Annotated in this window: 104 protein-coding genes, 3 tRNA genes and 3 rRNA genes (2 of these 110 running past the window's edge); 44 read left to right on the top strand and 66 right to left on the bottom strand. The window is 68.6% G+C overall.

The genetic code is table 11. The features are described 5' to 3' along the window. The 3 genes in view from H4Q84_RS22070 to H4Q84_RS22060 are tightly spaced (each overlapping or abutting the next) and all read left to right on the top strand, a layout consistent with a single transcriptional unit that may run on beyond the window. Nucleotides 1-208, top strand: partial view of an iron ABC transporter permease gene (locus H4Q84_RS22070; RefSeq protein ID WP_248581205.1) — the end only. 1,259 nt of this gene lie to the left of the window's left edge; the window shows 208 of its 1,467 coding nt (coding positions 1,260-1,467); its start codon lies beyond the left edge, outside the window; its stop codon occupies nt 206-208. Then, nucleotides 205-1,242 carry an ABC transporter ATP-binding protein gene (locus tag H4Q84_RS22065; protein ID WP_248581204.1) on the top strand — a complete coding sequence of 346 codons (1,038 nt, stop codon included), beginning with the start codon at nt 205-207 and terminating at the stop codon, nt 1,240-1,242. The genes H4Q84_RS22070 and H4Q84_RS22065 overlap by 4 nt, the downstream gene beginning before the upstream one ends. Continuing rightward, nucleotides 1,239-3,758, top strand: a complete 2,520-nt coding sequence (locus tag H4Q84_RS22060; protein WP_248581203.1) for an AMP-binding protein — start codon at nt 1,239-1,241, stop codon at nt 3,756-3,758. The genes H4Q84_RS22065 and H4Q84_RS22060 overlap by 4 nt, the downstream gene beginning before the upstream one ends. Here the strand turns inward: H4Q84_RS22060 and H4Q84_RS22055 are convergent. From H4Q84_RS22055 to H4Q84_RS22045, 3 genes are all read right to left on the bottom strand, one after another. Then, nucleotides 3,718-5,037, bottom strand: coding sequence for an Nramp family divalent metal transporter (locus tag H4Q84_RS22055; RefSeq protein ID WP_248581202.1), 1,320 nt, complete (start codon nt 5,035-5,037; stop codon nt 3,718-3,720). The two genes, H4Q84_RS22060 and H4Q84_RS22055, sit on opposite strands and share 41 nt — an antisense overlap. 146 nt (nt 5,038-5,183) lie before the next feature. Next, the gene (locus tag H4Q84_RS22050; RefSeq protein ID WP_248581201.1) at nt 5,184-6,080 is read right to left on the bottom strand and encodes a ferritin-like domain-containing protein; all 897 of its coding nucleotides are present in this window, start codon (nt 6,078-6,080) and stop codon (nt 5,184-5,186) included. 291 nt (nt 6,081-6,371) lie between these two features. Next, nucleotides 6,372-7,820, bottom strand: coding sequence for an RNB domain-containing ribonuclease (locus H4Q84_RS22045; protein ID WP_248581200.1), 1,449 nt, complete (start codon nt 7,818-7,820; stop codon nt 6,372-6,374). Between the two features lie 24 nt (nt 7,821-7,844). Between H4Q84_RS22045 and yaaA the strand changes: the two genes are divergently transcribed. Continuing rightward, complete coding sequence (gene yaaA, locus H4Q84_RS22040) at nt 7,845-8,615, top strand: peroxide stress protein YaaA (protein ID WP_248581199.1); 771 nt, start codon at nt 7,845-7,847, stop codon at nt 8,613-8,615. A gap of 3 nt (nt 8,616-8,618) precedes the next feature. Here the strand turns inward: yaaA and H4Q84_RS22035 are convergent, their stop codons facing one another. The 7 genes from H4Q84_RS22035 to H4Q84_RS22005 form a co-directional block, all read right to left on the bottom strand. After that, nucleotides 8,619-9,323, bottom strand: a complete 705-nt coding sequence (locus H4Q84_RS22035; protein WP_248581198.1) for a C4-type zinc ribbon domain-containing protein — start codon at nt 9,321-9,323, stop codon at nt 8,619-8,621. Between the two features lie 72 nt (nt 9,324-9,395). Further along, the gene (locus H4Q84_RS22030) at nt 9,396-10,514 is read right to left on the bottom strand and encodes a Nif3-like dinuclear metal center hexameric protein (protein WP_248581197.1); all 1,119 of its coding nucleotides are present in this window, start codon (nt 10,512-10,514) and stop codon (nt 9,396-9,398) included. 10 nt (nt 10,515-10,524) lie between these two features. Then, nucleotides 10,525-12,090, bottom strand: coding sequence for an AMP-binding protein (locus H4Q84_RS22025; RefSeq protein WP_248581196.1), 1,566 nt, complete (start codon nt 12,088-12,090; stop codon nt 10,525-10,527). A gap of 100 nt (nt 12,091-12,190) precedes the next feature. After that, nucleotides 12,191-12,265: transfer RNA gene (locus H4Q84_RS22020), tRNA-Val, on the bottom strand. Nucleotides 12,266-12,431: 166 nt separating this feature from the next. Then, on the bottom strand, nt 12,432-12,896 hold the full coding sequence (locus tag H4Q84_RS22015; protein ID WP_248581195.1) for a peroxiredoxin: 465 nt from the start codon (nt 12,894-12,896) through the stop codon (nt 12,432-12,434). A gap of 45 nt (nt 12,897-12,941) precedes the next feature. Then, nucleotides 12,942-14,543 carry an AMP-binding protein gene (locus tag H4Q84_RS22010; RefSeq protein WP_248581194.1) on the bottom strand — a complete coding sequence of 534 codons (1,602 nt, stop codon included), beginning with the start codon at nt 14,541-14,543 and terminating at the stop codon, nt 12,942-12,944. A gap of 47 nt (nt 14,544-14,590) precedes the next feature. Further along, complete coding sequence (locus H4Q84_RS22005) at nt 14,591-15,058, bottom strand: DUF3052 domain-containing protein (RefSeq protein WP_248581193.1); 468 nt, start codon at nt 15,056-15,058, stop codon at nt 14,591-14,593. Nucleotides 15,059-15,278: 220 nt separating this feature from the next. Here H4Q84_RS22005 and aceE point away from each other — a divergent pair, with 220 nt between their 5' ends. Continuing rightward, entirely contained in the window at nt 15,279-18,011 is a 2,733-nt protein-coding gene (aceE, locus tag H4Q84_RS22000; RefSeq protein WP_248583706.1) for a pyruvate dehydrogenase (acetyl-transferring), homodimeric type, read from the top strand. A gap of 123 nt (nt 18,012-18,134) precedes the next feature. On the opposite strand, the gene H4Q84_RS21995 is transcribed toward aceE, so the two are convergent. Next, complete coding sequence (locus H4Q84_RS21995) at nt 18,135-19,115, bottom strand: alpha/beta fold hydrolase (RefSeq protein WP_248581192.1); 981 nt, start codon at nt 19,113-19,115, stop codon at nt 18,135-18,137. An 86-nt stretch (nt 19,116-19,201) separates the two neighbouring features. Between H4Q84_RS21995 and H4Q84_RS21990 the strand changes: the two genes are divergently transcribed. From H4Q84_RS21990 to H4Q84_RS21965, 6 genes are all read left to right on the top strand, one after another. Beyond that, on the top strand, nt 19,202-20,404 hold the full coding sequence (locus tag H4Q84_RS21990; RefSeq protein WP_248581191.1) for a helix-turn-helix domain-containing protein: 1,203 nt from the start codon (nt 19,202-19,204) through the stop codon (nt 20,402-20,404). A 79-nt stretch (nt 20,405-20,483) separates the two neighbouring features. Continuing rightward, complete coding sequence (locus H4Q84_RS21985) at nt 20,484-21,668, top strand: acyltransferase domain-containing protein (protein WP_248581190.1); 1,185 nt, start codon at nt 20,484-20,486, stop codon at nt 21,666-21,668. Then, nucleotides 21,668-22,681: a beta-ketoacyl-ACP synthase III gene (locus H4Q84_RS21980; RefSeq protein WP_248581189.1), complete on the top strand. Its 1,014-nt coding sequence runs from the start codon at nt 21,668-21,670 to the stop codon at nt 22,679-22,681. The genes H4Q84_RS21985 and H4Q84_RS21980 overlap by 1 nt, the downstream gene beginning before the upstream one ends. A 49-nt stretch (nt 22,682-22,730) precedes the next feature. Further along, a complete protein-coding gene (locus tag H4Q84_RS21975) occupies nt 22,731-22,976 on the top strand; it encodes an acyl carrier protein (RefSeq protein WP_248581188.1) in 246 nt (81 codons plus the stop codon). 49 nt (nt 22,977-23,025) lie between these two features. Further along, nucleotides 23,026-24,264 carry a beta-ketoacyl-[acyl-carrier-protein] synthase family protein gene (locus H4Q84_RS21970; protein ID WP_248581187.1) on the top strand — a complete coding sequence of 413 codons (1,239 nt, stop codon included), beginning with the start codon at nt 23,026-23,028 and terminating at the stop codon, nt 24,262-24,264. 79 nt (nt 24,265-24,343) lie between these two features. After that, nucleotides 24,344-25,777 carry a carboxyl transferase domain-containing protein gene (locus H4Q84_RS21965; protein ID WP_248581186.1) on the top strand — a complete coding sequence of 478 codons (1,434 nt, stop codon included), beginning with the start codon at nt 24,344-24,346 and terminating at the stop codon, nt 25,775-25,777. Nucleotides 25,778-25,844: 67 nt separating this feature from the next. Here the strand turns inward: H4Q84_RS21965 and H4Q84_RS21960 are convergent, their stop codons facing one another. The 6 genes from H4Q84_RS21960 to tyrS all read right to left on the bottom strand — a co-directional run bounded on the left by H4Q84_RS21960 (nt 25,845) and on the right by tyrS (nt 34,884). Beyond that, the gene (locus H4Q84_RS21960; protein WP_248581185.1) at nt 25,845-26,369 is read right to left on the bottom strand and encodes a DUF3145 domain-containing protein; all 525 of its coding nucleotides are present in this window, start codon (nt 26,367-26,369) and stop codon (nt 25,845-25,847) included. Nucleotides 26,370-26,539: 170 nt separating this feature from the next. Continuing rightward, nucleotides 26,540-27,481 carry a tetratricopeptide repeat protein gene (locus H4Q84_RS21955; RefSeq protein ID WP_248581184.1) on the bottom strand — a complete coding sequence of 314 codons (942 nt, stop codon included), beginning with the start codon at nt 27,479-27,481 and terminating at the stop codon, nt 26,540-26,542. 96 nt (nt 27,482-27,577) lie between these two features. After that, nucleotides 27,578-27,694: ribosomal RNA gene (gene rrf, locus H4Q84_RS21950) — 5S ribosomal RNA — on the bottom strand. Nucleotides 27,695-27,881: 187 nt separating this feature from the next. Continuing rightward, nucleotides 27,882-30,998 (bottom strand): 23S ribosomal RNA (locus H4Q84_RS21945). Between the two features lie 546 nt (nt 30,999-31,544). Then, nucleotides 31,545-33,082 (bottom strand): 16S ribosomal RNA (locus H4Q84_RS21940). Together the 16S, 23S and 5S rRNA genes form the textbook arrangement of a ribosomal RNA operon. Nucleotides 33,083-33,615: 533 nt before the next feature. Beyond that, entirely contained in the window at nt 33,616-34,884 is a 1,269-nt protein-coding gene (gene tyrS, locus H4Q84_RS21935) for a tyrosine--tRNA ligase (protein WP_248581183.1), read from the bottom strand. Nucleotides 34,885-34,978: 94 nt separating this feature from the next. Here tyrS and H4Q84_RS21930 point away from each other — a divergent pair, with 94 nt between their 5' ends. Together H4Q84_RS21930 and H4Q84_RS21925 are read left to right on the top strand one after the other, a co-directional pair. Next, the gene (locus H4Q84_RS21930) at nt 34,979-36,382 is read left to right on the top strand and encodes a serine/threonine-protein kinase (RefSeq protein WP_248581182.1); all 1,404 of its coding nucleotides are present in this window, start codon (nt 34,979-34,981) and stop codon (nt 36,380-36,382) included. A gap of 87 nt (nt 36,383-36,469) precedes the next feature. Beyond that, nucleotides 36,470-39,250, top strand: a complete 2,781-nt coding sequence (locus H4Q84_RS21925) for a response regulator (protein ID WP_248581181.1) — start codon at nt 36,470-36,472, stop codon at nt 39,248-39,250. A 6-nt stretch (nt 39,251-39,256) separates the two neighbouring features. On the opposite strand, the gene H4Q84_RS21920 is transcribed toward H4Q84_RS21925, so the two are convergent. The 3 genes from H4Q84_RS21920 to H4Q84_RS21910 form a co-directional block, all read right to left on the bottom strand. Next, a complete protein-coding gene (locus tag H4Q84_RS21920; protein WP_248581180.1) occupies nt 39,257-39,631 on the bottom strand; it encodes a hypothetical protein in 375 nt (124 codons plus the stop codon). 105 nt (nt 39,632-39,736) lie between these two features. Further along, nucleotides 39,737-40,300: a sigma-70 family RNA polymerase sigma factor gene (locus tag H4Q84_RS21915; RefSeq protein WP_248581179.1), complete on the bottom strand. Its 564-nt coding sequence runs from the start codon at nt 40,298-40,300 to the stop codon at nt 39,737-39,739. 455 nt (nt 40,301-40,755) lie between these two features. After that, nucleotides 40,756-41,034, bottom strand: a complete 279-nt coding sequence (locus H4Q84_RS21910) for a hypothetical protein (RefSeq protein WP_248581178.1) — start codon at nt 41,032-41,034, stop codon at nt 40,756-40,758. 59 nt (nt 41,035-41,093) lie between these two features. On the opposite strand from H4Q84_RS21910, the gene H4Q84_RS21905 reads away from it, so the two are divergent. Continuing rightward, nucleotides 41,094-41,167 (top strand) — tRNA-Ile (locus H4Q84_RS21905). A 76-nt stretch (nt 41,168-41,243) separates the two neighbouring features. Here the strand turns inward: H4Q84_RS21905 and H4Q84_RS21900 are convergent. Beyond that, nucleotides 41,244-42,455: a site-specific integrase gene (locus H4Q84_RS21900; RefSeq protein WP_248581177.1), complete on the bottom strand. Its 1,212-nt coding sequence runs from the start codon at nt 42,453-42,455 to the stop codon at nt 41,244-41,246. Nucleotides 42,456-42,573: 118 nt separating this feature from the next. Here H4Q84_RS21900 and H4Q84_RS21895 point away from each other — a divergent pair, with 118 nt between their 5' ends. Then, entirely contained in the window at nt 42,574-43,038 is a 465-nt protein-coding gene (locus H4Q84_RS21895) for a hypothetical protein (RefSeq protein WP_248581176.1), read from the top strand. Nucleotides 43,039-43,296: 258 nt separating this feature from the next. Here the strand turns inward: H4Q84_RS21895 and H4Q84_RS21890 are convergent, their stop codons facing one another. From H4Q84_RS21890 to H4Q84_RS21875, 4 genes are all read right to left on the bottom strand, one after another. Further along, nucleotides 43,297-44,394 carry an IS630 family transposase gene (locus H4Q84_RS21890; protein WP_248579407.1) on the bottom strand — a complete coding sequence of 366 codons (1,098 nt, stop codon included), beginning with the start codon at nt 44,392-44,394 and terminating at the stop codon, nt 43,297-43,299. Between the two features lie 50 nt (nt 44,395-44,444). Next, nucleotides 44,445-45,209, bottom strand: coding sequence for a hypothetical protein (locus tag H4Q84_RS21885; protein WP_248581175.1), 765 nt, complete (start codon nt 45,207-45,209; stop codon nt 44,445-44,447). Nucleotides 45,210-45,310: 101 nt separating this feature from the next. Continuing rightward, nucleotides 45,311-45,844, bottom strand: coding sequence for a hypothetical protein (locus H4Q84_RS21880; RefSeq protein ID WP_248581174.1), 534 nt, complete (start codon nt 45,842-45,844; stop codon nt 45,311-45,313). 722 nt (nt 45,845-46,566) lie between these two features. Continuing rightward, entirely contained in the window at nt 46,567-47,379 is an 813-nt protein-coding gene (locus tag H4Q84_RS21875; RefSeq protein ID WP_248581173.1) for a hypothetical protein, read from the bottom strand. Nucleotides 47,380-47,894: 515 nt separating this feature from the next. Between H4Q84_RS21875 and H4Q84_RS21870 the strand changes: the two genes are divergently transcribed. After that, complete coding sequence (locus H4Q84_RS21870) at nt 47,895-48,368, top strand: isoprenylcysteine carboxylmethyltransferase family protein (RefSeq protein WP_248581172.1); 474 nt, start codon at nt 47,895-47,897, stop codon at nt 48,366-48,368. Between the two features lie 214 nt (nt 48,369-48,582). Here H4Q84_RS21870 and H4Q84_RS21865 read toward each other — a convergent pair whose 3' ends face one another. From H4Q84_RS21865 to H4Q84_RS21850, 4 genes are read right to left on the bottom strand one after another with little or no spacing between them, the layout of a single operon-like run. Then, nucleotides 48,583-49,584 (bottom strand): hypothetical protein, encoded by a 1,002-nt coding sequence (locus H4Q84_RS21865; RefSeq protein ID WP_248581171.1) that lies wholly within the window; start codon nt 49,582-49,584, stop codon nt 48,583-48,585. Then, nucleotides 49,575-50,255, bottom strand: coding sequence for a hypothetical protein (locus tag H4Q84_RS21860; RefSeq protein ID WP_248581170.1), 681 nt, complete (start codon nt 50,253-50,255; stop codon nt 49,575-49,577). The genes H4Q84_RS21865 and H4Q84_RS21860 overlap by 10 nt, the downstream gene beginning before the upstream one ends. Next, nucleotides 50,252-51,265 (bottom strand): hypothetical protein, encoded by a 1,014-nt coding sequence (locus tag H4Q84_RS21855; protein ID WP_248581169.1) that lies wholly within the window; start codon nt 51,263-51,265, stop codon nt 50,252-50,254. The genes H4Q84_RS21860 and H4Q84_RS21855 overlap by 4 nt, the downstream gene beginning before the upstream one ends. 50 nt (nt 51,266-51,315) lie before the next feature. Beyond that, nucleotides 51,316-52,323, bottom strand: a complete 1,008-nt coding sequence (locus H4Q84_RS21850) for a GNAT family N-acetyltransferase (protein WP_248581168.1) — start codon at nt 52,321-52,323, stop codon at nt 51,316-51,318. Nucleotides 52,324-52,349: 26 nt separating this feature from the next. On the opposite strand from H4Q84_RS21850, the gene H4Q84_RS21845 reads away from it, so the two are divergent. Next, a complete protein-coding gene (locus tag H4Q84_RS21845) occupies nt 52,350-53,084 on the top strand; it encodes a PIG-L deacetylase family protein (protein ID WP_248581167.1) in 735 nt (244 codons plus the stop codon). A gap of 8 nt (nt 53,085-53,092) precedes the next feature. On the opposite strand, the gene H4Q84_RS21840 is transcribed toward H4Q84_RS21845, so the two are convergent. After that, a complete protein-coding gene (locus H4Q84_RS21840; RefSeq protein ID WP_248581166.1) occupies nt 53,093-53,383 on the bottom strand; it encodes a hypothetical protein in 291 nt (96 codons plus the stop codon). 120 nt (nt 53,384-53,503) lie between these two features. Between H4Q84_RS21840 and H4Q84_RS21835 the strand changes: the two genes are divergently transcribed. Further along, nucleotides 53,504-54,328, top strand: coding sequence for an alpha/beta hydrolase (locus H4Q84_RS21835; protein WP_248581165.1), 825 nt, complete (start codon nt 53,504-53,506; stop codon nt 54,326-54,328). Between the two features lie 16 nt (nt 54,329-54,344). Here the strand turns inward: H4Q84_RS21835 and H4Q84_RS21830 are convergent, their stop codons facing one another. Further along, entirely contained in the window at nt 54,345-54,809 is a 465-nt protein-coding gene (locus H4Q84_RS21830) for an HNH endonuclease (RefSeq protein WP_248581164.1), read from the bottom strand. Between the two features lie 319 nt (nt 54,810-55,128). Between H4Q84_RS21830 and H4Q84_RS21825 the strand changes: the two genes are divergently transcribed. Beyond that, nucleotides 55,129-56,037, top strand: a complete 909-nt coding sequence (locus H4Q84_RS21825) for an alkaline phosphatase family protein (RefSeq protein ID WP_248581163.1) — start codon at nt 55,129-55,131, stop codon at nt 56,035-56,037. 46 nt (nt 56,038-56,083) lie between these two features. On the opposite strand, the gene H4Q84_RS21820 is transcribed toward H4Q84_RS21825, so the two are convergent. The 3 genes from H4Q84_RS21820 to dnaG all read right to left on the bottom strand — a co-directional run bounded on the left by H4Q84_RS21820 (nt 56,084) and on the right by dnaG (nt 58,635). Then, a tRNA-Asn gene (locus tag H4Q84_RS21820) sits at nt 56,084-56,156 on the bottom strand. 77 nt (nt 56,157-56,233) lie between these two features. Continuing rightward, the gene (locus tag H4Q84_RS21815) at nt 56,234-56,728 is read right to left on the bottom strand and encodes a hypothetical protein (protein ID WP_248581162.1); all 495 of its coding nucleotides are present in this window, start codon (nt 56,726-56,728) and stop codon (nt 56,234-56,236) included. After that, complete coding sequence (dnaG, locus tag H4Q84_RS21810) at nt 56,725-58,635, bottom strand: DNA primase (protein ID WP_248581161.1); 1,911 nt, start codon at nt 58,633-58,635, stop codon at nt 56,725-56,727. Before dnaG ends, H4Q84_RS21815 begins: the two co-directional genes overlap by 4 nt. A gap of 137 nt (nt 58,636-58,772) precedes the next feature. Between dnaG and H4Q84_RS21805 the strand changes: the two genes are divergently transcribed. Next, a complete protein-coding gene (locus H4Q84_RS21805) occupies nt 58,773-59,084 on the top strand; it encodes a hypothetical protein (RefSeq protein ID WP_248581160.1) in 312 nt (103 codons plus the stop codon). Between the two features lies 1 nt (nt 59,085). On the opposite strand, the gene H4Q84_RS21800 is transcribed toward H4Q84_RS21805, so the two are convergent. Next, a complete protein-coding gene (locus H4Q84_RS21800; protein ID WP_248581159.1) occupies nt 59,086-60,369 on the bottom strand; it encodes a deoxyguanosinetriphosphate triphosphohydrolase in 1,284 nt (427 codons plus the stop codon). Nucleotides 60,370-60,665: 296 nt separating this feature from the next. On the opposite strand from H4Q84_RS21800, the gene H4Q84_RS21795 reads away from it, so the two are divergent. Continuing rightward, nucleotides 60,666-60,872 carry a hypothetical protein gene (locus tag H4Q84_RS21795; protein ID WP_248581158.1) on the top strand — a complete coding sequence of 69 codons (207 nt, stop codon included), beginning with the start codon at nt 60,666-60,668 and terminating at the stop codon, nt 60,870-60,872. Between the two features lie 127 nt (nt 60,873-60,999). Here H4Q84_RS21795 and H4Q84_RS21790 read toward each other — a convergent pair whose 3' ends face one another. The 5 genes from H4Q84_RS21790 to H4Q84_RS21770 form a co-directional block, all read right to left on the bottom strand. Continuing rightward, complete coding sequence (locus tag H4Q84_RS21790; protein ID WP_248581157.1) at nt 61,000-61,794, bottom strand: hypothetical protein; 795 nt, start codon at nt 61,792-61,794, stop codon at nt 61,000-61,002. Between the two features lie 276 nt (nt 61,795-62,070). Continuing rightward, entirely contained in the window at nt 62,071-63,207 is a 1,137-nt protein-coding gene (dusB, locus tag H4Q84_RS21785; RefSeq protein ID WP_248581156.1) for a tRNA dihydrouridine synthase DusB, read from the bottom strand. Between the two features lie 131 nt (nt 63,208-63,338). Beyond that, nucleotides 63,339-63,938 (bottom strand): hypothetical protein, encoded by a 600-nt coding sequence (locus tag H4Q84_RS21780; protein ID WP_248581155.1) that lies wholly within the window; start codon nt 63,936-63,938, stop codon nt 63,339-63,341. Nucleotides 63,939-63,964: 26 nt separating this feature from the next. Next, nucleotides 63,965-65,377, bottom strand: a complete 1,413-nt coding sequence (locus H4Q84_RS21775; RefSeq protein WP_248581154.1) for a glycine--tRNA ligase — start codon at nt 65,375-65,377, stop codon at nt 63,965-63,967. A gap of 49 nt (nt 65,378-65,426) precedes the next feature. After that, the gene (locus H4Q84_RS21770) at nt 65,427-65,747 is read right to left on the bottom strand and encodes an antibiotic biosynthesis monooxygenase family protein (RefSeq protein WP_248581153.1); all 321 of its coding nucleotides are present in this window, start codon (nt 65,745-65,747) and stop codon (nt 65,427-65,429) included. A 60-nt stretch (nt 65,748-65,807) separates the two neighbouring features. Between H4Q84_RS21770 and H4Q84_RS21765 the strand changes: the two genes are divergently transcribed. The 5 genes from H4Q84_RS21765 to H4Q84_RS21745 are packed head-to-tail and all read left to right on the top strand — an operon-like array spanning nt 65,808 to nt 69,686. Then, nucleotides 65,808-66,725 carry a metal ABC transporter substrate-binding protein gene (locus H4Q84_RS21765; protein WP_248581152.1) on the top strand — a complete coding sequence of 306 codons (918 nt, stop codon included), beginning with the start codon at nt 65,808-65,810 and terminating at the stop codon, nt 66,723-66,725. Continuing rightward, complete coding sequence (locus H4Q84_RS21760; protein ID WP_248581151.1) at nt 66,719-67,513, top strand: ABC transporter ATP-binding protein; 795 nt, start codon at nt 66,719-66,721, stop codon at nt 67,511-67,513. The genes H4Q84_RS21765 and H4Q84_RS21760 overlap by 7 nt, the downstream gene beginning before the upstream one ends. Then, the gene (locus H4Q84_RS21755) at nt 67,510-68,505 is read left to right on the top strand and encodes a metal ABC transporter permease (protein ID WP_349238386.1); all 996 of its coding nucleotides are present in this window, start codon (nt 67,510-67,512) and stop codon (nt 68,503-68,505) included. The genes H4Q84_RS21760 and H4Q84_RS21755 overlap by 4 nt, the downstream gene beginning before the upstream one ends. Beyond that, a complete protein-coding gene (locus H4Q84_RS21750; protein WP_248581150.1) occupies nt 68,492-68,893 on the top strand; it encodes a Fur family transcriptional regulator in 402 nt (133 codons plus the stop codon). Before H4Q84_RS21755 ends, H4Q84_RS21750 begins: the two co-directional genes overlap by 14 nt. A gap of 16 nt (nt 68,894-68,909) precedes the next feature. After that, nucleotides 68,910-69,686, top strand: coding sequence for an isoprenyl transferase (locus tag H4Q84_RS21745; RefSeq protein WP_248581149.1), 777 nt, complete (start codon nt 68,910-68,912; stop codon nt 69,684-69,686). An 8-nt stretch (nt 69,687-69,694) separates the two neighbouring features. Here the strand turns inward: H4Q84_RS21745 and recO are convergent, their stop codons facing one another. Beyond that, complete coding sequence (gene recO / locus H4Q84_RS21740) at nt 69,695-70,423, bottom strand: DNA repair protein RecO (RefSeq protein WP_248581148.1); 729 nt, start codon at nt 70,421-70,423, stop codon at nt 69,695-69,697. 74 nt (nt 70,424-70,497) lie between these two features. Between recO and H4Q84_RS21735 the strand changes: the two genes are divergently transcribed. Next, entirely contained in the window at nt 70,498-71,787 is a 1,290-nt protein-coding gene (locus H4Q84_RS21735; protein WP_248581147.1) for a serine/threonine-protein kinase, read from the top strand. Nucleotides 71,788-71,799: 12 nt separating this feature from the next. Here H4Q84_RS21735 and H4Q84_RS21730 read toward each other — a convergent pair whose 3' ends face one another. Continuing rightward, nucleotides 71,800-72,660, bottom strand: a complete 861-nt coding sequence (locus H4Q84_RS21730; RefSeq protein ID WP_248581146.1) for an alpha/beta fold hydrolase — start codon at nt 72,658-72,660, stop codon at nt 71,800-71,802. A gap of 80 nt (nt 72,661-72,740) precedes the next feature. Here H4Q84_RS21730 and H4Q84_RS21725 point away from each other — a divergent pair, with 80 nt between their 5' ends. Beyond that, nucleotides 72,741-75,551: an ATP-binding protein gene (locus H4Q84_RS21725; protein WP_248581145.1), complete on the top strand. Its 2,811-nt coding sequence runs from the start codon at nt 72,741-72,743 to the stop codon at nt 75,549-75,551. Between the two features lie 11 nt (nt 75,552-75,562). On the opposite strand, the gene leuA is transcribed toward H4Q84_RS21725, so the two are convergent. Beyond that, on the bottom strand, nt 75,563-77,296 hold the full coding sequence (gene leuA, locus H4Q84_RS21720) for a 2-isopropylmalate synthase (protein ID WP_248581144.1): 1,734 nt from the start codon (nt 77,294-77,296) through the stop codon (nt 75,563-75,565). A 185-nt stretch (nt 77,297-77,481) separates the two neighbouring features. On the opposite strand from leuA, the gene H4Q84_RS21715 reads away from it, so the two are divergent. From H4Q84_RS21715 to H4Q84_RS21695, 5 genes are all read left to right on the top strand, one after another. After that, nucleotides 77,482-77,907 carry a GNAT family N-acetyltransferase gene (locus tag H4Q84_RS21715; protein ID WP_248581143.1) on the top strand — a complete coding sequence of 142 codons (426 nt, stop codon included), beginning with the start codon at nt 77,482-77,484 and terminating at the stop codon, nt 77,905-77,907. 10 nt (nt 77,908-77,917) lie between these two features. Continuing rightward, complete coding sequence (locus H4Q84_RS21710) at nt 77,918-78,412, top strand: flavodoxin family protein (RefSeq protein WP_248581142.1); 495 nt, start codon at nt 77,918-77,920, stop codon at nt 78,410-78,412. After that, on the top strand, nt 78,405-79,196 hold the full coding sequence (locus tag H4Q84_RS21705) for a septum formation family protein (protein ID WP_248581141.1): 792 nt from the start codon (nt 78,405-78,407) through the stop codon (nt 79,194-79,196). The genes H4Q84_RS21710 and H4Q84_RS21705 overlap by 8 nt, the downstream gene beginning before the upstream one ends. 142 nt (nt 79,197-79,338) lie before the next feature. Beyond that, the gene (locus H4Q84_RS21700; protein ID WP_248581140.1) at nt 79,339-80,637 is read left to right on the top strand and encodes an HNH endonuclease signature motif containing protein; all 1,299 of its coding nucleotides are present in this window, start codon (nt 79,339-79,341) and stop codon (nt 80,635-80,637) included. Nucleotides 80,638-80,714: 77 nt separating this feature from the next. Further along, a complete protein-coding gene (locus H4Q84_RS21695) occupies nt 80,715-81,293 on the top strand; it encodes an adenylate kinase (RefSeq protein ID WP_248581139.1) in 579 nt (192 codons plus the stop codon). A 23-nt stretch (nt 81,294-81,316) separates the two neighbouring features. Here H4Q84_RS21695 and era read toward each other — a convergent pair whose 3' ends face one another. Genes era through H4Q84_RS21655 form a run of 8 tightly spaced genes read right to left on the bottom strand, consistent with a single transcriptional unit; the run spans nt 81,317 to nt 88,897 of the window. Then, complete coding sequence (gene era, locus H4Q84_RS21690) at nt 81,317-82,249, bottom strand: GTPase Era (protein ID WP_248581138.1); 933 nt, start codon at nt 82,247-82,249, stop codon at nt 81,317-81,319. Next, nucleotides 82,246-83,016, bottom strand: coding sequence for a siderophore-interacting protein (locus tag H4Q84_RS21685; protein ID WP_248581137.1), 771 nt, complete (start codon nt 83,014-83,016; stop codon nt 82,246-82,248). Before H4Q84_RS21685 ends, era begins: the two co-directional genes overlap by 4 nt. Before the next feature lie 13 nt (nt 83,017-83,029). Continuing rightward, nucleotides 83,030-84,313 (bottom strand): cyclopropane-fatty-acyl-phospholipid synthase family protein, encoded by a 1,284-nt coding sequence (locus H4Q84_RS21680; RefSeq protein WP_248581136.1) that lies wholly within the window; start codon nt 84,311-84,313, stop codon nt 83,030-83,032. A gap of 31 nt (nt 84,314-84,344) precedes the next feature. After that, nucleotides 84,345-85,724, bottom strand: a complete 1,380-nt coding sequence (locus H4Q84_RS21675; protein WP_248581135.1) for an FAD-binding oxidoreductase — start codon at nt 85,722-85,724, stop codon at nt 84,345-84,347. A gap of 40 nt (nt 85,725-85,764) precedes the next feature. Beyond that, a complete protein-coding gene (locus H4Q84_RS21670; protein WP_248581134.1) occupies nt 85,765-86,121 on the bottom strand; it encodes a cytidine deaminase in 357 nt (118 codons plus the stop codon). Next, nucleotides 86,114-87,397: a hemolysin family protein gene (locus H4Q84_RS21665; RefSeq protein ID WP_248583704.1), complete on the bottom strand. Its 1,284-nt coding sequence runs from the start codon at nt 87,395-87,397 to the stop codon at nt 86,114-86,116. The genes H4Q84_RS21670 and H4Q84_RS21665 overlap by 8 nt, the downstream gene beginning before the upstream one ends. A gap of 20 nt (nt 87,398-87,417) precedes the next feature. After that, complete coding sequence (ybeY, locus tag H4Q84_RS21660; RefSeq protein ID WP_248581133.1) at nt 87,418-87,867, bottom strand: rRNA maturation RNase YbeY; 450 nt, start codon at nt 87,865-87,867, stop codon at nt 87,418-87,420. Between the two features lie 25 nt (nt 87,868-87,892). Then, nucleotides 87,893-88,897: a PhoH family protein gene (locus tag H4Q84_RS21655; RefSeq protein WP_248581132.1), complete on the bottom strand. Its 1,005-nt coding sequence runs from the start codon at nt 88,895-88,897 to the stop codon at nt 87,893-87,895. Nucleotides 88,898-88,996: 99 nt separating this feature from the next. Here H4Q84_RS21655 and H4Q84_RS21650 point away from each other — a divergent pair, with 99 nt between their 5' ends. Further along, on the top strand, nt 88,997-89,266 hold the full coding sequence (locus H4Q84_RS21650; protein ID WP_248581131.1) for a hypothetical protein: 270 nt from the start codon (nt 88,997-88,999) through the stop codon (nt 89,264-89,266). Here H4Q84_RS21650 and H4Q84_RS21645 read toward each other — a convergent pair. Together H4Q84_RS21645 and H4Q84_RS21640 are read right to left on the bottom strand one after the other, a co-directional pair. Then, nucleotides 89,253-90,473 (bottom strand): hypothetical protein, encoded by a 1,221-nt coding sequence (locus H4Q84_RS21645; protein ID WP_248581130.1) that lies wholly within the window; start codon nt 90,471-90,473, stop codon nt 89,253-89,255. The two genes, H4Q84_RS21650 and H4Q84_RS21645, sit on opposite strands and share 14 nt — an antisense overlap. Next, entirely contained in the window at nt 90,470-90,820 is a 351-nt protein-coding gene (locus H4Q84_RS21640) for a histidine triad nucleotide-binding protein (RefSeq protein ID WP_248581129.1), read from the bottom strand. The genes H4Q84_RS21645 and H4Q84_RS21640 overlap by 4 nt, the downstream gene beginning before the upstream one ends. 73 nt (nt 90,821-90,893) lie before the next feature. On the opposite strand from H4Q84_RS21640, the gene H4Q84_RS21635 reads away from it, so the two are divergent. The 3 genes from H4Q84_RS21635 to H4Q84_RS21625 all read left to right on the top strand — a co-directional run bounded on the left by H4Q84_RS21635 (nt 90,894) and on the right by H4Q84_RS21625 (nt 93,953). Beyond that, nucleotides 90,894-91,487 (top strand): SigE family RNA polymerase sigma factor, encoded by a 594-nt coding sequence (locus tag H4Q84_RS21635; RefSeq protein ID WP_248581128.1) that lies wholly within the window; start codon nt 90,894-90,896, stop codon nt 91,485-91,487. Beyond that, nucleotides 91,484-92,548 carry a Gmad2 immunoglobulin-like domain-containing protein gene (locus H4Q84_RS21630; RefSeq protein ID WP_248581127.1) on the top strand — a complete coding sequence of 355 codons (1,065 nt, stop codon included), beginning with the start codon at nt 91,484-91,486 and terminating at the stop codon, nt 92,546-92,548. Before H4Q84_RS21635 ends, H4Q84_RS21630 begins: the two co-directional genes overlap by 4 nt. Before the next feature lie 187 nt (nt 92,549-92,735). Continuing rightward, entirely contained in the window at nt 92,736-93,953 is a 1,218-nt protein-coding gene (locus H4Q84_RS21625) for an HNH endonuclease signature motif containing protein (protein WP_248581126.1), read from the top strand. A 28-nt stretch (nt 93,954-93,981) separates the two neighbouring features. On the opposite strand, the gene H4Q84_RS21620 is transcribed toward H4Q84_RS21625, so the two are convergent. From H4Q84_RS21620 to hrcA, 4 genes are all read right to left on the bottom strand, one after another. Further along, nucleotides 93,982-94,308, bottom strand: coding sequence for a hypothetical protein (locus tag H4Q84_RS21620; RefSeq protein ID WP_248581125.1), 327 nt, complete (start codon nt 94,306-94,308; stop codon nt 93,982-93,984). A gap of 225 nt (nt 94,309-94,533) precedes the next feature. Then, nucleotides 94,534-95,268, bottom strand: coding sequence for a 16S rRNA (uracil(1498)-N(3))-methyltransferase (locus tag H4Q84_RS21615; RefSeq protein ID WP_248581124.1), 735 nt, complete (start codon nt 95,266-95,268; stop codon nt 94,534-94,536). Further along, complete coding sequence (gene dnaJ, locus H4Q84_RS21610) at nt 95,268-96,446, bottom strand: molecular chaperone DnaJ (protein WP_248581123.1); 1,179 nt, start codon at nt 96,444-96,446, stop codon at nt 95,268-95,270. The genes H4Q84_RS21615 and dnaJ overlap by 1 nt, the downstream gene beginning before the upstream one ends. Before the next feature lie 43 nt (nt 96,447-96,489). Further along, a complete protein-coding gene (hrcA, locus tag H4Q84_RS21605; protein WP_248581122.1) occupies nt 96,490-97,512 on the bottom strand; it encodes a heat-inducible transcriptional repressor HrcA in 1,023 nt (340 codons plus the stop codon). A gap of 112 nt (nt 97,513-97,624) precedes the next feature. Here hrcA and H4Q84_RS21600 point away from each other — a divergent pair, with 112 nt between their 5' ends. The 3 genes from H4Q84_RS21600 to H4Q84_RS21590 are packed head-to-tail and all read left to right on the top strand — an operon-like array spanning nt 97,625 to nt 99,622. Beyond that, entirely contained in the window at nt 97,625-98,476 is an 852-nt protein-coding gene (locus H4Q84_RS21600) for an MBL fold metallo-hydrolase (RefSeq protein ID WP_248581121.1), read from the top strand. 43 nt (nt 98,477-98,519) lie between these two features. Continuing rightward, on the top strand, nt 98,520-98,723 hold the full coding sequence (locus tag H4Q84_RS21595; RefSeq protein WP_248581120.1) for a hypothetical protein: 204 nt from the start codon (nt 98,520-98,522) through the stop codon (nt 98,721-98,723). 47 nt (nt 98,724-98,770) lie between these two features. Further along, nucleotides 98,771-99,622 carry a DUF3097 domain-containing protein gene (locus H4Q84_RS21590; RefSeq protein ID WP_248581119.1) on the top strand — a complete coding sequence of 284 codons (852 nt, stop codon included), beginning with the start codon at nt 98,771-98,773 and terminating at the stop codon, nt 99,620-99,622. A 3-nt stretch (nt 99,623-99,625) separates the two neighbouring features. Here the strand turns inward: H4Q84_RS21590 and hemW are convergent, their stop codons facing one another. After that, nucleotides 99,626-100,843 (bottom strand): radical SAM family heme chaperone HemW, encoded by a 1,218-nt coding sequence (gene hemW / locus H4Q84_RS21585; RefSeq protein WP_248581118.1) that lies wholly within the window; start codon nt 100,841-100,843, stop codon nt 99,626-99,628. A 118-nt stretch (nt 100,844-100,961) separates the two neighbouring features. Here hemW and H4Q84_RS21580 point away from each other — a divergent pair, with 118 nt between their 5' ends. Further along, the gene (locus H4Q84_RS21580) at nt 100,962-101,879 is read left to right on the top strand and encodes an endonuclease domain-containing protein (RefSeq protein ID WP_248581117.1); all 918 of its coding nucleotides are present in this window, start codon (nt 100,962-100,964) and stop codon (nt 101,877-101,879) included. Nucleotides 101,880-102,021: 142 nt separating this feature from the next. Here the strand turns inward: H4Q84_RS21580 and H4Q84_RS21575 are convergent, their stop codons facing one another. The 4 genes from H4Q84_RS21575 to H4Q84_RS21560 all read right to left on the bottom strand — a co-directional run bounded on the left by H4Q84_RS21575 (nt 102,022) and on the right by H4Q84_RS21560 (nt 107,017). Next, on the bottom strand, nt 102,022-103,842 hold the full coding sequence (locus tag H4Q84_RS21575; RefSeq protein WP_248581116.1) for an AMP-dependent synthetase/ligase: 1,821 nt from the start codon (nt 103,840-103,842) through the stop codon (nt 102,022-102,024). Between the two features lie 158 nt (nt 103,843-104,000). Continuing rightward, nucleotides 104,001-104,927, bottom strand: coding sequence for an aminoglycoside phosphotransferase family protein (locus tag H4Q84_RS21570; RefSeq protein WP_248581115.1), 927 nt, complete (start codon nt 104,925-104,927; stop codon nt 104,001-104,003). Further along, a complete protein-coding gene (locus tag H4Q84_RS21565) occupies nt 104,924-106,153 on the bottom strand; it encodes a sugar phosphate nucleotidyltransferase (protein WP_248581114.1) in 1,230 nt (409 codons plus the stop codon). Before H4Q84_RS21565 ends, H4Q84_RS21570 begins: the two co-directional genes overlap by 4 nt. Nucleotides 106,154-106,180: 27 nt before the next feature. Next, nucleotides 106,181-107,017, bottom strand: a complete 837-nt coding sequence (locus tag H4Q84_RS21560; RefSeq protein ID WP_248581113.1) for an AraC family transcriptional regulator — start codon at nt 107,015-107,017, stop codon at nt 106,181-106,183. Nucleotides 107,018-107,068: 51 nt separating this feature from the next. On the opposite strand from H4Q84_RS21560, the gene H4Q84_RS21555 reads away from it, so the two are divergent. Continuing rightward, complete coding sequence (locus tag H4Q84_RS21555) at nt 107,069-107,638, top strand: TIGR03086 family metal-binding protein (protein ID WP_248581112.1); 570 nt, start codon at nt 107,069-107,071, stop codon at nt 107,636-107,638. Here the strand turns inward: H4Q84_RS21555 and H4Q84_RS23285 are convergent. From H4Q84_RS23285 to lepA, 4 genes are read right to left on the bottom strand one after another with little or no spacing between them, the layout of a single operon-like run. Further along, the gene (locus tag H4Q84_RS23285) at nt 107,623-108,018 is read right to left on the bottom strand and encodes an alpha/beta hydrolase fold domain-containing protein (protein WP_282580291.1); all 396 of its coding nucleotides are present in this window, start codon (nt 108,016-108,018) and stop codon (nt 107,623-107,625) included. The two genes, H4Q84_RS21555 and H4Q84_RS23285, sit on opposite strands and share 16 nt — an antisense overlap. Next, nucleotides 107,943-108,506, bottom strand: a complete 564-nt coding sequence (locus H4Q84_RS23280; protein WP_282580290.1) for an alpha/beta hydrolase — start codon at nt 108,504-108,506, stop codon at nt 107,943-107,945. Before H4Q84_RS23280 ends, H4Q84_RS23285 begins: the two co-directional genes overlap by 76 nt. Beyond that, entirely contained in the window at nt 108,503-108,898 is a 396-nt protein-coding gene (locus H4Q84_RS21545; RefSeq protein WP_248581111.1) for a DUF1801 domain-containing protein, read from the bottom strand. Before H4Q84_RS21545 ends, H4Q84_RS23280 begins: the two co-directional genes overlap by 4 nt. Nucleotides 108,899-108,937: 39 nt before the next feature. Further along, nucleotides 108,938-110,848 (bottom strand): translation elongation factor 4, encoded by a 1,911-nt coding sequence (lepA, locus tag H4Q84_RS21540; RefSeq protein WP_248581110.1) that lies wholly within the window; start codon nt 110,846-110,848, stop codon nt 108,938-108,940. 59 nt (nt 110,849-110,907) lie between these two features. Here lepA and H4Q84_RS21535 point away from each other — a divergent pair, with 59 nt between their 5' ends. Together H4Q84_RS21535 and H4Q84_RS21530 are read left to right on the top strand one after the other, a co-directional pair. Then, nucleotides 110,908-111,831, top strand: a complete 924-nt coding sequence (locus tag H4Q84_RS21535; protein ID WP_248581109.1) for a DMT family transporter — start codon at nt 110,908-110,910, stop codon at nt 111,829-111,831. A 144-nt stretch (nt 111,832-111,975) separates the two neighbouring features. Then, nucleotides 111,976-112,836, top strand: the 5' portion of a protein-coding gene (locus H4Q84_RS21530) for a hypothetical protein (RefSeq protein ID WP_248581108.1). Its footprint extends 342 nt past the window's final position; only the first 861 of its 1,203 coding nucleotides appear in the window; it begins with the start codon at nt 111,976-111,978; its stop codon lies beyond the right edge, outside the window.

The raw sequence follows: 112,836 nt of genomic DNA, 5'->3' as shown, positions 1-112,836 counted from the left end.
CGCTCTGGTGGCGCTGGCCGTGTCGACCGAGCTCACCGCGACCCTGCTGCTCTCGCCGATCGGCACCTCAACGCTCTCCACGAAGTTCTGGTCCGACGCGTCGTCCGTGGCGTACGGCGCGGCCGCGCCGTACGCATTGGCGCTGATCGTGCTGTCCATCCCGGCCACCTGGCTGCTGAGCCGCATCACCGTCGGAGGTCGTCGATGACCGCGCTGCACGTGACCGGACTGACCGCGTCGTACGCCGCCCAGCCGGTGCTCCGCGGCGTCGACCTCGACGTCGCCGGCGGCGTCACCGCGATGCTCGGGTCGTCGGGATGTGGCAAGACCACGCTGCTGCGCGTGATCGCGGGCTTCCACTCCCCCGACTCGGGCACGGTCGCGATCGGCGGCAAGGTCGTCGCCGGGCGGGGCCGACCGGTGGCGCCGCGGCACCGTGGCATCGGCTACGTGCCGCAGGAAGGGGCCCTCTTCCCGCACCTCTCGGTGGCGGACAACATCACCTTCGGGCTGCCCCGCCGCGATCCCGTCCGACCGGCGCGGCTGGCCGAGATGCTCGAGCTCGTCGAGCTGCCCCGTGAGCTCGCCCAGCGCTACCCGCACGAGCTGTCGGGGGGTCAGCAGCAACGCGTCGCGCTGGCCCGCGCGCTCGCACCGAGGCCGACGCTGGTGCTGCTCGACGAGCCGTTCGCCTCACTCGACGCAGGGTTGCGCGAGGAGACCGGCCGGGCCGTCGTGCGCGCGGTCCGCGCCAGCGGTGCGGCGGGTGTGCTGGTCACCCACGACCAGGGTGAGGCGTTGTCACTGGCCGACCAGGTCGCCGTGATGGCCGACGGGGCGTTCGTGCAGATCGGCACGCCGGCCGACGTCTACCTCTCCCCCGAAGACGCCGGAGTGGCCGCGTTTGTCGGCCATGCCACCCTCATCGACGGCACGCTCGGGGCCGACGGTCACGCCACGTGCGCCCTCGGCTCGGTGCAGGTTCGTGGCCAGGTCACACCAGGACGCGTCCGGCTCGCGCTGCGGGCCGAGCAGGTGCAGCCAACGCCCGCCAACGGCGGCGCCGTCGGCGAGGTCGAGGACGTCAGCTTCTTCGGCCACGACGCAACGATCCGGGTCCGACTGACGTCCGGCGAACGCATCACGGCGCGTACGTCCGCCGACGCGATCCCGACCCCCGGCGACCGGGTCGACCTGAGGGTCGTGGGTGACGTGCTGGCGTTCTCGGGGGCAGCGTCATGACAGCCGTCCGCCTCCCCATCCAGCCGGACGTCGACCACTTCCTGCTCGGCGGCCGCCCCGGCGACACGGCGCTGATCACGGCGTCGGGCGAGATGACGTACGCCGAGCTCCGCCAGGCTGTGGAAGAGGTATCCACCGACCTCGGGAGCACCCGCCGCCTCGTCATGCTCGAGGCGGCCAACGACGTCCGCACCGTCGTGACGTTCCTGGCCGCGCTGGCCGGCCACCATCCGGTGCTGCTGGTCGGAGAAGGGGCTGACGGTCGAGACGCCGAGCTGTGCGAGCGCTATGCCCCCGCAACGCGGGCGACAGCCAGCGGCCTGGTCACCCCTCCCGGCGACGGCGCGCCGCACGATCTCCACCCCGACCTGGCCCTGCTGCTGTCGACGTCCGGCTCGACCGGCTCGCCGAAGCTCGTGCGCCTCTCGCGGGACAACGTGCTCGCCAACGCACGCAGCATCGGCGACTACCTCGGCCTCCGGCCCGACGACCGCGCGATCACGTCGCTGCCTCTTCACTACTGCTACGGGCTCTCGGTCCTCACGAGCCACCTCCTCCACGGCGCCGCGGTGGTGCTGACCGACCTGTCGGTGTCCGACGCCTGCTTCTGGGATCTTGCGTCAAGAGCGGGGGTGTCGAGCTTCGCCGGAGTGCCGTACACCTTCGACCTGCTCACGGCGAGCGGCTTCGCCGACCGTGAGCTCCCGAGCCTGCGCTACGTCACGCAGGCCGGCGGCCGGATGTCGCCGGAGCGGGTCGAGGAGTTCGCCACGCTCGGCCGCCGCCAGGGCTGGGACCTCTTCGTGATGTACGGCCAGACCGAGGCCACCGCCCGGATGGCCTACCTGCCGCCCGACCTCGCGGTCGCCCGCTCGGGCTGCATCGGTGTGCCCGTACCCGGCGGCAGCTTTCGCCTCGAGCCCGTGCTCGGCCTGGCCGACGCCGAGCTCGTCTACACCGGGCCCAACGTGATGATGGGCTACGCCGAGTCCGCCGCCGACCTGGCCAGGGGTGCCGAGCTCACCGACCTGCGCACGGGCGACCTGGCCCGTCAGCACGACGACGGACTGTGGGAGGTCACCGGCCGGCTCGGCCGGCACGCGAAGGTCTTCGGAGTCCGGCTCGACCTCGACCGCCTCGAGCGGCAGCTCGACGGCCTAGCCCGGCTGGTCACCGTCGACGACGCGGTGCACGCGTTCGTCACCCGCCCCCGCATCGATGCCGACGTACGCCGCCGGCTGGCTGCGGCAGCCGGCATCCCCGCCGGCGCCGTACGCGTGCATCGCGTGGTCGGCGTACCGATGACGGCGTCGGGCAAGCCCGACTTCATCACCCTGACGCACCTTGCGCGCTCGGCCACCGAGCTCGGCGCACCTGCCGTCGCGACCTCGACCGGGACGACCGCCGAATCGCTGCGTGCGATGTTCGCCGTCGTCCTGGGTCAGCCCGACGCAGCCGTGTCTGACAGCTTCGTGTCACTCGGTGGTGACTCATTGTCGTTCGTCGAGGTGTCCACGCGGCTGGGAAACGAGCTCGGCACCCTGCCGGCCGACTGGCAGCACCGCTCCCTCACAGACCTGGCCGACGCCGCGCGCCCACGCCGCCGGTTCACGGCCGTGGTCGAGATGCCCGCCCTGCTGCGGGCGCTGGCCATCACCCTGGTCGTCATCACCCACACCGATCTGGTCCTCGTTCCAGGTGGCGCGCACGTACTGCTCGCGGTCGCCGGCTTCAACCTGTCCCGCTTCGCGCTGGCCGATCCCGATCGCCACCAGCGGGTGCGCAACCTGCTTGCGACCGCGCGTGCGGTCGCCGTGCCCGCCGGTCTCTGGATCGGCGCCTGCGTCCTCGTCACGCGCGACTACCGGCCGGCGACGGCGGTCTTTCTCAACGGTCTCACCGGTGAGCGCACCTGGAGTCCCGATTGGCAGTTCTGGTTCCTCGAGACGCTCGTCTGGAGCACGCTCGGCCTCGCGGCCCTGCTGACCGTGCCCTGGCTGGCGCACTGGCAGCACCGCCATCGCTTCCGTACGGCGCTCGCCGTCGTCGCGGTCGCCCTGACTGTGCGCCTGGTCGACTCGGGGGTGCATGCCGGACCGCTGCAGCGCTACAGCACCCTGACTGTGCTGTGGTGCCTCGCACTCGGCTGGGCGGTGGCCGAGGCACGCACCGTTGCCCAGCGGGCGACGGTCGCCGTCGTGACGATCGTCGCGACGGTCGGTTTCTTCGGCGACCTTGGCCGTGAGGTACTGGTGGCGACCGGGATTCTGCTCCTGATGCACCGTGGCGGCGTCGTACTCCCCAGGTTGGTGTCGGACGCGGTCGGCCTGCTGGCGGGAGCATCGCTGTGGATCTACCTCACGCACTGGCAGGTGTACCCGGGACTCGAGGCCGCGGGTCATCCGGTGCTGGCGGTCGCCGCTTCGCTGGTGGTCGGCATCGCCGCCACCTGGGCCTACGACCGGCTGCGGCCCCTCATGCCAGCTGCACGAGCAGCACGGCGTTCAGCGCGATGATCATCGCCGCGACGATCGCACCAGCGATGGTGGTGGTGCGGCGGTTGACGAGCGAGCCCATCAGGTCGCTGCGGCGCGTGAACCAGATCAGCGGGACCAGCGCGAACGGGATGCCGAACGACAGCACCACCTGCGAGAGCACCAGCGCGCGCGTCGGGTCGACGCCGACACCGATGATGATCAGCGCCGGGAGCAGCGTGACCAGGCGTCGTACGGTCAGCGGGATCCGGCGACGCAGGAAGCCCTCCATCACGATCTGGCCCGACAGCGTGCCGACGCTCGAGGAGGCGAAGCCCGACGCCAGCAGGCCGAGGGCGAACAGCAGACCAGAGGCCGGGCCGAGGTTGGTGTTGAGGCCGGCGTAGGCGCCCTCGATCGAGTCGATGTTCTGGCCCGAGAGTGCCGAGGCGGCGATAAGGAGGAGCGAGAGGTTCATCAGGCCGGCGATGCTCATGGCGGCGACGACGTCGATGCGCTGGCTGCGCATGACCGTACGGCGCTCGGGCTCGGTGCGAGGGCGGAATCGCTCGCTCGTCAGCGCACCGTGCAGGTAGATCGCATGCGGCATGACCGTCGCGCCGAGCATGCCGGCGGCGATCAGGATGCTGTCGGTGCCGGCGAAGCGCGGCATCGTGCCGTCCAGGACGGCCATCGAGTCGACACCGCTGATGGCGATGTCGTAGACGAAGCCCATCAGGATCACGCCCAGCAGACCTGTGATCACCGCTTCGAAGGGCCGATGTCCGCGGGACTTGAGGCCGAGCAGCGCGAACGCCACGACGGCCGTGATGGTGCCGCCGACCAGCAGCGGTAGGTCGAACAGCAGTTTGAGGGCGAGGGCGCCACCGACGACCTCGGCCAGGTCGGTCGCGATGGCGACCAGCTCGGCCTGGACCCACAGTCCGCGCACCATCGGGCGTGGCAGGTTGTCCCGGCACAGCGCCGGCAGGCTCTTGCCGGTGGCCACACCGGCCTTGGCGGAGAGGTACTGGATCAGCATCGCCATCAGGTTGCTGACGATGATCACCCAGACCAGCAGGTAGCCGTAGGTGGAGCCGGCGGTGATGTTGGTCGCGAAGTTGCCGGGGTCGACGTACGCGATCGCGGTGACGAAGGCGGGGCCGAGCAGGGGCCACAACTGACGGGTACGGCGCGGGCCGGGAGACGGGGGTAAGTCGGCCTCGCGGTCGGTCAGCGACGATGTCAGGAGCTCGGGCGCAATGGGCACAGCGGCACCGTGGCGGCGCGGACTGGGTGCATAGCGGCGGGTCTGGAACATCGCGTCTCCGATGGGGATGGATGTGTTCAGTGGATCCTACGTGGCTTCCGTGCGGGGGACCGACCGCAGTCGGTCCCCCGCACGAGGCGTAACTTCAGACCGGAGCGGTCGAACCAGGAACCGGTTCGACCGCCATGGTCCGTGGCTCAGCTGCCGCCACTGGTGTTGATGGCACCGTTGACGCCCTTGGGGAAGAAGCCGCCCCTCCTGGTCCTCTTCGGGTTCAGGTACACAATGTTGAGCACCCGAGCCGGCGTACGGCTGAACGCAATGCCGTTCTTGTCCGTCGGCACCAGGTTGGAGTACGACGTACCGCCAATGCCCTGGTCGAGGTTCCTCTTGCCGTCGAGGCTGTCACGAGCATCCGAGATCGCTTCCGCAGCGGTCTGCAGACCCTTGCCGTACAGCGCCGTGCGGATGATGGCGGCGTGGTAAGCCTCGACCGCCAGGATGCCGGCCGCCGCCCCCAGGTAGGTCTTGTTCTGGATTAGCGGGGCAGCGCCCTTGTAGGCCGTGACACCGACGTCCTCGAAGATGAACGCGGCCAGGAGGAAGTTGTTCTCGTTGGCGTACGGGTCGAACGTCTGGCCGGGCTTGATCAGCCCAGCAGCGGTGGCGGCGGCGGTGAAGCTGCCCTGGATGTCGATCGCCGGACGAGAAACCTTGGCACCGCCGAGTGCCTTACGCAGGAACGCGACGTGGTCGAGCTCGTCCGCGGCGATCTCACGGGCATAGTTGGCGATGGCGGGGGTCTTGAACGGGACCTGGCGGCCACCGGTCACGCCTCCGCGCTTGCCCTTGCCCGTGGTGAGCTTGTCCCTGAGGCCGACGCCGTAGGCGGCGTACTGATAGAACTCCGCCTCGAGGTACTCCAGGTTCAGGGCGAAGTTGAGAATCGCCCCGTCGCTGACCGGAGCAGCCTCGGCAGCGACGGTGCCCATGCCGGTGAGGGCACCAGCACCGACGACACCGAGACCCGCGACGCCCGCCGACTTCAGGAACAGTCGGCGGTCGGTCTCGTTCTCGGCACTACGGCTGATCATGTCTCGTACAACAGTCTTTCCGAACATTGTGACTCCTTCGCATATGCGTTGCGTGCACCTTCTCGGAACCCGCCGGACGATTGGTGTCTGGCGAGCCGACGAACAGGCGGAGCCTGTCGGCCGAGCCGGATGGGCTCCGCTCCTAGTCAGCGGGACTGCGTGCACCATCCGGCGGGTGTGTCAGAAGTCATTCGTAACAGGCGAGCATCCGGATTTGCTTCATCCAAATGAATCTAGTGTGATTTGGTTGATTATTTGTGCACCGGTGCACGACTGAGACCGGAGCTCGGCTCAGGAGAGCGTGAACGCCACCGAACGCGTGTGTACGTCGGCCCTGGCGAGCGTGACCTGCACGTCCTCCCCCAGCGGCAACCGGCCGGCGCCGTTGACGGGCGCCTCGATGGCGGGGTCCTGGACGGTCACGTCGCCGTGGCTGTCGTCCTTCTCGTCGAGCTCGATGACCACGGCGTTGAACGTCTCACCCACCCGGTCGGCGAGGACGTGCGCCTCGGCAAGGTTGATGATCGCGTTCTCGTACTGGTTGGCCCGCCTGCCGGAGTCGCGCATCGTGTCTGGCAGCTCGCCGAGCTTCGCGAGCACCCAGCCCGGCACCTCGTCGCCGGCACACAGCGCCAGGCAGATCTCGCCGGCGTAGCGGTCGACGAGACGGCGCAGCGGCGCGGTGACGTGGGCGTACTCCGACGCCAGCGCGGCGTGCAGGGGCTGCTCTGGCAGCTCGCCGTTGAAGCCGACGTACCCGCTCCCGCGCAGCAGCCGCGTGCAGGAAACGATCATGGCGGCGTGCGACGGCTCGTTGGGGTTCAGCGAGCGGATGAAGTCGGGGTAGGGCTGCTCGGACGGCCACTCGATGTGCAGCGCCCGGGCCGTGCGGTGCAGGCGCTGGATGTCCCGCGGGTCGGCCGGCGGCAGCGTGCGCAGCAGTCCGACCCGGGCGTAGACCATCAGCGACGCGGCGGCGAAGCCGGTGAGGAGCGAGATCTGGGCGTTCCAGCTCTCGACCGGCAGCAGGTCGCGGAACTCCAGCCGCCACTGGTCGTCGTCGATGACGATCTCCTGCTCGCGCAGCGGCAGGGACACCCCGCCGCGGGCCGCTTCGCGCGCCAGCCGCAGCTCACCGACCTCCTTGAGCAGCACGAACACCTCGTCGGCCGTGCCGTCATCGATCTGCTTCTGCACGCCGGCGTAGTCGAGCTTCGCGCGCGACCTCACCAGCGCCCGCTCAACCCCCACGTCGGTGCCCTCGCCCGTGGAGTCGACCTTGATCGTCCACAGGAGGGCGGGACGCACCTGGTCGGGCAGCAGCGAGCCGGCATCCTCGGAGATGGACTTCGGGTGCAGAGGAATCTTCGAGTCGGCACCGTAGAGCGTCTCGCCGCGGTGGTTGGCCTCCACGTCGACCGCGTCGCCGGGCGTGATGAACGCCGCCAGGTCGGCGATCGCGTAGTGCACGACGTAGCCGTCGCCGTCGCGCTCGAGGTGCAGCGCCTGGTCCAGGTCCATCGACGATGGCGGGTCGATGGTCACGAACTCGAGGTCGGTCCGGTCGAGCTCGGGCAGGCGCGGGTCGGCGGCAGCCTCGGCAGCGGCCTTCTCGACGTCGGCCGGGAACTCCGTCGGCAGCTTCATCTCGGCCTGGATGGCGGCGATCCCGTCGCGCATCTCCTGGGCCCCCACGCCGTCATCGGTCGTCCGGACGCTCACCACGCGGTTGCTCGACATGCCCAGCACCTTAGCCTTGCCCGCGTGCTGATACTGCTGCCACCGAGTGAGGGCAAGACCGCGCCGCGACGCGGCAAGCCGCTCGTCTTGTCGTCCATGGGCTCGCCCGTCCTCACCGACGCCCGCGAGCGCCTCGTCACAGCCCTGGAGCGGCTGAGCGAGCAGCCCGACGCCGCCCAGGTGCTGGGCATCGGTGGCACCCAGACCGATCTCGTGGCACTCAACGCCCGGGTGCGCACCTCGCCCACCGCACGGGCCGACGCGATCTACACCGGCGTCCTGTACGACGCCCTGGCATTCGCCGACCTCTCCCCCGCCGCCCGTCGCCGGGCGACCAGCCGAGTGGCCGTCGTCTCGTCGCTGTTCGGACTCGTGCGCCCCGGCGACCGGATCCCCGCCTACCGGCTCTCCGGCGATGTCAGCCTGCCCGGCGTCGGCTCCGTCGCCGGCGTGTGGCGTGCCGAGCTGGGACCGGCGATCGTCGACGCGCTCGGCACCGGCCTGCTCGTCGACCTCCGCTCCACGTCGTACGCCGCGTTCTGGCGTCCACCTGTCGAGCTGGCGCGGAGGACGGCGACCGTGCGGGTGCTGCACGAGACCGACGGAAAGCGCAGCGTGGTCAGCCACTTCAACAAGGCCACGAAGGGACGGATCGTCCGGGCGCTGCTGGAGGACGGCCGCAACCCGGGCACCCCAGCCGCGCTGGCGCGGGTGCTCGAGGACCTCGGCTGGCACGTCGAGGCGACGGCCGAGCGCACCGGCACCCGCCTCGACGTGATCGTCAGCGATCTCTGAGGATCAGAGACCGGACTCGCCGGTGCGCACCAGGATGCGCGAGCACTCCTCGCAGCGGATGACCTCGTCGCTCGGCGCTGCCTTGATCACGGCCAGCTCGGCGTTGTCGATGTTGAGCATGCAGCCGCTGCACTGGCGTGCCCGCAAGAGGGCCGCACCCACGCCGTTCTTGCTCGCCCGCAGCTTGTCGTAGAGCGCCAGCAGGTCGGCGGGCAGGTCAACGATCGTCGGCACGCGTTCGGCCTCGATGCCGGCCAGGTCGGCATCGATGGCGGCGGTCTTCTCGTCGCGGCTGTGGACGAGATCGGCCAGGCGCACGTCGGTGGCGGACACCTGCGAGGTCATCGAGTCGAGGCCGGCCTGCGCCTCCTCGAGCTTCTCCATGATCTCGATCTCGGTGTCCTCGAGCGACGCGATGCGGCGCTCGAGGGAGACCAGCTCCTGCTGCATGCGGGAGAGGTCCTTGGGGTTGGTGATCAGCCCCTGGTCCATCCGCTCGCGGTCACGCTTGCGCCGGGCCTTCACCTGCTCGACGTCGGCATCGGCCTTGGCCTGGTCGACCGACAGGTCGTCGACCATGATCTGTGCGTCACGTTGCCGGTCGAGCAGCTCGGCACGGCTCTGGTTCAGCGAGGCGATCTCGGCCAGTTCGGGCAGCGATGCCCGCTGGTGGCGCAGCTGGTCGGCGTGGGCATCGAGCTCCTGCACGTCGAGAAGCTTGAGTTGGGCGAACGGATCGGCTTTCAGCGTCGGCTCCTTGTCGGCGGCGGACTGACGGGGTCAGGCCCGGAAGTCCCAGGGATCGGTGCACGTCGTGCTCACGATGACCTCCACCGTATCCCCCAGCGACTCCGCCAGCTTCGCCCGGAGCACCGGCAACCAGGTCCACTCCGCTGCCCAGTGGGAGATGTCGAGCAGAGCCGGCCCCCCGTGCTCGCGGAACTCCGACGCCGGATGGTGTCGCAGGTCGCTCGTGACGTAGGCATCGACGTCCTGAAGACGCGCGTCGTCGAGGTGGTCGTCGCCGGCTCCACCGAGTACGGCGACCGTCTCGATGCGGTCGTCGCGCCCTCCCGAGACCCGGACACCGTGGGCCGTGCGAGGCAGTGCGTGCGCCACCGACGCGGCGAAGTCGGTCAACGACACCGCCTCGATCCGGCCCACCCGGCCGGCACCCGAGTCGGCGGCCGGCTCGCCGACGACCTCCACGACGTCGTACGCCGGGGTCTCGTAGGGGTGTGCCTCCAGCAACGCGGCCACCACGGCCTGCCGGGCAGCCATCGGCAGCACGGCCTCGATACGTACCTCGTCGACGACCTCGAAGCGGCCGACCGACCCGATGGCGGGCCGGGCGCCTGCCAGGGGCCGGAACCGGCCCTCCCCCGGAGAGCTGAACGACGCCGAGTCGTAGTCGCCGATCCTGCCCGCGCCCGCCGCGGCGAGCGCCGAGCGCATGGCCTCGGCGTCTCCGGCCGGCACGTAGGTCGTCAGCTTGACCAGCCGCTCGGTCGGATACGGCACCAGCGGCCGCAGGTCGGTCAATCCCAGCGCCAACGCCAGCGATTCCGAGACGCCACCAGCCGGGGCGTCGGCGTTGGTGTGCGCGGTGAGCAGACCGCAGCCGGCCGCGATCAGTTCGTGCACGACGCGCCCCTTCGGCGTGGTCGCGGCCACGGTCGAGACCCCGCGCAAGAGCAACGGGTGATGGGTGATCAGCAGGTCGGCGCGCGCATCGATCGCCTCGCGCGCGATCGCCTGCACCGGATCGACGGCCAGCACGATGCGGCGTACGTCAGCAGTCGGGTCACCGACCGTGAGGCCGACGCGGTCCCACTCGGCCGCAATGGCGGGCGGATACCAGCCGTGGACCAGATCTACGACGTCTGTGAGGGCTGGCATGGCCCGCAGACTAGTTGACCTGGCGGTCGTGCCCTTCCCAGTAGGGCTTGCGCAGCTTGAACTTCTGCAGCTTGCCGGTGGCGGTGCGCGCGAGCTCCTCGCGGAACTCGACGACCGTGGGCGCCTTGTAGCCCGCGGCCTTGTCCTTGCACCAGGCGATCAGCTCGGCCTCGGTGGCCTCCTGGCCCTCGGCCAGCACGACGAGCGCCATGATCGTCTCGCCCCACTTGTCGCTGGGTACGCCGATCACCGCGACCTCGGACACGGCCGGGTGTGAGAAGAGCACGTCCTCCACCTCGATCGACGAGACGTTCTCGCCGCCGGTGATGATGACGTCCTTCTTGCGGTCGCTGATCGAGAGGTAGCCGTCGTCACCGATGACGCCGCCGTCGCCAGTGTGGAACCAGCCGTCGGCCAGGGCCTTCGCGCTCGCCTCGGGCTGCTCCCAGTAGCCCTCGAGCACGACGTTGGAGCGCGCCAGCACCTCGCCGCCGCCCTCCCCCTCGGCGTCGGGCTCCGAGGTCGACAGCGTCACGCCCAGAGCGGGAGCACCCGCGCGGACGAGTCTCTGGGCCCGCTCCTCGGCGCTGAGGTCGTCCCACTCCTCGCGGGTGCGGTTGAACGTCAGCAGCGGCGAGGTCTCGGTGAGGCCGTAGATCTGGATGAACTCCCAGCCCAGCTCCTCCTCGACGCGCACGACCGTCTTCGTCGGCGGCGGTGCCCCGGCCATGATGATGCGCACCTTGCCCCGGCCGGGGATCTCGCCGTCCCAGTCCTGGGCGGCATCGAGTACGGCGGCGGCGACGGCCGGCGCGGCACACATGACGGTCACGCCGTGCTCCTCGACGCGACGCAGGATCTCGGCGCCGTCGATCTTGCGGATCACGACCTGTTTCACACCCAGCCCGGTCATCGCGAACGGCATGCCCCAGCCGTTGGCGTGGAACATCGGCAGCGTGTGGAGGTAGACGTCGCGGTCGGTCACTGCGGAGTGCATCGCGAAGGTGACGGCGTTGACCCAGATGTTGCGGTGGGTGATCTGCACGCCCTTGGGTCGGGCGGTCGTGCCGGAGGTGTAGTTGATGCAGGCGGTGGCGTTCTCGTCGGCCTCCCAGGCAACCGGCTCCACACCTCCGTCATCCGGGGAGGCCGCGTAGAGGTCGTCGTCATTGCCCAGCACGAACCGGTGCTCGGCCTTCACCCCGTCGAGCGCCTCGTCGAGCTCGGGGTCGACGTACAGCACCTTCGCGCCGGAGTGCTCGACGATGTAGGAGACCTCGTCGGGCCGGAGCCGGAAGTTGACCGGCACCAGCACCCGTCCGGAGCCGGCCACACCGAAGAACGACGTGAGCAGCCGCGCGCTGTTGTGGGACACCACCGCGACCCGCTCGCCGACGGCGACACCGAGCTCGTCGAGCTTGGCGGCCTGGCGCCTGGCCAGCTTCGCGATCTCGCCGTACGTCGGCGATCCGAGGGACGCCGCCGGCTGGTCCGGCTCGTCGACCACACCGACGCGGTCGGCGTACACGGTCTCGGCGCGCTGGATGAAGTCGGTGACACTGAACGGAACGAACACGGCGCCTCCTGAGGACACTGGTCGTGACCGTCGTCACTCTAGTGACGCCTGGGTTGCCTCCAGGTTGCCCGGGCGCCGATGAGCGGCGAGCAGGCAGAGTTGGTGCGTCGGGACGGTTTCGAACCGCCGACCGCTCGGGTGTAAACCGAGTGCTCTACCGCTGAGCTACCGACGCAGGAGCGCTCACCTTACGGGAGCCGCGAGCAAAGACCTGCAAATGCAAAGAGTCGAGCCGCTGACGTCTCGGGTCATCAGCGGCTCGACATGTAGAACATTACGACGTCGAGCCAAACCTTGTCACCCGAATCGCGGAAATTGTTGAAAACTTCCCCATCGGTGTTCTAGACCAGTGCCTGGAGCTGGCTCAGGTGCTCGTCGAGATCGCGGCCCTCGGGCATGGCGTTGTGGACCGCCCAGGCGAGGTTCCCGTCGCGGTCGATGACGTACGACGACCGGCGCGGGCAGCCCTTGGCGTCGTCGAAGACGTCGTACGCCGACGAGACTGCGCCGTGCGGCCAGAAGTCGGAGAGCAGCGGAAAGTTCAGCCCGTCGGAGTCGGCGAAGGCGCGCAGCGAGTAAACCGGGTCGCAGGAGATGCCGAGCACCTCGGTGTCGAAGGTCATGAACTGTGCGAGCCGGTCGCGGATGCCCGCCATCTCGCCCGTGCAGACGCCCGAGAAGGCGTAGGGGTAGAAGAAGATGGCGACTGCCTTGCGGCCGCGGAAGCTCGACAGGGTGACGTCGGCTCCGAACTGGTCGCGCAGGGTGAAGTCAGGGGCCGGTCCGCCCAGGGAGAGTCCGCTCATGGTGGCTTCATCCTCCCACCCCACCCGCGAGGGCCGGGCGGTGGCTCAGGCCAGATCGCGCTTGAGGATCTTGCCGGTGGCGTTGCGGGGCAGCTCGTCCATGAACACGATCTCGCGCGGCACCTTGAAGCGCGCCAGGTTGTCCTTCACCCAGCCCTTGAGGTCCTCCTCGGACGCGGCCTCGGCGTCGACCAGCACGACGAAGGCCCGCAGCCGCTTGCCGTAGTCGTCGTCGGCGACCCCGATCGCGGCCACCTCGAGCACCGCGTCGTGGCGGGCCAGGCAGTCCTCGACCTCCTTGGGGAAGACGTTCTCGCCGCCGCTGACGATCATCTCGTCGTCGCGGCCCTCGACGTAGAGCCGCCCGTCGGGCCCGAAGCGGCCGACGTCGCCGGTCGACATCAGGCCGTCGATCATGTCCTTGTGGCCGCCGCCGGTGTAGCCCTCGAACAGCAGCGAGTTGCCGACGAAGATGCGCCCGGACTCGCCGTCGGGCACGGCCTCGCCCTGGGCGTCGTACAGCTTGACGATGGTGCTGTACGGCGGCCGGCCGGCCGACGAGGGCGCCTCCCTGAGGTCCTCGGGAGTCGCCACGCTGGCGTAGGCGACCTCGGTGGATCCGTAGATGTTGTAGAGGTTGTCGCCGAAGCGCTCCATCCACGCCAGCGCGAGGTCACCGGGCAGCGAGGAGCCGGACGCGGCAACCACGCGCAACCGGGTCTCGTCGAGCTCGTCGAGCGTCTCGGTCGGCAGCGAGAGGATCCGCTGCAGCATCACCGGGATGACGACCAGCGACTCACAGTTCTCGTCGCGGACGACGCGCAGCGCCTGCTCGGGGTCGAACTTGCGGCGTAGCACGACGGTGGAGCCGAGCAGCATCGCCAGCGCGAAGTGGGCGAAACCCCACGTGTGGAAGAGCGGAGCCGCGATGTGGGTGCGCCAGCCGTGCCGCAACGGCAGACGTGACAGGAGCGCGACGGCGGCGTCGATGCCGGCCTCGTTGCGCGGCGCACCCTTGGGCGTGCCGGTGGTGCCGGAGGTCAGGATCACGATGCGCGCGTGCCGCTCGGGCGCAGTGAGGTCGGTGACCGGGTACGTCGCGATCAGCTTCTCGATGGTCGTCTCGTCGGAGTCGGTGTCGTCGGTCCAGGCGATCAGCCGGTCGGCGATGTCGGCGGCCGCCAGCAGGTCGGTGAACTCCTCGTCGTGGATGACCACACCAGGCTTCTCACGCTCGAGTACGTCGACCAGCTGGGGCCCCGCGAAGGCGGTGTTGAGATAGAGGATGTCCGCGCCGAGCTTGGCGACCGCCACCGACGCGTCGACGAAACCGCGGTGGTTGCGGCACATCACTGCCACCGAGTCACCCTCGGAGATGCCGCGCTCGGAGAGCGCATGGGCCAGTGCGTTGCTGCGCCGGTGCAGGTCGCCGAACGTCAGCGACCCGAGCTCGTCGACCAGGCCGACGCGGTCGGGTGACCGGGCCGCCAGGGCCGCGAAACCACCCGCAGGGCCGGTGCCCCAGCGACGTACGGACTGGAGGACACCGGCCAGCGCGCGCGGCGAGTAGGGCCGCACGATCCCGGCCTCGGTCAGGACCTTGAGGCTGACGACGGCATAGGCCGCGTGTCCGATGAGCTTCTTCATGGTGACCTGTCGAACGCGGGTGAGCGTGCCGGGTTACGAAGGGTGTCTCATGCAGGCGTCTTGGGCGCCACGAGCCGGGTGGCCTGCCAGTCCTTGCTGACCGGGGCCGTGGTGGTCTGCGCGAGCCCGGCGATGGGTGCCGCCTCGGCGATGTCCGCCGCCTCGACGCTGCCGGGCCGGCCCACCTTCGGGCTGAGTAGCCAGATCGCGCCACCGCCAACGAGGTCGGTCAGGGCGTCGACGAGACCGTCGACGAGGTCGCCGTCGTCATCGCGCCACCACAGGAGCACCGCGTCCACGACGTTGCCGTAGTCACCGTCCACCATGTCGGCATCGATGGTGTCCTCGACTGACATGCGCAGCTCGTCGTCGGTGTCGTTGTCCCAGCCGAGCTCCTGGACGACCATGCCCTGCTTGAGTCCGAGTCGGGATGCAGAAGAATCGGCACCCTCTTTCTGCTGGTCACCGGGCTGATCACCGGTCTGGGCGGACTCGCCGCCCATCGTCGCGCTCACCGCACGCCTCCTAAGTCTTGGTTGCTAAGCCCCCGCCAACGGCAGGGATTGGGGAGTAGTCCAGCGGAGTTGGGACGGGGGCGCAACCCTGCGCACTCCAGGCCTGTGTTCAAGTACCCGTCGGTAGATTTTGGATACACCACGCACATGCGACGATGACGAGGTGACCGATCAGCCCAGCGCACCGAGCAAGAGCATCCCCGCCCTCCCGGAAACGCCGATGAAGGCAGTGATCCACGAGGGTCTGCCCACCCAGCTTCCGGACATCGATCCCGACGAGACGACCGAGTGGATCGACTCGTTCGACGCGATGATCGACGACCGCGGTCGCGATCGCGCCCGCTACGTCATGCTCCGCCTGCTCGAACGAGCGCGCGAGAAGCAGGTCGGCGTCCCGGCGCTGCGCAGCACCGACTACATCAACACGATCACGCCGCAGCGTGAGCCGTGGTTCCCCGGCGACGAAGAGGTCGAGCGACGCATCCGCGCGTTCATCCGCTGGAACGCCGCCGTGATGGTGTCCAGCGCCAACCGCAAGGGCCTCGAGGTCGGCGGGCACATCGCGACGTACCAGTCGTCGGCGAGCCTCTACGAGGTCGGCTTCAACCACTTCTTCCGCGGCCACGACCACCCCGGCGGCGGCGACCAGATCTACTTCCAGGGCCACGCCTCCCCCGGCATCTACTCCCGGGCGTTCCTCGAGGGCCGGCTCAACGAGGAGCAGCTCTACCGGTTCCGCCAGGAGGTCCAGCACGGCGTGGGCAAGGGCCTGCCGTCGTACCCGCACCCGCGGCTGATGCCGGAGTTCTGGGAGTTCCCCACCGTCTCGATGGGCCTGACCGGCATCAACTCGATCTATCAGGCGCGCTTCAACCGCTACCTGCACAACCGCAGCATCAAGGACACCAGCCAGCAGCACGTCTGGGCCTTCCTCGGCGACGGCGAGATGGCCGAGCCCGAGTCGCTGGGCGCGATCAGGATCGCTGCGCGCGAGGAGCTCGACAACCTCACCTGGGTCATCAACTGCAACCTCCAGCAGCTCGATGGCCCGGTCACCGGCAACGGCAAGATCATCCAGGAGCTGGAGGCCAACTTCCGCGGCGCCGGCTGGAACGTCATCAAGGTGATCTGGGCCCGCGAGTGGGACGAGCTGCTCGCCCGCGACGTCGACGGCGTGCTCGTCAACCAGATGAACACCACCCCGGACGGCGCCTTCCAGACCTACTCCACCGAGAACGGCGGCTACATCCGCGAGCACTTCTTCGGTGGTGACCAGCGCCTGCGCGCGATGGTCGAGCACATGTCCGACAGCCAGATCGAGCACCTGCCCCGCGGTGGCCACGACTACCGCAAGGTGTACGCCGCGTTCGACGCCGCGACCAAGCACGTCGGTCAGCCGACGGTGATCCTTGCCCACACCATCAAGGGCTGGACCATCGACTCACTGGAGGGCAAGAACGCCACCCACCAGATGAAGAAGCTCTCCCTCGCGGACCTCAAGAAGTACCGCGACCGGCTCTACCTGCCGATCAGCGACCGCGACCTCGACGAGTCCTACGAGAACACCGGGGGGGCACCGTTCTTCCACCCCGGCATGGAGTCCCCCGAGGTCCAGTACATGCTCGACCGCCGCAAGGCGCTGGGCGGGTCGGTGCCACGACGCCTCGACCGCTCCTCCACGCTGAAGCTGCCGGCCGACTCGATGTACTCCGAGCTCAAGCAGGGCTCGGGCAAGAACAAGATCGCCTCGACGATGGCTGTCGTCCGCCTGCTCAAGGACTGGATGAAGGACCCCGAGATCGGCAAGCGCATCGTGCCGATCGCGCCCGACGAGTACCGCACGTTCGGCATGGACGCGATGTTCCCGACCGCGAAGGTCTACAACCCGGGGGGTCAGCAGTACGAAGCCGTCGACCGCAAGTTGTTGCTGGCCTACAAGGAGTCGCAACAGGGCCAGATGCTCCATGAGGGCATCTCCGAGGCCGGGGCAATGGCGTCCGCGACCGCTGCCGGCTCGGCGTACTCCACGCACGGCGAGCACATGATCCCGTTCTACATCTTCTACTCGATGTTCGGGTTCCAGCGCACCGGTGACTCCATCTGGGCGATGGCCGACCAGATGGCGCGCGGCTTCCTCATCGGCGCCACCGCCGGTCGCACCACGCTGACCGGTGAGGGCCTCCAGCACGCCGACGGGCACTCGCCGCTGATCGCGGCGACCAACCCGGCGATCGTGCACTACGACCCGTCGTTCGCCTACGAGATCAGCCACATCATGCAGTCGGGTCTGGAGCGGATGTACGGCGCCGACGCCGAGAACGTCATCTTCTACCTCACCGTCTACAACGAGCCTGTCTCGCAGCCCAAGGAGCCCGACGACGTCGATGTCGACGGCATCCTGCGCGGCATCCACCAGGTGTCGTCCACCGAGTCCGACGGTCCTCGCGTGCAGCTGCTCGCGTCGGGAGTCGGCTTCCCGTGGATCGTCGAGGCCCAGCAGATGCTGGCCGACGAGTGGGGCGTGGCCGCCGAGACCTGGTCGGTGACCTCGTGGAACGAGCTGTCCCGCGACGCCATCGAGGCCGAGAAGTGGAACCTCAACCACCCAGACCAGGAGCCCCGCAAGGCCTACGTCGCCGACAAGCTGGCCGACGCGGTCGGCCCGAAGGTTGCCGTCACCGACTACATGCGGGCCGTCCCGATGCAGATCGCCCGCTGGGTGCCCGGTGACTACCGCGTGCTCGGCACCGACGGCTTCGGCTTCGCCGACACCCGCGCGGCCGCCCGACGCTACTTCCAGGTCGACGCTCCGTCGGTCGTGGTCGCAGCCCTCCAGTCGCTCGCCGACGCCGGCGAGATCCCACGCGAGAAGGTCGCCGAGGCGTTCGTCAAGTACCGCATCGACGACCCGACGGCCGTCCGCGGTGTGGCCCAGGAAGGCGGGGATGCGTGAGCAGCCGCGCGCGAGGAACGAGCGCGGCGGCGTGGGCTCAGGCAGGTTGAGCAAGTCCCGCGACCGAGCCTGCGAGTTCGCGACGGACGCGTCGAAACCGACCAGCGAGTAGTCGGCCTCGACTCAGGCGCCTGCGTTGCCGATCGCGTGCACCGGTGCGATCGGCGCAACACCGGCCTCGGCCTGCAATGCGGGCCGGGCCGGGCCGTTCGTGAGCAGCGACCGCCAGCGCCCACGCGTGTACGCCGCGGGCTGGGTGGTGCGGATGAACTCGTTGAGGATCTTCACGAACCGCTGCGGGTGGTCCTTGTGCGGGAAGTGCCCGGCGTTCGGGATCACCTCGACCCGCGCCATCGGCGCGAGGACGGCGGCGTTGCTGGCGTGCCGCACCGGGATCACAGCATCGTCCTGGCCCCAGATCACGCACATCGGCAGGGCCTCGGTCAGGTAGGCACGGTCGGACATCGTGACGATCTGGCCGCGCCAGTCGACCACCGCGCGTACGACGTGCCGGATGGCCGCCCGCGAGCGCGGGTCCTTGAACGACTCGTAGATGTCGGCGACCTCGTCGAGGTCGCGGGCCGGCTTCCAGCCAGTGGCCGCCAGGGCCCGCAGACCGGCAACACCGATGTGCCGGACGCCCGGCAGGGTCAGCACGCCCATTGTGTAGTGGAACCCGGGCGTGGTGATGGCGCGGATCGCCGGGGAGACCTCGGGGCCGAGACCGCCGGTGGAGACGAGCATCATTCGCTCGGTGCGCTCGGGGAACTGGTAGGCGAACTGCATCGCCACGCCGCCGCCGAAACTGTGGCCGACCACGGTCACCCTGTCGATGCCCAGCACGGTGAGCAGGTCGCGCATGCCGTTGGCGTAGCCACCGACGCTGTAGTCGGCACGCGGCTTGTCGGACATGCCGTGGCCGAGCAGGTCGGGCGCGATCACGGTGTAGCGACGGGCCAGCGACTCGATGATCGGGTGCCACGTGGTGTGGTCGCAGCCGAGCCCGTGCAGCAGGAGCAGGGCCGGACCCTCCCCGACCTTCACGTACGCGCGGCGATGTCCGTGGATGTCGACGTACGACACCTCGTGCCCACTGCCTGTCACAGATCCTCCTGCGGGTGACCGATCGGAGGATTCAATCATCAACCATCCGGTCGGGCGTGCACCGACCCTGCACTAACCTCGCTGACATGGCTGTGGATAAGAGCGAGGTCCGGCGGCCGGACACCTCCCGCGGCCGGGTCGCCGACGCCCTGGCCAGGTCGACGGGCGCGCTCAGCAGGTCCGCCATGGCCCGCATGGAGTCCGACATGGGCTGGTTCCGCGAGCTCAGCGCCGAGGACCGCTCCTGGGTCGGCCTGATCGTGCAGTCCGGCATCAAGGGGTTCGTCGACTGGTACCGCAGGTCCAACGACGACCACGACGGCGGCGAGTTGGCGACGTCCGTCTTCGGCGCCGCCCCGCGCGCCCTCACCGGTGTCATCAACCTCCAGCAGACCGTCGACCTCGTGCGCCTGAGCATCGACGTCGTCGAGGGCAACGTCGACGAGATCCTCGACGCCGACGACGCCCCGGCCGTGCACGCTGCCGTGCTGCGCTACGCACGCGAGGTCGCGTTCGCCACGGCGGAGGTCTACGCCCGGGCCGCCGAGGTGCGCGGCGCCTGGGACGCCCGACTCGAGGCCCTCGTGGTCGACGCGGTGCTCCGCTCGGAGGCCGACGAGAGCGTGCTCTCGCGTGCCAGCGCACTGGGCTGGGGCGACCACGGCGACGTAGTTGTGGTGCTCGGTTCCGTACGCCGTGAGCACGCCGAGCATCATCTCTTCGACGAGGTACGTCGCCTCGCGGGCAACGCCGATATGGATGCGTTGTGCGCGACCCAGGGCGACCGGCTCGTCGTCATACTCGGTGGTGTGCGGGACGCGCTCAAGGGCGCCCAACAGGTGGTCTCGGTCTTCGGCCCGGGCCCGGTCGTGGTCGGCCCGATCACCTCCGACCTCAATCACGCCCACCTCTCCGCGCGGGCGGCGCTCTCTGCCCACCGCAGCGCCGGAGGCTGGCCCGACGCGCCCCGGCCGGTGCGCACGACAGACCTGCTGGCCGAACGCGCCCTCGGGGGCGACGGCCACGCCCGGCGCCACCTGGTCGACGAGATCTACCTGCCGCTGGCCACCGCCAAGGGCCCCCTCGTCGAGACGCTCTCGGCCTACTTCGCCTCCGGCGCGTCCCTCGAGGGCGCCGGCCGGATGCTCTTCGTGCACCCCAACACCGTGCGCTACCGCCTGCGCCAGGTGGCCGACCTGACCGGCTACGCGCCGGGTACGCCGCGCGATGCGTTCACGTTGCAGATAGCGCTCGTTCTCGGCCGGCAGTCCGGCCGCGATTCCTTGTAGGAACCCTACAAACTTTTGCCGGGCGTTTTCGTGCGCGTCCGACGCGCGCCGGAGGCCCCCGACCCGGCAGGCTGGACTAGTGCTCGTCATCGTCGCTCCCGGCCAAGGGGCCCAGACCCCCGGCTTCCTACAGCCCTGGCTGGAGGACCGCACCTTTCGCTCCCGCTTCGAGTGGCTCTCGACCGTCGCCGGGATCGACCTGGTGCACTACGGCACCGTGGCCGACGCCGACGCGATCCGCGAGACCCAGATCGCCCAGCCGCTGCTGGTGGCGACCGGCCTGATCGCCGCTCTCGAGCTGTTCCCGCACCCGGCCGACGCGTTTGCCCGCATCGGCGCCGTGGCCGGCCACAGCGTCGGTGAGCTGACAGCCGCCACCGGTGCCCGCGTCATCACCGCCGAGCAGGCGATGGTGCTCGTGCGCGAGCGCGGCAAGGCGATGGCCTCGGCCGCCGCAGTCACCCCGACGGGCATGACCGCGGTCCTCGGCGGCGACCGCGACGCCGTACTCTCCTCGCTCGACAAGCATGGGCTGACGCCCGCCAACGACAACGGCCCCGGCCAGATCGTCGCTGCCGGCACCATCGAGCAGCTCGCCGCCTTCGCCGACGACCCGCCCGAGAAGGCCCGTCTGATGCCGCTGAGCGTCGCCGGCGCCTTCCACACCGTCCACATGGAGCCCGCGGTCGGTCAGCTGGCCGCACACGCCCGGTCGGTCTCCACCCATGACCCGCGCACCCGCGTCATCTCCAACAAGGACGGCAACGTCATCCACGACGGCCGCGACGTGCTGGCACGGATGGTCGGCCAGATCGCCAACCCGGTCCGCTGGGACCTCTGCATGGACACCATGCTCGACCTCGGTGTCACCGGCATCCTCGAGATGCCGCCGGCCGGCACGCTCACCGGCATCGCGAAGCGGGCGATGAAGGGTGTCGAGACGTTCGCGCTCAAGACGCCCGACCAGCTCGACGCCGCCCGCGACTTCTGCGACAAGCACGGCGAGGCGTCCCCGATGGAGAACTCCCCGACCTGGCGGATGGTCGTCTCCCCCGTCAAGGGCATGTTCCACCGCACCGACGAGGCGATCGACGGCGACCTGCTGCCCGCCGGCACCCCGATCGGCGATGTCGCGAGCTCGCGTGACCGCGTCACCATCAGCACCGCCCACGGCGGCCAGATCGTCGAGTGGCTCGTCGAGGACGGTGACCCCGTCTCCCCCGGCCAGCCACTGCTGCGCCTTCACCCGGAAGGCTCGAACTGATGGCCGTCCTCACCACCCCGACCGGGGCAGCCCACGCGGCGATCCTCGGCGTCGGCGCCTACCGGCCCGTCCGCGTCGTACCCAACTCCGAGGTCGTCGAGGCGATCGACTCCAGCGACGAGTGGATCCAGCAGCGCTCGGGCATCAAGACCCGTCGCTGGGCGGGTCCTGAGGAGACCGTGCAGATGATGTCGGTCGAGGCATCCCGGATCGCTCTCGAGCGGGCGGGCCTCGACGCCCGTCAGATCGACTGCGTAGTCGTCGCGACCGTCAGCCACATGCTCCAGACCCCGGCCGTCGCAACCGCGATCGCCCACGAGCTCGGCACCGAGCAGGCCGCGGCCTTCGACATCTCGGCGGCGTGCTCGGGCTTCTGCCACGGCATCTCCCTGGCCTCCGACTTCGTCCGCGCCGGGAGCGCCCGCCACGTGCTGGTCATCGGCGTCGAGCGGCTCACCGACATCCTCGACCTCACCGACCGCGGCACCGCCTTCATCTTCGCCGACGGTGCGGGTGCGGCAGTCGTCGGACCCAGCGACACCCCGGGCATCGGCCCGGTCGTGTGGGGCTCCGACGGCGAGCAGTTCGACCTGATCCGCCAGCGTGAAGACTGGCGCGACGTCGTCGGCACACCCGAGGTGCCCGGCAGCGGCGTGATGCCGCACCTGATGATGCAGGGCAACCCGGTCTTCCGCTGGGCGTCGTTCGCGATGGCTAAGATCGGCCAGCAGGCGCTCGACAAGGCCGGCATCACCCTCGACGAGCTCGACGTCTTCGTGCCCCACCAGGCCAACATGCGCATCATCGACGCGATGGCGCGCTCGATGAAGCTGCCCGCGCGGGTGCGCATCGCCCGCGACGTCGCCGACCAGGGCAACACCTCGGCCGCGTCGGTGCCGCTCGCCCTCGATCGGATGATCGCCGACGGTGACGCCAAGTCCGGCGACACCGCCCTGCTCATCGCCTTCGGCGCCGGACTCTCCTACGCCGCCCAGGTCGTCGTCGTCCCCTGACCGTTCAACCAGCTCCACCACCAGATCCACCACTAGAAAAGGAACCCAGATGGCCACCACCGAAGAGATCCGCACCGACCTCGCCGACATCGTCAACGAGGTCGCCGGCATCCCCGCCGAGGATGTCCAGCTCGACAAGTCGTTCGTCGACGACCTCGACGTCGACTCGCTGTCGATGGTCGAGGTGGTCGTGGCAGCCGAGGAGAAGTTCGGCGTAGCGATCCCCGACGACGAGGTCAAGAACCTCAAGACCGTCGGCGACGCCGTCGCGTTCATCGAGCGCGCCCAGGGCTGAGCGCCCTGACGTCGCCCCAGCACATCCCTCGCACAGGAAGTAGTCGCCCATGAGCAGCACCCGTGTGGTCGTGACCGGACTCGGCACCACCAACCCCGTCGGCGGAGACGTCGCCAGCACCTGGGAGGCCCTGCTCAAGGGCGAGTCCGGCGTCCGCCGGATCGAAGAGGACTGGGGCGACGACTTCCCGGTGAAGATCGCCGGGACCGCCAAGGTCGACCCGGCCGGCGTGCTCGACCGGGTCAAGGCCCGGCGGCTCGACCGATCGTCGCAGCTGGCCCTGGTCGCTGCGATGGAGGCCTGGGCCGACTCCGGCCTCGACGGCGGGGGTGTGGAGGCGGAGCGGCTGGGCGTCGCACTGGCGTCGGGCATCGGCGGCGTGCACACCCTGCTCGCCAACTACGACACGCTCAAGGAGAAGGGCTTCCGGCGGGTCTCCCCCCTCGCCGTACCCATGCTCATGCCGAACGCCCCGGCCGCCAACGTCGGTCTGTACCTCGGGGCGCGCGCCGGGGTGAACACCCCCGTGTCCGCCTGTGCCTCCGGCAACGAGGCGGTCGCGCTCGGTCTCGACCAGATCCGGCTCGGCCGCGCCGACGTCGTGCTCTGCGGCGGCACCGAGGCAGCGATCCACGCGCTGCCGATGGCGGCGTTCGCCCAGATGATGGCCCTGTCCAAGAACGCAGGCGACCCGACCACCGTGTCGCGCCCGTGGGACGTCGCCCGCGACGGCTTCGTGCTGGGCGAGGGTGCAGGCGTGCTGGTGCTCGAGTCCGAGGAGCACGCGTTGGCCCGTGGCGCCCACATCTACGCCGTGGTGCTCGGTGCGGCGGTGACCAACGACGGCCACGACATCGCGCAACCCGACCCGAGCGGCCAGGGCGGCGCACGGGCGATGGCCGGTGCCATCAAGGACGCCGACATCGCGCCGTCCGACGTCATCCACATCAACGCCCACGCCACGTCGACCCCTCAGGGCGACATCGCCGAGGGCTTGATGATCCACTCGGTCCTCGGTGACTCCGCGGGCGACGTGGTCGTGACGAGCACCAAGTCGATGACCGGTCACCTGCTCGGTGGTGCCGGCGCCCTGGAGGCCGTGGCCACCGTGCTGGCACTCCGCGACCGGGTCTCGCCGCCGACGATCAACCTCGACGACAAGGACGCCAGGGTCGACCTTGACATCCCGACCGAGAAGCGTGAGCTGCGCAGCGGTGACGCCGTCGCGATCAACAACTCCTTCGGCTTCGGTGGCGCCAACGTCGCCGTCGTGTTCGGTTCGGCCTGAGCCACCCACCCCACGAAGCTCTTCGCTCCCCCGCTCTGATCCTCCGCGAACCAGTCGCGGGGACCCCGGAAGGACCCTGATGACCACCACCGCCGCCGCGAAGCCGGCCAAGCCGCCCCGCGAGGAAGACCCCCGCAACCCGGTGCGCCGGCTTACCGCCCTCTTCGACGAGGGCACGCTCGAGCTGATCACGCCCGACGACGACTCCGGGATGCTTGCCGCGGTCGGTCGCGTCAACGGCACCTCTGCGGTCGCCTTCTGCTCCGACGCCACCGTCATGGGTGGGGCGATGGGTGACGTGGGTTGCCGCGTCGTCGTCGACGCCTATCATCGCGCGATCACCGACGGCATCCCGATCATCGGGCTCTGGCACTCAGGTGGCGCGCGGCTGGCCGAGGGCGTGCTTTCGCTGCACGCGGTCGGTCGCATCTTCCACGTGATGACACAGGCATCAGGCGTCATCCCGCAGGTCTCCGTCGTGCTCGGCCCGGCCGCCGGTGGCGCCGCCTACGGCCCCGCCCTCACCGACGTGGTCATCCTCGGCCCCGAGGGTCGCATCTTCGTCACCGGCCCCGACGTCGTCCGCTCGGTCACGGGCGAGGACGTCGACATGCTGCGATTGGGCGGCCCCGAGCCGCACGGGCGCCGCTCGGGCGTCGTACACATCCTCACGGAGTCGGAGCAGGAGGCGCTCGAGCGCGCCCGCACCGTCGCCACCCTGCTCGGCTCGCAGGGCAGCCTCGTCGCCGAGACTGTCGAGGACCGCGACCTCGCGGCACTGCTGCCGGAGTCGAAGAAGCGCGCCTACGACGTGCATCCGCTCGTCGAGTCGATTCTCGACGAAGGCACCGCCCAGGAGCTGCACACCCGCTGGGCCCCCAACATCGTCACGACGCTGGGTCGTTTCGGTGGCCGCACCGTCGGTGTCGTCGCCAACAACCCGCTGCGCCTCGGCGGTTGCCTCGACTCTTTGTCGGCCGAGAAGGCCTCGCGCTTCGTGCGCATGTGCGACGCGTTCGGCGTGCCGCTCATCGTCGTGGTCGACGTGCCCGGCTACCTCCCGGGTGTCGGTCAGGAGTGGGACGGCGTCGTACGCCGCGGCGCGAAGCTGCTGCACGCCTTCGGCGAGTGCGTCGTGCCCCGGGTCACCCTGGTAACCCGCAAAACCTACGGCGGCGCCTACATCGCCATGAACGCCCGCTCACTGGGCGCCACCCGCGTGTTTGCCTGGCCGGGCGCCGAGGTTGCCGTCATGGGCGCCGTTGCCGCGATCCGGATCCTGCACCGACGCAAGCTCGCCGAGGTCTCCCCCGAGATCCGCCCGCAGGTCGAGGCCGAGCTGGCCGCCGAGCACGAGCGCATCGCCGGCGGCGTCGACAAGGCCGTCGAGATCGGCGTGGTCGACGAAGTGGTCGAGCCGTCAGCCACGCGGTCGGCGATCGCGCACGCGATCGTTGCTGCCGTGGACACCGTTGGCGTACGACGCGGGGCACACGGCAACATCCCGCTCTGATCCGAACTGCTCGTCGAGAACACCCCCATGGTGTCTTCTCGACCGCGGCTCCTCGCCGGCGCCGGGGTCACACCACCTGGTGCAGCCACCTGACAGGCGCGCCTTCACCGGCGTGCCTGAAGGTCTCGAGCTCGTCGTCCCACGGCTTGCCGAGCAGCTTGTCGATCTCGTTGAGCAACGTGGTGTCGCCGAGAGCAGCCTTGACGACGGCGGCCTTGAGCCGGTCCTCGGGGATCATCAGGTCGCCATGGAGACCCGTCACAGCATGAAAGACGCCGAGCTCGGGGGTGAAGGAGAAGCGCGCGCCCTCGGTGCCCGCCGTGGGCTCCTCGGTGATCTCGAAGCGCAGGTGGTTCCAGCCACGTAGCGCGGACGCCACGGCGGCAGCGGAGCCGACGGACCCGCCCCAGGAGAGCTCGGCACGGTACGTGCCGGGCTGGGCCGGCTGTGGGGTCCAGTCGAGACTCACGGCAACGCCAAGCACACCGCCCACGGCCCACTCGATGTGGGGACACAGCGCCGACGGCGCCGAGTGGACGTACATGACGCCCCGGGTGGCAGTGCGGGATGCAGCAGTTGCAGCGGTCACCATGACCTCCTTGATCACCGGCGTCGAGGTACGCCTTCCCCAGCGGTCTCGATATGGCAATCAGGTGTTACAGGTGACACGTATGTGGTTGTTGAACCCATTGTGACCCATGAGGCAGCAGAGCGCCAGTGATACGACCACGCTCGCGCCGGCGTGTCCTGCCGGCGGCCAGGTCAGCCCATCCGCTTCTCGAGCAGCTCGGCTCGCAGCGCCGCGTCGGTGATCTCGTCGCTGTCGATCGAGTGGGTGCGGTGGAACCACGCCAGGGCGTCGCTCTCGCGGCCTGCGGACTCCAGGGTGTCGGCGTACGCATAGCGCAGGCGCACCACCCACGAAGAGCGGCTCTTGGACGTCAGTGGCGCGAGCTCGAGGGTGCGCAGCGCTGCGTCGAGCTGACCCATGTCACGCCGAGCTCCTGCCTCGACGAGCGTCATCTCGGCCTTGGCCTCGGCGGTGAAGTTCGGCACCGACGGGCTCTTGGCCAGCTTGATGGCCTGCCCGGGATGACCGAGCGCACGGTGACAGTCGGCCATGATCGGCAGGTAGGCGGTGGCGCCGTTCATGCGCTTCGCTGCGCGCAGCTCGGACAACGCCTCCGCGTAGTGGCCTGCGGCGTACGCCGACTCACCAACGGCCTCTCGCACCACCGCGAGCCGCGAGGCCCGGGCGCGCGCGGCCAGGGCGTGCTGGTAAGCAGCCTCGGGGTCGTCGTCGATCAACATGCCGGCGGCTGCCAGGTGACGAGCGACGCGGGCAGCGAGCTTCTCGGGCAGCCCCTTCAGCTGGGCGATGACCGAAGCGTCGAGCTCCTTCCCGGTGATCTCCTCGGGCAGGTCCGGGCCGTCGTACTTCGCCTGGTCGACGCTGCGGGGCTCACGCTCCTCGCGCGGTCCACGGCGATCGTCGCGGCGGTTGAAGTCGCCGCTGCGCTGGCCACCACCCCGCTGGCCCGTGGGACGTTCGGAACGGCCACCTCCCGCACGGTCCGGTTGACCACCGCGCTCGGGACGCCCGGGGGCACCACCGCGCTCAGGCTTGCCTCGACCGTTCGAGCTTCCGGGACGCCCACCACTTCCGGGGCGACTGGGGCGCTGACTGCGACGTTCCTCGGCCACGACTTCACCTTTCAGGGGACTGCTCACTGCGACTGCACACGGGGGGCCCAAATGGCGTAGAGGCCACCCTATCCGGGTGGCCTCTACGGAGTGTATGTCCGGCGGCGTCCTACTCTCCCACAGCCTCTCGGTTGCAGTACCATCGGCGCTGAAAGGCTTAACTTCCGGGTTCGGTATGGGACCGGGTGTTTCCCTTTCGCTATGGCCGCCGTAACTCTGGCGGAACACAGACACACAGGTGTTTTGTTGTGTTGTGGTGTTCCAAACTTGTGTAACCGTGGTTCACCCCGTGGTTGTTGGGGTGTGGTTTTGTGGTTTGGGATCTGATTAGTGGACGCGGTTCATCTTGGGTGCGCGGTATGTACGTGGTCACTCGTGTTTGAGTGGTTTTGTACGGTGTTGGGACAAGCCCTCGGCCTATTAGTACCGGTCGGCTAGGCATTGCTGCTGTACACCTCCGGCCTATCAACCCAGTGTTCTGCTGGGGGCCTTACCCGGTTAACCCGGTGGGAAACCTCATCTTGAAACGTGCTTCCCGCTTAGATGCATTCAGCGGTTATCACTTCCGAACGTAGCTAACCAGCCGTGCCCCTGGCGGGACAACTGGCACACCAGAGGTTCGTCCATCCCGGTCCTCTCGTACTAGGGACAGCCTTTCTCAAGTTTCCTGCGCGCGCGGCGGATAGGGACCGAACTGTCTCACGACGTTCTAAACCCAGCTCGCGTGCCGCTTTAATGGGCGAACAGCCCAACCCTTGGGACCTACTCCAGCCCCAGGATGCGACGAGCCGACATCGAGGTGCCAAACCATCCCGTCGATATGGACTCTTGGGGAAGATCAGCCTGTTATCCCCGGGGTACCTTTTATCCGTTGAGCGACGCCGCTTCCACATGCTGGCGCCGGATCACTAGTTCCGACTTTCGTCCCTGCTCGACATGTCTGTCTCACAGTCAAGCTCCCTTGTGCACTTACACTCGAAACCTGATTGCCAACCAGGCTGAGGGAACCTTTGAGCGCCTCCGTTACATTTTAGGAGGCAACCGCCCCAGTTAAACTACCCATCAGGCACTGTCCCTGATCCGGATTACGGACCTAGGTTAGACATCTAGTACGACCAGAGTGGTATTTCAACGTTGACTCCACACTCACTGGCGTGAATGCTTCACAGTCTCCCACCTATCCTACACAAGCCGAACCAAACACCAATACCAAACTATAGTAAAGGTCCCGGGGTCTTTCCGTCCTGCCGCGCGTAACGAGCATCTTTACTCGTAGTGCAATTTCGCCGAGTCCACGGTTGAGACAGCGCCCAAGTCGTTACTCCATTCGTGCAGGTCGGAACTTACCCGACAAGGAATTTCGCTACCTTAGGATGGTTATAGTTACCACCGCCGTTTACTGGGGCTTAAGTTCTCAGCTTCGACTCAAGGTCTAACCGGTCCCCTTAACCTTCCAGCACCGGGCAGGAGTCAGTCCGTATACATCGTCTTACAACTTCGCACGGACCTGTGTTTTTAGTAAACAGTCGCTTGGGCCTGGTCTCTGCGGCCTTCACCGCTTCACACCGCGAGGGTGTTAACGGATCCGGCCCCCCTTCTCCCGAAGTTACGGGGGCATTTTGCCGAGTTCCTTAACCATGGTTATCTCGATCGCCTTAGTATTCTCTACCTGATCACCTGAGTCGGTTTGGGGTACGGGCGGCGCATAGCTCGCTAGAGGTTTTTCTCGACAGCATAGGATCATCCACTTCCCCAATTGGGTCCCCATCAAGTCTCAGGCACATGAACGGCGGATTTGCCTACCGTTCGCCCTACACTCTTGGCCACGGACTACCATCGCCGTGGTTGGACTGCCTTCCTGCGTCACCCCATCGCTTGACTACTACCAGTTCGGGTCCCACGCTCCGCTCACCAGCCTCGCCCCGAAGGGTCCGGTCCGATGAGTTTCGGATGGTTAGCATCACCAGGTTCGTCATGGGCGCTACTTTGCCGGTACGGGAATATCAACCCGTTGTCCATCGACTACGCCTGTCGGCCTCGCCTTAGGTCCCGACTTACCCAGGGCAGATTAGCTTGACCCTGGAACCCTTGATCATTCGGCGCACATGTTTCTCGCATGTGATTCGCTACTCATGCCTGCATTCTCACTCGTGTCGCGTCCACAACTGGATCACTCCGCTGCTTCACTCGCGACACGACGCTCCCCTACCCATCCACACACCTGAACACCGATCAAGTCGATGCTGGGCTAACGCGTGAATGCCATAGCTTCGGCGGATGACTTGAGCCCCGCTACATTGTCGGCGCGGAATCACTTGACCAGTGAGCTATTACGCACTCTTTCAAGGGTGGCTGCTTCCAAGCCAACCTCCTGGTTGTCACTGCGACTCCACATCCTTTTCCACTTAGTCACCGCTTAGGGGCCTTAGCTGATGGTCTGGGCTGTTTCCCTCTCGACTACGGAGCTTATCCCCCGCAGTCTCACTGCCGCGCTCTCACTTACCGGCATTCGGAGTTTGGCTAACGTCAGTAACCTTGTAGGGCCCATTAGCTATCCAGTGCTCTACCTCCGGCAAGAAACACGCGACGCTGCACCTAAATGCATTTCGGGGAGAACCAGCTATCACGAAGTTTGATTGGCCTTTCACCCCTATCCACAGGTCATCCCCTCAGTTTTCAACCTAAGTGGGTTCGGTCCTCCACGCGGTCTTACCCGCGCTTCAACCTGCCCATGGATAGATCACTTCGCTTCGGGTCTTGATCGCGCTACTCAAACGCCCTATTCGGACTCGCTTTCGCTACGGCTTCCCCACACGGGTTAACCTCGCAACACAACGCAAACTCGCAGGCTCATTCTTCAAAAGGCACGCCGTCACAAGAAACAAGTTCTCGCTCCGACGGATTGTAGGCACATGGTTTCAGGTACTATTTCACTCCCCGCCAGGGGTACTTTTCACCTTTCCCTCACGGTACTTGTCCGCTATCGGTCACCAAGGAGTATTTAGGCTTAACGGGTGGTCCCGCCAGATTCACACGGAATTTCAGGGGTTCCGTGTTACTTGGGAACACATCAACAGAGTCACGCACTTACGTCTACGGGGCTATCACCCTCTACGGCCCGGCTTTCCAACCGACTTCAACTTCACACGTGATTTCTTACTCTGCGTCATCGCGGCAGCAACAACAAGACACGTCCCACAACCCCACACTCACAACCCCTGCCGGGTATCACATGAGCATGGTTTGGCCTCATCCGATTTCGCTCGCCACTACTCTCGGAATCACAATTGTTTTCTCTTCCTGTGGGTACTGAGATGTTTCACTTCCCCACGTTCCCTCCACTCGCCCTATGTGTTCAGGCAAGGGTAACTGGACATGACTCCAGCTGGGTTTCCCCATTCGGACACCCCCGGATCACAGCTCGGTTGCCAACTCCCCAGGGCTTATCGCAGGCTCCTACGTCCTTCATCGGCTCTTGGTGCCAAGGCATCCACCATGTGCCCTTCATAGCTTGTCTCAACAACGTCAAAACAACTCAACTACAAAAGACCAGCACCCCCACACCACCCCACACCCACCAACCCAAACAACAGGCCAGCCACATGAAGAGTCGAGCAGGGGATACACATACTTACAGCCGCCACCAGCCAATCAAACCGGTGACGACAGATGCTCGCGTCCACTATCCAGATCTCAAACAACAACCCCACCAACCCCCCACACCCACCAACCGGCGAACACAGGACAAAGGAGGACCATTCACACCGAAAAACCACACACCCCACCCGTCACCGAGAACCCGTTTCACCGAGAACCCGTCACCGGGCTGGGGATGCCTGATTCTTCAGGACCCAACAGTGTGCCACCACCCACGCCCCCCAACCAGACCAAGACCCAGGTTCCACACCCACCCCGTCCGCGCCTCCGAAGAGACACCCACGAGGGGATAGTACTGAGGACCTCGACCCCACCAAGGGACCAAGCGATTCATCGACGATTCCACTAGTGAACACCACCATGCGCCCCCACACGAACGGTGAGGGTCGGGGCGTGTGCTCCTTAGAAAGGAGGTGATCCAGCCGCACCTTCCGGTACGGCTACCTTGTTACGACTTCGTCCCAATCGCCAGCCCCACCTTCGACAGCTCCCTCCCTTACGGGTTGGGCCACTGGCTTCGGGTGTTGCCGACTTTCGTGACGTGACGGGCGGTGTGTACAAGGCCCGGGAACGTATTCACCGCAGCGTTGCTGATCTGCGATTACTAGCGACTCCGACTTCATGGGGTCGAGTTGCAGACCCCAATCCGAACTGAGACCGGCTTTTTGGGATTCGCTCCGCCTTACAGCATCGCAGCCCTTTGTACCGGCCATTGTAGCATGCGTGAAGCCCTGGACATAAGGGGCATGATGACTTGACGTCATCCCCACCTTCCTCCGAGTTGACCCCGGCAGTCTCCTATGAGTCCCCATCACCCCGAAGGGCATGCTGGCAACATAGAACGAGGGTTGCGCTCGTTGCGGGACTTAACCCAACATCTCACGACACGAGCTGACGACAGCCATGCACCACCTGTACACCGACAAAAGGGGCCACATCTCTGCAGCTTTCCGGTGTATGTCAAACCCAGGTAAGGTTCTTCGCGTTGCATCGAATTAATCCGCATGCTCCGCCGCTTGTGCGGGCCCCCGTCAATTCCTTTGAGTTTTAGCCTTGCGGCCGTACTCCCCAGGCGGGGCGCTTAATGCGTTAGCTGCGGCACGGAACCCATGGAATAGGCCCCACACCTAGCGCCCAACGTTTACGGTGTGGACTACCAGGGTATCTAATCCTGTTCGCTCCCCACACTTTCGCTCCTCAGCGTCAGGTAATGCCCAGAGAACCGCCTTCGCCACCGGTGTTCCTCCTGATATCTGCGCATTTCACCGCTACACCAGGAATTCCGTTCTCCCCTGCATACCTCTAGTCTGCCCGTATCGGAAGCAAGCACTGAGTTAAGCCCAGTGTTTTCACTCCCGACGCGACAAACCGCCTACGAGCCCTTTACGCCCAATAATTCCGGACAACGCTCGCACCCTACGTATTACCGCGGCTGCTGGCACGTAGTTGGCCGGTGCTTCTTCTGTACCTACCGTCACCACACCCAAAAAGATGCAGCTTCGTCGATACTGAAAGAGGTTTACAACCCGAAGGCCGTCATCCCTCACGCGGCGTTGCTGGATCAGGCTTTCGCCCATTGTCCAATATTCCCCACTGCTGCCTCCCGTAGGAGTCTGGGCCGTGTCTCAGTCCCAGTGTGGCCGGTCACCCTCTCAGGCCGGCTACCCGTCGAAGCCATGGTAGGCCATTACCCCACCATCAAGCTGATAGGCCGCGAGCACATCCTTCACCGCCAGAACTTTCCACCAACCCACATGCATGGACCGGTCATATCAGGTATTAGCCACCGTTTCCGGAAGTTATCCCTGAGTGAAGGGCAGATTACTCACGTGTTACTCACCCGTTCGCCGCTCGTGTACCCCCGAAAGGGCCTTACCGCTCGACTTGCATGTGTTAAGCACGCCGCCAGCGTTCGTCCTGAGCCAGGATCAAACTCTCCGTAGAAAACTTGCTCCCGACAAACAAACCCCAGCATTATCGCCAGAATCATTGCCGAAAAAAACAAAACCCAACAAAAAAACCGAAGGGCATAACAAACTAATTCGTCGACTATGACACACTGTTGAGTTCTCAAGAATCAGACGCTATCCGTGCCATCGCCCTTGTGAGGGTCAAGCTGCGGTGCTGCTGGTTAAAACTTAGCGGCTGGTATTGCGCCGATGCAAATCGGCGGGCATTCCGGCCTTCCCTGCCAGCAAGCTGGCGCACCACATTGGCCCCGAGTTTTGACGAGGCCGCCGAAGCGCACACTCATCGACCTCGGTTGAGGTGTGGTGGTGGGTTGGTCTACCCGGGGCCGGGAACCCGATCTCTCGATCTTGCTCCCCGCCGCTCCCTGGCGACTCGGAGAACATTAGGTGAAGGCTCGGACACGTGCAAATCCAACGAACGTGACGGCGACCACATGTGCGTTTGCGCAGGTCAGAGGCCGATCGGGCATCGTCCCGCGCGCGTCGGACACCGACTCGCGAGCGAACTCAGCGGACCTCGACCCCGGCAAGCTTCTTCTTGCCGCGCCGCAGCACGAGCCAAGTGCCGCCGATCAGGTCGTCCTCGCTGGGTACCGTGTCAGGATCCTCGACGCGCACGTTGTTGAGGTAGGCGCCGCCCTCACCGATTGTGCGTCGCGCTTCTCCCTTGCTGGCGGCCAGCCCGGTCGTGACAAGCAGGTCGACGATCGACGGGAGTCCCCCAGCACGGTCGACCGCGGCCGAGCCCGCCTCGCGCAGGGCGGCACCGAGCGTCGTCGTACTGAGGGAGTGCAGCTCGCCGCCGCCGAACAGGGCTCCGGCGGCGTCCTTGGCCGCTGTGGTCTCGGCCGCGCCGTGGACGAAGGTCGTGACCTCGTCGGCCAGCCGCTTCTGGGCCTTCCGCAGGAACGGCTTCTCGGCGGTCTGCGCCGCCAGGTCGTCGATCTCGTCGTGGGAGAGGAACGTGAAGAGCCTAAGCATCTCGACCACCTTCTCGTCCTCGACGTTGAGCCAGAACTGGTGGAAGGCGTACGGCGCCATCATCTCCGCGTCGAGCCAGAGCGCGCCCGCCTCGGTCTTGCCGTACTTGGTGCCGTCGGCGCGCGTCACGAGCGGCGTCGCGAACGCGTGCACGTGCTCACCCGTCGCGCGCCGGATCAGCTCCGCTCCCCCGGTGATGTTGCCCCACTGGTCGGACCCACCGAACTGGAGCGTGATGCCGTGGTCGCGGTGAAGGGTGAGGTAGTCCATCGACTGCAGCAGGACGTAGGAGAACTCGGTGTAGCTGATGCCCGACTCGAGACGACGCTTGACGGTGTCGCGACCCAGCATCCGATTGACCGGGAAGTGCTTCCCGACGTCCCGCAGGAAGTCGATGACCGACATCGACGCGGTCCAGTCGTAGTTGTTGACCATGGTGGCGGCGTTGCGGCCCTCGAACGAGAGGAACGGCGCGATCTGGTCATGCACCTTCTCGACCCATCCCTTGACCGTGTCGAGGGAGTTGAGGACGCGCTCGCCGGAGTCTTTCGGGTCACCGATCATGCCGGTGGCGCCGCCCACGAGCAGGTACGGCGTGTGGCCGGCGTCCTGCAACCGTCTGGCCGTGACGATCTGGAGCAGGTTGCCCATGTGGAGGCTCGGCGCCGTCGGGTCGAAACCGACATAGAACCGGACGTTGGTCTCGCCCAGCGCAGCACGCAGCGCGTCGAGGTCGGTCGAATGCGCGATGAGCCCGCGCCATTCGAAGTCGTCCAGGATGTTCGGGCTCGACACGGTGGATCCTCTCGGTGTGGCCGGCACGGCGTGCCGGACGGCACCACCCTGTCAGATGGTGCCGGGACGCGCGGCGCCTCTTAGGGTGGCGAACGTGATTGCAGGCAGGTACTCCGTCGACCGCGAGATCGGACGTGGCGGGATGGGCGCGGTCTATCTCGGCCGCGACGAGGTGTTGCACCGCGACGTCGCTCTCAAGCGCGTCGGGCTGATGCCCGGTGCGCAGACGCCCGACCTCGAACGCGCCGAGCGCGAGGGGCGACTGGCAGCGCGACTCAACCACCCGCACGTGGTGTCGATCTACGACCTGGTCGAGGAGCAGGACGTGCAGTGGCTGGTGATGGAGTACGTCGAGGGCTCGAGCCTCGCGCAGGTCATCCGCGCCGACGGACCGATGAGCCCCGACCGGGCGGCGCAGATCCTGTGGCAGACCGCCGACGCGCTCGCCGCCGCACACACCGCCGGCATCGTGCACCGTGACGTGAAGCCGTCGAACATCCTGCTCACCGGCGACGGCCAGGCCAAGCTCACCGACTTCGGGATCGCCCGCGCCGAGGCCGACGCGTCGTTGACGCAGACCGGGCTCGTGACCGGCTCCCCCGCCTACCTCTCCCCCGAGGTTGCCTCGGGGCAGACGGCGACTGCCGCTGCCGACGTGTGGTCGCTGGGCGCGACGCTGTTCCACGCTCTCGCCGGTCGGCCGCCGTACGACGTGGGCGAGAACGTGCTGGGCGCGATGTACCGCATCGTCAACGAGGCGCCGCCGCGGCTCGACGACGCGGGCTGGCTGGCGCCGCTGCTCGAGAACACTATGGCGACCGACCCGGTGCATCGCTGGTCGATGGCGCAGGTGCGCGACTTCCTGGCCGAGCGCGGGGAGACGGTCCCGGTGCCCGAGCCGACTGCGACGGCGACGGCGACGGCGACGGCGGCCCGGCCGGTCGCCGTACCGGAGTCGCACACGGAGGTGTTGGCGCCAACACCTGTGGCGCCCGTGGCTGCGGCGCCGGTTCAGCGGCGGTCATACACGCCGTGGCTGGTGGCGTTGCTGGGGCTCCTGCTGATCGGGGCGATCGCGTTCGCCGCGAGCCAGATGGGCGGCACGGACACGGACAACACTCCCCCGGCAGCCGAGGAGTCCTCGTCCGCGCCGACCGAGCCCGCGGAGTCGGAGTCGCCGCCTGCGCAGGTGGATCCGGCGGCCATGGAGGCGTTCGTAGAGGACTACGTGCAGACTGCCACCTCCGACCCGAAGGCGGCCTGGCCGCGGTTGACGCCGCAGTTCCAGGTGGCGAGCAAGGGCTTCGGGCAGTACCAGAAGTTCTGGGGCACCATCGAGCGTGCGTCGGTGACCAATGTCGACGCCGACCCGGACGCCATGACCGTGAGCTACGACGTCACCTACGAGACGAAGTCCGGGTCGACGACCAGCCCGGAATCGGTGCTGCTCACGCTGGTGAAGTCGGGCGACTCGTTCCTCATCGACGGCGAGAGCTGAGCGGGCCCACCTTCGTCGAAGCCCATGTGTCACCGCGTGCCCAATTGTTATCGTGGTGGCCGACTGGTCGGGAGGGGACAGCACGTCGTGGAACTGGCACATCTGTACCGCGAGATCGTCGAGACATCCAGCGACGGCATCTGGGTCGTCGACCTCGATGCGCGGCTGCTGTACGTCAACCGCGCGTGTGCGGAACTGATGGGCCTCCCGGTCGAGACGGTCCTGGAACGCACGGCATTCGACTTCCTCGACGCTGACGGACAACGACAGTTCGCCGACCACCTGCGCGTCATGTGCGACGGACACTTCAACGAGACCGACGTCGAGGTCCAGTTCGTCAGGGATGACGGCAGTCGGCTGTGGGTGCTGGTCAGCGAGACCCCGTTGTACGACGACGACGGCGAGCTCACCGGTGTCCTGCACCGCATGACCGACTACACCGATCGCCGGCGCATCGTCGACGAGCTCTCCGCCAGTGAGGAGCGCCTGGCCGAGGCCCAGCGGATCGCACGCATCGGCAGCTTCAGCTGGGACATCGCCCGGGACGTGATCACCGGCTCCGACGGGTTGTTCCTCATGCTCGACCTGGGCCCGTTCGGTCAGCGTTACCAAGACTTGATCTCACTCGTGGACGAGAAGGACCGGCCCGATCTCGAAGCGACCATCGCGTCCGCAGTGGCCACCGGGAAAGACGCCGGGTTCGTCGCCCGCGCACGCGGGATCAACGGCACGATCTGGGTCCGGTTGCAGGCAGAGTGCACGCTAGACGACGACGGACACGTCGTGGCGCTGGCCGGCACCCTGCAGGACGTGACGGAGACGGTCGAGGCCGAGCTGGCCCTCAAGGACCGGATCGCGCAGAACACCCTCATGGAGGGCTTGGCCAGCGCCGCGAACGAAGCGAGCACCATGGCCGAGGTGCTCCGCCAGGGACGCAACCTGATCCTGATGCACGACGACTGGGTGCGCGCCCGGGGCTTTGTCTGCGAAGCCGGGGACGTGACGCCGCTCTATGTCGATGACTCGGATCAGGCAGCCGACCTCCTCGACCCCACAGCGCTGGCTCTGGAGCTGCGTCTCGCGGCACGGTGCGTCGGGGCGAAGACGTCGATCTGGGACGAGCGGGGACTGACGCTCGCCTGCCCGGTGCTCCACGGGGGCGAGGTGCGCACGGTCTACGTCATCACCTCCAGGCCGCCGATCATCCGCCGGGCACTGATCGAGCACATGGCCGAGCAGGCCGCCGTACAGATCGGACGGGTGGCCGAGCGTGAGGCGACGGCCCGCGTCCTGGCTGCGGCCCGGGACGCCGCCGAGGAGGCTTCGCGCCAGAAGTCGGACTTCCTGGCCATGATCAGCCACGAGATCCGCACGCCTCTCAACGGTGTGCTCGGCCTCAACGCGCTTCTGATGCGTTCCGAGCTCGGTTCCGAGCAGCGGCGGCTGGTGTCCGGGGTCGAGCTGTCCGGCCGCGCCCTGCTGAGCCTGATCAACGAGACCCTCGACTACTCCAAGATCGAAGCCGGACACCTCGAGCTCGAGGCGATCGACTTCGACGTGCGGTCGGTGGTCGCCAGTGCGATCACACCGATCCTCTCGGCCGGCAGGTCGAAGGGGCTGGTCGTCGACGTATCGTGCGGCGACGACGTGCCCGAGGTCGTCAGCGGCGACCCGACGCGCCTATCGCAGGTCTTGTCGAACCTGGTATCGAACGCCGTGAAGTTCACACGCGAGGGCGCGGTCGTCGTACGCGTGAGCGCGACGAAGTACGACGACGGCTGGACGCTGCGCGTCGACGTACGCGACACCGGGGTCGGCACCGACGCGGACCCCGAGGTGCTGTTCGCGCCGTTCCAACAGGCCGACACGTCGACCACGCGGGTCTTCGGCGGCACGGGCCTGGGCCTGGCGATCTCGCGCGAGATCGTGACGGCGTTCGGCGGCGAGATCGGGTTCGAGAGCCAGCGCGGAGTGGGTAGCCACATCTGGTTCACCGCATCACTCGCGGTGCCGAGGGGTGGGCCTGTGCTCGGTGCTACCCGGTCGGAGGCACTGTCGTCGGTGAGTGACCTGCCCGAGGGTGAACGCCGACGCGTGCTCGTCGTCGAGGACAATCCTGTCAACCAGATGGTGGCCGTGGGGCTGCTTGAGGCGCTCGGCTACGCCGCCGAGACGGCGGACGATGGGCTCGCCGCTCTCAAGCTCTACGACCCGCTCCGCCACGACCTGATCCTGATGGACGTGCAGATGCCGCGCATGGACGGCCTGGCGGCAACCCGCGAGGTGCGCAGCCGGTTCGACGACGGGCCGCGCGTGCCGGTGATCGCGATGACGGCGGCCGCCGTGCCCGGTGAGCGCGAGCGGTGTCTCGAGGCCGGCATGGACGATTTCCTGACCAAGCCGGTGGACCCGGAGGCGCTGGCTCGGACCTTGGCGAGCTGGCTCGACGGAGCGGTGTCGTCGTACTCCGATGTCGACGAACCAGCCTCGCGGGTCGTGGACGGCGTCGACCTCGGCCGCCTCGACATGCTGCGCGACATGGACCCGGGCAACACGACGTACCTCGACCGCGCCATCGGCAGCTTCATCACCGGGGCCGAGTCAGGGCTGGCCGCGATCCGCGACGCCGTACTGAGCGCCGATGCCGACGCGCTTCGGTTCAGTGCGCACCGGCTCGGCGGCAGCGCCGGCAACCTGGGACTTATCGCAGCACGGGACGCCGTCTGCGCCATCGAGCTGCTCGCGGACTCCGGCACCGTCGACGGCACGGCTCCCCTGCTCGACGCGGCCGTGCACGAAGTGGCGCGCGGTCGTGCGCAGCTGCTGGACTACCAGGCCACGCACTCCCGCTCCGACGGCACCCGCTAACGACGCTCAGGCAGCGGGCGGCTGCTCGGCCAGGCAGGTGGCGAGACGCTCCTGCGCCTTGGCCAGACGCTGCTGCTGTGCCTTCTTGGCCTTGGCGGTGTGGTCGAGCTTCGCCTTGACCTCGGACACGTGCTCCTTGGCGTCGGCGCGCTTGGCGGCCGTGGCGGCGTCCTTGACCTCGTCCTTGGCGGTCTTGACCTTGTCCTGCTGACGCTGGAAGACGGCCGTGACCTTCGCGAGCGCAACCACAGCCTTGTCGACGTGCGTCTGCTGCTGCTCGCAGGGTGCCGGCTCGTCAGAGGCTGCCGAGGCGGCACTGAACGAGCCGAGGGCGAGGGCGAGTCCGGCAACTGAACCGGCGATACGGGTGGATGTGCGCATGGAGTGCTCCTTGGCGTGTGTCTGACTCATGGTGGGTTCATCAGGGTCATGTCGCGGGCACCGGAACGCGTTACATCCGGGAGCGGGAGGGCCGAGCGAGCCGGTTCAGGGTGCGCTGTCGGGTCGGGACAGGATTCTCCGAAGTCGGCCGAGGGCACGGTGCCGCGCGACTCGTACAGCTGTGGGCTTCATCCCGAGCGCTCGCGCCGTGGAGGCGACATCGAGCCCGACGACGTCGATGCAGGCGACGACTTCCGCCTCCCGCCTGCTGAGGTGGGAGAGCAGCTCGCGGGTGGTGTCCTGCGCGTCAACGTGGGCGACGTCATCTCGGGCAAACCCCCAGGCCGCATCCGCGGACTCATCCACGGGCAGGGGGTCGGTGCGGCGGCGTACCGCCTTCCGGTGGCTGTTCGCGGCAAGGTTGCGCGCGAGGGTGAACAGCCAGCCGGCGAAGTCGTCGTCAGAGCCCCGGAACTCGCCCAGCTTTGCTGCCGCCAACAGCCATGCCTCGGCCGCGAGGTCTTCAGGGGAGTCCGAAGCGTCGCCGTGGGGAAGAGAACGGAGCCACACCGTCAGTCGGCGGTCGTGCGCGCCGTACAACGTCCGCCAGGCAGCCTGGTCCCCGGTACGCGCGGCCGACACGAGGGCATCGGGGGGCTTTCCCGCCACCGTTGCACCTCTTATCGTCTCGAACGGCCTGGGCGCCAGGGTCATCATCGGACGCGCAACCCGGGAACCCTCGAACGGCTTGTCAGTCGGGCGAGCGTAACCATTGGGGTCGCTCGTGACATGTTTAGGACGTGAGAGTCTTCCGGTCGCGCAAGGACGTCGCGCGATCGCTGCGCGCCGACACCAGCGAGCCGGCTGTGGACGACGTGTTCGTCGACCGCCTCGCATCGGTGGCGGCGTCGGTGGCCGTGCCGCACGCCCGGCCGCGGACCAGACGCCCCCGGCTGGCCGCGTTGGCCGCAGCCGTGTGTGTCCTGACCGTGGGTGGTGGCCTCGGTGTTGCCTACGGTGTCGGACTCGTCGAGGCCCCGTGGTCGTCCGAGCCGACCCCGACCAAACCTCGGCCCGTCGAGTCCTCGCGACCTTCTCCGACGGCGCCGGTTGCTTCGTCACCGTCAAGGCCCGACAGCACCGGACCGGGCGAGGACCACGGAAAGCGCGCTGATGGTGCCAAGGCGAATGGCAAGGCCAACAGCAAGGCGCTTGGCAAGGCGCTTGGCAAGGGCCACGGAAAGGCCCGTGGCAACACCATCGGTCAGGGCGAACGCCGAGGCGAAGGACGTGGTCTGGTCAACAACAAGACCAGGGGTCAGGGCAAGGGCCACCGATGACGCGCCATGGAGCAGCGTCTGCCAGCTGGTGAGCTCTCGCCAGCCGGGCTCCCGGGTGATCACGGTGGACCGATATGGTCGCGTCTACCCGGAAGACCTGCACCTGTCCGTCGACCGGCTCGGGGGCGGTAGCTCAGCCGGTTAGAGCAGAGGACTCATAATCCTTGGGTCGTGGGTTCGAGCCCCACCCGCCCCACAGCGTAGTGCGCTGACCTGCGTAAATAGGAACGCCCCCGCCCGTAGGCGGGGGCTGTTCCCTAGTTACTCCCTACTTACACCGCTTGGAGCAACGGGCGAGCGGTCGGCAGCACCATGACCGATGCGGCTCGCGTCGGTGTCCCGGTCCGGCCCAAGTAGTTGGCCGTGACGTTGGTGTCCGCGTGCCCGAGTTGGTTAGCAATCTCAGCGAGGGCTGCCCCGTTTGCGTCGAGCCACGTCGCTACTGTGCGACGAAACGTGTGCGTGCCCGCCCAAGGCACACCCGCCTTTGCGAAGACCTTGCGCAGCGACTTGCACACGTTGTTGCGGTCTCGCGGCTGTCCGGCCTTGCTGGCGAAGCGAGTCACGCCGAACACGAGCCCCTGAGTCCCGTGGAGAGCGGCACGCTGGCGAAGCCGCTCGCAGAGGTCGTCGGCGATGGTGAGCACCCGGTCAGCACGCGCGGTCTTCGTGCCCCGCACCCGCACGGTTCCCGCGTCGAGGTCCACGTCATCCCAGAACACACAGTGCAACGCTTCTGCGATTCGGGCTCCGGTCCCGAACAGGAACGCCGCAACGTCGGCAATGTCAGCCGCGCTCTCCTCGGCAGCCTCCATGACGGCTGACACTTCCTCGGCAGTGAACGCGCGGCGGGTGTCTAGGTGGCGCTTGCCGCATTCGTAGTCACACTCCTCGGCGGTGCACTTGCGGTCGCCCGCGCTCCCGACCTTCGATCCCGGCATGTGTACGCGATGCATGACGCTGGCAGGGATGGCCCCGCGTCGCTCAGCAAGGGACAGGATGCCCCCGAGTACCTTGCGCGCTTGCTTGGCAGCGGTCTCGCCACGGGTGTCAGCAATGTCCGTTAGCCACGCCTCGATCTTGCCCACGTCATTGGCCTTGGTCAGGGGCAGGTCAGCGAGGACGCTGCCCGTGATGCAGCGGCGTACGTATCCCTCGTAGTCGTAGATCGTCTGTAGGGACAGCGGCTTGCCCTTGGTCTTCTGACGACGTTTCCAGTCGAGCCACACGTCAGCCGCAACGCTGACCCTTGTGTCCTGCCGGAGGGTCTCGTCGCCTCCACGGTGCTCCTTACGGGCGTCCTCCACCTTGTATGTGAGGGCTCGCTTTGCAGCGGGCTCGGTCTTGCCGCTCGCCGTGACTTCACGGCGCTTGCCGTTGGCGTCGTTGAAGTAGCCGCGTGCCTGCACCTGACCCGTCAGGGTCGGGTGGGTCGTGGTGGTGATCTTGCCCAACGTGTAGGGCGGGTTGACGGGGCGAGCCATTGGGAGGACTCCTCTCATTGCCGGGTGGGTTTTAGACGGTAGACGTAAGTGGGGAATAGTTCAAATCGGTTCGACTTGCTAGGCAACGACTGGCGCGGTGAGTGCCTAGGCTCCGGTCATGGAAGCCGAGGTGTCGCATCAAGACTTGACGATTCTGTACACGGTCGTTGGGCACGTCGTGGTCTGTGCGGGCAATCTGGAATCAAGGCTCAAGAGGACGATTGCCGTAGTCGATGGCGTGCCCTACGGCGTTGACGACACGCTCCACGCCGAAGGTTGGGGCGGGCTCGAGAAACAGATGACGCGTCGCTTCGACCGTCCTCGGGCTACGGGCCTGAGGGAGACTTTCGAGGCGCACGACTTCCCCAAGTTGCTTGAGTTTCGCAATAGCGTGATCCACGGCGCGATCAACGTTTCGAGCGCACCGAATCTTTGGATTTCCCGGCACAAGAAGGGTGTGGCCGGACGCACCCTGCTCGGTACTTGGGAGCAAGCCCTGGACCTTGCGTCCGAGATGGACCGACTCAACGTCGCGCTCCACGACTGGTGCAAAGCAACAGAGGACATGGACGAAGCGCGCTAGCAGGACGGCGGGGGGTATGACCCCGTCCGACTGTCGGCCCGGATCGGTAGTGGACTGCTGCTGCCAATTTGCCACCCTCACAGGGTCGAAATTGCTCGATTTCTCGTTCGCCCACCAGAACAAGCCTTGGCTCGAGTTGTCGGGCCGTTCGCGCATGAACGAGTACTAGAAGCACCAATGAGGGTCGGGTGACCCCGACCCCCACCAGTGTCACGAGAACGTGGCAGAACGGCCCGCAGCGCCTCTGATTCCCCCTGGCTAGTGGCGCGGATTTGAAGTTGTTGGACGGTTGGCCTTCTTGAGGATTTCCTCGGCGGTCTTTGTCCACACGAAGGGGTGGGAGCGGTCGTTCCAGCCGTCGATGAAGGTGCGGATCTTGGTGTTGAGGTCTTTGACGGACTTGAACACTCCGCGGCGGATGGCTTGTCGCTCGACGATGCCGAACCAGACCTCGACCAGGTTCATCCAGGAGGCGTGGGTCGGGGTGAAGTGGACCTTGAACCGCGGGTTCTTCTCGAGCCACGCGCGGACGTTCGTGTGTTTGTGTGCGGCGTAGTTGTCCATCACCAGGTGCAGCTCGACGGGCTCGCCGTCGCTGTCGAGGACGTGTCGGTAGGCCCGTTCGATCTGCTTGAGGAACGCCAGGAACTCCTGATGTCGGTGCCGTTGCTTGAGGGCGGCGGTGACTTGCCCGGTGGCGATGTCGAGGGCGGCGAAAAGGGTCGAGGTACCGTGTCGGTAGTAGTCGTGGGATCGGCGCTCGATCCGCCCCTCCTGCATGGGCAGGATCGGGACGGTGCGGTCCAGCGCCTGGATCTGGGACTTCTCATCCACGCACAGCACGATCGCGTTCTGTGGTGGCGCGAGGTAGAGACCGCAGATGTCGGTGACCTTCCCGGCCAGCTCGGGGTCGGTGGAGAACCGGAACGATTCGGCCTTCCACGGCTTGACCCCGTAGGCCCGCCACGCGCGGGCGACCGAGGTGTTGCTGATCTTCAGACGCTCGGCAAGCAGTCGCGAGGACCAGTGCGTGACACCCAGCTTCTTCGGCGGCGGCTTCAAGGTCTCGGCCACGATCGCACGATGGTCCAGCGTCCGCGGACGACCAGACCGCGGCTGATCAGCCAGACCAACCAACCCCTTGGCCTGGTACCGCTGCCGCCACAACAACACCGTGGTCACCGTCGCGTCGACCAGCTCCGCGATCCGGGTGTTGGCCACCCCGTCGTCCGCGAGCAACACGATCCGGGCACGCTTCGCAGCAGACGCCGTCACTGTCGATGCCCGGGTCCAACGTTCGAGCTCTTCGCGATCGCCAGCACGCAGAACAAGGGCCGGAGCAGGACGATTCGCCATACCCCCATGATTTCAGACCACAACCATCTAGACAGTTACGACACGAACCACTAGCCCGCCACTCGGGTGAATGCTCGGGCCACCAACTTGCGACCTCCAGGGCGCAAGGCATCGCTCAGCACATCCCGAATCATGACGTCGCGCTCACGCCTTGTGTCCCGCGCGCTTCCCGTGCTCGACAACCAGACGGTTCCCCCGTCGTCAGTTTCAACTTCCACATTGAACCGTCCCGGCACGACGGTGCCGGTCCCACCGAGCGACCCGACCGGGAGGTAGCGAATCCCGTTGATCCACTGGCCGGGAGGGATGCCAGCGTCAGCGAGCGTCTGCCCCGCTGTGTCGCTGTCAGCGTGTCGCCGTGTCAATGCCTGATCAAGTCCGGCAAGGGTGCTGACGATGGCCGCAGTAGCCTCCTGCTGCGCCTTGGCGCGGTCGTGCGACTTGATGTTGCCCCGGACCTGCGTTGCCGTGTGGTGGGCCAGGAGTGCGGCGGCATCGTTGCGTGCCTCGGCCAGCATCCGGGCAGCGTGTGCGGCAGGGCCCTCGGCGGCTTCAACTTCGCCGCGTGCTTTTGTGAGGTCGGGCCCGGTCACTGTGTGGTCGCCGGAGTGGTTGCGGTTCTGCAGGTCGGCAAGGTGTGCCCGTGCCTTGTCCCTGTTCGCTCGGGCTACCTGTTCCTGCTGGTCGAGGTCGTCGGCCTTTGCGAGCGCCGCAAGGTGCGGCGCCGTCTTCTTCGTTGCAGTAGCCAAGGTAATGGCTCCTTTCAATAGTTGGATTTCCTGGGCAGCGCAGACCGGCGCGCCGGAACGGCGCAAGCGGTGCGCGCTGCACAGTGCCTCACTCCCACCGGAGGATTGAGGGATAGGAGGGCACCCCGGAGGGGTGCCATTTCGCCGGAGAAGTTGGCGTGTTCGATCTAAGTAGAGTGCGCGCCAGCGCGCTCCAACGCGACACGATCCCAGGCGTTCAAGGGAGCGCAGTCCTGCTCAGTCCATTCGGGTTCGTCCCACGGAATATCGCCGGCGCGAACAAGTCTCTCGTTCCGCAATGGAAGAGTGGTTGCCTTCAAGGGACCACTTACGTGGTCCCCTTCATAGATACCTTTCATTACGGATATCCCGGAAGGGTCATTCTGGATTTCCGGAAGGGTGTTTCCGGGTTTCCCGGAAACCTCATTCTGGATTCCCGCAAGGGTCTCATTGTCGAACCAGGCGGCATTGACTTGGTGCACTGTCGTCTTGCCAGGGCGCTCGGTGACGGACAGGACGCCCTTGGCTTCAAGTTCGCCGCGCCACCTGTAGTAGCCATCCTTCTTCATCCCGGCGTCAGCGGCGACGGTCTCCCAGGTTCCGTAGTGGACGCCTCGTGACTCAATGGCGAACAGGAGCGCCTTCTCCTGCGCATTGAGCGTGCGACAGTCGCGGATTGCCCAGATGACGTCAAGGCTCACGTTCCGACTCATGCGGGGGGCACCCGCCCCCCGGTCTCCTCGCAACGGTCGAGAACGGCGTGTAGGACGTGCCCGCGCTCGACGGAATCGAGCGTCGGAAGACGAGCAACCTGTTGCAGGATGCTCGCCGCCATGTCTTCTGTGAGGGTGCCCAGGTCGTCAGACTTCCGAGTCATGCTCACGCGCTTAGTGGTTGGACGGTGTTCCGATTGAGGTAATTATCAATGTCCTCGAGACGGTAGCGAATCGAGGAACCAATGCGCACGAAAGGGAGTCCGATATTTGCGGATCGGTCGTTAGCCAACTTTCCCGGCGTGGTGTGGAGGTACGCTGCGACTTGAGCAGCGTTCAACATTGGAACTCGTGGGGTAGTGTTCATAGAAGTAACTCCTTGTGGATCGGGCAGGGTCGTCAATCGACTGGACCATTTGGGTCCGTCCTGCATGGATTGGTTGCCTCTGCTTTGCCCGCTAGAGACCTCGCCGAACTACCTATCGACGCGAAGGGAGTCAAAGACTTCCTTAGTGATACAGAACTATAGTGCTTGCGCGTTCCCGAACTTTACCTCGTGAGCGTTCCAGGTTTCCGTATGCCGGATCGTCCCGCCGCTATCACTGGTGTTATCCGGTGATGAGGGAAACGCTAGCATCCGCGCGTTCCTTATCTTGGCAGGATCAATTCCTGCAATGACAGTGAGACTAGAAACGGTGAGCCACTTGTTCTCAGGCGTCGCCTGACTGGTGAGCGTCGCTGCGCTCGTCTAGGAGCGCCCAGCCTCGCTGCAAGAACTCATGTGCGAAGCCGAGGTCGCTGCCGAGTTCGGCCCATCGAGCGGTGACCCGAGACGTTGCGTGACCGGCCTCACTGGCAATGGTCTCGCTTGTGGCACGTGTTTGGAGTTCCCAGGGCAGCGCGTGAGCGATCGCACCCAGCGAGCGCCAACCACGCTCGCAGTCAACGACTGCGTCTGGCTGTCCGGCGTACACCAGCGCGGCTACGTCCTTCACCACTCTCGTCTGATCGACCTTGGCTTGCTTGCCGATGGCCTTCAAGTGCTCTGACACAGAAGTCTTTGCGCGCTGTAGCCCGGAGGGGTCCCAGGTTGACGGGTTCGCCTCGTCGAAGGTGTTGAGCCACTTGCGGTAGTTGTCCTTCGAGTAGAAGTGCACTCGGAGGGCTCGCCTGATGCGTTCGTCGCTCTCGTCCGGAGCCAGTAGCCACACCGCTTGGGCTCCGCCCCAGATTGCGGTGCGAAGCATGGACTGCAGCGACATGACGACGGGTCCGAAGGCAGTCAGACATCGGATGCTGCTCATTAGGTGCTGCGAACCGGTCGCGAGACCGAGCCAAGCCACGTGAGAAACCCACATGTCCGGCACCTGCAGATCATCCGCAGCAAGGTCGCTCCCCGGCTGCGGCAGGAAGTTGCTGGTTAGGCGCTCGTTCCACGCGACGACCTCAGGCCAGACTCGCTCGACGTGGCCGCGCACGTTGGCGTCGAGTGCGTCGAGGTCGTCCTGTGCATGATCCGTCATGACTGGCACGTTACGACGGTGGCGACTTATTCCCGACAAACTCCCCACGAATGTGGGGAATGACGGTGATCCCGAGTGATGAAGGTCCGGTGGACCGAACCCGATTTGCGCTCAGCGATGAGCCTAAGTGGCCCTGCGTTATCAGGGTACGCAGGACTCCTTGGGTCGTGGGTTCGAGCCCCACCCGCCCCACTCGACATCGAGGTCCTGGCTCGGCAGGACATGGCCGGACCTCCTTGGACGCCGATGGACGGGGAGGGACACCACCGGATGCTTGTGTCTGTCCGTGTGCGGATCTCGGCCTGAAATTCATCGAACAGCTCACCACTGCACGACTCGTTCAACAATCACCCAGCCCGGTCCCTGGGTGTCCGGTCCGCGCCTCTGGTGACGCGGGGCGCGTCGTCAGCAGCGTGCAAAGGTAGGCGAAACGACTGCCTGACGGCTGGTGCCTGCAAGGGCAGACCCGACACCTCTACTCGACAGTCTCGCGCTTCGGGAGCAGGGTGGTGGACATGGTGCGTGTTCCTCCTCCCCTGCTGGCGCTCGCCGCCGCCGTGGCTCAGCGGGCGCTGACGCGTGCGTCCCCGCCGAACCCCGGTCGCGCCGCGGTGGCGGCGACCGTCGCCGCGGTGTCCGTGGCGATGGCCGGCTCGGCCGCCGGGCAGTTCCGTCATCGTGGGACGACCCTCGAGCCGTTCCACCCCGATCGGGCGACGTTCCTCGTCACCGCTGGCGCCAACTCGATAAGTCGTAATCCCATGTACGTCGGCTTGGCCGGACTGCTCGTCGCGCACGCACTGTCTCGAGGCTCCTGGCGTGCCTTGGTCCCCGTCGCTGGCTTCGTGGTGGTCATCGACCGGCTCCAGGTGGAGGCAGAGGAATCCGCCCTCCTGGACAGGTTCGGAGACGAGTACGAGTCCTATCGCGCAGCATCACCACGCTGGCTTGACCGCCGGTCTCTCCACTTCGCGAGTCCGTCGCTTTGACCGGTCTTCGACGTGTCAGGCGGCATGCTGACGCTCGTGAGTCGTCTCGATCGACCCCGGGTGCCCAGGTCGGAGCTCCGTGGCCTGCCTTGGGCCAGGGACTTGCGTGGTCCTGGCGCGCTGGCTCCGGGTGAGCAGACCCGCCGCGCCCTGAGTAGCCAAGGACTCATGACCTCTGGATGGTGGGTTCGAGCCCCACCCGGCCCCAGCCAGCTCAGTGAGGTGTTCCGCTCCTGAAGCCCGAGCCGACGTGACCGTCCGTGGTGAGGTAGTCGCTGGCGACTGCCACGAGGTTGTCACCGGCCAGGCCGACCGCCTTCGCCCCCGTCCGCACGCTGCCGGACGAGAACTCGACGAGCTGGTTGACGGCCTTGCTGACGCCAGCGGCCTTCGGCACCTCACCGAACAGATGCGCCTGCACGAGCACGCTGTCGAGAATCGATGCGGCCGACGCCAAGGTCGAAGCAGGCGAGTCGAGATTGTGCGCGGCCTTCTCGAGCGTGGCGGGCTCCACCTCGAAGTCCTCGGTGAGGCCGAGTTCGGACAGTGGCGTGCGCGTCATGTAGGGGTTGGCCCAGAGGCTGTCCTCGTCATCGACCCCCCAGAGCCAGCCGAAGTTGCCCTCCATGTGGTCGTACTCCTCCGCGCCGGACTCGTAGGTCACGACGAGTTCGCCGTCGACCTCCACTACGCCCTGCGACATGTTGGGCAGCGTGTAGGAGTCGCTGCCGTCGGTCTCGTCGTACCTGTTCTGGACGATCAGTGAGCTGTCATTGTCGCGGCCGTATGAAGAGCTGAAGACGTATTCGCCGTCGCGCACGAGGACGCCCTGACACTCGTCCGGGGTCTTGACGGTGTCGATCTTGTCCCAGCCGCCCGAGGAGTTCTTTTCGTAGATATGCATCGTGCTCGCACCGTGGTCACCCAGGTAGAGCTTGCCGTCCTTCATGGCCGAGTAGGAACCTCCGTCAAGCCCCTTCTGAGCCGGCGCCGACTGCGGCACGGTCTCGCCGGGCCCGGCCCCACGCAGAGCCCTGAGCGAGTAGGTGTACATCGTTCCCTTGTCGGTGACGTAGACGTTGTCTCCGTCGACCGTAACCCCACCCGCATGCGTGGGCTGGCCGGTCGTCTCGGGTATCCCGCGTGAATCCAGGTAGTCGCTCCCGAGCTTGACGTCCCCGATCTCTCGCCCGGTCGCCTCATCGATCAGCGCCATGAACGGCCCGTTCTCGGAGTCGTATCCCTGCAGCAGCGTCCCCGGGTGGCGTCCATTGCCGGGGACATAGCCCAGGCCTTGCGGGACCAGCCCGCGATCATCGCCGGTTGCCGCGGTGTTGGGGATGATCGGCCCGAGGCCGCTGTCGTTGCCATCCAGCCAGTCCTCGTTCTTCGCCAACCCCTTCTCCACCCACTCCGGGTGTCCTCGTCCAGCTCGTCGAGATCGACGTCCTCTCCGGTCAGCACGGCCGACACGCCAGCCAGCTGCCCGTTGTAGGCAACTCCGACCGACAACAGACGGGCATTGACCACCCGGGCGAAGAGCTCCTCGATGACCGGCGGGAGCGTCGGGCGGTTGCGCCAGAACCCGATGTAGTAGTCGGCGTTGTCGACTGCGAGGTCGTACGCCGATGCGCTGGTCTCCAGCGCCCCGCGAGCGCGGCCGATCACGGCCCGGGTCAAAGCGACGCCCTGACGCAGGCCGAGCGCGCGATCCTGGAATGCGTTGGCGGCCGAGCCGATCCACACGGGGGTGATGCAGGCATCGGCGATCTCGGTCCGGGCGCTGTCGAGCTGCTTCATCGGCGACTCGAGGGTTTCGGCGGCTGACCGGAGGGCGGCCGCGTCACCCGAGACGAGTCGCTGGTATTCGATCTCCGGATCGGTCACGCGGCACCGCCCCGGGGGAGAGTGATCGCATCGGGACCGTTGAACGCGTCCGGAAACACGACCTTCTGTCCGGCGGAATCCTCGAAGACCTGACACTCACCGGAGGGCACAACGCACGTCATCAACGCCGCGGTGTCTCCCGGCTCGACCCGGTTGCCCGCGCCTGGTCCGGAGATGACGGCACCGACGGCCGTCTCGTCGTCGGCCCACCACGAGACCAACCAACGCGGCGTGCCGGGGTCCAACGCGACCTTGCGGCCGTCGGCGCCCACGATCCGGTCTGATCCCTCCTCGGGATTCTCGATTCGCCACTCCCCGCTTGGGCTGGTCAGCTCGTCGTCGACCGTAGGCCCTCCTTCGCCCTCCTCGAGCTCCCTACCTTCCCCCGTTGTCAGGTCGAAGACGAAGTTGCCAAACGCCCCGACGGAGACGCTCTCGTTGGTCATGGACAGGATCTGCAGCTCCACTTCGCTGTACCCATCGGCGAAGTCGTCCTCGTCCGGGTCGCCCATGCCCAACGTGGAGTCGATGACCCGCTCGCCGGTCTGCAGATCGAAGGCAAGCACGGTCGCCTGCGGCGTACCGAAATCGTCCTTCTCGCCCGAGGTCGTGTCGATGGCCGCGAGATAGCGCCCGTCCGGAGACCCAGCCAGCAGCCAGCCCGACAGCGTCAGGCCCGTCCCAGTCGGCGACTCTCCCGGCAAGCCGAACTTCAACTCCTCGACGGGAAAATCGGCCAATCCCGCGTCCTCTTCGCTGTCGGCCGGGACGAAGAAGACCCCGTCGCCGGCGACCACGAACGAGCGGACGAAGCCGCCTGTGTCGATCTGCGTGCCATCGGACAGGTGCACGGTCGAGCCGGCCGCCCAGGCAAGGCCGCTCGTGGTCACCGGATCGGTACTCGTCCGCCACGCGGCTGACTTGTCGGTGCCGCTCACGTCACCCTCGTCTCCGCAGCCCGTGGCAAACAGCACCAACGCCGCCACCACAAGGCCCACCCGTTGCGTCATGCCCGGGATGGTGCCACGTTGGCGGGCAGTCAAACGTCAGCGACCTTCCCTCAACTGCGCTTGACCTGCATCTCGTACATCCGCTCGACGGCACGGAAGCCGAAGTCGCGATTGGTGCGCTGCATGGCGTGGTTGTCGGGGTCGGTCCAGGTGTGGATCGAGGTCGAGGCGGGGTACTCCTCGGTGAGTACGCCGAGCGTCGCGAGCTTGAGCAGGGTGCCGAGGCGGCGGCCGCGGTGGTCAGGCATCACGAGGGTGTCGTCCTGGAGCACGTCGGGCTCGCCGTGCGGGACGTAGACCTGCGAGTAGCCGGCGAAGACGCCGTCGCGGCGACGGCGAGCCGCCGAGACGACCGAGCCGTACAGCTTGGCGACCCGCTCCTCCGACGTGCGCAGCCGCTCGACGGTGTAGACGACCGGCTGGTAGTCGACCTCGCCGATCGGTACGTCGCTGTCCATCCGGGTGCGCAACGCGCAGAACGCCTCGATGTAGTCGTCTGGGCAGACGTCGCCCCACGTGATGATCTCGTACTCGGCCGCCTTGGCCTCCGCGGCCGTGCGAAGCACCGCGACATGGCCGTCGTCGACCGGCAGCGGCAACACCAAGTGGTCCTCGGCGTGCACCTCGGCCAGACCCATGGCCGTGGCGAAGGCGTACGGCGCAGCGGCCACAGGTTCGGTGCCCATCGGGACGTGGAGCTCCCCACAGACCGTGGTGCGACCTTGCTCTGCGCAGCGGCGCATCGCGTCGTCGTACACCGCGCGGCCGATGCCCTCACGACGTCGGTCGGGCAGCACGTTGATCTCGAGGTCGGCGAGGTGGGTGTTGTCCTCGACGAAACCGCCGATCTCGGCCGTCGCGACGGTGACGTCGCCGTCACGCGCGGCCAGCAGACGGCGGCGGTAGTAGCGGCCGGGCGACTGGGCGTCCTTCAGAAGCATGTCCCAGGTCCGGAGCAGTGCGTGCGGGCGGTCGGCCCGGATCGCGGTCTGCTCGGTCTCCCAGTAGGCACGCAGCGCTGCCTCGTCCGATGGGTCAACTTCGACGATGCCGATCACCGCACAACCGTGCCATGCTCGGTGGCATGGAGCCACTGGAATCCCTCAGCGAGGACTGGGAGCGGGCGCTCTGCGTCGTCGCTCACCCCGACGATCTCGAGTTCGGCGCAGCCGCCGCCATCGCCCGCTGGACCCGGCAGGGCAAGGACGTCGTCTACTGCATGGTGACCAGCGGCGAGGCCGGCATCGACGGCATGGCCCCCGATGAGGCCCGCACCGTCCGCGAGGCCGAACAGGTCGAGTCGGCACGCATCGTCGGCGTCGACACCGTGGACTTCCTCGGCCTCCCCGACGGCATCCTCGAGTACGGCGTCCCGCTGAGGCGCGCGATCGCCGAGGTCGTGCGTCGCCATCGGCCGGAGATCGTGATCACCGGCAACTTCCAGGAGACCTGGGGCGGGCGCAACTTCAACCAGGCCGACCACATCGCCGTCGGCAAGGCAGTGATCGACGCGGTCCGCGACGCGGGCAACCGCTGGATCTTCAACGACCAGCTGACCGATGGCCTCGAGCCGTGGGGCGGCGTGCGTGAGGTGTGGGCGTCCGGGTCGCCGGGGGCCACGCACGGTGTCGACACCACCGCCACCTTCGACGCCGGCGTGGAGTCACTGCGTGCGCACGCGGCGTACATCGAGGGACTCGGCTGGGAGAACTGGGACCCGCGCGAGTTCCTCGAGGGCTTCGGCCGGCAGGCGGGTCAGCGGATGGGCGTGGCGTTCGCGACGACCTTCGAGGTCTACCCGATGGGCTGGGGCGAGTAGCCGGCTCATCACTCCGAGCTCAGCAGCTCGGCCGGCACCCACTCCTCGACCAGCGCCCAGCGCCCTGGCCGCAGCTCGGCGACGTAGGCGACCCGGCCCTCCCAGCGACCGTTGTCGACGCGACGCCACTCGATGAGCAGCCCCGGTCGTGACTTCGTGCCGTCGACGGGGGCCGAGATCCAGCAGTGCCGGGCGGGATGTTGGTCGACTGCGGGAGCCGCGGGCTGCGGCGGCGTACTCCCGCGGACCCGATCGCGCAGCGGCACCCCGCTCCCCGATCCGTACCCTCCACGCACCATGAGACAGATTAGAACATGTGTTCGATATCGAAAAGGGTGGTTTGGTTTTCATCCACCGCGTGCTTTGCTCGACGCAGTGCGGCGGGTCTTCAGGTCCGCCGCCCCGACGGAAGGACGAGCATGCCCAGCATCAACTCCGGTTCGGTCGACATCCACTACGAGGACACCGGCGGCGACGGCCGCCCGGTCGTCCTCATCCACGGCTGGCCGCTGAGCGGCGCCTCCTGGTCCGAGCAGGTCCCGGCACTGACCGCGGCCGGTCACCGGGTGATCACCTACGACCGACGCGGCTTCGGCCAGTCCGGCAAGCCGGGCACCGACTCCTCCTACGACTACGACACCCTCACCACCGACCTCGACGCGCTGATGACAGAGCTCGACCTGCAGGACGCCAGCCTGGTCGGCTTCTCGATGGGTGGCGGCGAGGTCGCCCGCTATGTCGGGACGTACGGCGAGAGCCGGGTGCACAGCGTCGTACTCGCGTCCGCGGTGCCGCCCTGCCTGCTCAAGGACGACGACCACCCCGACGGCGCCCTCACGCTCGATGACGTGGCCGGCATGCAGGAGCAGCTGCGCGCCGACCGCGACGGGTTCCTCGATGGCTTCCTGACCAACTTCTTCAGCGCCGGCGGAGACCTCAGGGTGACCGAGGAGCAGCGCCGTGAGGCGGTGGCTCTCGCCGCCCAGGCCGACCTGGACGCGGCCGCCGAATGCATCCGGTCGTGGGTCACCGACTTCACCGGCGACCTGGCCAAGGTCACCGTGCCACTGCTCGTGATCCACGGCGACTCCGACGCGATCGTGCCGTTCGAGGTGTCGGGCGAGCGCTCGGCCGCGGCGGTGTCCAACAGCGAGCTCGTGAAGGTCGCCGACGGACCGCACGGGATCAACGTCAGCCACGCCGACGAGTTCAACAAGGCGCTGCTGGACTTCCTGGCGCACTGAGGCGGCGAGTCCCCTCTCAGGCCGCTCGTCGGGCGCGGACGATCTCGCCGACGAGCGGCACCCGTGGCGTCGCGAAACGTAGTGGCATCCGGGCCTCCTGGGGGGTCCGGTTGCCCTTGCGGCCGTTGCACGGGCTGCACGCCGCGACGCAGTTCACCCATGACCATTCGCCGCCACGTGAGCGCGGGACAATGTGGTCGACAGTGGTCGCCTTCGCGCCGCAGTAGGCGCACTTGTGCCCGTCGCGCAGGAAGACACCGCCCCGGTGCCACGCCGCCGGGCGGTAGAGCCACGACTGGACGACGTACCGCACGAGGCGGAGCACCGTCGGCCACGGGTGCGGGCCGATGCGACGGGTCTCGTCGCCCTCCTCGACGACGGCGACCTGGCGGAAGAGCATCCGCACGGCCTTGGGGAAGTCGACGTGGCCCAGCGGCTCGTAGGTGGCGTTGAGGAGCGACACGGCTCGGTAGTGAGACATGGCGTTCCTCCTTCCGGGACATCGTCGCCGACGGGTCTGCCTACAGTCTGCGTCGCGGATCGGCAGTCCGGAAGACTCTCGACGACGAACGAGCGCTGAACAGCGGGTCCGGTCTCGTCATCCACGGTAGGCGCGTCGTCCGGTCTCCCCTAGCGATTTACGTCGGCCTGCCGCGTCCTGGGTGCCCCAGCAGCACCTGATCGGGACCTGCCAGTTACCTGACTGGATCGGCCGGAAACCTTCGTCGTCGGCGAGATGGGTTCAGGATGGACCCGGGCCAGTACGACGAGCCGACGCCACCGGCCCTGGAGGAGTGCTTGTGAGACTGCGTAGCTGCCTGGCCGCTGTCGTGGCCGTGCTCGCGATGACGGCGTGCCAGCAACCCACAGGAGCAGCCGCCCACCGCGCCGAGCACCAAGCCGCCGGACGTCTGCCGCGGGTGACCAAGGTGCTGGTGTTCGTCGTCGAGAACCACTCACGGGACGAGATGCGCAGCCAGATGCCCCACCTGGCTGGTCTCGGCAAGAGGTACTCCTTCGCCACGAGGTACCGCGCCGTCACGCACCCGTCGTTGCCCAACTACCTCGCGATCGCAGGAGGCAGCACGTTCGGCGTGACCGACGACGACTCCCCTGGAGGCCACGTCATCCACGGCCGGTCGGTCTTCGGCCAGGCCATCGCTGCTGGCAAGACAGCCAAGGTGTACGCGGAGGGGATGCCCGGCAGTTGCGCCCTGCAGCCCGGCGGCACCCGCTACGCGGTCAAGCACAACCCGTGGGCGTACTTCGCAGAAGAACGAGCACTCTGCAATGCGTACGACGTCCCGCTGGGCGCTCTCTCCGCGGACGCGGAGTCGGGCAGCCTGCCAGCCGCCGGGATGGTGGTGCCCGACCTGTGCCATGACGCGCATGACTGCGACCTCGCCGGGGCCGACGTCTGGCTGCGGGACATGGTCGGCGCCGTGCTCGCCGGTCCAGACTTCGCCTCCGGCCACCTCGCCGTCGTGATCACCGCCGACGAGGACGACCGGTCCCAGGGCAACCTCGTGCTCACGACCGTGCTGCACCCGAGCCAGCAGGGCCATGTCGTGCGGACACCGCTCACGCACTACAGCCTCACCCGCTTCTACGACCAGGTGCTGCGGGTTCCGGCCCTGCGGCGGGCATCGACGGCGCCCGACCTGGCCAAGGCATTCGGGCTCCCGGTGCCCCGACTCCGGACCAGATGAAAGGAGCCCCTGACCCGCGTTTCCGCAGGCCAGAGGCCCTGACTCGCTCCCCCGGTTGGACTCGAACCAACAACCCTCCGGTTAACAGCCGAATGCTCTGCCAGTTGAGCTACAGGGGACCGGCCGCTCTCGCGAGCGGCGGTGAGAAGAGTAGCAAGGGGGTCTGGGGTCGGTGAAATTGGCCGGGCCGTGCGGGTCAGGCGAGGCCGACCTCGTCGCGGGCGGCGGCGAGAGCCCGGCCGGCCAGGTCGCGTACGGCGGGGTCGTCGGGGTCGATCGTGTCGTCGTACTCGTAGATCCAGGCGATGGGTTCGCGGCCGCTCGGGGCGCGGCGGGCGATGACGCGCAGGCCCTTGCGGCCGGTGACCGGGACGTGGCGCTGGTAGACGACGCTCGCCGTCACGCGCTCACGGACCAGCTGGAGCAGGCGGCGCGGGTCGTCGAGGGTGAAGGTGTGCTCGGGGCGCTGCTGGCCCCAGGCACCGACCTCGGAGACGCGCAGGACCGAGGTGTCACGGTCCCAGTCGGCCGCCTCGACCTGTTCCCACGGCACGCGAGCATCGGGCAGATAGATGGCGTCGCGGGTGCCGGCGATGACGAAGCCGTCGGTGGCGTGGCACCAGGCGAGCACCTTCTCCCCCTTCTCGACCGCGACCCCGGTGGGGGGTGCGTCACGGAAGAGCCGCTTCATGCCTGGGCTCCCGTCGCCAGGTCGCGCAGGCTGCGGCGGTGCTGCTCGAGCGCGACCAGCTCGCCGAACATCTTGTTGTAGTCGACGGCGTGCTCGACCGGGTTGGTGCGCTGCAACCGCGACTTGAGGTCGGAGATGCGACGCAGGGCGGTGAGCTCCTGGAGCCGGTAGACGTGGGCGTCGACGTACGACGCGGCTGGGTCGCCGCTGAGACGCACCGGCTCGACGCCCAGCTCGCTGATCGCCGACGACACAGCCGGGTCGACCGCGGCCGATCGCACCTTCGACGCCCAGCCCGGGTCGGAGGCACCGACGGTCGGGCCACCGTTGGCTGCCACGGCCTCCCAGACCGCGCGGTAGGTCGGGTGGGTGAAGTCGTTGGGACCCACGTTTGCGGCGCTGCGACCGACGGAGGACGGATGCTGGATCACCAGCTTCAACGTCTCGCGCTCGATCGAGAATCGCGGGTCGCGGAGGTCGGGCAGCTGCCGGCGAGGCTGCTCGGGGGCGGCTTCGGGCTCCTGCCCGCGGCGTACGTCGGTGCGACCGCCCGACCGCTCGGTCGGCCGCTGCGCGGGGCGGTTGGCGGCGCGGCGCACCTCGGTGCGGGCCTCGTCGACGTCGACGCCGAGCATGACGGCGATCTCACGGGCGAAGGCGTCGACCTTGGACTTGTCGCGGATGCTCGACACCAGGCGTGCGGCCTCGCGGAGCGCGTCGATGCGGCCGTCGGCGCGGTCGAGGTCGTAGCGGCTGGCCACGTTGCCGAGGACGAAGCGGTAGAGCGGCTGGCGCTTGGCGACCAGCTCGCGCACCGCGGCATCGCCCTCCTTGATGCGCAGGTCGCACGGGTCCATGCCCGAGGGCTCGACCGCGACGTAGGTCTGGGACACGAAGTTCTGGTCGCCGCCGAACGCGCGGAGCGCCGCCTTCTGCCCGGCCGCGTCGCCGTCGAACGTGAAGATCACCTCGCCGCGGAACTCCTCGTGGTCGTGCAGGAAGCGCCGCAGCACCCGCGCGTGGTCGTCGCCGAACGCCGTGCCGCACGTGGCCACCGCCGTGCCGACGCCGGCGAGGTGGCAGGCCATCACGTCGGTGTAGCCCTCGACCACCACGGCCTGCGACGACCGCGCAATCTCGCGGCGCGCGAGGTCGAGGCCGTAGAGCACGTGGCTCTTCTTGTAGATCGCGGTCTCGGAGGTGTTGAGGTACTTGGCGTCGATCCGGTCGTCGTCGAAGATGCGTCGCGCGCCGAAGCCGATGGTGTCGCCGTTGGACTCGCGGATCGGCCAGAGCAGCCGGCCGCGGAAACGGTCGTACGCCGACCGGCCCTGCGCGACGAGGCCGGCCGCGACGGTCTCCTCGTCGGTGAAGTTGCGCTGACGCAGGTGGCGGTGGAGCGCCTCCCCTTCGCGCGGCGCGAACCCGATGCCGAAGGTCTCGGCGGCCGCCTGGTCGAAGCCGCGTTCGCTGAGGAACTGGCGGGCGACGATCGCGTCGGGGGTCGCCAGCTGGTCGCGGTAGAACTCCTGCGCGACGCGGTGGGCCTCGATCAGCCGGCTGCGCTGCGGGCCGCGCGGTCGCTCGGAGGGCGAGTCGCCGTCCTCGCGCCGCAGTTGGACGCCGTACTTCTCGCCGAGTCGCTCGACGGCCTCGACGAACGTGACGCCGTCGATCTTCATCAGGAAGCTGATGACGTCGCCGCCCTCGCCGCAGCCGAAGCAGTGCCAGAACTGGCGGGCAGGCGTGACGTGGAACGACGGGGACTTCTCGTCGTGGAAGGGGCACAGGCCCTTGAGCGAGCCGCCGCCGGCCTTGCGAAGCGTGACGTAGGAGGAGACGATCTCGTCGATGCGTGCCTTGTCGCGCACCTCGGCGATGTCGTCGTCTCTGATCCGGCCTGCCACGTCGCGGAGTCTACGGCCGCGCCGGGCACCGCGGTCGGCCGCTCCACAGGCAACCGATTCACCCCTATGTGTGTTCCGCGACGCTCTCCCATGAGGCAGTGTGGACGATCACGCACGATCACGATGGGAGGGATCACATGAAGAAGCTCATGCTGTTGATCGCCGGAGGAATCGGGTACGTGCTCGGGACCAAGGCCGGCCGCGAGCGCTACGACCAGATCCGTGGCGCCGCGCGCAAGGTGAAGGACAACCCGACTGTGCAGGAGAAGGCGCACCAGGCGGCCGATGTGGCGCGCGAGAAGGCGCCGGTCATGACCGAGAAGGTGAAGGGTGCCGCCTCCGCCGCGGCCGAGAAGGTGAAGCCGTCGGGCAGCGCCCCGGTCGACCAGCTCAACCCCGACAGCACCGCGCGCCAGGACAACCCGTACCCGCAGGGCGACCTGCCCTGAGTCAGGTCAAGGCTCGGTGACGCGCGACCGCGCTCGCGTCGCCGAGTGAGGCGACCTGGTCGATGACCACGCGGCGCCTCGCGGCATCGTCGGCGGCGGCGCGCCAGTCGTCGGCGAACGGGCGGTCGAGCTCGTCGGGGCCACAACGGAGGAAGGCCTCGACGAGTTCGGCCAGCAGCTCGCGCTGGCGCACCATCAGCGCCACCCGGTCGTCGGTGCTCATGACGTAGTGGGCGGCGACGCCCTTGAGCACCCCGATCTCCAGGCGCGTGCGCGCGGGCACCTCCAGCCGGGCGTCGTACCGCACGAACGGGCCGTCGCCGGCCGCGAACGTCGCCTCCTGCACGGCGCCGCAGAACCGCCCGATCAGGTCACTGGTGAGGTTCTTGAGTGCGGCCATCGCGCGCCGGCTGCCGTCGTACGGCGTGGTGGGCCAGCTGGCCTGGAGCCGCATGCCGTCGAGTACGTCGTCGAGCTCATCGTCGGTGGAGTGCGGGAGGTACCACCCACGCACCCGCTCCCACAGCGCCGGCCGGTCGAGCGCGGTGAGGTCGATCTTGCCAGCGACGATGCCGTCCTCGACATCGTGCACGGAGTAGGCGACATCGTCGGCGAGGTCCATCACCTGTGCCTCGAGGCACTTCTGCCTGCCTTCGATGTCACGGCGGACCCAGTCGAAGACCGGCCGGTCGTCGTCGTAGACGCCGAACTTCACGACCAGCCGCGGCGACCCGTCACCGTGCACGCCGTGCGGATCCTCGGCGAGCTCGCGACCCCAGGGGTACTTGGTGCAGGCGTCGAGCGTTGCCCGGGTGAGGTTGAGACCGACGCTGTGACCGTCGGCGTCGAACGTCTTGGCCTCGAGCCGGGTCAGCAGGCGCAGGGTTTGCGCGTTGCCCTCGAAGCCCCCGCACCCGACAGCGTGCTCGGCCAGCGCGCGCTCGCCGTTGTGGCCGAAGGGCGGGTGGCCGAGATCGTGCGCCAGCGCGGCGGTCTCGGCCAGGTCGGGGTCGCAACCCAGCGCCCGGGCGAGGTCGCGGGCGACCTGAGCGACCTCGAGGCTGTGGGTGAGCCGATTGCGCACGAAGTCGTCGGTCTGCGGGCCGACCACCTGGGTCTTGGCGGCCAGCCGACGGCTCGCCGCAGCGTGTACGACGCGGGCCCGGTCGCGCTCGAACGGCTGCCGCGCCGGCGCGTCGACGCGCTTGGGCGGCTCGACGACGATGCGCTCACGGGCGGCGTCGTCGTAGCGGGCGTCGATCCGTGATTCCTGATGCTGTGTCATCGGCGCCGAGGCTAGCGCGTGCCGGGGACGGGGTTGCGCGACGGCGCTGGATACCGGCGGAGTCGGGTGTTCGAACTGACGAGCGCCATGCCGGACAGGTGCTCACCTGCAGCCGGGTCGTTCCAGCCCCTCCGGTGACGGGCGCGAGAGGTGCCAGCGATCGAAGGGACCTCCTTGTTGCATCTCGTGAGGTCGTTGAGGCGGAAGAGTTCGAGGAGCGCCACTCTTGCTTGAGTTGCGGATGCCGTGTCGCTGAGCTTCTGGCCAGGCGACTCCGCCCGGCGTACTCTCACGAGATGGTCATGTTGATCCGCTTGGTCAGAGTGTTGCTGATTCTGGTGCTCGCGATGCTGACTGTCTCGCTCGTCATCGCAATCGGATCCCGGGAGACCGGCGGCGTCGAGAAGCTTGTCCTCGTCGCTCTCATTGCGACGTTCGTGTTCGCAGCCGCATGGGTCACGACGTTCTCGTCGAGACTGCAGCAGCGAATTCCTCGTCATTGATAAGGACCGCGCGCGACTGCGGCCCCGGTGCGTCGTCGTAGCGGGCGTCGATCCGTGATTCCTGATGCCGTGTCATCGGCGCCGAGGTAGCGGGTGCCCGGGGACGGGGTCGCGGGACGGCGCTGGATCAGTAGGTCGTGACGTGCACGTGGTCGTAGTGGTTGGCCGTGATCGACCCCCGGTCGGACATCCCGCGCCAGCCCTCGCCGCCGCGCTCGACGGACCAGATCTTCTGGGCGTGGATGAGGTACTCGACGCCGAGTTCTGCGTAGTGGGCCCGCACGAAGTTCGCGACGTCCCAGCCGGTGGCGCCGCTGACCATGATGTCGACTGCTCGGCCCTGAGCGTGCTCGCCGTCGCCACGGAACGTGCCGTAGGTGGTGATCTGCGGGAAGGCCGCGCAGACGGCGGCGTGGACCTTGGCGATGTTGGGCGAGACGCCGCTCGGGACGCTGGTGCCGTTGGTGCAGCTGCCGCCGATGCCCGCAACGGGCTCCTCGTCGTCGAGGTAGCCGCTCGAGACCCAGAGGGCGTCGCCGTCGACGACGATCTCCTCGCGCTCGCCCTGCTCGCGCCCCGTGACGAGCACCTGCTTGCTGGGCTTGACCACACCGAGCCGGACGTCGTCCCGGCCGGGACCGCTCCAGAGGTTGAGCTCCTCGGTGGTCCACAGCTTGGTGTCGGCGTTGCGGACCGCGACGTTGGTGGCCTTGATCTCCTGGCGAGCGGCGTCGATCTGCTTCTCGGCCTTGGCCATCCGGGACGAGCCACGGGTGACGACGGGGCCACGGGCGCCGGAGCCACCGACGGACGCCTGGAAACCGGACGACGCCATCAGGTCTCGGCCCGCGTCCGGCTGGGCGGCGACGACGCCGAAGGTCACTGCGGAAGCGGTCGCCACGACGGCGATCGGCGCGGCCACGAGGGCTGACCTGGGGATACGGGGAAATTGCGAGAGACGGGGGATGCGGGGAACGCGTCGTGCATTGGCTTCCCGCTTGTGGCGATGTTGTGCCACAGCGCTGATCCTTTGCTGTTGCTGACTCGGGGGAACGCGACCCTCCACGATGCGAATGAAGGCGAGCGGAAGGCCGCGATTGAAGAGTCAAACACACACCCCTGCGGGTGTCTGCATTTCTGCGACCCGAACTGGGGGTGTCTTCCGTCACCCGTTCGTGATAATGGCGTGACCGGACCGTTATCCCCCGGTCGTCTCCGAGGTGTCCTCCGGGACGTGCGCGCCGCTGCCGTCGGTGTCGTCGAGCCACCCCTCCGGTACGACGACGCGCTTGCGCGGAGCGCCCTGCCGGCCCCGCGGCAGGCCGAGCGCAGACACCGGGAACGGCTCGTCGCCGTCGAGCTCGGCGAGCAGCTCGTCGAGGGCTGCGAGCGAGTCGACCAGGGCCAGCGAGTGCCGCAGCGGACCGCCGGCGGCGAAGCCCTTGAGGTACCACGACACGTGCTTGCGGAACTCCTTGCAGCCCCGCTCCTCCCCCATGTGCTCGCTGAGCAGCTCGGCGTGCCGGCGCATCATCGCGCGCACCTCACCGAGGTCGGGCAGCGTCGCCACGGTCTCGCCGCGGAACGCTGCCGCGAGGTCGCGGAACAGCCACGGCCGCCCCAGGCAGCCGCGCCCGACGACCACACCGGCGACACCGGTCTGCTCGACCATGCGCAGCGCGTCCGCCGCCTCCCAGATGTCGCCGTTGCCGAGCACCGGGATGTCGACGTGCTCCACGAGCCGGGCGATGGCGTCCCAGTCGGCTTCACCGGAGTAGGCCTGCTGGACGGTGCGCCCGTGCAGGGCGATCGCGGTCACGCCGGTCTCCTGGGCGATCCGCCCGGCGTCGAGGTAGGTGAGGTGGTCGTCGTCGAGGCCCTTCCGGGTCTTCATCGTGACGGGCACGTCGTACGGCGTCGCGGCGGCCACCGCGGAGGTCAGGATCTCGGCGAGCAGGCCGCGCTTCCACGGCAGCGCACCTCCGCCGCCCTTGCGGGTGACCTTGGGCACCGGGCAGCCGAAGTTCAGGTCGATGTGGTCGACCCCGAACTCGGCGCAGAGGATCTCGGCGGCCTTGCCGATGTAGACGGGGTCGGTGCCGTAGAGCTGCACCGACCGCGTGGTCTCGAGCTCGTCGAAGACGAGCATCTTCAAGGTCGTCTCATCACGCTCAACCAGGCCTCGCGAGGTGATCATCTCGCACACGTAGAGGCCCGCGCCCTGCTCCGCGCAGACGCGCCGGTACGCCGCGTTGGTGATGCCGGCCATCGGCGCGAGCACCACCGGGACGGGCACGGTCAGCGGGCCAAGAGTCAGGCCTGCGGAGAGGGTCATGGGATCCATTGTCGGCGCCAGGCCCGGAGGTCCGGAAATCGAGCGATGGTGTTGTCGACCAGACGTGGCCCGCTACCGAACAGTCCACATGAATTTCGGCCGGAAACCTGCCGACTGTTCGGCAGCCCGGCTCACCCCACCCGCCAGGCCACCCCGAGCTCGGTGCTCGTCGGCTGGAATGTCATCGCGTCGGGCGCGACCTTCGGCGCGAGGGTGTAGACGAGGCAGATGTCTGCCGACTCACCGGGAGCGAACGACTCCGGCAGTGGCGTCGAAGGGCAGCGCGTGAAGTCGCTGCCGAACGTTGCTGCCGGGGTCAGCACCCCGCTCACGTCCCTGAGGTAGAGCGGCAGGGCGGCACCGCCGAGCTCGGTCTCGCCGGCGTTGGTGACGCTCGCGCGCACGAAGTAGGGCATGGCATCGGCGATCTGGTCCTCGGGCACCCAGCCGGCCAGCACCTTCCGCCCCTTGCGCTGGACCTGCGAGACGACCAGGTCGACGGTGCCGGTCGTCTCGGCATCGACCTGCCAGGCAACGGTGCCGGACTCCCCCAGCGCCAGCGTGGTGCCCGGGGCAGTCGTCGTCGCCGTAGTCGTGGCGGGCTCGGGCGTGCTGGTCGGCGTACCGGCGACCGACGGCGAGCCGGGCTCTATCGACTCGTCGCCCCCGCCCGAGCAGGCCGTCAGCGCGAACGTGACCACCAGGGCGAGGGCGAGCGTGCGGACCGTCATGCGGTCATTGTGCAGCCACCCGGCTGTCAGCAGCCGAGGAAACGCTCCGCGAAATAGGTGGAGATGCCTTCGAGGCTGATCCGCTCCTGCCGCATGGAGTCGCGCTCGCGCACCGTGACGGCGTTGTCGTCGAGGGTGTCGAAGTCGACGGTCACGCAGTACGGCGTGCCGATCTCGTCCTGGCGGCGGTAGCGGCGGCCGATGGCGCCGGAGTCGTCGAACTCGATGTTCCAGTTCTGCCGCAGCTCGGCGGCCAGCGCCTTGGCCTTGGGGCTGAGGTCGGCGTTGCGGCTCAGCGGCAGCACGGCGACCTTCACCGGCGCCAGGCGCGGGTCGAGGCGCAGCACGGTGCGCTTGTCGACACCGCCCTTGGTGTTGGGCGCCTCGTCCTCCTGGTAGGCACTGATGAGGAAGGCCATCAGCGAGCGGGTCAGACCGGCTGCGGGCTCGATGACGTACGGGAAGTAGCGATCGCCGCTGGCCTGGTCGAAGTACTGCAGGTCCTGGCCGGAGAACTCGCTGTGCTGCTTCAGGTCGAAGTCGGTGCGGTTGGCGATGCCCTCGAGCTCCTCGAAGTCACGCCCTGAGAAGCCGAAGCGGAACTCGATGTCGACGGTGCGCTTGGCGTAGTGGCTGAGCTTCTCCTTCGGGTGCTCGAAGTGGCGCAGGTCGTCGGGGTTGATGCCGAGGTCGACGTACCACTTGGTGCGCTCGTCGATCCAGTACTGGTGCAGCTCCTCGTCCTCGCCGGGCTTGACGAAGAACTCCATCTCCATCTGCTCGAACTCGCGGGTGCGGAAGATGAAGTTGCCCGGCGTGATCTCGTTGCGGAAGCTCTTGCCCATCTGGGCGATGCCGAACGGCGGCTTCTTGCGGCTGCTGGTCACGACGTTGGCGAAGTTGAGGAAGATGCCCTGCGCGGTCTCGGGGCGCAGGTAGTGCAGGCCCGACTCGTCCTCGATGACGCCGAGGTAGGTCTTGAGCATCATGTTGAAGTTGCGGGGTGGCGTCCATGCGCCGCGGGTGCCGCAGTTGGGGCACGGGACGGTCTCGTTGATGTCGACATCATCCGGGGAGACCGGGTTGCCCTTGGCCTCTTGCTTGGCCGCGTAGTCCTCCTGGAGGTGGTCCTCGCGGAAGCGCTTGTGGCACGACTGGCACTCGGTCAGCGGGTCGTTGAAGGTCTTCAGGTGGCCACTGGCCTCCCAGGTGCGTGTCGGCAGGATGACGCTGGAGTCGAGGCCGACGACGTCCTCGCGGGCGGTGACCATCGACTTCCACCACTGGCGCTTGATGTTCTCCTTGAGCTCGACACCCAGCGGGCCGTAGTCCCACGCGGAGCGGGTGCCGCCGTAGATCTCGCCGCACGGGTAGACGAAGCCCCTGCGCTTGCAGAGGGAGACGACGTGATCGAGGGTCGTTGCGGGCGCCTTGGCCACCGGTGGCTCACTTTCGAAACAGGCCGGCTGGCTGCCGGTCCGGGAACGGTCAGCCTAACGAGCGTGCCGAGTGGATATTGAGGTCGCCTCCAGGCTCGACGACCTCGAAGGCACTGGGCTCGTCGATGGCGCGGCTCAGCAGGGGTACGGCGTGCAGCTTGACGTCGTACGCCGAGAGCGCGCGGCGGTAGGCGCCGACGTGCTCCCACTGGGTGGTCAGCACCCACAGCTCGGGGTCGTCGACGTTGCGGCCGACGACGCCGTGAAGGTAGCCGGGTCGCTCGGCCAGCGCGGCGCGGGCCTGCTCGAGGTCGACGCGGAACGTCTCACGGTCCGACTCGGGCACACGGAACCTGTTCACGACCAGCACGGCGCCAGTATGGCCCAAGTCCAGTTGACAATGATTCTCAACTGTTTGAGAATCATTCTCATGAAGTCCCGCTCCCTCACGCTCGCCACGGTCCTTGCCGGTGGCGTCCTGCTCTCTTCGTGTGCTGCCTTCTCCGCCAGCGACACCGAGGGAGTGCAGGTCGCCGCGGCGTTCTACCCACTGGAGTACGCCGCGGCGCGCGTGGGCGGGGGCGGGATCACCGTCGACAACCTCACCAGACCCGGCCAGGAGCCGCACGACCTCGCGTTGTCGGTCCGGCAGACCGCCCTGCTGACCGCGGCCGACCTGGTGATCGTCGAGAAGGGCTTCCAACCGCAGGTCGACGACTCGGTCGAGGTCAACGCCGGGGGCCGGGTGCTCGACGTGACCGGGGTGGCCGACCTGCTGCCGTTCGAGGAGCACGACCACGAGGAAGAGGGACACGACGACCACGAGCACGGGGGCGTCGACCCGCACTTCTGGCAGGACCCGTTGCGGCTGGCCGCCGTGGGAGACGCGATCGCCCGCGACCTGGGCGAGGTCGACCCGGCCGGCGCGGCGACGTACGACGCGAACGCGACGGCATTGCGCCACGACCTGGAGACCCTGGACCGCGACTACACCGCCGGCCTGGCTTCGTGCGAGCGCGACACCGTGGTGGTCTCGCACGACGCGTTCGGCTACCTGCGGAAGTACGGGCTGCACCTCGAACCCATCACGGGCCTCACACCCGGCGCCGAGCCGACACCGGGCGACGTACAGCGGCTGCAGCAGTTGATCACCGACGAGGGCATCACCACGGTGTTCTCGGAGACGCTCGCGTCGTCGGCGGCCTCGGTCAGCCTGGCGAAGGACCTCGGCATCGTCACCAATGCGCTCGACCCGCTCGAAGGGCTCGCGTCCGAGGACGACGATGACGACTACCTGACCATCATGCGCGCCAACCTGGCCGCCCTGCAGAAGGCCAACGGATGCTGACCGATCCCATCGAGCTCACTGACGGCGGTGTCGCCATCGACGGTCGCCCGATCCTGCGCGGCATCGACCTGAGCGTGCGCACCGGTGAGTTCGTGGCGCTGATGGGCGCCAACGGGTCGGGCAAGTCGACGCTGGTGCGAGCCCTCACCGGGTTGCGCGAGCTGACGTCGGGGTCGCTGTCACTGTTCGGCACGCCGATGGCGAGGTTCACCGACTGGCAGCGCGTCGGCTTCGTGCCGCAGCGCACCGGCGCCGCGACCGGCGTGCCTGCGTCCGTGTGGGAGGTGGTGGCGGCCGGCCGGCTGACGCACCGTCGGCTGATGCGACCGCTATCCCGCGCCGACCGCCGCGCGATCGACGAGGCGCTCGATGTCGTCGGCCTCGCCGACCTAGCCCGGAGAGGTGTCTCGACCCTGTCCGGCGGACAGCAGCAACGGGCCCTGATCGCGCGGGCGCTCGCCGGCGCTCCCGACCTGTTCTTCCTCGACGAGCCGACCGCCGGCGTAGACCTGCCCAACCAGCAGGTGCTGGCCGACACGCTCCGGGTGCTCTCGGAGCGGGGCGCGACGATCGTGCTCGTCGCCCACGAGCTCGGTCCGATGGCGCCCCTGATCGACCGGGCCGTCGTGATGCGCGACGGCCGCAAGGCCTACGACGGCGCCCCGCTGGGCGACCATGAGGTGCACGACGCGGCGTTCGGGGAGTCCCACAGCCACCATCACGCCGTACCCCACCATCACGACCACGCGCCGCACGTGTCGGGGCCCTTCGAAGGAGGCCGGCTGTGATCGACCTGCTCTCGCTGCCGTTCATGCAGCGCGCGCTGATCGCCGCGATCTTCACCGGACTCGCCGCGCCGGCCGTCGGCACCTACCTCGTGCAGCGCCGGCTCGCGCTCATGGGTGACGGCATCGGCCACGTCGCCGTCACCGGCGTCGCCGTCGGCCTCGTCACCGGCACCTCCCCCACCTGGACCGCCGTCGTGGTCGCGGTGCTCGGCGCGATCCTGATCGAGGTGATCCGCGAGCGCGGCCACGCCAACGGTGACGTCGCGCTCGCGCTGCTGTTCTACGGCGGCCTGGCGGGCGGTGTGCTGATCACCGGACTCGGCGGCCAGAGCACGCTACGGCTCCAGCAGTACCTCTTCGGCTCGATCACCAGCATCACCGCCGGCGACGTGGTCGTCACGATGGCGCTCGCTGCTGTGGTGATCACCCTGTGCGTCGGGCTGGCGCCGCAGCTCTTCGCCGTCGCGCTGGACGAGGAGTTCGCGCGGGTTGCGGGGCTGAGCACCCGTTTCTACAACGTGCTCGTGGCTGTCGTGGCCGCCGTGTCGGTGACCGTGGCGATGCGCACCGTAGGGCTGCTGCTCGTCTCGGCGTTGATGGTCGTGCCGGTCGCGACCGCCCAGCAGGTGACCCGCTCGTTCCGGTCGACGCTGTGGCTGGCGATGGGGCTGGGCGTGCTCGCGTCGCTCGGCGGACTGCTGGTCTCGACGTTCGCCCCTTACGGAGCGGATGTCGCGCCCGGGCCGACCATCGTGCTGGTGGCGCTGCTGGGGTTCGTGCTGGCCTGGCCGGCGGGCGTGCTGATCCGGCAACGCCGACGACGGGAGGCGCCCTTTGCGGGCGACGTACCTCCGGAGCACCTGACGACCGACCATGAGCACCTGCACGGCAAGGAGTGCGGCCACCCGGCTGTGCCGCACGGAGACCACATCGACTACGTGCACGACGGACACCGGCACGCCGCCCACGGGAAGCACTATGACGAGCACTGACCCGGGGCCTCTGCGGCCGACCCGGCAGCGGCGAGCCGTGATCGCCGTACTCGACAGCTTCGCCGACTTCCGCTCCGCGCAGGAGATCCACGAGCTGCTCACGAGCGCCGGCGAGAAGGTCGGGTTGGCGACGGTCTACCGCACGCTCGCCGCGCTGGCCGACGCCGGTGACGTCGACGTGCTGAGGAGCGAGGACGGCGAGGCGATCTATCGAAGCTGCTCCGACACTCACCACCATCACCTCGTCTGCCGGGCGTGCGGCGCCACCGTGGAGGTCGAGGGGCCGGCAGTCGAGCGCTGGACCCGCGCCATCGCCGACGAGCACGGCTACGCCGACATCAGCCACACGCTGGAGATCTTCGGCACCTGCCCGGCCTGTCGTCGGTAGTCCTAGGCTGTCGCGCGTGCCGAGAGATGTGAGCCGCGACGTACGACGACCCACCCCGCATCCGTCCGGTGCCCGTCCACCGGCGATCCCCCCGGCGCTGGTGCCGAGGCACGTGGCCGTCGTGATGGACGGCAACGGTCGGTGGGCCAAGGAGCGGGGTCTCCCCCGCACCAGGGGCCACGAGGCGGGCGAGAGCTCGCTGTTCGACGTGGTCGAGGGCGCGATCGAGATAGGCGTGAAGGCCATCTCTGCCTACGCCTTCTCGACCGAGAACTGGTCGCGGTCACCCGACGAGGTGAAGTTCCTGATGGGCTTCAACCGCGACGTGATCCGGCGCCGCCGCGACGAGATGCACGAGCTCGGCGTGCGGGTGCGCTGGGCCGGTCGGGCACCCCGGCTGTGGAAGTCGGTGATCAAGGAGCTGCAGGTCGCCGAGGAGCTGACCCGCAGCAATGACGTGCTCACGCTCACCATGTGCGTCAACTACGGCGGCCGGGCCGAGGTCGCCGACGCGGCGCGGTCGATCGCCCGGGAGGTGGCCGCCGGGCGGCTCGACGCGGAGAAGGTGAACGAGAAGGTCTTCGCGCAGCACATGTACGTGCCCGAGTGGAGCGACGCCGACCTGGTGTGGCGTACGTCGGGCGAACAGCGGCTGTCGAACTACATGCTCTGGCAGTCGGCGTACAGCGAGTTCGTGTTCTCCGACGTGCTGTGGCCCGACGTCGACCGCACGCACCTGTGGGCCGCGATCGACGAGTACGCCCGGCGCGACCGGAGGTACGGCTCGGCCTGAGGCGTGCCTCAGCGCTCGACGTACTCGAGGGAGCGCAGGCCGCGCTCGAGGTGCCAGGCGAGGTAGGCGGCGACGAGGCCGCTGGACTCCTTGAGGTGGCGAGGCTCGGCGGTGGCGACGGCCGGCCAGTCGCCGGTGAGCAGGGCACTCATCAGGAGCAGGGTCTCGGGAGCGGGCGTGGCGGAGCCGGGCACCCGGCAGCGTGAGCAGAGCACGCCACCGGACGAGGGGCTGAAGTAGCGGTGCGGGCCGACCTCGGCGCAACGCACGCAGTGGTCGAACGACGGGGCGTAGCCGGCGACCGACAGCGACCGCAGCAGGTAGGAGTCGAGGACCTGCCCGGCCCGCTGCTCCCCCGCCGCCATCGCGCGCAGGCCGCCGACGAGCAGCAGGAACTGCTGGACCGCAGGCTCCTTGTCCTCGACCACCAGGCGTTCGGCGGTCTCGAGCATCACGGTGCCGGCGGTGTAGCGCTCGTAGTCGAGGCCGAGCCGACCGTGGAACGGGTCGATGGTCTCGGCCTGGGTGATGATGTCGAGCGAGCGGCCCTCGGCCAGCTGCAGGTCGACGTGTGTGAACGGCTCGAGCCGCGAACCCCACCGCGAGGTGGTGCGTCGTACGCCGTTCGCGACCGCGCGCACGCGCCCGTGCTGACGAGTCAGCAGGGTGATGATGCGGTCGGCCTCGCCCAGCTTGTGGGTGCGCAGCACGATCGCCTCGTCGCGGTAGAGGGGCACCTGTCCAGTCTCCCTCATCGCGGGCATGCACGGCCGCAGGTGTGAGGCGATGTCGCGCGTGGAAGGCTCGCGGCGTGTCCTTTCCAGAGAGTCTCGGTCGCCTCCGCAGGATCAGGCGCCTCGGCGCCGGCGGTTTCGCCTCGGTGTGGCTCTACCACGACGACGAGCTCGACTCCCCGGTCGCGGTCAAGGCGCTCGCCGACAACTGGGCCCAGGACCCCGGCATCCGCGACCGCTTCATCGAGGAGTCACGGCTGCTGCGGCGGGCCAGCTCGGACCACGTCGTGAACGTCCACGACGTCGGCGTCACCGCCGACGACATCCCCTACTTCGTGATGACGTACGCCGACCTCGGCTCGGCGGCCGACCTGCTCGCCGGGGGGAAGCGGCCCTCGCCGACCGAGCTGGTCGACATCATCTCGCAGGCCGCGCGTGGGCTCGGTGACCTGCACGCCCAGGGCATCGTGCACCGCGACGTGAAGCCGGCCAACCTGCTGTTCGTCTCCCGGCCGGACGGCGGTCGGCGGGTGCTGGTCGCCGACCTCGGCGTCGCCAAGAGCCTGACGACCGACTCGGGTGCGACGCTGCACGTCGGGACCCCGTCGTACGGCGCTCCGGAGCAGGGCGACCCGTCGGCCCCCCTCGATGGCCGGGCCGACGTCTACGGCCTGGGCGCGGTGGCGTGGGCGCTCGCCGCCGGCGTACCGCCTCGTCGTGGCGCGGACGGGACGCTGCCGCCGCTCGGGGAGCTCGTGAGCGGGGTGCCCGCGGCCGTCGACCGGGTGATCCAGACCGCCCTGGAGCCCGACCGCGAGCACCGCTGGCCGGACGTGATGACACTCGCGGGCGCGCTCGACGCGGCAGCACGTGGCGAGACGCCAGCGGTGCCACCGCCGCGGCCCGCGCCGAGACCCGCGGTCGCGCGCTCGCGGCCACGGATCCCGACCTGGGTCGCATCCGCCGTGGTCCTCCTGGCTATGGCAGTTCTCGTGGTGCTGGTCGTCAGACCCTTCGGGAGTGGCGGTGAGGGCGCCGTCAACGGCTACGAGGTCGCGGCCAAGCGGTTCCTCACGGCACTGCAGGAGCGGGACTGCGACACCGCTGGCTCCATGCTCGACATAGCGGAGGGCTGGGACTGCACCAATCCGCCCGAGGGCGAGTTCAGCTGGGCAGAAACGTCGGACTGGGTCAACGTCGAGGCCGAGACCCGGGTCGAGGACCTCGGTGACGGACAGTTCCGCGTGGTCTTCATCGGCCAGGGCTACGTGCTGGTCCGCAAGCGAACGAACACGACGATGGTCATCGAAGGGCTCGTCGGGCACGTCGAGCAGGACCCCGACGGTCGCTCGACACCGACCGGCTGACTGTTCGGCTGCTCAACCGTGGGTACGCCGGCTCCCCCGGCCGCGCGCACCGCCGACGTCCCAGCACTCCAGTGCGAAGGCGACCGCCTCGGCGTCGAGCCGCTCGGGTGTCATCCGCCACTCGAGGATGCTACGGGCCTTCACGAACCGGCCGTTCGGCATCTCCTCGGCCAGCATGGCCGCGTCGGCCGCGGGGTGGATGGGGTCGATGGGGTGTCCGACGACCAGCGCCGGGGCCAGGATCCGGCGCCGCTGTGCCGACGACGGAGCGACCCGGCCGAAGAACAACCCGTGGACGACCGCGGCCATCGCGTCGGCCCGCTGGTTGCAGGTGTCGAGCCCGATCCCGACCCAGAAAGGCACGAGGCCGCGCGGGATGGGTCTGGTGAGTCGACGCAGGCCGTTGACCGTGAACGGCAGGAAGCGGGCGGCAAGCATCAGCGGCGCGAACGCGATGATCCCGGCCTCGACCGCGTTGTCGAGCACCGGCATCTCGCAGAGCAGGCCGCGTACCCGGTCGGGCGCCAGCACGGCGACCTCGAGGCCGACGTTGGCGCCGAGCGAGAGTCCGCCCACGACGGCCTGCTCGGCTCCGAGGTGGTCGAGCAGCGCGATGACCTGCTCCCCGAACGCCGTCGTCGAGTAGACGAGCGGGTCGGCCGGTCGGTCGGAACGCCCGTGACCCAGCAGGTCGAGCGTGACGACGTGCAGGCCGTTGCCGGCGAGCGCGCGGGCCACCGGCTGATGCATGCGGCGTGGCATCAGCTGGCCATGGATCAGGACGACCCAGTGGTCGCCACCGCCGTACTCCGTGTATTCGAGTCGGTCACCCGTGGGCAGGAAGAACTGGCCGATCCTCTCGGACACCAACATGCTCACGAATCTAGTCGACCGGCCATTTTCCTTGGCCCGAATGGCCACGGATCGGACCACATCCTGAAACACTCGGGGTCATGTCCACCAGGGTCCGGGAACTGGGCGACCGGCGCGCTGTGGCGGCACTGGTCGTCGTGATCTTTGGCACGGCCTGCGTCACACTGGGCATCGCGGCGCCCGGTCCGACCGACGTCGTCACCTGGTGGCCCGCCGTCGGCGTCACGGCGATGCTCGCGACGCTGACCAGGCGCTCGTGGTGGTGGTGGGTGCTGCCCGCCGTGGTCGTAGCCAACGGAGCCGCGAACATGATCTACGGACGGCCGTGGGACCTCGCCCTGATCCTCAGCCTCATCGTGGCGGGCGAGGGTGCGGCGTTCGCGGTGGTGATGCGCCACCGGCCGAGCGGGCTGGCCAGCATGGCCACCCAGCGCGACTTCCTGCGCCTCGTCATCGCCGCTGGCGTCTCCGCCGTCATGGGTGGCCTGGTCGGCGCCGTCGCGATCCCCCTCTTCGTCGGCACCGGCACCTTCCGCGACGTCGTCGTCACGATCCCACCGTCGCATGCAGCGGCGATGCTGGTCATCGCCCCGGTCGCCCTGAGCTGGCGACGTTCGCTGATGCCCATCCGGCCCCTCGAGCTGATCCTGCAGTCGGCGGTGCTCGCCGTGACGGCCCTGGCGACGTTCTGGTTCACCGAAGTGCTCGCCATGACGTTCGCACCGCTGCCGTTCCTGGTCTGGGCGGCGTTCAAGTTCGGCCTCCGCGTCGTCGCGTGGCAGCTCGCCTTCATCGCCCTCGCGGCCACGGGTTCGACCGCGCTCGGTCACGGACCGTTCGCGGTCGGGTTCGCCAGCGACAACCTCAGCCTGCTGGCGGCCACGTCGCTCGTGCAGACGTTCCTGGTCTGCATGGTGCTGATCTGCGTGCCGCTCGCCGTCAACGTCGAACAGGGCCGCCGGCTGCTCGAGCGGGTCCGGGCCAGCAGTGAGCTCTTCCGGCAGAACTTCGCCGAGTCGCTCCTGTCGATCCTCGTGCTGCGCGTGGGCGAGGGCCGGCTCGAGATCTTCGACGCCAACACCACCTCCGCGACCCTGCTGGGACGGCGCGTCGACCACCTGCTGGGCCTGCCCCTCGAAGCCGTCGTCTCGACCGACACCCCGATGGCCGAGGTCACCGAGTCGATGCTGCACGGCAACCTCGACGGCTGGCGCGACGAGGGCACCCTCGTCTCCCGCCCGGGCAGCCGCATCGCGGTGTCCATCGCCCGGCTCGCCGGCACCTACGACGAGCCGATGTTCAGCGCCCAGCTCCTCGACGTCACCACCGAACGCGAGGCGACCGCCGGCCTCCGTGCCCAGCGCGCCCTCACCGACATCACCCTCGACACGACGCCCTGCCTCATCATGGTCGCCGACATGGCCGGCACCGTGCTGCGCGTCAACCGCGCAACCACCCGCATCACCGGCTTCAACCAGAAGCAGCTCGTCGGCCGCCCGGTCTGGGACACGCTCACCTCGCCCGACTCTCGCGACGCCGTCCGCGCGATGTACGACGACCCGTCGGGCAACGCGATCATCGGCGCCGCCGAGTCGGGTGTGCGCACCGTGGACGGCGATCTCCTGCGCATCCTGTGGAGCCGGGACATCGTGCGCGACGAAGGCGGTGACGCGGCGTACGCCGTCATCACCGGACTCGACGTCACCGCAGAGCGCAACGCGTCGGGCCTGATGCGGCATATGCTGGCCGCTGCGCTCAGCACCGCGCTGATCGGCCTCGACAACAGGGGCCGGATCACTGTCTTCAACGCCGGCGCGGAGCAGATTCTCGGCTACGACAGCTACACCGCGCTCGGTATGGACTTCACCGACATCCTCGACGCCGAGGAGTTCAAGGAGTGGACCACCGAGCACATGTCGCCGCCGAGCTTCGAGGCCCTCGCCAAGAGTCTGGCCAACGGCCGTCCGATCTCCGACGACTGGCGCTGGGTGCGCGGAGACGCCTCCACCACGCTGGTCTCGATGACGCTGAGCGTGGTCGAGGACAGCCACGGCCACCAGGTCGGCTACCTGTGCGTGGCCAGCGACGTGACCGACGTACGACGTAGCGAGGAGCTGCTGGTCACCGCGCTCGAGAAGGAGCGACTGGTCGTCGACCGGTTGCGCGACCTCGACGCCGCAAAGGACGAGTTCGTGTCGACGGTGAGCCACGAGCTCCGGACGCCGGTGACGAGCATCGTCGGCTACACCGAGATGCTCATCGACGGTGGCTTCGGCGAGGTAGGTGACCCGCAGATGCCCGCCCTCGATGCGATCAACCGCAACGGCGAGCGCCTCATCACCCTCGCCAACAACCTGCTCACCCTCAACGGACTCGCCTCCGGCAGCCTCACCTGGGAACGCGGGCAGGTCGACCTCGTCAAGGCCGTGCGTGGCGCAGAAGCCGCCATCGGCCCGATGCTGAAGGAGCGCCAGCTCGAGGTCACGTTCAAGAACCCCGCCTGGCCGGTCGTCGTACTAGGTGATGCTCCGCACCTCGAACGCGTGGTCACCAACCTGCTCAGCAACGCCGTGAAGTTCACCGAGGACGGCGGGTCGGTCGGGGTCCGCCTCGACACCCGCATGAACGAAGCCGTCATCACCGTGCGCGACACCGGCCTGGGCATCCCCAAGCACGAGCAGCACGGGTTGTTCGACAAGTTCTGGCGCAGCTCGACCTCCCAGGCGCGCCACATCCAGGGCACCGGCCTCGGACTCGCCATCGTGCAGGCGATCGTCGCCGCCCACGGCGGCACCGTCAGCATCGAGTCGGAGCACCTGGAGGGCACCACCGTCTCGGTGACGCTGCCGCTCTATCGCGAGCGCACCCGCCGGCTGACGTCGGCGTTCTGACCTCGCCTCGCTCAGGCGCGGTTGATCGCGCTGATCACGGCCTTGAGGCTGGCGGTCACGATGTTGGCGTCGAGCCCGACCCCCCATAGCACCTGATCACCCACGGCGCACTCGACGTACGCCGCGGCGATGGCGTCGCCACCGGACGACAACGCGTGCTCATGGTAGTCGAGCACCCGGACGTCGTAGTCCTGCGGGAGCTCGTTGAGCGCGCTGACAAAGGCCGCGATGGGGCCGTTGCCGGTGCCGCTGAGTGTGGTGAGCACGCCGTCGACGTGGACGCCGACGGTGAGCTGGTCCTTCTCCCCCGCCGCCGACGAGGTGTGCACGGAGTCGAGAGACAGGGGCGTGGTACGGGTGAGGTACTCGTCGGAGAAGACCTGCCAGATCTCCTCGGGCGTGACCTCGCCCCCGTCGGCGTCGGTGCGGCTCTGGACGACGCGGCTGAACTCGATCTGCGCGCGCCGCGGCAGGTCGAGCTTGTGCTCCGACTTGAGCAGGTAGGCGACTCCGCCCTTGCCCGACTGGCTGTTGACGCGGATCACGGCCTCGTAGGTGCGGCCGACGTCCTTCGGGTCGATCGGCAGGTACGGCGCCTCCCAGGGCAGGTCGTGGACGTCGACGCCCTTCTCGGCCGCCTGCTTTTCGAGGTCCTCGAGGCCCTTCTTGATCGCGTCCTGGTGCGACCCGGAGAACGCGGTGTATACGAGGTCGCCGGCGTAGGGGTGCCGCGGGTGGACGGGCAGGTTGGTGCAGTACTCCACCGTGCGGCGTACCTCGTCGATGTCACCGAAGTCGACCTGCGGGTCGATGCCCTGGCTGAAGAGGTTCATGGCGAGGGTGACCAGGCAGACGTTGCCGGTGCGCTCGCCGTGGCCGAACAGGCAGCCCTCGACGCGGTCGGCGCCGGCCATCAGCGCGAGCTCGGTGGCGGCGACGGCTGTGCCGCGGTCGTTGTGCGGGTGCAGCGAGACCGCGGAGTGCTCGCGCCGGGTCAGGCCGCGGACGAAGTACTCGATCTGGTCGGCGTAGGTGTTGGGCGTCGACATCTCGACGGTCGCCGGCAGATTGAGGATGATCTCCCTCCCGGTCTCGGGCTGCCACACGTCGGACACCGCCTCGCATACGTCGAGCGCGAAGTCCGTGCCGGTCTGGGTGAAGATCTCGGGGCTGTACTGGTAGCCGAAGCTCTCGCCGCCGACGAGGTCGCCCAGCAGCTCCTCGGCGTACTTCATGACGATCTCGGTGCCGCGGGTCGCGATGTTGCGGCACTCGTCGGGCGTGACGCCGAAGACGACGCGCTGGAAGAGCGGCGCCGTCGCGTTGTAGAGGTGCACGGTCGCGCGGTCGGCGCCGACCAGCGAGGTGATGGTGCGCTCGATGAGATCCTCACGGGCCTGGGTGAGCACCGAGATCTGTACGTCGTCGGGGATGCGGTCCTCGTCGACGAGCTTGCGCACGAAGTCGAAGTCGGCCTGGCTCGCGCTCGGGAACCCGACCTCGATCTCCTTGTAGCCCAGCTGGACGAGCAGGTCGAACATCTTCAGCTTGCGGGCCGGCGTCATCGGGTCGATGAGGGCCTGGTTGCCGTCGCGCAGGTCGGTGGAGAGCCACCTCGGCGCGTGCGTGATCTTCTTGGTGGGCCAGGTGCGATCGGGTACGTCGACGGGCTCGAACGCGACGTACCGACCGAACGGCATGCCGGACTGGCCTTGCGAGTTGGCGTTGTTGCTCAGGTTGGTCATGACTTCCTCGGCTGCGATGGGTGGTCGGGGCCGGTGCACGCCACGCTCTCCGCAACGAGGGGGCCCGGCGTCAGGCCTCGTTGCGGCGGCGAAGGAGAAGCAGTGCACGCGTCATGAGTACATCCACGGTAGCCCAGGCTTCCTCGCTTGTCCGCCCGTGGGCCGCAGTGTGGGATCGTGCCGGCGTGGATCATGACCTCGACATCCTCGTCGGCGCGGCCGACGCCGACCTCGACCAGCAGCTCTCCGACGGACTCGACGCCTTCAACGTCTCCGCGACGGTGGGCATCACCCCGCAGCTCGAGCTGACGGTCTCGGTGCGCGACGCCGCCGGACTGGTGGGCGGCGCCAGCGGTTGGACCTGGGGCACCTGCGCCGGCATCGGCATGGTGTGGGTGCGCGACGATGCACGTGGCACGGGGCTTGGTGGCCGACTGATGGCGGCCTTCGAGTCGGCTGCCCGGGAGCGCAGATGCACGCAGGTGCTGGTGTCGTCCTTCACGTTCCAGGCGCCGGGGTTCTACGAACGGCACGGGTACGTCGAGTTCGCGCGCTCCGAAGGGCTGCCGGTCGAGGGCGAAGCGGACGTGCACTTCCGCAAAGCCCTCTAGATTTGCCCGCATGCCCCGGCTGCTGATCGTCCACCACTCCCCCACGCCGACAGTGCGGGCGCTGGCCGATGCCGCGATCGCTGGTGCCCACGACGACGCGATCGAGGGTGTCGAGGTGGTCGTGCGCGAGGCGCTCGAGGCGCGGGCAGACGACGTCCTGGATGCGGACGGGTATCTGCTCGGCACGACCGCGAACTTCGGGTACATGTCCGGCGCCCTCAAGCACTTCTTCGACACGATCTTCCTCGAGGCCGGGGGCGCGCTGAGCGACGACGGGTCTGCGTCCGCGGCCGGTGGCGGCAGGAAGCCGTACGGCTTGTGGGTGCACGGTCGCTACGACACGACGGGCGCGGTGCGGTCGGTGCAGTCGATCGTGCAGGCGCTGCCATGGACCCAGTCGGCGCCCGTGCTCGACGTGCTCGGTGACGTGGGCGACGAGCAGGTCGCCGCTGCCTACGAGCTCGGCGGCACGCTGGCCGCGTTGCTGGAGTCGGCGCATGCGTGAGGCACTCATCGGCATCTTGCTGGCCGGCCTGCTGTTGGTCTCCGGGTGCAGTGGCGGCGACCCGGCGACCCCGACTGCCGGCTCGAGTACGCCGTCCGCGTCGGCCGTCGCATCCTCGCCTCCCGCACCGAAGCCGCCGCAGAACGGCAAGTGCTACCGGCTGAGCTTCGACGAGGCGCTGGCCCCGATCGCCGACGACAAGACGGTGAAGTGTCGTCGCAGGCACACCTCGCAGACCTTCAAGGTCGGCCGCCTCGACCGGGGCGTCGAGGTCGACTCCGCCCGCGCGCAACGACAGGCCCGCGAAGGTTGCCGGTCTCGCCTGGGCCGATTCGTCGGTGCCGACCGCGAAGCGCTGCGGCTCTCGCTGCTGGCGACGGTGTGGTTCACGCCGACGCTGGAGGAGGGCGCGGCCGGCGGGCGGTGGTTCCGCTGCGACGTGATCGCGACCGCCGGGTCCAACCGGCTGATGCAGCTGCCCGGCGAGCTCGAGGGCACCCTGGGTGAGTTCGCACTGTGCACGACAGCCGAGCCGGGTCGCAAGGACTCCCGCCGGGTCCCGTGCTCCGGCCGGCACGCCTGGCGGGCGCTGGCGACCGTCGACCTGGCCGGGTCGTCGTACCCGTCGGTGGAGAAGGTGGCCGACGCGATGCGGGAGACCTGCCGCTCACGCGCTCGCTCGGGTGCCGACGACGCGCTCGACTTCACGTGGAGCGAGGAGCGGCCGAGCCACAGTCAGTGGAAGGCCGGTCAGCGGTACGGCATCTGCTGGGTGCCGGAGTAGACGAGGCGTGAGCAGCGCCAACGACGAGCCTCGAAACAAGACGTCAGCCGGACGAGTAGTAGCTTCGAAGAGTTGCCCACACTCTGGGATTTCAGGCTTGATCGGGACCTTAGATGTCGGTGGTCCCTGATTGGCTTCTCGTATGGCGATCACGACGAGCGAGCTTCCCGACACCGCGTCCGCGGTGCTGGCGTTCGCGCGTGCACGTCGTGCGGAGGCCGATTGTGCGGGGTCCGAGCTGTTGGTCGCGGCGTGCGCGTGGGCCGACCTGCACCCGGCCGAGTCGATCGATGCTGCCGCCGCGTTCCTCATGCCGGGTGGCTCGGAGCACGAGGAACCTGTGGCTGGCTCGGGTGCGCCGCTGGTCGCGGAGTTCTGCATCGCCGAGTTTGGTGCGGTGCTCGGCATCTCCACGGTGTCGGCGAAGCACCTGATCGGGCAGGCCCTCGAGCTACGGCACCGGCTACCAAGGTTGTGGCGACTGGTCCAGGCCGGCGACCTCCCGGCGTGGCGGGCCCGGCGGATCGCGGAGACCACCATCCATGCCGCCTTGACTCGTGAAGCGGTCGCGTACGTCGAGGCCCAGCTCGCCCCGTTCGCGCACCGCATCTCGGTCAGTGCCGTGGACCGGCTCGTCGATGCCGCGATCGCCCGGTTCGAACCGGCCCGTGCCACCGAAGCCGCCCGACTGGCGGCAGACGGCCGGCACGTCACGATCGAGGACGAGCAGGTCTCCTTCGCCGGCACCATGCGCGTGGTTGCCGAGCTCGACCTGGCCGACGCCCTCGACTTCAACGTCGCCGTCACCCACGGCGCTGACACCTTGAAGGCGCTCGGGTCGGAGGAGTCGCTCGATGCTCGGCGGGCGTCCGCGGTCGGGGAGATGGCCCGGACCCAACTCTCGCTCGACCTCGCTGTGGCCGCAGGTTCTGAGACAGGCGCCAGGGTGCCTTCCTCAACCAGCGATGAGGCGCCGGCGGCTCGGCAGGTGGTCCTCCACGTCCACCTGACCGACGGCGACCCAGTCGCCATCCTCGAGAACGGGCACCGGCTCGTCACCCTCGACCAGGTCCACCGGTGGTGCGGCCAGAGCATGACTCAGGTGGCCTGGCAGCCGGTCCTCGACCTGAACGAGCCGATCGTGTGCGACGGCTATCAACCCCCACCCAGGCTTCGCGAGCAGGTGATCCTCCGTGACCAGACCTGCGTCTTCCCTTGGTGCAGCGGACCAGCCAGAGCCTGCGATCTCGACCACATCGTCCCGCGAGAGTCGGGCGGACCCACGTCCACGGCCAACCTCGCCGCGTTGTGTCGACGACATCACCGTCTCAAGACCCATAGTGCATGGCGTTACGAACGCACCGGCCCGGCGACGTACACCTGGACCAGCCCGCACGGCCGCACGTTCGTCCGCGACCCGCGCGGCACCGAGCCGGGTTGACCTTCTCGCCCCACACCCCGCCGAGAAGCACCACCGGCGGGGACGTCGGCACGCGATCAGCCACTTACTCTGGGCGCATGCCTGCCGCCGGACACCACCCCTCGGGCGCGCGACGCATCCTCGTGTACGGCGTCACCGGCAGTGGCAAGAGCACCGCGGCGCTCCGGCTCGGCGAGCGCCTCGGCCTCCCCGTCACCCTCGTGGACGAGCTCACCTGGCTCCCGGGATGGGTGCCCGTGTCAGACGAACGCCAGCGGGAGCTCATCGCCGACATCGCGTCAGGCGAGGAGTGGATCCTAGACTCCGCCTACGGCGCGTGGCTCCACGTCGTCCTGCCGAGGACGGAGCTTGTCGTCGGCCTCGACTACCCGCGGTGGTTCTCCCTCCAGCGCCTGGTCAGGCGAACTGTCTCGGGCGCCCTGAGCAAGGAACCGCGCTGCAACGGCAACACGGAGTCGTGGCGGGGCATGTTCAGCCGGGCCTCCATCATCCGGTGGCACTTCGCGTCGTTCGCTCGGAAGCGCGACCGGATGCGACGGTGGGCTCATTCCGCCGACGGCCCGCCCATCGTGCTCCTGAAGAACTCCACGGAGCTCGATGCGTGGGTGGCGGCACTCCGCACGGAGCAGGCGCCAGGCGGTCCTGCTGGCCACTGAGCTCGAAAAGGCCGCCTCGGGCGTCAGAACCCCAGCTTGCGCAGCTGGCGCGGGTCACGCTGCCAGTCCTTGGCGATCTTGATGTGCAGGTCGAGGTAGACCGGGGTGCCGAACAGGGCCTCGATCTGCTTGCGGGCGGCGGTGCCGACCTCGCGGAGCCGGGCGCCCTTGTGGCCGATCATGATCCCCTTCTGGGAGTCACGCTCGACGTAAAGATTCGCGTAGATGTCGAGCAGCGGCTTGTCGGCGTCGCGACCCTCGCGCAGACCCATCTCCTCGACGACCACGGCGATGGAGTGCGGGAGTTCGTCGCGCACGCCCTCGAGGGCGGCCTCGCGGATCAGCTCGGCGACGATCGCCTCTTCGGGGGCGTCGCTGAGGTCGCCGTCGGGGTAGAGCTGCGGCCCGTCGGGCAGCAGCCCGACCAGCAGGTCCTCGAGCAGCTTGACCTGGTCACCCGACTGCGCGGAGACCGGCACGATCTGGGCCCACTCGATGCCACTGTCGGCGCCGAGCTTCTGGATGTCGAGCAGGTGCTGACCGATCTGCTCACCGGTGGCGAGGTCGGTCTTGGTGGCGATCGCGACCTTGATGGTGCGGCGTACCTTCGCCATCTCCCTGACGATGAAACGGTCGCCGGGCCCGACCTTCTCGTTGGCCGGCAGGCACACCGCGACGACGTCGACCTCGGCCAGCGTCGTCTTCACCAGGTCGTTGAGCCGCTCGCCGAGCAGGGTCCTGGGCCGGTGCAGGCCGGGGGTGTCGACCAGGATGAGCTGGGCGTCGGGCCGGTGCACGATGCCGCGTACGACGGTGCGGGTGGTCTGCGGCTTGGAGCTGGTGATGACCACCTTGCTGCCCACCAGGGCGTTGGTCAGCGTCGACTTGCCCGCATTGGGCCTGCCGACGAACGACGCGAAGCCGCTCTTGTGCGCGGGGGTTGCTGGCTCGGTCATGTGTTCCTTGCGTCGTCGTACTCGGCCCAGATCTGGTCGTCAGTCTTGCCTGCCGCCTTGCCGGCCCGGTAGATCGGCCCCGGGTCGACCGCACGCGGCTGCCGCTGTGCGCTTCCGCGCCAGTAGCCCATCACGTCGTACGCCGTGCTCGCGAGGCCGCGCTCGCGCATCAGGTGCTTGCGGATCGCGCGCATCTGCGCCGACTCCCCCGCCATCCAGAAGTATCCGTCACCATCGGGCCAGTCGATGCCATCGACGACCTCGGCCAGCGCAGAAGCACCCGGTGCTGGAGGCGCGAGCCAGGTGACGTTCGAGCCCTCAGGCAGGTAGGAGCCGAGGTCGTCAGGCACCTCCGCCCAGATGCGCGTCGGCAGGTCGACGGTCTCGGCGATCCGGGCCATCGCCGGCAGCCCGGTCAGGTCACCGACCAGCAGGACCCAGGCAGCCCCTGCGGGCAGCGTGAACGACCCGCGCGGCTCCGTGATCGTCACCGGCTCGCCCACGCAGTCGCGGGCGGCCCACTCGGTGACCAGGCCGACGTCGTGCACGACCACGTCGACCACGAGCTCGCCCGAGGCCCACGAGCGCACCGTGTAGTACCGGCTCTGGAACTGGCCCGGCACGACCAGACCGACCCACTCGTCGGGCACGCCGGTGCTGGTGAACTCCGCGAGCCCGGCACCGCCGAGGGTCAGCCGGACCAGGTGCGGCGACAGCTCCTCACGACGCAGCACCTCGGCTGAGAACTGCCGGGCCCTGGTGCTCACCCGGCAAGGCTAGTCACCACTCCGGACGCAGCCCGAATCCGTCCTGGCCGTCGCCACCGGTCTTCACCGCGAGCACCTGGTGCAGTTGGACCTCGTTGCGCTCGAAGCCGATCCGCGAGCCGGCCATGTAGACACCCCACACGCGCGCCGTACCCTCGCCGACCTCGGCCACGCACTCGTCCCAGTTGTCGCGCAGGTTGGCGCACCACTCGCGCAGGGTGAGCGCGTAGTGACGCCGCAGGTTCTCCTCGTGCATGACCTCGAAACCCGCGTCCTGCGCGGCGCTGATGATGCGTCCCGACCCGGTCAGCTCGCCGTCGGGGAAGACATAGCGGTCGATGAACGCACCGGTCTCCTCGCGCTGGTTGTGCGCACGGGTGATGCAGTGGTTGAGCAGCCGCCCTTCAGGACGCAGCCGGTTGAGCAGGTGGGTGAAGTACGCCGGATAGTTGCGCACACCGATGTGCTCGGTGAGCCCGATGGAGCTGACCGCGTCGAAGCCGGTTTCGGTGACATGCCGGTAGTCGAGGTGCCGGATCTCCACCAGGTGCTCGAGTCCTTCACGCTTCACCGCCTCCTGGCCCCACGCGGCCTGCTCGGCCGAAAGCGTCACGCCGAGCGCGGAGACGCCGTACTCGCGGGCCGCGTGCATCACCATGCCGCCCCAGCCGCACCCGACGTCGAGCAGCCGTTGCCCCGACTCGAGCCCGAGCTTGCGCGCGACCAGGTCGAACTTCGCGGCCTGCGCCTCCTCGAGCGAGACGTCGGGGCCATCGAAGAGCGCACAGGTGTAGGCCATCGAGGGGCCGAGCACCATCTCGTAGAAGCGGTTGGACACGTCGTAGTGGTGCTGGATCACGTCGGCGTCGCGGGTCATCGAGTGCCGCAGCCCCTCGACGGCGCGACGCCAGCGCGGCAGCGTCTCCTGCGGCGGTGGCGAGGGCGGCACCAAGTGGGCGATGCCGAGCGACCGCACGATCGACAACGCCTCCGCGGGTGTCGGCGCCCGGAAACGGAGGTTGCTCTTCAGCAGCGCCAGTGCCTCGTACGGGTCCCCCGGCTCGACACCGCTGATCGTCAGGTCGCCCATCACGTACGCGCGTGCCATGCCGAGGTCGCCGGGGGCGGTCAGCAGGTAGGAAAGCCCCCGCTCGTTGCGCAGGTGCAGACCGATGCTCGCGTCCGAAGGCCCCGCGCTGCTGCCGTCGTACGCCGTGAAGCGCACCGGCATCCCGTCGCGTAGCAGCGATGCGACCGCGTCTCCGATGGTCAGGGCGCGGCTCGTCGTCAGGCTCATGCTCTTCCTCTCGTTTTGGTGCCTGTGCCGGTCAGCGCCGACCTACTGCCTTGTCGTAGAGGCTGGTCAGCCGGTCGTCGGGGTCGACGTCCTGCTTGACCTTGGCCAGGTGTGCGCCGTCGTACAGCGCGTCGAAGGTCTCCTCGTCGTAGAAAGCCTCGGAGTACAGCGACTTGTTCCCGCCGAGCTCGTGCACTCTCGCCTCGATGGCGCGGTTGCGCGGCGCATCGACAGCGTCGGGCCCGACGTGCACGGTGCCCCAGAAGCCGACATTGACGTACGTCGCGCCCGGACGCAGCGGGTAGAGCGGCCAGTCGCGCGTGGTGACGAGCGGGCAGATCCACACCGGCCGCATCCCGATCTCGTCGTCGAACCAGGCGAGGAACTCGGCCAGCCGGTCGACCGGCAGCTCGACGTCCTGGATGACGCGTTCGCGCTGCGGCCGCTTCGCGAGCTTGTCGAGCCGGTCGGCGACGCCGAAACGCCGCTCCAGCCCCACCAGCCGGTGGTAGACGTCGGAACGACGCAAACGCCGCGGCCAGACCCGCCTGACCAGTGGGTGCTGCGCGCCGAACGCTCCGGAGCACCAGAACCAGTCGGTGTCCCAGCGCCAGAGGTAGTCGTGCATGGTCAGCCGGTCGGTCGTGCGCTCACGGATCGAGCGGTAGAAGATCTGCTGCCCGGTGTAGTCGGACGTCGGGCCTGGCTCGTCGGTCCAGCGGGCCAGCGTGAGGTACAGCTCGCCGGGCTCGAAGGCCACCCCGTCCAGGCCGTCCACCCGCTCGCCGGCCCACTCGCGGCTCTCGGCGATCTCGGCGATCGCGCTCGCCAGCTGGGCGGCGTCGTTGAAACGCACATGGCGCAGCGCGACGTAGTCGTGCACAGGCTCGAGCTCGATGCGCAGCCGGGTGGCATAGCCGAGAGACCCGTAGGAGTTGGGGAAAGTGTCGAACAGCTCGTCGCCCGGACGGCACGTGACGACCTCACCGGACCCGGTGAAGACATCCATCTCGCGCACCGACTCGTGCGGGAGGCCGTTGCGGTACGACGTCGCCTCGATGCCGAGGCCGGTGACCGCGCCACCCAGCGTGATGGTACGCAGCTGCGGCACGACGTACGGGATGAGACGGTGCGGCAGCGTCGCCGCGACCAGCGCCTCGTAGGTGCACATGCCCTGCACGTCGGCGGTGCGGGCGACCGTGTCGACGTGCAGCACGCCGGCGAGTCCGCTGACGTCGAGGCCGGGCGCATCGGTCGCGCTGCGGGGCCGGAACAGGTTGGACGTCGGCTTCGCGAGCCGCACCGGTGCGCCGACCGGGATTGCCTCGTACGACGCACGGAGCCTGGCGACGGCGGCGGCGTGCGCGCTGGCCCGGCTGGCACCGAACCCCTGCGCTGCTGAAGGATCCACGGGCCCAACGTACTCATGCCGGGCTGCGCCGCAAGTGAGTTCAGGTGGTGACGGACATCACCACGGTGCCGCGCTCGTCGGCGAAGTGCACGACGACGCCGGTACCGGCGAGATCGGTGAGCGCACGGTGGTCGGGTTCGACGAGCGAGCTTGCGGCCCCCAGCACCACGCACGCCTCGAGTCCACGCGCACCCGACGCGACCGCCATCGCCACACAGCTCTGCACCGCGCTGAGCTGGAGGCTTCGAAGGTCGACGGTGGCCGCGGCGTACGTGCGTCCGTCCAGGTCGCGGACCGCGGCACCCTCGGCTGCGCCGACCCGTGCACGCGTGGCGCGGGCGAGGGTGACGAGCTTGGCGTCCTCGGCGCTCAGTTCATCAGGACCGGGGTCAGGCATCGGCGGACTCCTCGTCGTCAGGGGCGGGATCGTGCTCGGGGACGACACGCTTGATAAGCACCGTGCCGAGCTTGTGGCGTCGGCCGGTGGCGCGCTCGGCCTCGAAGCGCAGGCCGTGCACCTCGACTGAAGCGCCCGGGATCGGCACCCGGCCGAGGTGCTTGGCCAGCAGGCCACCAACGCTGTCGACGTCGTCGTCGAAGACCTGGATGCCGAACAGGTCGACCAGGTCGTCGACCGGGTAGCGCGATACGACCCGCGCACTGCCGTCCTCGAGAGTCTCGAACTCGGCGGAGTCCTCGTCGTACTCGTCGGTGATCTCGCCGACGATCTCCTCGAGCACGTCCTCGATGGTCACCAGGCCGGCGGTGCCGCCGTACTCGTCGACGACGATGGCGACGTGCTGGCGCATGGACTGCATCTCCGACATCAGCTCGTCGACGGGTTTGGAGTCAGGCACGTAGTGCACCGGCCGCATGACCTCCTCGACACGCTGGGTGGTCTCGACATCGGGGGCCTCGAAGTCGCGGCGGACGACATCCTTGAGATAGGCCATGCCGCGCACGTCGTCGAGGTTCTCGCCGATGACCGGGATCCGGGAGTAGCCGCTGCGCAGGAACAGCGACATCGTCTGGCGGAGGTTCTTGTAGTGCTCGATGTAGACCACGTCGTTGCGCGGCACCATCACCTCGCGAGCGATGGTGTCGCCGAGCTCGAAGACGGAGTGGATCATCTTGCGCTCACCCGACTCGATGACCGCCGATGCCTCGGCCATGTCGACCAGCTCACGGAGCTCCGTCTCCGTCGAGAAGGGTCCGGTGCGGAAGCCCCGGCCGGGGGTGATCGCGTTGCCGAGCAGGATCAGCAGCTGTGGGAGCGGTCCGAGGACCCGGGTGACGAAGACGATCGGCCCGGCCGAGAGCAGGGCGACGCTGACATCGTGCTGGCGGCCCAGGGTGCGGGGCGCCACGCCGATCGCGACGAACGAGACCAGGAGCATCACGCTGATGGTGACCACCAGCGTCGCCCACCAGGCGTAGTCGAAGCGCTCGGTGACCCAGAGCGTGACGATGACCGTCGCGCCGATCTCGCAGAGAAGACGCAGTAGCAGCGCGGTGTTGAGGTAGCGCGGTGCGTCGTCGAGGATGCGCAGCAGCTTGCGCGAGCCGGGACGTGTCTCGGTGACGAGCTCCTCGGCGCGAGCGTGCGAGAAACCGGCCAGTGCCGCGTCCGCGGCGGAGAAGAGTCCGGCCACCAGGACCAGGGCGGCCGCCATGATGAGCAGCCAGATGTCGGTCACCGAGCGCGCCACTCCGCGAGTAGGCGGTCCTGGAGACCGAACATCTCCGCGTGCTCGTCGGGCACGGCGTGGTCGTAGCCGAGCAGGTGCAGGATGCCGTGCACGGTGAGCAGCTCGATCTCGGCGTTAGTCGAGTGACCGGCCGTGGTCGCCTGCTTCTCGGCGATGTCGGGGCAGAGCACCAGGTCTCCGAGCACGCCCTCCTCGGGCTCCTCGTTGATCAGGCCGGGACGCAGCTCGTCCATGGGGAAGGCGAGTACGTCGGTCGGGCCCTCCTTCTCCATCCACTGCTCGTTGAGCTGGGCAATGGTCTGCTCGTCGACGGCCTTGATGCAGAGCTCGGCCAGCGGGTGCACGCGCATGGAGTCCATGACGAACCGCGAGAGACCGGCGAGCTGCTTGACGTCGAGCTCGCGGCCGGACTCGTTGAGGATCTCGATGCTCATCGACCCTGCCTCAATGTGCTGGGCCTCATCGAGTGGTACCCCGGACGGGCCCGGACTCGGCGCGCGCCGAGTGCACGTCGTACGCCTCGACGATCTTGCCGACGAGACGGTGCCGGACGACGTCATGGGCGGTGAGCCGGTTGAACGAGATGTCGTTGATCTCGGACAGGATGCCCTCGATCACGCGCAGCCCGGACAGGATGCCGCTGGGCAGGTCGACCTGGGTGACGTCACCGGTCACGACGATCTTGGAGCCGAAGCCGAGCCGGGTCAGGAACATCTTCATCTGCTCGGGCGAGGTGTTCTGCGCCTCGTCGAGGATGATGAACGAGTCGTTGAGCGAGCGACCGCGCATGAACGCCAGCGGCGCCACCTCGATGGTGCCGGCGGCCAGCAGTTTCGGGATCGACTCGGGGTCGACCATGTCGTGCAGTGCGTCGTACAAGGGCCGCAGGTAGGGGTCGATCTTCTCGCTGAGCGTGCCCGGTAGGAAGCCCAGGCGCTCGCCGGCCTCGACGGCGGGGCGGGTCAGGATGATCCGGTTGACGTCCTTGGCCTGCAGCGCCTGCACGGCCTTCGCCATGGCGAGGTAGGTCTTGCCGGTGCCGGCCGGGCCGATGCCGAAGGTGATGGTGTTGTTGTCGATCGCGTCGACGTAGCGCTTCTGGTTGAGCGTCTTGGGCCGGATCGTGCGACCTCGGTTGCTCAGGATGTTGAGGCTGAGCACGTCGGCGGGGCGCTCGGTGGTCTCCTGGCGGAGCATGCCGATGGCGCGCTCGACGGTCTCACTGGTGACGCCCTGGCCGGTGCGGATGATCGTGATCAGCTCGTCGATCAGGCGCTCGGCAAGGGCGATCTCGGCGGCATCGCCGTGGAAGGTGATCCGGTTGCCGCGCACGTGCACGTCTGCGTCGAACGACGACTCGAGGAGCCCGAGGTGCTCATCGCCCGGCCCCAGGAGGCTCACCATGTTGACGCTGTTGGGCACGACGACCGTGTGCTTGGTGGTGAGTGGCTGTGAGTCAGTCATCGTTGCCCGGATGGGCGCCTTTCGGGTCGGTTCCCAGGAGCCATCCATGGTACGGGAGCGCCGCGGGCGAGCACACCGAGTAACGCGTACGGTGTTCGCATGGCGCCGTCGCAGTGGCACAGGGACGAGGACTACGACCACGACGACGACACCCCGCCGCTGTGGTTCCACGGCCAGCACCTGCCCGGGGACGCCCGACGGATGGGTCTGAACTCGCACGTGCCCGATGGCGCCCTGCTCGACTTCGCCGGCACGCTCGACAGCACCAAGCGCGTGCATCGCATCACCGCATGGGTGCTGCTCGTGGTGTTCGGGCTGCCGGTGGTCTTCGCCCTGATGCGCGTCTTCTACGCGTTCACGGGCGGGTGACCTGCAGCATCCCCAGGCACATCTCGTCGGTGGTGCCCTCGCCCCAGACGACGTAGCGGTCGGGCTGTCCTTCGAACGACGGCAGCTTGTCGCGCAGGTCTTGTGAGTGCCGGCAGGTCACGCGCACGTTGTCCCACGGCTCGACCTTGACCGGGTCGATCGGCTTGGCACCCTGGTTGTCGAAGTCCCAGACGGGGATGTCGAGCACCGTCTGCGCCTGCGGGGTGTCGGGGTTGATCTCGATCTTGATCTCGCGACCCAGCAGGTGCATGTGGCCGGCCACGCCGTGGATCGTCATCGGCTCACCCACAGTGCGGGTGCATGACTGCGTCTCGCCGGCCACGGTCTTGGTGCCGCAGAGCAGGTGGAGCAGGTCGGCAAGAGCGCCGGGGCCATGGCCGAAACGGGCCTTGACGTCGGCCAGCGCCGCATCGCGGTCGCACATCGGGTTGTCGGTGTGGCCAGGCCGGCACGGCAGCTCGACGGGTGAGGGCAGCAGGAACGTCGAGAGCGTCGCCAGGTCGGCGTTGCCAGGAGCCAGTCGCAGCTGGGTGGCCGAGGTGTCGGGCTCGCTGCCGGCGAGCAGGTTGTAGTGCACCTGCATCACGACGCGTGATCCCTTCTCGAGAGGTACGCCGAAGCCGGGCTTGGTCACGGCCTCGCTGCCACCGGGCGCCCAGGCGCCGAGCCACGGTGCGTTGTCGAGCTGCGCGCCGCCGGCGTCGAGGCCGGTGCCGCCGAAGCAGGTCCAGCCCTCGCCGGGGGTACCGGCGTCCATGTCCTCGGCGACGCCCACCTGGTCGGCCGGGACGCGGAAGAGGATGACGTGGTGGACGACCTGCGGGTTGCCAGGCAGGACGTTCGTACCTGTGATGATGGCGTCCTTCTCCAGACCCGGGTCGAGGAGGAAGCAACGGTAGTCGTCCGTGCCGACGCCGGTGGGCGCGGAGGGCGTGTACGCCGCCGGCATCTCGAGGGTGACCCGGCGTTCGCCCGCACGCAGCGGCCTGGGCTTCGCGGCCTGGGCGGTCGTCGTACCGCCGTGGGAGTCGTGGCCGGCAGAAGCCGGCTCGGCGGCGGGCTCGGGTGACGCGCTCTGCTCGGCGCCGGAGTGTGCTGTGTGGGCGTCCTCAGCGTTACCGCCGCACCCGGCGAGAAGGAGCAGCGACGCGGCGACCAGCGCCGACGCGCGCAGCCGGCGGTTCATCCGGGCGGCCAGGTGAAGCTACGGCCACCGAGCACGTGGAGGTGGGTGTGGAAGACGGTCTGGCCGGTATCGGCGCCGGTGTTGAAGACGAGGCGGTACTGCTCGCCGAGGCCTTCGTCGCCGGCCACCTTCGCAGCCGCCGAGACGAGCTCGACGAGGGTCGCGGGCGCGGCCTCGCCCAGCTCGGCGGCGTTGGCGTGATGGCTGCGCGGGATCACCAGGACATGAGTTGGCGCCTGGGGGTTGAGGTCCCGGAAGGCAAGCACGGTTTCGGACTCGTGCACGACGTCGGCGGGGATGTCACCCGCGACGATCTTGCAGAAGAGGCAGTCCTCGGCAGCTGTCATACGCGAACTCTCCCACGCAACACGACACCGTAGGACCGGTAAACCAGGTGAACGGGTCGCGCGTCCTACTAGCGTGATCACCCATGCACAGGGTCGCCCCGATGGGATGCGCGCCCCGCTCCGCGCGGGGCTCGTGACCGACGCCGTCGGCTGGCAGGCCGACGAGGCGCTGGAACAGCTGTACGCCGCCCACTGGCGGCAGCTCGTGCGCCTGGCCGTGCTCCTCGTGCGTGACGTCGGGACGGCCGAGGAGGTGGTTCAGGACGCCTTCGTGGCCGTGCACGGCAGGTGGTCGCGGATCCGTACCCCCGAGGCCGCGCTCCCCTACTTGCGCCAGGCCGTGGTCAACCGGTCCCGCTCGGTGCTCCGGCATCGGGTGGTCGTCGACCGGCATCTCCGTGCCGAGGCGGTCAAGCCTCTCGCGCTGGCCCCCGACGCTGAGGGAGTCGTCCTGGACGCGGCCCGGCGGGACGCCGTACTCGATGGGATGCGGTCGCTGCCCCAACGCCAGCGCGAGGTGCTCGCGCTGCGCTACTTCGTCGACCTGTCCGAGGGCGAGATCGCCACGACGCTCGGCATCTCCCGCGGCGCGGTGAAGAGCCATGCCTCCCGCGGCGCCGCCTCGTTGCGTGCCCTGCTCGGTCCCCTGCTGGAGGAAATGTCATGACCCCCGACGAGCCAGACGACAAGCTCGCCCGCGCGCTCCACGACGCGGTGTCCCGCATCGAGCCGCGCGACGCGCTGGCCGAGATCCGATCCCGTACCCGACCCCGCTCCGATGCGAAGGTGGAAACCATGAGCAACCGCACCTGGCCCCTCGTCCTCCTCGGCGCTGCCGCTACCGCCGCGGTGATCGGCGTCGTTGCCTTCGTCGGGGGCTTCGGCGGGGACGACGACCCGGATCCCGACCCTGCCGCTTCGTCGTCGCAGGCCGCCGAGCCGACGCCCTCGGAGCCGGCGTCGCCCAGCGAGCCGGAGTCGTCATCAGCGACTGTCGGCCCCGAGCCGGGAGGCGCAGTGCCTCTCTACTTCATCGGCGACACCGAGCGCGGCGGGCCGCGGCTCTACCGCGAGTTCCAGGCGGGAGACCTTTCGCTCGAGACCGCGCTCGACCTGCTCTCGGACGGACCGACCGACCCCGACTACCGCACGGCCTGGCAGAAGGGCTCGTTCGACGGCGTCGAGGACGACGGCGACGTCATCTCCGTGCGCTTCGCCGACGACTCCCTCAACACTCCCCTGCCGGGGATGTCCGAGGCGGAGGCGCAGGCGGCCGTCCAGCAGGTCGTCTACACCGTGCAGGCCGTGGCTCAGCGCCGCGCGCCGGTGCAGTTCATGATCAATGACGGACCTGCCCAGACCGTGTACGGCGTCAACACGGCCGAGCCGATCACCAACGCGCCGATCCTCGAAGCCCTCAGCCACATGAGCATCACCGACCCCGAGCAGGGCACGACCGTCAGCGGCACCCTCGAGCTCTCCGGCGTGGCCAACAGCTTCGAGGCCAGCAGCGGCTGGGAGCTGCGCCAGGGCGACAAGGTCGTCAAGAAGGGCGTCTGGATGGCCGAGGGCTGGATGGAGGACAAGCTCTTCCCGTTCGCCGAGTCGATCAAGCTCGACGGCGTTGCGCCCGGCGACTACACGATCTGGGCGACCACGGATGACCCCACCGGCGGCACCGAGGGTGTCGGCGCGATGACGGACTCGAAGGACATCACGATCCAGTAGAGTGCCTCTTCCCCCGCCTCTCGAACAGGTGTACGATAAGACAACGCACTGGCGACAGCTCTCTGGTCGCCACCTGATGCAGAAGTCCTCCGGGTTCGTGCCCCGGGTGTCGCCACCTGATGGCGCGTTGCATCGACAGTCCCACGACCCCACGGGTCGTCGTTGTCGATGGAAGGCGGTGCCCCACATGACCCATCCGGTGCTGGAGTGCGCCGACGTCATCGACTCAGCGCTCAAGGACGTGGCCGGGGTCTCGGTGCCGTTCATGGACACGCCGACCAAACGCGAGGCGCTGCTCCGCCTGACCGCGCTGACCGGGCAGCTCGAAGCGCTCCGGTTGCGGGTCATCGCCGCCGCGGACGACGTGGCCGACCACGACGGCGCCCGCGACGTCGCGTCCTGGTTGGCCAAGCATGCGCGTGTCGACCGGCCCGCCGCCGCCCGATCGGCCCGGCTGGCCGACGCCCTCGACCAACGCTGGCCGGTGCTGGCCCAGGGGTTGGCCGAGGGCGACGTGAACGTCGAGCAGGCCGCGGTGATTGCCCGCGCCCTGGACCATCTCCCGGCCGACATCCCCGCGGAGACCCGGGCTGCGGCCGAGGCCCGGCTGGTCGCCGACGCCGGCACCTTCGCACCCCACCAGCTCCGGGTCCTGGGTCGACGGATCCTCGACATCGTCGCCCCCGAGCTCGGCGAGGCCCACGAACGCCGTGCCCTCGAAGCCGAAGAACACGCCGCGCACCGCCAGACATCGCTGACCACGCATCGCCGCGGAGACGGGTCCACCGACATCCGAATCCGGGTCCCCGACGCCACCGCCGACCGACTGCTGACCTACCTGCACGCCTTCACCACACCCCGACGCCACCACCACGAGTCCACCGGCCAGCGACTGCCCCACGACCAAGCCCTCGGCCACGCCTTCCGTGCCCTGCTCGAGACCCTCGACCCACACCGGCTCCCCCTGCACGGCGGCGACGCCACCACCGTCATCGTCACCATCGACATCGACACCCTGCGCGACGGCCTCGGGATCGCCACCACCGACACCGGCACCCCCATCACCGCCGCCGAAGCCCGGCGGCTCGCCTGCACCGCACACCTCATCCCCGCCGTCCTCGGCGGCACCTCCGAGCCCCTCGACCTCGGCCGCGGCACCCGGCTCTTCAGCCGCCACCAACGCAAAGCCTTCGCCCTGCGCGACCACACCTGCCGCGCCGACGGCTGCGACATCCCCGCCGCCTGGACCGAAGCCCACCACCAACACCCCTGGTCCCACGGCGGACCCACCAACCTCGACAACGGCCTGCTGCTCTGTTCGTGGCACCACCACCGAGCCCACGACGACCGCTACCTCCACGACCGACTACCCAACGGCGACCTCAGATTCCACCGACGCAGATAGGAGTGGCAGGTGTCCGGCTAGTCGAATGTCAGCACTTCAACGGCAGGGCTTCTCGAAGGTTGTCGCACTTCCGATAGACCCATGTGCCGCTGCCGAAGCCGTCTTCGGTGCCGTCGACGAACACCTCGACCTGACCGGCCGACAAGATCCGCACGTAGGTCCGGACAGGGTCACCCTCGACCGTGTTGTAGGTCAGCATCGCCTCGGCACCTCGGCCGGCCCGCTCCGCCGCTCGCAGGCACGCCTTCGAGCGTGGGGCATACCGCGCATCGGACGGGACGAGGCGCTCGGCAGCACCACAGGATCCCACGCCGAGACGGTCGAGCCAGCGCTGGTAGACGGGGTCGTCCTGCACTTCTCGCGGGGTGGGAGCGGGCTCGCTCGGACGTGCGACGCCGGGTGTGTTCGCAGGCACAGCGGCCGACGTTTCCGCCGGCTCGCTGTGGGTGCATCCCGTCGCGAACACCATTAGGGCGAGGGCTGACAGCCAGTCCGCACGCATGACTCTCCTCCACACTTCACGGGAGTCGACGTGCTCGTCGGTGATTTGGTTCCGGTCCGGGAGCGGTTGTCCGCACCCTCACCCCCAGCGCGGGGTGCCGGCCAGCAGGGCGGCCACGGCGGCGACGCCGGCGGTCGACGTACGCAGGACTTCGCTGCCGAGCCGCACCGGCACGGCGCCGGCGGCCACGAAGGCGGCGACTTCCTCGTCGGTGAGTCCGCCTTCGGGTCCGACCACGACCACGACGTGGGCGGCGTCACCGACGGCGGGGAGCGGCTGCGCCGCCTCCTCATGGAGTACGACGACCAGGTCGGCCGCCCGGACCAGCGCTGTGGCGTCGGCTGTGTTGGCCAGGTCGGCCACCTCGGGGAACCAGGTGCGACGGGCCTGCTTGGCGGCCTCACGGGAGGTGGCACGCCACTTGGCCAGTGACTTCGTGGCCCGCTCGCCACGCCAGACGGCGACGCTGCGGGCGGCTGCCCACGGGACGATGCGGGTCACGCCGATCTCGGTCAGCATCTCGACGGCGAGCTCGCCCCGGTCGCCCTTCGGCAACGCCTGCACGACGGTGATAGCGGGTGTTGGCGCCGGCAGGACATCGATCGAGTGGACCGTCACCGAGAAGACGCGTTTGCCCGTCGAGGTCACCTCTCCGGTGGCCGACGTACCCGCGCCGTCGGTGAGCACGACCGACTCCCCCACCCGCAGCCGACGAACGGCCACGGCGTGGTGCGCCTCGTCCCCCGTCACCTCGACCGTCGCGCCCGGCCGGACGTCTGCCATCGTCGGCACCAGGTGGACGGGAAGTGACATCAGACGTTGAACGCGTCGCGCAGCCGCCCGAAGACCGACTTGTGGGATGCGCGCACGGTGCCCTGGGGCGACTCCTCGCCACGGATGGCCGCGAGCTCGCGCAGCAGCTCCTCCTGGCGGGCGTCGAGCCGGGTCGGGGTGTCGACGATGACGGTAATGACCAGGTCGCCCCGGCCACCGCGCAGGCCGGGCACGCCGTACCCGCGCATGACGTGCTCGGTGCCTGACTGGCTGCCGGCCGGGATGTCGAGGTCGAGGCTCGTGACGAGCTCGGAGTCCTCGGCGGGCTCGAGGTCGGCCTCGAGCAACGGCAGCTGGACGGACGTGCCGAGAGCTGCCGCCGTCATCGGCAGCGAGACGGTGCAGTGCAGGTCGTTGCCGGCCCGGGTGAAGGTCGCGTGCGGCTCGACCTGGATCTCGACGTAGAGGTCACCCGCCGGTCCGCCGCCGGGGCCGACCTCGCCCTGCTCGGTGAGCTGGACGCGGGTGCCGGAGTCGACGCCGCCGGGGATCTTGACCTTGAGGGTGCGGCGCGACCGCACCCGGCCGTCGCCAGAGCACTCGCGGCACGGGTCGGGGATCAGCGTGCCGAAGCCGCGGCAGGCCGCGCACGGACGCAGGGTGCGGATCTCGCCGAGGAACGAGCGCTGCACCTGGGCCACCTCGCCGACGCCACGGCACGTCTCGCAGGTGATCGGGCTGGTGCCCGGCGCCGTGCCGTCGCCGTGGCAGGTGGTGCAGACGACGGCGGTGTCGACCTTCAGGTCCTTGGTGGCACCGAACGCTGCCTCGGCGAGGTCGATGTCGAGACGGATCAGTGCGTCCTGGCCACGTCGCATGCGGGGCCGCGGCCCACGCGACCCGCCGGCCCCGCCCGCTTGGCCGCCGAAGAACGCGTCCATGATGTCGGTGAACGAGAAGCCGGCACCCTGCCCGAAGCCACCGGCACCCGCGCCGGCACCGCCGAACGGGTCGCCGCCACGGTCGTACGCCGCGCGCTTCTGGGGGTCCGACAGCACCTCGTAGGCGCGGGAGACCTCCTTGAACTTCTCCTGCGTCTCCGGGTCGGGGTTGACGTCGGGGTGGAGCTGCCTGGCCTGCTTCCGGTAGGCCTTCTTGATGGTGTCGGCGTCCGCGTCGCGGGCGACACCGAGGAGCTCGTAGAGGTCCTGACTCACGTTTGTCTGTCTTCCTAACTTCTTGATGCCCAGAAAATGAGGCTCAGGCCTCGTCGAGAATGCGGGACACGTAGCGGGCGACCGCTCGCACCGCCGTCATCGTGCCGGGGTAGTCCATGCGGGTGGGGCCGACGATGCCGAGGCTCGCCAAGGCGTCGTCGCCGGGACCGTAGCCGGTGGCCACGACGCTGGTGGAGGAGAGCTCGGCGTACGGGCCCTCGTGGCCGATGCGCACCGTCACCGTCCCGCCGGTGCTGGCCTCGCCGAGCAGCTTGAGCAGCACCACGTGCTCCTCGAGTGCCTCGAGCAGCGGTCGGACCGAGGTGTCGAACGAGTCGCCGTACCGGGCTAGGTTGGCGGCGCCACCGACCGCCACCCGCTCGTCGCCGCGGTGGTCTGACATGGCGTCCGAGAGCGTGTCGACGATGGCGGTGACGAGACTGTCGGGTACGGCGCCGGGTGCGGTTGCCAAGGCCGCGAGCGCGGTGATGGCGTCGGCGATGCGCTCGCCGACGACAGCCCGGCCGATGCGCGTGCGGAGCGCCGCGAGCACGTCGTCACCGAGCGGGTCGGCGACCTCCACGAGCCGCTGCTCCACCCGGCCCGTGGAGAGGATGAGCACCACGAGCAGCCGGGTCGGCGCCAGCGCCACCAGCTCGACGTGGCGAACGGTGCTGCGCGAGAGGGTGGGGTACTGCACGACGGCGACCTGGCGGGTGAGCTGCGAGAGCATCCGCACCGAGCGCTGTACGACGTCGTCGAGGTCGACCGCCCCGTCGAGGAACGTCGAGATCGCGCGCTTCTCAGCTGCGCTCATCGGCTTGACCGTGGTGAGCCGGTCGACGAAGAGCCGGTAGCCCTTGTCGGTCGGCACCCGGCCGGCGCTGGTGTGCGGCTGGTGGATGAAGCCTTCCTCCTCCAGCACCGCCATGTCGTTGCGCACGGTGGCCGGTGAGACGCCCAGCCCGTGTCGTTCGACGAGCGCCTTGGAACCGACCGGCTCCTCGGTGGCGACGTAGTCCTCGACGATGGCCCGGAGGACGGCGAGCTTGCGGTCGTCGGTCATGTGGGCCCCCTCTCGGCTCGTTGCTGGCACTCCATCACGACGAGTGCCAAGACTACCCGCCCGGGCACGTGCTCCCGGGCCGGGATCTGCTGACCCCCGATAGCCTGCGACCATGTCTGACTTCATCGAGGTGGCCGATCGCGTCTGGGTGGCGCGTTACGAGTGGTTCGACGTCAACGTCACGGCGGTCGGCAGCGATCGCGGCCTGATGGTGGTCGACACCCACGGGTCCGGGCTCGCCGCCACCGGCGTCATCGAGGACCTGCGCCGCCTGGGCGCCGGCGAGGTCACCACGGTGGTCAACACGCACTCCCACTTCGACCACACCTTCGGCAACGCGGCCTTCCGATCGGCGTACGGCGACATCGCGATCCACGCGCACGAGAACGCCGCGGCGGCTACCGTCGTCTCGGGCGAGCGCATCAAGGGCCACTACCGCGAGGACTCCGACGACCCGCACCGCGAGGAGATGCTCGCGACCGACGTGGTCCCGGCCGACCACACCTTCTCCTCCGCCGTCGCTCTCGACCTGGGCGACCGCGTGGTGGAGCTCGTGCACCCCGGTCGGGGTCACACCGACGGCGACCTCGTGGTCCGCATCCCCGACGTAGACGTGGTGCTGGCCGGAGACCTGGTCGAGGAGTCTGCCCCGCCGGTCTACGGCGTCGACTGCTTCCCTCTCGACTGGCCGCACAGCATGGACATCGTGCTCGGCCTGACCACGTCGAGGAGCACGGTCGTGCCGGGTCACGGCGCACCGGTCGACCGCGACTTCGTCGAGATCCAGCGCAACGACCTCGGCCTGATGGCTGACGCGATCCGCAACCTGGCGAGCCGCAGCGTCCCCCTCGACCAGGCGCTGGAGGTCGGCGACTTCCCGTTCCCGGCCGAGCGTCTCGCCGACGCCGTACAACGTGGCTACGAGCAGCTGCCGCCCAGCAGGACCCAGCTCCCTCTCGTCTGAAGGGGGCGTTGACGGGTGAGCGCCCGCCCTGTTGGGTCGGAGCATGAGCGAACACGAGGATGAGTCCCCCCAGGCCGGCATCACCGACGACCAGCTGCCCGAGGACCTGCAGCCCGGCGAGGACAACCCGCTCGCCGAACCACTCGAGCCCGACGACGTCGACCGCGACCTCGAGATGGACGCGACCCAGGAGCCCGACGAGTCAGACGAGTCCGAGGGGTCCAGGGAGTCCGACACCGACGCCTGACGGCGCGCCCCCGCCATCGGGGACGTCGGGCCACCTAGCGTTGGCGGGTGACCTCCCCTGATCGCTACGGCTCCGACGTCCTCTCCACCGATTGGAAGAAGCCGAAGCGCGGCCGCGCCCAGGAGCACTCCGCCGACCTCGGCCTCGTCGTCGAGGAGGTCACCACCGAATGGTGCGGCGAGATCATCGCCGTCGACCGGGACCTCTACACCGTCACGCTCGAGGACCGCCGCAGCAAGCGCCGTACCTTCCCGCTGGGTCCGGGCTTCCTGCTCGACGGCAAGCCGGTGATCCTCACCCCGCCCCTGCGGCAGTCGGCCCCCGCCGCCCCCACGCGTACGGCGTCCGGCTCGGTCGCCGTCCAGGGAGCCAAGGCCCGGGTGGCCCGGCAGAGCCGGATCTTCGTCGAAGGACGCCACGACGCCGAGCTGGTCGAGCGGGTCTGGGGCGACGACCTGCGCATCGAGGGCGTGGTCGTGGAGTACCTCGGCGGCGTCGACGACCTGGCCGACCACCTGCGCGACTTCAAACCCGGTCCGGAGCGCCGGGTCGGGGTCCTGGTCGACCACCTGGTCCCCGGGTCGAAAGAGAGCCGGATCGCCCAGGCCATCGTCAAGTCACCCGTCGGGAAGCACGTGCTGATCGTCGGGCACCCGTTCATCGACGTGTGGCAGGCGGTCAAGCCCGACCGGCTGGGCATCGCGCGCTGGCCCGACGTGCCGCGCAACGTCGAGTGGAAGAAGGGCACCTGTCAGCTGCTCGGCTGGCCGCACCGCGACCAGACCGACATCGCCCGCGCCTGGCAGCACATCTTGTCGAAGGTCGACTCGTTCGCCGACCTCGATCCCGCGCTGCTCGGAAGGGTCGAGGAGCTCATCGACTTCGTCACGGCCGAGTAGAGCTCACGGCAGCAGGTCGCGCACCACCCCGTCAGCGAGCAGGCGGCCACGCGGGGTCAGGACCAGCCGCTCGGTGCGCAGCGTGAGCAGGCCCTCGTCGACGAGCCGCCGGACCTGGCCGCGTCCGTGCTGGTCGAGCGCGAGCACAGGCAGGCCGTCGCGCAGCCGGATCTCCAGCAGCACCCGCTCCACCCGGCGGGTCTCGTCGTCGAGCACCTCTCGCGCATGGGCTGGGCTCAGACCCGCGGCGAGCCGGTCGGCGTACGCCGTCGGGTGCTTGACGTTCCACCACCGCACGCCGCCGATGTGGGAGTGTGCCCCGGGCCCGGCGCCCCACCAGTCGCCTCCGGTCCAGTAGAGCTGGTTGTGCCGGCAGCGGCTCTCGGGGCGGCGCGCCCAGTTGGAGACCTCGTACCACTCCATTCCTCCGGCGCTGAGCTTGTCGTCAGCGAGGAGGTACTTGTCGGCAAGGTCGTCCTCGTCGGGCGTCGGCAGCTCGCCGCGGCGTACCTGACGCGCCAGCGCGGTGCCCTCCTCGACGATCAGCGAGTACGCCGAGATGTGGTCGGGACCGCACGCCAGTGCGGAGTCGAGCGACTCCTCCCAGTCGGCGAGCGACTCCCCCGGTGTGCCGTAGATCAGGTCCAGGCTGATCTCGTCGAAACCGGCAGCGCGCGCCCACTCGACGGCCGCCGGCACCCGCAGGGGGTCGTGGGTGCGATCAAGCGTCTTGAGCACACGCGGCACCGCCGACTGCATGCCGAAGCTGATGCGGTTGAAGCCGGCCCCGCGCAGCTCGTCGAGGTCCCACTGGGCGACGCTGTCGGGGTTGGCCTCGGTGGTGACCTCGACGTCGTCGGCCAGTCCGAACTCGCTGGCGATCGACGCCAGGATCGAGCCCAGGTCGAAGGTCTTGAGCAGCGTCGGCGTGCCGCCGCCCAGGAAGATCGTGGACACCGGACGGTCGTCGTCACCCAGCACCCGGCGGGCCATCCGCAGCTCGTGGATCACCGCTTCGGCGTACGTCGCACGCGAGGCGCCGGGGGTGTCGCTGAGCTCCTCGGCGGTGTAGGTGTTGAAGTCGCAGTAGCCACACCGCACCGTGCAGAACGGCACGTGGACATAGATGCCGAAGGGTCGCTCCCCCGAGCCGGCGAGCGCGCTCTCCGGCAGCGACCCATCCGCAGGAGCAGGGTCGCCCGAAGGCTGTGCGGGGGCCACCCGCTCATCTCACCACAGTCGTCCGCCTGACACCGGGTCCAGGCCAGGTGTCAGGCGGACGACCCGGGCCTGTGGAGAACGTCAGCAGGGGACACCACGGTTCAGCGACCCTCGTGGCGTGGGTCGACACAAGCTGACATGGCACGACCTGGCACGACGCCAGGCCGGGGTCGTGGCGCGGCGTCAGCTCAACCGACTGGGATATTCCTGGGACTTCGCCGAGGCACAGCTCGTAGCGCAGCGATGGCAGTCCATCACGCCGACGGTCTTGTGTACGACGACCGGCGCGCTCACGCGTCGACAGCTCATGTGGGCCGGCGTGCTCCACGCCGGCCACGGCAGCGCGGTCGGTCAGCTGAGCGCTCTCGAGTGCCACGGCCTCGAACGATGGCCTCGCGACGAGATCACGATCCTGCTGGCAAAGTCGCACAACCTCGACCCACTCCCAGGTGTGCGATTCGTGGAGACCCGACGACCGATCTCGCGCTTCACGTCCCACGATCCGCTCCCCGTGTGGCAGGTCGAGCCAGCCGCCCTGTTGTTCGCAGCGTACGAGCCCGTCACGCGGACGGCGTACGGGCTGCTCAACGCGGTGGTCCAGCAACGGCTGACCACACCTGCCGATCTCGAACGCTGGATCGGTCGGATGCGCCCCCTTCGCCGCGCCAAGCCGTTCCGCCGGTTGCTCGCGGAGATGGCTGGTGGAGTGCAGTCCGTGGCTGAGCTGGACGTGAGCCGGATGTGCCGGGTTTACGGACTGCCTCTGCCTCGGCGTCAGACGAAGCGCCGCGACTCGAGCGGGAGGCTTCGCTACACCGACGCGGAGTGGCGGCTGCCCAATGGCAGGGTCTTGATCCTCGAGGTCGACGGCGCATTCCACATGGAGGTGGAGCAGTGGACCGACGACATCGAACGCGAACGCGGACTCGTCGCGGCCGGCGTCGTACTCGTCAGGTGCACCGCCTCGGAGCTCCGCGACAACCCGGGCCAGGTCGCGCACGATCTGCGCCGCATTGGAGTCGAGTCGTCCGCCTGACGCCGGGTCATGGCCCGGCGTCAGGCGGACGACTCGGACAGACGGGGACGTTGAATGGGTGCCGGTGGTCTCCCACCAACACCCATTCGACGGTCCGGACCTGTGCGCGTGCTGTGCGCTGCCCCGGGTCAGGCTGAGCAGATCACGCGTACATCGCGTCGATGAGCTCCTGGTGGTTCACCTGTACGACGTTGCGCTTGACCTTCATCGAGGGAGTCATCTCGCCCGACTCGATGCTGAGGTCGTGGTCGAGCAGGCGCCACTTCTTGATGGTCTCCCAGCGGTTGAGCTGCGCGTTCATCTGGTCGACGTAGCCGCTGACCATCGCCTCCACGGCATCGGACCTGACGATCTCCGTGTACGACGCGCCGTCCATGCCGTTCTCCTTCGCCCAGACCGCCATCGCGTCGGGGTCGAGCGTCACGAGCGCCACGCAGTAGTTGCGCTCGTCGCCGAAGACCACGAACTGGCTGGCGTAGGGACAGACAGCCTTGAACTTCGCCTCGATCGCCGGCGGCGCGACGTACTTGCCTCCGGAGGTCTTGAAGAGCTCCTTGATGCGGCCGGTGATCGTGAGGTAGCCGTCGGCGTCGAGCGAGCCCTTGTCCCCGGTGTGCAGCCAACCGTCGGCCGTGAGCGACTTCGCGGTCTCCTGTGGGTTGTTGTGGTAGCCGTCCATGACGCCGGGACCCTTGATCATGATCTCGTCGCCGTCGCCGAGCTTGACCTCGGTGCCGGGAACGACCGGTCCCACGGTGCCGAAGCGGTAGTCGTCCGGGAGATTGACGAACGAGCCCGCCGACGACTCGGTCAGGCCGTAGCCCTCGAGGATCGTGATGCCCGCCGCGTGGAACCACTCGGCGATGTCGCGGTTGAGTGCCGCGGCGCCGGAGATGAAGAACCGGACCCGGCCGCCGAAGCGGTCGCGGACCTTGCTGAAGACCAGCTTGTCGAAGACGCCGTGCTGGACCTTGAGCGACAGCGGCACCGACTTGCCCTCGCGTTTGAGCTGGTCGACCTTGAGCCCGACCTCGAAGGCCTTCTTGAAGAGCTTCTCCTTGGCCCCACCCTCGGCGGCCTGCATGGTGACGATGCGACCGTGCGCCTTCTCGAAGATGCGCGGAGCGGCGCCCATGAACGTCGGCTTCACGATGCCGAGGTTCTCGACGATCTTGTCGACGCGGCCGTCGATGGCTGCCGCGAAACCGCACGCCATCTGGGTCGACATCAAGACCTTGCCGAAGGAGTGCGCCATCGGTAGCCAGCGGAACTCCAGGTCGTCCTCGGTGAGGATGCCCTGGGCGTTGATGGCTTCGCCCTGGTAGACCCAGGAGCGGTGCCGCAGGCGTACGCCCTTGGGGCGACCGGTCGTGCCGGAGGTGTAGATCAGGGTGGCGAGCTGGTCGGGCGAGATCGACTTGGCCGTCTCCTCGATGGCGTCGGGGTGCTCGGCCAGGTAGGCATCGCCGAGACCGGCCAGGTCGTCGAGACCGATGACCCAGTCACCGTCGGTGGTGCCTTCGAAGGTGATCACCTTGCCGAGGTGGGGCAGCTCGTTCTTGTGCTCCTTGAGCTTGGCGATCTGCTCGTCGTCCTCGGCGAACACCACGCGGCACTCCGAGTCAGCGAGGATGTAGCCAGTGTCGTCGGAGTTGCTCGTCGGGTAGACCGTGGTCGTCGCGCCACCGGCGCACATGACGGCGAGGTCGGCGAGGATCCACTCGTAGCGGGTGCCCGAGGCAATTCCCACTCGCTGCTCGGACTCCAGGCCCAGGCTCAGCAGGCCCGCGGCCAGGCTGCGCACTCGGTCTCCGGCCTGGCGCCAGGTGACCGACTCCCAGGCCTCCCCCCTGGGGAAGCGGAATGCCTCGCGGTCGGGCGACTTCTGGACCCGGTCCCAGAACTGAACGGCCACGCTCGGCAGTAGGTTCTCCACGAAGCTCGTGTCGGTCTTGATGGGCATGTGACTCCTGCGACTCGGGGTTGGCGAACTCCTTGCGGAGTAACCTAGATCACTGCCGAACTCACCGGTAGCAAATGTCCAGAGCGAGTTGGGCAGCCGGACTCACCGCGCACGCGCCCTGGCTCGCGGGGCGACCCTCGCGGGAGTTCAACCGCGACCTACTCCTGCACGGCCTTGGCGATCGCGATGCAGCGGGTGATCCACTCGCGCTCGTCGACGCTGAGGTCGCGGCCGGCGCGCTGGGCGTCCTCGACCGACCAGTGCGCGTTGATCACCATCCGCACGACGACCCAGTCGCGGGCGCGGTCCTCGTCGAGGCCGGCGCCGTCGACCAGGGCATGGAAACGGCGGCGTACGCCCCCGCGGATGTCGCCCGCCAGCTCGTCGAAGCGGTTCCACAGCATCGGGGCGGGTTCGTAGTGCGGGTCGCCGCTCATCGGCTTCGGGTCGATCACCAGCCACGGCTCGCGGTCGGCAGCGAGCACGTTCTCGTAGTGCAGGTCGCCGTGCACGAGCGTGCCGGTGCTGGCCTCGTCGGCCACCAGGTCGCGCGCCAGTGACAGGGCCTGCTCGACGAGGCGGCGCGGGATCGGCGCGTTGCGTGGCATCTCGGCCAGGGCTGCGGTCCAGCTCGCGACGTACGACGTGACGGTGCGCAGCTGCGGCATGGCCGGCACGTGGATGCGGCGGTAGAGCCCGGCCACGACCTCGCAGGCCTCGACGTCCCAGAGGTCGGTGAGGTCCTCGGGATGGAGGCGTTCGAGCAGCATCGCCCGGCGAGCCGGGTCGGCGCGAAGCAGCCGCACGGTGCCGTCGCCGCCCCACCGTTGGAGGGCGAGGTGCTCGAACTCCGACTCGTCGTCGAAGTCGTTGCTCATCTTGAGCGCGGCAGGCCCACCCGACCGGGTGCGCACCGGCACCACCACCGAGCAGAAGCCGTGCATCACGGCGCCGTCGACGATGAGCTCCCACTCGTCCACCACGTCGGCGAACAGCCGCGGCAGGGCGTCGAGCCACGTGCCCCACTCCTCGCCCAGGCCGCGTTGGGCCTCGAGCCGGGCGGGTACGACGAGGCGCTCGGTCACACCGTCGAACCTGGCTCGACGCGCGCGCCCGCAGCCAGGGAGGTGCCCAGGCCAATGACCGACTCCTTGCCGATGAGTGCGACGTCGTCGTCACGGGCCGCCCGGTGGCTCGAGGACGCCCCGACCCGAGCGCGTCGTGCGACCACGACCTTGTCGTCCAGCACGCTGGTCGTCACTGCGGCATCGCGCTCGACGCGCACGTCGGCGAAGAGAACCGCGTCTGTCACGACGGCACCGGCCTCGACCACCACTCCAGGTCCGAGGACGCTACGGATCACGGTGCCGGCGACGTCGGCGCCCGGTGAGATGAGGCTGTCCTCGACCACCGCGCCGGCCCTGACGCGGGCGGCCTCCCGGTCGTTCCAGTGCGAGATCACGGGCCGGTCGGGGTCGTCGAAGACGCCGACCTTGCCGGCCAGGAGGTCGCGGTGACACTGGAGGTAGGCACCCGGACGACCGACATCGCGCCAGTAGCCGGTCATCGGGTCGGCCAGCACCTTGCCCTTCTCGAGCAGCCGGGGCAGCAGGTGCTCGCCGAAGTCGCCGATGCCGCTGTCGGAGCCTTCGGCATCGCCGGACAGCTCCGCGCGCAGCTCACGCAGGGTCTCAAGCAGCGGCTCGGTCTGGTAGACGAAGACCTCCGTCGCCACCGTGCCGGTCGAGGGCTTCGACGGCTTGACCTCCAGCCCCGTCACCCGACGGCCGCGACCTGTCGTGACGGTGACGTTGGAGGAGGCCTCGCGGCGGGTCACCTCACTGGTGACCAGCGTGGCCATGGCTCCCGACGCGAGGTGGCGCTCGACCACCGGCGCAAGGTCCATGGCGAAGACGTGGTCGGCGCTGCTCACCACGATGGTGGGGGCGCCCCAGGTTTCGAGGTCACGCGCCATCCGCAGCAGCAGGTCGCCGTTGCCGTGCGCGAACTCGTCCTCGGTTGCCGGCCCGCTGCCGGTCTGCGGCACGATCCGGCGGAACCCGCCGCGGGTGGCGTCGAGGTCCCACGGACGGCCGCCGGCGAGGTACTCGTCGATCGAGGCGACCTGGTACTCCACGCTGACCCACACGTCGCAGATCTGGGAGTGCACCATGCTCGAGATGGCGAAGTCGATGAGGCGGTGCGTGCCGGCGTACGGCAGGGCCGGCTTGGCTCGCTCGCGCGTGAGCACGTCCATGCGGGAACCGGCGCCACCAGCCTGGATCAGTCCGAGCACCTGTCGTGCGGGCATCTGCCACCTCCGAAGCGCGAGCCTAGGTCATGGCCGGATCGGCTGGTCGGCCAGGAACTCACCGGGGGTCAGTCCGCTGACGGTGCGGAAATCGTGGGTGAAGTGGGCCTGGTCGGCGTAGCCGAGCTCGACGGCGATGTCGGCGAGCGAGGTCTCCCCTGCCTTGAGCCGCTCGACCGCGTCGTGCAGGCGGCGGCGCTGGATCAGCCACTTCGGGGTCATGCCGACCCGCTGCTCGACCAGCCGCTGGAGGCTGCGCTCGGTCATCGCGAACTCGTCGGCCAGCTCGTCGACGCGGATGACCTCGGGATGCTCGACCAGCCAGGCCACCAGCCGGTTGATGAGCTCGCCCTGCTCGTCGACGGGCAGCAACGGAGCAAGCTGGCGCTCGACCTCGGCCGTCGCGGCCGCATGGGCCAACGGGTCGGTGGGGTCGCGAGTCATGGCAGCCCGGATCCGGCCGACCAGCCGCGGCGCGTCGAGCGCAGCCACCTCGCCCACGTCGAACGACGTGTCTGTGACGGTGGCCACCGACCGCCCGAGCAGCAGCCGTCCGGCGGCGGGCGTGAGCATCGTGCCGACCGCCCAGCCGTCGTCCTCGAGCGTCACCGACGACAGCCCGCGGACCACGCCGTAGAAGCGGGCATAGGTGTTGCTGACCACGATCAGGCAGGCGGGGTGCTGCAGGGTGCTCTGCGTCTGCGGCGCGTCGACCGACCAGACCGGGATCCAGAACCGCTCGACCAGTGGCGCCAGTGCCGGCGTCGGGGCGTAGCGGAAGATCGGCGGAGACGGACGCGTGGCGCCGGTCAGATGGGCGCGGTCGACCGGGTCCACACGTCTTGGCAGCCCGGTCTCACCCATGTGTCGGATTATCACAAGAGCCACCGACACCCGGGCTCCTAGGTTGGGGCCATGAACCCCACAGCCCAGCGATTCCACGACCGCGCCCAACGCTTCGGCGAGATCATCGACGCCGCCGACGGGCAGTGGGACGCCCCCACCCCGTGCGACGACTGGTCGGTGCGCGACGTCATCGACCACGCGGTGGAGACCGAGCGCGACTTCTTCGACAAGCGCGGACTCGACCTCGCGCCGGCTCCCGACACGACCGATCTCGCGCAGGCATGGCGGGCGCACACCGCCGCCATGGTCGACGTGCTGGGCCGCGACGGCGTCGCCGAGACGGCGTACGACGGCTACTTCGGGCCGACGACGGTGGCCGACACGATGGCCGACTTCTACGGCTGGGACCTGATGATCCACAGCTGGGACATCGCCCGCGCGACCGGCCAGGAGTGGAGCATCGCCGACGAGGAGGTCGAGCGGCTGAACAGGACGGCCGACGGCTGGGGCGACGCCCTGCACTCCGAGGGCGTGTGCGCACCCGAGGTCGCACTTCCCGACGACGCGTCCGCCCAGGACCGGCTGCTGGCCCGGCTGGGTCGCGACCCGCAGTGGCGGGCCGCTCAGCCGACTCGCTGACCAGCCGTGCTGATCTCCTCAGCCACCATCGCCATCGTGGTGCGGGCCCGCGCGGGGTCCTCGGTCAGGAAGTAGTGGTCGACCCCCGGGGTGACCTGGTGGACGACCCGGATGCCGGCGTCGCACAACCGGGCGGCATACGCATCGCCCTCGGTACGCAGGATGTCGCGTTCGCCGGTGAGAACGACGGCCGGTGGCAGGCCGGAGAGGTCGTCGGCGAGCAGCGGAGAGGCGTAGGCCTCGCGCCGCGACGCCGGGTCGGGCAGGTAGGCGCGGCGGACCAGACGGCGCAGGTCGGGCGAGATCATGCCCGGGTCGCCGTCGCGTGGCTCGGCCGAGAGGTCGAGGGCGGGCACGCCGAGCACCTGCAGGGTCGGCACGAAGCTGCCGGCATCGCGGGCCTGGAGGCAGACCGAGGCGGCCAGTCCTCCACGGAGCTGAACCCGCCGACGGAGAGTCGGCTGCCGTCGAGCCCGAGCGAGTCGCCATGACCGACCAGCCAGGCTGCGGCGTCGTGGGCCTGGTGCTGCGCCACTGGGTACGCCGCCCGCGGGGCCACCTCGAAATCGACGTTGGCCACGGCCACCCCGGCGGTGGCCGCGACGTAGCGGCACCACCAGTCGTCCATCGCGGGGTGGCGCATCAGGAACGCGCCACCGTGGAAGTGCACGTGCACCGGCAGCGGAGCTGCCTCGGCAGGCAACGGGCGGTAGACGAAGACCCCCACCTTGCCGTGGCGCGTCGGCACGGAGACCCGGGTGGGCGCCGCCAGGTCGGAGCCCGCGAACCTCAACGGCCGGCCGTAGTCCACGCTGAAGCGTGCGCTCGCCCGTATCAACTCCACCCGGAGCCGGTCGGAGAGCCTCATCCCTGCTTCTTGAGCTTGCGCCAGCCACCTGCGCGGTTGTCGGCGACCAGCCGGCGCAGGAACGCGGTCAGCGCGACCTCGTCGACCGGGTCGTCCTCGCGGAAGCCGATCGTGCGGGCGGTGGTGTTGTCGTGGCCGGCCGTGATGAGTCCGTCGGGGTCGGGCACGACGCCGCCGTCGTACACGAAGAGGTTGACGTGGTCCTTGGCTGCGAGCAGGGCGCAGACGTTGCCGTCGAGCACGAAGTAGGGCTGCACGCTGCGCTTGATCGTCTCGGTGATCTCGGGGTCGGCCGCGTGCACGATGGTGCGCAGCTGCTCGCACAGGCCCTGCTGCCACGGCGGCAGACCGGCGATGTAGTCGTCGACACGGGGGTCACGGACCTCTGACATGGACCTCATGATGTCACTGCCCGGGTGGCGTCTCGCTGACTACTTCTTGGGCTTCTCGGAACCCGCAGTCGTCGACAGCGCGGCGATGAAGGCTTCCTGGGGGACCTCGACGCGGCCCACCATCTTCATCCGCTTCTTGCCCTCCTTCTGCTTCTCGAGCAGCTTGCGCTTGCGGGTGATGTCGCCGCCGTAGCACTTGGCGAGGACGTCCTTGCGGATCGCGCGGATGTTCTCGCGGGCGATGACCCGGGCGCCGATGGCGGCCTGGATCGGCACCTCGAACTGCTGGCGCGGGATGAGCTCCTTGAGCTTGCCGGCCAGCATCACGCCGTAGGAGTACGCCGCGTCCCTGTGCACGATCGCGGAGAATGCGTCGACCGGCTCGCCCTGGAGCAGGATGTCGACCTTCACCAGGTCGGCCGCCTGGTCGCCCTGGCGTTCGTAGTCGAGCGAGGCATAACCCTTGGTGCGCGACTTCAGCTGGTCGAAGAAGTCGAAGACGATCTCGCCCATCGGCAGCATGTAGCGCATCTCGACACGGTCCTCGGACAGGTAGTCCATGCCCTGGAGGTTGCCGCGCTTGGTCTGGCAGAGCTCCATGATCGTGCCGATGTAGTCGGACGGCGACAGGATCGTGGCGCGTACGACGGGCTCCCGGACCTCGGCGATCTTGCCACCGTCGGGGTACTCGCTGGGGTTGGTGCACTCGAGGACGGTGCCGTCCTCCATCGCCACCTGGTAGATCACGTTGGGCGCGGTCGAGATCAGGTCGAGGTTGAACTCCCGCTCGAGCCGTTCGCGCACGATCTCCATGTGCAGCAGGCCGAGGAAGCCGCAGCGGAAGCCGAAGCCCAGCGCGCCGGACGTCTCGGGCTCGTAGGCCAGCGCGGCGTCGTTGAGCTGGAGCCGCTCGAGCGCGTCACGCAGCGTCGGGTAGTCGTCGCCGTCGATCGGGTAGAGCCCGGCGAAGACCATCGGGTTGGGGTGCTTGTAGCCACCCAGCGCCTCGGTGGCGCCGTGGTGCTGGCTGGTGACGGTGTCACCGACGCGGGACTGGCGGACGTCCTTCACACCGGTGATGAGGTAGCCCACCTCGCCGACGCCGAGGTCGCTGGACTTCATCGGCTCGGGGCTGATCACACCGACCTCGAGCATCTCGTGCACGACGCCGTTGGACATCATCTTGATGCGGTCGCGGTGGCTGAGCTTGCCGTCGACGACGCGGACGTAGGTGACCACGCCGCGGTAGGTGTCGTAGACCGAGTCGAAGATCAACGCGCGCGGCGGGGCGTCGGCGTTGCCGACCGGCGCCGGGGTCTGCATGACGATCTCGTTGAGCAGCGCCTCGACACCCAGCCCGGTCTTGGCCGAGGTGCGGAGTACGTCGGAGGGGTCGCAGCCGATGATGCCGGCAAGCTCCGCGGCGTACTTCTCGGGCTGCGCGTTGGGCAGGTCGATCTTGTTGAGCACCGGGATAATGTGGAGGTCGGCGCCCAGCGCGAGGTAGAGGTTGGCCAGCGTCTGGGCCTCGATGCCCTGCGCGGCGTCGACGAGCAGCACGGCCGCTTCGCAAGCCTCGAGCGAGCGCGAGACCTCGTAGGTGAAGTCGACGTGGCCAGGGGTGTCGATCATGTTCAGGACGTAGGTGCCGGGCTCGGCGCCCTCGTCGTTGCCGACGGGCACGGTCCACGGCATCCGCACTGCCTGGCTCTTGATCGTGATGCCGCGCTCGCGCTCGATGTCCATCCGGTCGAGGTACTGGGCGCGGGCGGCACGCTCGTCGACGACACCCGTGAGCTGCAGCATGCGGTCGGCAAGCGTGGACTTGCCGTGGTCGATGTGCGCGATGATGCAGAAGTTCCTGATGATCGCGGGATCGGTGTGGCCGGGCAGCGGAGCAGGGGTCTTGGGCACGTCGTACTTCCGTGAGGGTTGTGCGGGAGCGGTCATTGTTCCACGGGCACCATGGCTGCGGGGAAACGCTGACCTCGCCGGTAACGTGCCTGGCGATGTCCACGCCAGCAACGTCATCTCCCCCGCCGCAGCACCTGCCATGGGTGCCTGCCGCAGCGTTCGTGGTCGTGTGGTCGTCGGGCTACATCGCCGGGCCTGCGGCAGTCCACGCGGCCGCGCCGTTCAACGTGCTTGGCTGGCGCTTCGTGCTCGCGGCGGTGATCGGCGCTCTCCTGGCGCTCACCCTGGGGCGGCCGTTCCGAATGAGCCGGCAGACGCTCGGGCGGGTCGCAGGCGTCGGGCTCGTGATGAACGCCCTTCAGTTCGGAATGATGTACGTCGCGTTCGACCTCGGCCTGGGCGCGACCGTCAGCTCCATGTTCCACGCGCTCAGCCCCGTGCTGACCGCGATCTTGGCCGCCCTCGTCCTGCACGAACGGTTGTCGTGGGTGCAGGTCGCCGGCTTCGTGACCGGCGTGGTCGGAGTGCTCGTGGTGCTCGGCGCCGACCTCGGCCACGTAGGGGGACCTCTGGCGGTGGCTCTCGGCGCGCTCAGCGTGCTGACCCTGAGCCTGGGCACCCTCGGCCAGCGGTGGATCGGCGGCAGCCCTGACCTGTTGTGGTCGGCCACGATCCAGTTCGCCGTCTCTGCGCCCCCGCTGCTGTTCATCGGGTGGGTGACCGAAGGCTTCTGGCCGGTGCTTGACCCCGGCAAGGCCGTCGTGTCGGTGCTCTACCTGGCGATCATCAACTCGATCCTCGGCCTCGTCCTGCTGGCGCTGCTCGTCCTGCGGGGCGGCTCGGGAGCCGCGGCCAGCCTGTTCTTCCTGGCCCCGCCGGTGACCGCCGTACTCGCCTGGCTGGTGCTCGGCGAGACGCTCGGGCCCCGGCAGGTGGTCGGCCTGGTGATCACCATGGTCGGCGTGGGGGCCGCGACGCACAGTCGACGCAGAACAGTGGCCGAGCCCTCCGCCGTCTGAACTCGGCGACGGGCGGGGACGTGACTACCTCAACGACCTCACCCCCGAGGAACTGGAGCGGCTTCAGGAGGGGGCGAGATGCCGACCTACGGCGACCTCATTGCCGCATAAGTTGCGCACCCGGAGCCCAGCACCCTGGAGGCCTTGCGAGACGTCATCCGGTCCGCGGAGAACTTCCGGGCCGATCTGAGCCCCGACCTCGCGGTCGGCTCGCTGGCCGCGCGTGGTCAGTACGACGAGATGGTCCAGGCGCTGCGCGGACTGATGCCGGGAGCCATGCTGAGCCCGTTCGCGCGCGCCGCCCTCGCCGAGGCGCTTGCCCAGACGGGACAGCCCGAGGCGTCCCAGCGTGAGGCGTCCCCAGGAGTGACCGAGTTCCGGCGGCGTCCCTCGGTCGGGAAGGATGCGCGCATGACCGCAGCGATCCCGCACGGCCGGACGGCCCGGCGACTGGAGTGGCGCTTCCTGCCACCCAACGTCCGCGACCTCATCGAACGTCGTTGCGAGTCCCCGGTGGTCGAGGCCGACTCCCAGGGCGGCGGCTTCACACCCGGCTTCGCATCGGTCCTGACGTGCGAGGACGGCTCGAAGCACTTCGTGAAGGCCGCTTCGGGCAAGGCCCAGCGGATGTTCGCGGAGTCCTACCGACGCGAGGCGCTGGTGCGTTCGGCGCTGCCCGACGGGGTGCCGGCGCCGGCCCTGCTCTGGAGCCACGACTCCGACTGGGTGGTCCTCGGACTCGAGTACGTCGACGCGCGGGCGCCACACCGGCCCTGGCGGCGCGACCAGCTCGACGCCACCCTCGACGCCCTCGAGACCTGCGCCGACTTGCTCACCCCGCCACCCGAGTCACTCACCGACGAGACCGCGGTCGACGAGTTCGCGTCCTGGCCCGGTCGGTGGGAGCGGATCCGGCTAGCCAGTCCCGACCTGCCGCATCTCGACGAGGCGGAAGCTCTCGCCGCGTCGTACGCCACGGCGGTGGCCGGAGAGACGCTCAGCCAC

It is taken from the genome of Nocardioides sp. InS609-2 (assembly GCF_023208195.1).
Classification (GTDB): Bacteria; Actinomycetota; Actinomycetes; order Propionibacteriales; family Nocardioidaceae; genus Nocardioides.
This window is presented reverse-complemented; position numbering and strand designations above follow the sequence as displayed.

What these genes read in the sequence shown, in the direction of transcription:
- H4Q84_RS22065 (WP_248581204.1), top strand. Translation starts at nt 205, where the DNA reads ATGACCGCGCTGCACGTGACCGGACTGACCGCGTCGTACGCCGCCCAG.
- H4Q84_RS22060 (WP_248581203.1), top strand. Translation starts at nt 1,239, where the DNA reads ATGACAGCCGTCCGCCTCCCCATCCAGCCGGACGTCGACCACTTCCTG.
- H4Q84_RS22055 (WP_248581202.1), bottom strand. Translation starts at nt 5,037, where the DNA reads ATGTTCCAGACCCGCCGCTATGCACCCAGTCCGCGCCGCCACGGTGCC.
- H4Q84_RS22050 (WP_248581201.1), bottom strand. Translation starts at nt 6,080, where the DNA reads ATGATCAGCCGTAGTGCCGAGAACGAGACCGACCGCCGACTGTTCCTG.
- H4Q84_RS22045 (WP_248581200.1), bottom strand. Translation starts at nt 7,820, where the DNA reads ATGTCGAGCAACCGCGTGGTGAGCGTCCGGACGACCGATGACGGCGTG.
- H4Q84_RS22030 (WP_248581197.1), bottom strand. Translation starts at nt 10,514, where the DNA reads ATGCCAGCCCTCACAGACGTCGTAGATCTGGTCCACGGCTGGTATCCG.
- H4Q84_RS22015 (WP_248581195.1), bottom strand. Translation starts at nt 12,896, where the DNA reads ATGAGCGGACTCTCCCTGGGCGGACCGGCCCCTGACTTCACCCTGCGC.
- H4Q84_RS22010 (WP_248581194.1), bottom strand. Translation starts at nt 14,543, where the DNA reads ATGAAGAAGCTCATCGGACACGCGGCCTATGCCGTCGTCAGCCTCAAG.
- aceE (WP_248583706.1), top strand. Translation starts at nt 15,279, where the DNA reads ATGAAGGCAGTGATCCACGAGGGTCTGCCCACCCAGCTTCCGGACATC.
- H4Q84_RS21990 (WP_248581191.1), top strand. Translation starts at nt 19,202, where the DNA reads ATGGCTGTGGATAAGAGCGAGGTCCGGCGGCCGGACACCTCCCGCGGC.
- H4Q84_RS21980 (WP_248581189.1), top strand. Translation starts at nt 21,668, where the DNA reads ATGGCCGTCCTCACCACCCCGACCGGGGCAGCCCACGCGGCGATCCTC.
- H4Q84_RS21975 (WP_248581188.1), top strand. Translation starts at nt 22,731, where the DNA reads ATGGCCACCACCGAAGAGATCCGCACCGACCTCGCCGACATCGTCAAC.
- H4Q84_RS21970 (WP_248581187.1), top strand. Translation starts at nt 23,026, where the DNA reads ATGAGCAGCACCCGTGTGGTCGTGACCGGACTCGGCACCACCAACCCC.
- H4Q84_RS21965 (WP_248581186.1), top strand. Translation starts at nt 24,344, where the DNA reads ATGACCACCACCGCCGCCGCGAAGCCGGCCAAGCCGCCCCGCGAGGAA.
- H4Q84_RS21960 (WP_248581185.1), bottom strand. Translation starts at nt 26,369, where the DNA reads ATGGTGACCGCTGCAACTGCTGCATCCCGCACTGCCACCCGGGGCGTC.
- H4Q84_RS21920 (WP_248581180.1), bottom strand. Translation starts at nt 39,631, where the DNA reads ATGCGCACATCCACCCGTATCGCCGGTTCAGTTGCCGGACTCGCCCTC.
- H4Q84_RS21900 (WP_248581177.1), bottom strand. Translation starts at nt 42,455, where the DNA reads ATGGCTCGCCCCGTCAACCCGCCCTACACGTTGGGCAAGATCACCACC.
- H4Q84_RS21895 (WP_248581176.1), top strand. Translation starts at nt 42,574, where the DNA reads ATGGAAGCCGAGGTGTCGCATCAAGACTTGACGATTCTGTACACGGTC.
- H4Q84_RS21890 (WP_248579407.1), bottom strand. Translation starts at nt 44,394, where the DNA reads ATGGCGAATCGTCCTGCTCCGGCCCTTGTTCTGCGTGCTGGCGATCGC.
- H4Q84_RS21875 (WP_248581173.1), bottom strand. Translation starts at nt 47,379, where the DNA reads ATGACGGATCATGCACAGGACGACCTCGACGCACTCGACGCCAACGTG.
- H4Q84_RS21870 (WP_248581172.1), top strand. Translation starts at nt 47,895, where the DNA reads ATGGTGCGTGTTCCTCCTCCCCTGCTGGCGCTCGCCGCCGCCGTGGCT.
- H4Q84_RS21865 (WP_248581171.1), bottom strand. Translation starts at nt 49,584, where the DNA reads ATGGCGCTGATCGATGAGGCGACCGGGCGAGAGATCGGGGACGTCAAG.
- H4Q84_RS21855 (WP_248581169.1), bottom strand. Translation starts at nt 51,265, where the DNA reads ATGACGCAACGGGTGGGCCTTGTGGTGGCGGCGTTGGTGCTGTTTGCC.
- H4Q84_RS21845 (WP_248581167.1), top strand. Translation starts at nt 52,350, where the DNA reads ATGGAGCCACTGGAATCCCTCAGCGAGGACTGGGAGCGGGCGCTCTGC.
- H4Q84_RS21840 (WP_248581166.1), bottom strand. Translation starts at nt 53,383, where the DNA reads ATGGTGCGTGGAGGGTACGGATCGGGGAGCGGGGTGCCGCTGCGCGAT.
- H4Q84_RS21835 (WP_248581165.1), top strand. Translation starts at nt 53,504, where the DNA reads ATGCCCAGCATCAACTCCGGTTCGGTCGACATCCACTACGAGGACACC.
- H4Q84_RS21830 (WP_248581164.1), bottom strand. Translation starts at nt 54,809, where the DNA reads ATGTCTCACTACCGAGCCGTGTCGCTCCTCAACGCCACCTACGAGCCG.
- H4Q84_RS21815 (WP_248581162.1), bottom strand. Translation starts at nt 56,728, where the DNA reads ATGAAGCGGCTCTTCCGTGACGCACCCCCCACCGGGGTCGCGGTCGAG.
- H4Q84_RS21805 (WP_248581160.1), top strand. Translation starts at nt 58,773, where the DNA reads ATGAAGAAGCTCATGCTGTTGATCGCCGGAGGAATCGGGTACGTGCTC.
- H4Q84_RS21800 (WP_248581159.1), bottom strand. Translation starts at nt 60,369, where the DNA reads ATGACACAGCATCAGGAATCACGGATCGACGCCCGCTACGACGACGCC.
- H4Q84_RS21795 (WP_248581158.1), top strand. Translation starts at nt 60,666, where the DNA reads ATGGTCATGTTGATCCGCTTGGTCAGAGTGTTGCTGATTCTGGTGCTC.
- dusB (WP_248581156.1), bottom strand. Translation starts at nt 63,207, where the DNA reads ATGACCCTCTCCGCAGGCCTGACTCTTGGCCCGCTGACCGTGCCCGTC.
- H4Q84_RS21780 (WP_248581155.1), bottom strand. Translation starts at nt 63,938, where the DNA reads ATGACGGTCCGCACGCTCGCCCTCGCCCTGGTGGTCACGTTCGCGCTG.
- H4Q84_RS21765 (WP_248581152.1), top strand. Translation starts at nt 65,808, where the DNA reads ATGAAGTCCCGCTCCCTCACGCTCGCCACGGTCCTTGCCGGTGGCGTC.
- H4Q84_RS21760 (WP_248581151.1), top strand. Translation starts at nt 66,719, where the DNA reads ATGCTGACCGATCCCATCGAGCTCACTGACGGCGGTGTCGCCATCGAC.
- H4Q84_RS21750 (WP_248581150.1), top strand. Translation starts at nt 68,492, where the DNA reads ATGACGAGCACTGACCCGGGGCCTCTGCGGCCGACCCGGCAGCGGCGA.
- H4Q84_RS21730 (WP_248581146.1), bottom strand. Translation starts at nt 72,660, where the DNA reads ATGTTGGTGTCCGAGAGGATCGGCCAGTTCTTCCTGCCCACGGGTGAC.
- H4Q84_RS21725 (WP_248581145.1), top strand. Translation starts at nt 72,741, where the DNA reads ATGTCCACCAGGGTCCGGGAACTGGGCGACCGGCGCGCTGTGGCGGCA.
- leuA (WP_248581144.1), bottom strand. Translation starts at nt 77,296, where the DNA reads ATGACCAACCTGAGCAACAACGCCAACTCGCAAGGCCAGTCCGGCATG.
- H4Q84_RS21710 (WP_248581142.1), top strand. Translation starts at nt 77,918, where the DNA reads ATGCCCCGGCTGCTGATCGTCCACCACTCCCCCACGCCGACAGTGCGG.
- H4Q84_RS21705 (WP_248581141.1), top strand. Translation starts at nt 78,405, where the DNA reads ATGCGTGAGGCACTCATCGGCATCTTGCTGGCCGGCCTGCTGTTGGTC.
- H4Q84_RS21700 (WP_248581140.1), top strand. Translation starts at nt 79,339, where the DNA reads ATGGCGATCACGACGAGCGAGCTTCCCGACACCGCGTCCGCGGTGCTG.
- H4Q84_RS21695 (WP_248581139.1), top strand. Translation starts at nt 80,715, where the DNA reads ATGCCTGCCGCCGGACACCACCCCTCGGGCGCGCGACGCATCCTCGTG.
- era (WP_248581138.1), bottom strand. Translation starts at nt 82,249, where the DNA reads ATGACCGAGCCAGCAACCCCCGCGCACAAGAGCGGCTTCGCGTCGTTC.
- H4Q84_RS21680 (WP_248581136.1), bottom strand. Translation starts at nt 84,313, where the DNA reads ATGAGCCTGACGACGAGCCGCGCCCTGACCATCGGAGACGCGGTCGCA.
- H4Q84_RS21670 (WP_248581134.1), bottom strand. Translation starts at nt 86,121, where the DNA reads ATGCCTGACCCCGGTCCTGATGAACTGAGCGCCGAGGACGCCAAGCTC.
- H4Q84_RS21665 (WP_248583704.1), bottom strand. Translation starts at nt 87,397, where the DNA reads ATGGCGGCCGCCCTGGTCCTGGTGGCCGGACTCTTCTCCGCCGCGGAC.
- ybeY (WP_248581133.1), bottom strand. Translation starts at nt 87,867, where the DNA reads ATGAGCATCGAGATCCTCAACGAGTCCGGCCGCGAGCTCGACGTCAAG.
- H4Q84_RS21655 (WP_248581132.1), bottom strand. Translation starts at nt 88,897, where the DNA reads ATGACTGACTCACAGCCACTCACCACCAAGCACACGGTCGTCGTGCCC.
- H4Q84_RS21650 (WP_248581131.1), top strand. Translation starts at nt 88,997, where the DNA reads ATGGCGCCGTCGCAGTGGCACAGGGACGAGGACTACGACCACGACGAC.
- H4Q84_RS21645 (WP_248581130.1), bottom strand. Translation starts at nt 90,473, where the DNA reads ATGAACCGCCGGCTGCGCGCGTCGGCGCTGGTCGCCGCGTCGCTGCTC.
- H4Q84_RS21640 (WP_248581129.1), bottom strand. Translation starts at nt 90,820, where the DNA reads ATGACAGCTGCCGAGGACTGCCTCTTCTGCAAGATCGTCGCGGGTGAC.
- H4Q84_RS21630 (WP_248581127.1), top strand. Translation starts at nt 91,484, where the DNA reads ATGACCCCCGACGAGCCAGACGACAAGCTCGCCCGCGCGCTCCACGAC.
- H4Q84_RS21625 (WP_248581126.1), top strand. Translation starts at nt 92,736, where the DNA reads ATGACCCATCCGGTGCTGGAGTGCGCCGACGTCATCGACTCAGCGCTC.
- H4Q84_RS21615 (WP_248581124.1), bottom strand. Translation starts at nt 95,268, where the DNA reads ATGTCACTTCCCGTCCACCTGGTGCCGACGATGGCAGACGTCCGGCCG.
- hrcA (WP_248581122.1), bottom strand. Translation starts at nt 97,512, where the DNA reads ATGACCGACGACCGCAAGCTCGCCGTCCTCCGGGCCATCGTCGAGGAC.
- H4Q84_RS21600 (WP_248581121.1), top strand. Translation starts at nt 97,625, where the DNA reads ATGTCTGACTTCATCGAGGTGGCCGATCGCGTCTGGGTGGCGCGTTAC.
- H4Q84_RS21595 (WP_248581120.1), top strand. Translation starts at nt 98,520, where the DNA reads ATGAGCGAACACGAGGATGAGTCCCCCCAGGCCGGCATCACCGACGAC.
- H4Q84_RS21575 (WP_248581116.1), bottom strand. Translation starts at nt 103,842, where the DNA reads ATGCCCATCAAGACCGACACGAGCTTCGTGGAGAACCTACTGCCGAGC.
- H4Q84_RS21565 (WP_248581114.1), bottom strand. Translation starts at nt 106,153, where the DNA reads ATGCCCGCACGACAGGTGCTCGGACTGATCCAGGCTGGTGGCGCCGGT.
- H4Q84_RS21560 (WP_248581113.1), bottom strand. Translation starts at nt 107,017, where the DNA reads ATGGGTGAGACCGGGCTGCCAAGACGTGTGGACCCGGTCGACCGCGCC.
- H4Q84_RS21555 (WP_248581112.1), top strand. Translation starts at nt 107,069, where the DNA reads ATGAACCCCACAGCCCAGCGATTCCACGACCGCGCCCAACGCTTCGGC.
- H4Q84_RS23280 (WP_282580290.1), bottom strand. Translation starts at nt 108,506, where the DNA reads ATGAGGCTCTCCGACCGGCTCCGGGTGGAGTTGATACGGGCGAGCGCA.
- H4Q84_RS21545 (WP_248581111.1), bottom strand. Translation starts at nt 108,898, where the DNA reads ATGTCAGAGGTCCGTGACCCCCGTGTCGACGACTACATCGCCGGTCTG.
- lepA (WP_248581110.1), bottom strand. Translation starts at nt 110,848, where the DNA reads ATGACCGCTCCCGCACAACCCTCACGGAAGTACGACGTGCCCAAGACC.
- H4Q84_RS21535 (WP_248581109.1), top strand. Translation starts at nt 110,908, where the DNA reads ATGTCCACGCCAGCAACGTCATCTCCCCCGCCGCAGCACCTGCCATGG.